The sequence below is a fragment of the Neobacillus sp. DFD-2R genome (assembly GCF_057747865.1).
On record NZ_CM173228.1, the window covers coordinates 2937550 to 3052892 of the forward strand.

The 115343-nt window shown below is 37.3% G+C and carries 112 protein-coding genes and 11 pseudogenes (2 of these 123 only partly in view); 32 read left to right on the forward strand and 91 right to left on the reverse strand.

Going from position 1 to position 115343, the window contains the following annotated elements:
- The 11 genes from pqqE to AC3ANV_RS14805 all read right to left on the reverse strand — a co-directional run.
- A protein-coding gene (pqqE, locus tag AC3ANV_RS14755) for a pyrroloquinoline quinone biosynthesis protein PqqE (protein WP_488309493.1) crosses the window boundary here: on the reverse strand, window positions 1–941 show its 5' portion. 202 nt of this gene lie to the left of the window's left edge; the window shows 941 of its 1143 coding nt (coding positions 1–941); it begins with the start codon at window positions 939–941; its stop codon lies beyond the left edge, outside the window.
- Window positions 910–1260 (reverse strand): pyrroloquinoline quinone biosynthesis peptide chaperone PqqD, encoded by a 351-nt coding sequence (gene pqqD / locus AC3ANV_RS14760; RefSeq protein ID WP_488314231.1) that lies wholly within the window; start codon window positions 1258–1260, stop codon window positions 910–912. The genes pqqE and pqqD overlap by 32 nt, the downstream gene beginning before the upstream one ends.
- A gap of 39 nt (window positions 1261–1299) precedes the next feature.
- Window positions 1300–2049 carry a pyrroloquinoline-quinone synthase PqqC gene (gene pqqC, locus AC3ANV_RS14765; RefSeq protein WP_488309494.1) on the reverse strand — a complete coding sequence of 250 codons (750 nt, stop codon included), beginning with the start codon at window positions 2047–2049 and terminating at the stop codon, window positions 1300–1302.
- Window positions 2050–2051: 2 nt separating this feature from the next.
- Window positions 2052–2975: a pyrroloquinoline quinone biosynthesis protein PqqB gene (pqqB, locus tag AC3ANV_RS14770; protein ID WP_488314232.1), complete on the reverse strand. Its 924-nt coding sequence runs from the start codon at window positions 2973–2975 to the stop codon at window positions 2052–2054.
- On the reverse strand, window positions 2957–3211 hold the full coding sequence (locus AC3ANV_RS14775; RefSeq protein ID WP_488309495.1) for a hypothetical protein: 255 nt from the start codon (window positions 3209–3211) through the stop codon (window positions 2957–2959). Before AC3ANV_RS14775 ends, pqqB begins: the two co-directional genes overlap by 19 nt.
- Window positions 3212–3277: 66 nt before the next feature.
- Window positions 3278–3358 (reverse strand): pyrroloquinoline quinone precursor peptide PqqA, encoded by an 81-nt coding sequence (gene pqqA / locus AC3ANV_RS14780; protein ID WP_488314233.1) that lies wholly within the window; start codon window positions 3356–3358, stop codon window positions 3278–3280.
- A 293-nt stretch (window positions 3359–3651) separates the two neighbouring features.
- Window positions 3652–3813, reverse strand: a complete 162-nt coding sequence (locus AC3ANV_RS14785; protein ID WP_488309496.1) for a c-type cytochrome — start codon at window positions 3811–3813, stop codon at window positions 3652–3654.
- An 82-nt stretch (window positions 3814–3895) separates the two neighbouring features.
- The gene (locus tag AC3ANV_RS14790) at window positions 3896–4363 is read right to left on the reverse strand and encodes a hypothetical protein (RefSeq protein ID WP_488309497.1); all 468 of its coding nucleotides are present in this window, start codon (window positions 4361–4363) and stop codon (window positions 3896–3898) included.
- A 147-nt stretch (window positions 4364–4510) separates the two neighbouring features.
- Window positions 4511–6442, reverse strand: a complete 1932-nt coding sequence (locus tag AC3ANV_RS14795; RefSeq protein WP_488309498.1) for an outer membrane protein assembly factor BamB family protein — start codon at window positions 6440–6442, stop codon at window positions 4511–4513.
- A 668-nt stretch (window positions 6443–7110) separates the two neighbouring features.
- The gene (locus AC3ANV_RS14800; RefSeq protein WP_488309499.1) at window positions 7111–7410 is read right to left on the reverse strand and encodes a putative quinol monooxygenase; all 300 of its coding nucleotides are present in this window, start codon (window positions 7408–7410) and stop codon (window positions 7111–7113) included.
- 133 nt (window positions 7411–7543) lie between these two features.
- Window positions 7544–8554 (reverse strand): NADP-dependent oxidoreductase, encoded by a 1011-nt coding sequence (locus AC3ANV_RS14805; protein WP_488309500.1) that lies wholly within the window; start codon window positions 8552–8554, stop codon window positions 7544–7546.
- Between the two features lie 117 nt (window positions 8555–8671).
- Between AC3ANV_RS14805 and AC3ANV_RS14810 the strand changes: the two genes are divergently transcribed.
- A complete protein-coding gene (locus tag AC3ANV_RS14810; protein ID WP_488309501.1) occupies window positions 8672–9253 on the forward strand; it encodes a TetR/AcrR family transcriptional regulator in 582 nt (193 codons plus the stop codon).
- 90 nt (window positions 9254–9343) lie between these two features.
- A complete protein-coding gene (locus AC3ANV_RS14815; protein WP_488309502.1) occupies window positions 9344–9535 on the forward strand; it encodes a hypothetical protein in 192 nt (63 codons plus the stop codon).
- A gap of 274 nt (window positions 9536–9809) precedes the next feature.
- Here AC3ANV_RS14815 and AC3ANV_RS14820 read toward each other — a convergent pair whose 3' ends face one another.
- Window positions 9810–11240 carry an IS4 family transposase gene (locus AC3ANV_RS14820; RefSeq protein WP_488309352.1) on the reverse strand — a complete coding sequence of 477 codons (1431 nt, stop codon included), beginning with the start codon at window positions 11238–11240 and terminating at the stop codon, window positions 9810–9812.
- Between the two features lie 218 nt (window positions 11241–11458).
- Window positions 11459–12888 (reverse strand): annotated as a pseudogene (locus tag AC3ANV_RS14825) (IS4 family transposase).
- A gap of 174 nt (window positions 12889–13062) precedes the next feature.
- Between AC3ANV_RS14825 and AC3ANV_RS14830 the strand changes: the two are divergent.
- A complete protein-coding gene (locus AC3ANV_RS14830; protein ID WP_488309503.1) occupies window positions 13063–13608 on the forward strand; it encodes a DinB family protein in 546 nt (181 codons plus the stop codon).
- A 173-nt stretch (window positions 13609–13781) separates the two neighbouring features.
- Here AC3ANV_RS14830 and AC3ANV_RS14835 read toward each other — a convergent pair whose 3' ends face one another.
- On the reverse strand, window positions 13782–14300 hold the full coding sequence (locus AC3ANV_RS14835; protein WP_488309504.1) for a YfiT family bacillithiol transferase: 519 nt from the start codon (window positions 14298–14300) through the stop codon (window positions 13782–13784).
- Between the two features lie 323 nt (window positions 14301–14623).
- On the opposite strand from AC3ANV_RS14835, the gene AC3ANV_RS14840 reads away from it, so the two are divergent.
- Complete coding sequence (locus tag AC3ANV_RS14840) at window positions 14624–14782, forward strand: hypothetical protein (RefSeq protein ID WP_488309505.1); 159 nt, start codon at window positions 14624–14626, stop codon at window positions 14780–14782.
- 530 nt (window positions 14783–15312) lie between these two features.
- Here AC3ANV_RS14840 and AC3ANV_RS14845 read toward each other — a convergent pair.
- Window positions 15313–15642 (reverse strand): protein NO VEIN domain-containing protein, encoded by a 330-nt coding sequence (locus AC3ANV_RS14845; protein WP_488309506.1) that lies wholly within the window; start codon window positions 15640–15642, stop codon window positions 15313–15315.
- Window positions 15643–15992: 350 nt separating this feature from the next.
- Window positions 15993–16457 carry a GNAT family N-acetyltransferase gene (locus AC3ANV_RS14850; RefSeq protein WP_488309507.1) on the reverse strand — a complete coding sequence of 155 codons (465 nt, stop codon included), beginning with the start codon at window positions 16455–16457 and terminating at the stop codon, window positions 15993–15995.
- Between the two features lie 188 nt (window positions 16458–16645).
- On the opposite strand from AC3ANV_RS14850, the gene AC3ANV_RS14855 reads away from it, so the two are divergent.
- Window positions 16646–17098: a hypothetical protein gene (locus AC3ANV_RS14855; RefSeq protein WP_488309508.1), complete on the forward strand. Its 453-nt coding sequence runs from the start codon at window positions 16646–16648 to the stop codon at window positions 17096–17098.
- The gene (locus AC3ANV_RS14860) at window positions 17095–17280 is read left to right on the forward strand and encodes a hypothetical protein (RefSeq protein ID WP_488309509.1); all 186 of its coding nucleotides are present in this window, start codon (window positions 17095–17097) and stop codon (window positions 17278–17280) included. The genes AC3ANV_RS14855 and AC3ANV_RS14860 overlap by 4 nt, the downstream gene beginning before the upstream one ends.
- Here AC3ANV_RS14860 and AC3ANV_RS14865 read toward each other — a convergent pair whose 3' ends face one another.
- The 3 genes from AC3ANV_RS14865 to AC3ANV_RS14875 all read right to left on the reverse strand — a co-directional run bounded on the left by AC3ANV_RS14865 (window position 17281) and on the right by AC3ANV_RS14875 (window position 19619).
- Window positions 17281–17577, reverse strand: a complete 297-nt coding sequence (locus AC3ANV_RS14865; RefSeq protein ID WP_488309510.1) for a hypothetical protein — start codon at window positions 17575–17577, stop codon at window positions 17281–17283.
- A 285-nt stretch (window positions 17578–17862) separates the two neighbouring features.
- Window positions 17863–19299 carry a MocR-like pyridoxine biosynthesis transcription factor PdxR gene (pdxR, locus tag AC3ANV_RS14870; RefSeq protein WP_488309511.1) on the reverse strand — a complete coding sequence of 479 codons (1437 nt, stop codon included), beginning with the start codon at window positions 19297–19299 and terminating at the stop codon, window positions 17863–17865.
- A gap of 125 nt (window positions 19300–19424) precedes the next feature.
- A complete protein-coding gene (locus AC3ANV_RS14875; protein ID WP_488309512.1) occupies window positions 19425–19619 on the reverse strand; it encodes a hypothetical protein in 195 nt (64 codons plus the stop codon).
- Between the two features lie 435 nt (window positions 19620–20054).
- Here AC3ANV_RS14875 and AC3ANV_RS14880 point away from each other — a divergent pair, with 435 nt between their 5' ends.
- Window positions 20055–20495: a YfmQ family protein gene (locus AC3ANV_RS14880; RefSeq protein WP_488309513.1), complete on the forward strand. Its 441-nt coding sequence runs from the start codon at window positions 20055–20057 to the stop codon at window positions 20493–20495.
- 104 nt (window positions 20496–20599) lie between these two features.
- Here AC3ANV_RS14880 and AC3ANV_RS14885 read toward each other — a convergent pair.
- Window positions 20600–21010, reverse strand: a pseudogene (locus AC3ANV_RS14885) (IS6 family transposase); the annotation flags it as partial.
- A 713-nt stretch (window positions 21011–21723) separates the two neighbouring features.
- A complete protein-coding gene (locus AC3ANV_RS14890; protein ID WP_488309514.1) occupies window positions 21724–21864 on the reverse strand; it encodes a hypothetical protein in 141 nt (46 codons plus the stop codon).
- Window positions 21865–23030: 1166 nt separating this feature from the next.
- Between AC3ANV_RS14890 and aimA the strand changes: the two genes are divergently transcribed.
- Both aimA and AC3ANV_RS14900 read left to right on the forward strand, forming a co-directional pair.
- Complete coding sequence (gene aimA / locus AC3ANV_RS14895) at window positions 23031–24665, forward strand: glutamate/serine transporter AimA (protein WP_488309515.1); 1635 nt, start codon at window positions 23031–23033, stop codon at window positions 24663–24665.
- A 573-nt stretch (window positions 24666–25238) separates the two neighbouring features.
- On the forward strand, window positions 25239–25424 hold the full coding sequence (locus tag AC3ANV_RS14900) for an N-acetylmuramoyl-L-alanine amidase (RefSeq protein ID WP_488309516.1): 186 nt from the start codon (window positions 25239–25241) through the stop codon (window positions 25422–25424).
- A gap of 635 nt (window positions 25425–26059) precedes the next feature.
- Here the strand turns inward: AC3ANV_RS14900 and AC3ANV_RS14905 are convergent.
- Complete coding sequence (locus AC3ANV_RS14905; RefSeq protein ID WP_488309517.1) at window positions 26060–26890, reverse strand: polysaccharide deacetylase family protein; 831 nt, start codon at window positions 26888–26890, stop codon at window positions 26060–26062.
- A gap of 762 nt (window positions 26891–27652) precedes the next feature.
- Here AC3ANV_RS14905 and AC3ANV_RS14910 point away from each other — a divergent pair.
- On the forward strand, window positions 27653–27835 hold the full coding sequence (locus AC3ANV_RS14910) for a YolD-like family protein (protein ID WP_488309518.1): 183 nt from the start codon (window positions 27653–27655) through the stop codon (window positions 27833–27835).
- Between the two features lie 157 nt (window positions 27836–27992).
- Here the strand turns inward: AC3ANV_RS14910 and AC3ANV_RS14915 are convergent, their stop codons facing one another.
- Together AC3ANV_RS14915 and AC3ANV_RS14920 are read right to left on the reverse strand one after the other, a co-directional pair.
- Window positions 27993–29423, reverse strand: coding sequence for an IS4 family transposase (locus AC3ANV_RS14915; RefSeq protein ID WP_488309352.1), 1431 nt, complete (start codon window positions 29421–29423; stop codon window positions 27993–27995).
- 684 nt (window positions 29424–30107) lie between these two features.
- Entirely contained in the window at window positions 30108–31568 is a 1461-nt protein-coding gene (locus AC3ANV_RS14920; RefSeq protein WP_488309519.1) for an IS1182 family transposase, read from the reverse strand.
- 655 nt (window positions 31569–32223) lie between these two features.
- Here AC3ANV_RS14920 and AC3ANV_RS14925 point away from each other — a divergent pair.
- Window positions 32224–32694 carry an RpiB/LacA/LacB family sugar-phosphate isomerase gene (locus tag AC3ANV_RS14925; RefSeq protein WP_488309520.1) on the forward strand — a complete coding sequence of 157 codons (471 nt, stop codon included), beginning with the start codon at window positions 32224–32226 and terminating at the stop codon, window positions 32692–32694.
- 123 nt (window positions 32695–32817) lie between these two features.
- Here the strand turns inward: AC3ANV_RS14925 and AC3ANV_RS14930 are convergent.
- From AC3ANV_RS14930 to AC3ANV_RS14975, 10 genes and pseudogenes are all read right to left on the reverse strand, one after another.
- Window positions 32818–32983: pseudogene (locus tag AC3ANV_RS14930) on the reverse strand (transposase); the annotation flags it as partial.
- Window positions 32977–33132 (reverse strand): hypothetical protein, encoded by a 156-nt coding sequence (locus tag AC3ANV_RS14935; RefSeq protein ID WP_488309521.1) that lies wholly within the window; start codon window positions 33130–33132, stop codon window positions 32977–32979. The gene AC3ANV_RS14935 and the pseudogene AC3ANV_RS14930, both read right to left, overlap by 7 nt.
- Before the next feature lie 227 nt (window positions 33133–33359).
- Complete coding sequence (locus AC3ANV_RS14940; protein ID WP_488309522.1) at window positions 33360–33599, reverse strand: hypothetical protein; 240 nt, start codon at window positions 33597–33599, stop codon at window positions 33360–33362.
- Window positions 33600–33694: 95 nt separating this feature from the next.
- Window positions 33695–35038 (reverse strand): SCP2 sterol-binding domain-containing protein, encoded by a 1344-nt coding sequence (locus tag AC3ANV_RS14945; RefSeq protein WP_488309523.1) that lies wholly within the window; start codon window positions 35036–35038, stop codon window positions 33695–33697.
- 63 nt (window positions 35039–35101) lie between these two features.
- Window positions 35102–35215 carry a hypothetical protein gene (locus AC3ANV_RS14950; RefSeq protein ID WP_488314234.1) on the reverse strand — a complete coding sequence of 38 codons (114 nt, stop codon included), beginning with the start codon at window positions 35213–35215 and terminating at the stop codon, window positions 35102–35104.
- Between the two features lie 251 nt (window positions 35216–35466).
- Window positions 35467–36045 carry a TetR/AcrR family transcriptional regulator gene (locus AC3ANV_RS14955; protein WP_488309524.1) on the reverse strand — a complete coding sequence of 193 codons (579 nt, stop codon included), beginning with the start codon at window positions 36043–36045 and terminating at the stop codon, window positions 35467–35469.
- Window positions 36046–36392: 347 nt separating this feature from the next.
- Complete coding sequence (locus AC3ANV_RS14960; RefSeq protein ID WP_488309525.1) at window positions 36393–36593, reverse strand: hypothetical protein; 201 nt, start codon at window positions 36591–36593, stop codon at window positions 36393–36395.
- An 88-nt stretch (window positions 36594–36681) separates the two neighbouring features.
- On the reverse strand, window positions 36682–37872 hold the full coding sequence (locus tag AC3ANV_RS14965; RefSeq protein ID WP_488309526.1) for an MFS transporter: 1191 nt from the start codon (window positions 37870–37872) through the stop codon (window positions 36682–36684).
- Between the two features lie 129 nt (window positions 37873–38001).
- Window positions 38002–39051 (reverse strand): annotated as a pseudogene (locus AC3ANV_RS14970) (alkene reductase); the annotation flags it as partial.
- A 125-nt stretch (window positions 39052–39176) separates the two neighbouring features.
- Window positions 39177–39440 (reverse strand): ArsR/SmtB family transcription factor, encoded by a 264-nt coding sequence (locus AC3ANV_RS14975; protein WP_488309527.1) that lies wholly within the window; start codon window positions 39438–39440, stop codon window positions 39177–39179.
- A 135-nt stretch (window positions 39441–39575) separates the two neighbouring features.
- Between AC3ANV_RS14975 and AC3ANV_RS14980 the strand changes: the two are divergent.
- Window positions 39576–39749: pseudogene (locus AC3ANV_RS14980) on the forward strand (homoserine O-acetyltransferase/O-succinyltransferase family protein); the annotation flags it as partial.
- Here the strand turns inward: AC3ANV_RS14980 and AC3ANV_RS14985 are convergent.
- Window positions 39750–39932 (reverse strand): annotated as a pseudogene (locus AC3ANV_RS14985) (LysR family transcriptional regulator); the annotation flags it as partial.
- Between the two features lie 59 nt (window positions 39933–39991).
- Window positions 39992–40255 (reverse strand): annotated as a pseudogene (locus AC3ANV_RS14990) (MFS transporter); the annotation flags it as partial.
- On the opposite strand from AC3ANV_RS14990, the gene AC3ANV_RS14995 reads away from it, so the two are divergent.
- On the forward strand, window positions 40211–40474 hold the full coding sequence (locus AC3ANV_RS14995) for a hypothetical protein (protein WP_488309528.1): 264 nt from the start codon (window positions 40211–40213) through the stop codon (window positions 40472–40474). The pseudogene AC3ANV_RS14990 and the gene AC3ANV_RS14995 overlap by 45 nt on opposite strands.
- Before the next feature lie 297 nt (window positions 40475–40771).
- Here AC3ANV_RS14995 and AC3ANV_RS15000 read toward each other — a convergent pair whose 3' ends face one another.
- The 4 genes from AC3ANV_RS15000 to AC3ANV_RS15015 form a co-directional block, all read right to left on the reverse strand.
- Entirely contained in the window at window positions 40772–41299 is a 528-nt protein-coding gene (locus AC3ANV_RS15000; RefSeq protein ID WP_488309529.1) for a hypothetical protein, read from the reverse strand.
- Between the two features lie 186 nt (window positions 41300–41485).
- Window positions 41486–42082, reverse strand: coding sequence for a hypothetical protein (locus AC3ANV_RS15005; RefSeq protein ID WP_488309530.1), 597 nt, complete (start codon window positions 42080–42082; stop codon window positions 41486–41488).
- Window positions 42083–42517: 435 nt separating this feature from the next.
- A complete protein-coding gene (locus AC3ANV_RS15010; protein ID WP_488309531.1) occupies window positions 42518–42901 on the reverse strand; it encodes a VOC family protein in 384 nt (127 codons plus the stop codon).
- Window positions 42902–42925: 24 nt separating this feature from the next.
- Entirely contained in the window at window positions 42926–43597 is a 672-nt protein-coding gene (locus tag AC3ANV_RS15015; RefSeq protein ID WP_488314235.1) for an AlkZ-related protein, read from the reverse strand.
- Window positions 43598–44180: 583 nt separating this feature from the next.
- Between AC3ANV_RS15015 and yhfH the strand changes: the two genes are divergently transcribed.
- Complete coding sequence (gene yhfH, locus AC3ANV_RS15020; RefSeq protein ID WP_488309532.1) at window positions 44181–44309, forward strand: protein YhfH; 129 nt, start codon at window positions 44181–44183, stop codon at window positions 44307–44309.
- A gap of 1904 nt (window positions 44310–46213) precedes the next feature.
- Here the strand turns inward: yhfH and AC3ANV_RS15025 are convergent.
- The 4 genes from AC3ANV_RS15025 to AC3ANV_RS15040 all read right to left on the reverse strand — a co-directional run bounded on the left by AC3ANV_RS15025 (window position 46214) and on the right by AC3ANV_RS15040 (window position 51048).
- Window positions 46214–47365, reverse strand: a complete 1152-nt coding sequence (locus AC3ANV_RS15025) for an asparaginase (RefSeq protein WP_488309533.1) — start codon at window positions 47363–47365, stop codon at window positions 46214–46216.
- Between the two features lie 263 nt (window positions 47366–47628).
- Complete coding sequence (locus AC3ANV_RS15030) at window positions 47629–48336, reverse strand: IS6 family transposase (RefSeq protein WP_488309534.1); 708 nt, start codon at window positions 48334–48336, stop codon at window positions 47629–47631.
- Between the two features lie 164 nt (window positions 48337–48500).
- Window positions 48501–49250, reverse strand: a complete 750-nt coding sequence (nfsA, locus tag AC3ANV_RS15035; protein ID WP_488309535.1) for an oxygen-insensitive NADPH nitroreductase — start codon at window positions 49248–49250, stop codon at window positions 48501–48503.
- 1288 nt (window positions 49251–50538) lie between these two features.
- Window positions 50539–51048, reverse strand: coding sequence for a hypothetical protein (locus AC3ANV_RS15040; RefSeq protein ID WP_488309536.1), 510 nt, complete (start codon window positions 51046–51048; stop codon window positions 50539–50541).
- 183 nt (window positions 51049–51231) lie between these two features.
- Between AC3ANV_RS15040 and AC3ANV_RS15045 the strand changes: the two genes are divergently transcribed.
- Window positions 51232–51828 (forward strand): hypothetical protein, encoded by a 597-nt coding sequence (locus tag AC3ANV_RS15045; RefSeq protein ID WP_488309537.1) that lies wholly within the window; start codon window positions 51232–51234, stop codon window positions 51826–51828.
- 503 nt (window positions 51829–52331) lie between these two features.
- On the opposite strand, the gene AC3ANV_RS15050 is transcribed toward AC3ANV_RS15045, so the two are convergent.
- The 7 genes and pseudogenes from AC3ANV_RS15050 to AC3ANV_RS15080 form a co-directional block, all read right to left on the reverse strand.
- Window positions 52332–52829: a dienelactone hydrolase family protein gene (locus AC3ANV_RS15050; RefSeq protein ID WP_488309538.1), complete on the reverse strand. Its 498-nt coding sequence runs from the start codon at window positions 52827–52829 to the stop codon at window positions 52332–52334.
- Entirely contained in the window at window positions 52793–53257 is a 465-nt protein-coding gene (locus AC3ANV_RS15055; protein ID WP_488309539.1) for an alpha/beta hydrolase family protein, read from the reverse strand. The genes AC3ANV_RS15050 and AC3ANV_RS15055 overlap by 37 nt, the downstream gene beginning before the upstream one ends.
- Window positions 53247–54368: a helix-turn-helix domain-containing protein gene (locus AC3ANV_RS15060; RefSeq protein WP_488314236.1), complete on the reverse strand. Its 1122-nt coding sequence runs from the start codon at window positions 54366–54368 to the stop codon at window positions 53247–53249. Before AC3ANV_RS15060 ends, AC3ANV_RS15055 begins: the two co-directional genes overlap by 11 nt.
- 489 nt (window positions 54369–54857) lie before the next feature.
- A complete protein-coding gene (locus AC3ANV_RS15065) occupies window positions 54858–54989 on the reverse strand; it encodes an FbpB family small basic protein (protein ID WP_488309540.1) in 132 nt (43 codons plus the stop codon).
- A gap of 392 nt (window positions 54990–55381) precedes the next feature.
- Window positions 55382–56012 (reverse strand): annotated as a pseudogene (locus AC3ANV_RS15070) (aldo/keto reductase); the annotation flags it as partial.
- Window positions 55987–56892, reverse strand: coding sequence for an aldo/keto reductase (locus AC3ANV_RS15075; RefSeq protein WP_488309541.1), 906 nt, complete (start codon window positions 56890–56892; stop codon window positions 55987–55989). The pseudogene AC3ANV_RS15070 and the gene AC3ANV_RS15075, both read right to left, overlap by 26 nt.
- A gap of 86 nt (window positions 56893–56978) precedes the next feature.
- On the reverse strand, window positions 56979–57218 hold the full coding sequence (locus tag AC3ANV_RS15080) for a hypothetical protein (RefSeq protein ID WP_488309542.1): 240 nt from the start codon (window positions 57216–57218) through the stop codon (window positions 56979–56981).
- Window positions 57219–57366: 148 nt separating this feature from the next.
- Here AC3ANV_RS15080 and AC3ANV_RS15085 point away from each other — a divergent pair.
- A pseudogene (locus tag AC3ANV_RS15085) lies at window positions 57367–58282 on the forward strand (AraC family transcriptional regulator).
- A gap of 257 nt (window positions 58283–58539) precedes the next feature.
- Here the strand turns inward: AC3ANV_RS15085 and gltD are convergent.
- Together gltD and gltB are read right to left on the reverse strand one after the other, a co-directional pair.
- Window positions 58540–60006 carry a glutamate synthase small subunit gene (gltD, locus tag AC3ANV_RS15090; RefSeq protein ID WP_488309543.1) on the reverse strand — a complete coding sequence of 489 codons (1467 nt, stop codon included), beginning with the start codon at window positions 60004–60006 and terminating at the stop codon, window positions 58540–58542.
- 17 nt (window positions 60007–60023) lie between these two features.
- On the reverse strand, window positions 60024–64568 hold the full coding sequence (gene gltB, locus AC3ANV_RS15095; RefSeq protein WP_488309544.1) for a glutamate synthase large subunit: 4545 nt from the start codon (window positions 64566–64568) through the stop codon (window positions 60024–60026).
- Between the two features lie 133 nt (window positions 64569–64701).
- Between gltB and gltC the strand changes: the two genes are divergently transcribed.
- Window positions 64702–65604, forward strand: coding sequence for a glutamate biosynthesis transcriptional regulator GltC (gene gltC, locus AC3ANV_RS15100; RefSeq protein ID WP_488309545.1), 903 nt, complete (start codon window positions 64702–64704; stop codon window positions 65602–65604).
- 358 nt (window positions 65605–65962) lie between these two features.
- Here the strand turns inward: gltC and AC3ANV_RS15105 are convergent, their stop codons facing one another.
- The 4 genes from AC3ANV_RS15105 to AC3ANV_RS15120 form a co-directional block, all read right to left on the reverse strand.
- Complete coding sequence (locus AC3ANV_RS15105) at window positions 65963–67060, reverse strand: BMP family lipoprotein (protein WP_488309546.1); 1098 nt, start codon at window positions 67058–67060, stop codon at window positions 65963–65965.
- Between the two features lie 264 nt (window positions 67061–67324).
- On the reverse strand, window positions 67325–67723 hold the full coding sequence (locus AC3ANV_RS15110; RefSeq protein ID WP_488309547.1) for a DoxX family protein: 399 nt from the start codon (window positions 67721–67723) through the stop codon (window positions 67325–67327).
- 327 nt (window positions 67724–68050) lie between these two features.
- Window positions 68051–69799: a DHA2 family efflux MFS transporter permease subunit gene (locus tag AC3ANV_RS15115; protein ID WP_488309548.1), complete on the reverse strand. Its 1749-nt coding sequence runs from the start codon at window positions 69797–69799 to the stop codon at window positions 68051–68053.
- An 8-nt stretch (window positions 69800–69807) separates the two neighbouring features.
- Window positions 69808–70461 (reverse strand): HlyD family secretion protein, encoded by a 654-nt coding sequence (locus tag AC3ANV_RS15120; protein WP_488309549.1) that lies wholly within the window; start codon window positions 70459–70461, stop codon window positions 69808–69810.
- Window positions 70462–70674: 213 nt separating this feature from the next.
- On the opposite strand from AC3ANV_RS15120, the gene AC3ANV_RS15125 reads away from it, so the two are divergent.
- On the forward strand, window positions 70675–71292 hold the full coding sequence (locus AC3ANV_RS15125; RefSeq protein WP_488309550.1) for a TetR/AcrR family transcriptional regulator: 618 nt from the start codon (window positions 70675–70677) through the stop codon (window positions 71290–71292).
- A 148-nt stretch (window positions 71293–71440) separates the two neighbouring features.
- On the opposite strand, the gene AC3ANV_RS15130 is transcribed toward AC3ANV_RS15125, so the two are convergent.
- The 7 genes from AC3ANV_RS15130 to AC3ANV_RS15160 form a co-directional block, all read right to left on the reverse strand.
- Complete coding sequence (locus AC3ANV_RS15130; protein ID WP_488309551.1) at window positions 71441–72316, reverse strand: SDR family oxidoreductase; 876 nt, start codon at window positions 72314–72316, stop codon at window positions 71441–71443.
- 195 nt (window positions 72317–72511) lie between these two features.
- A complete protein-coding gene (locus AC3ANV_RS15135) occupies window positions 72512–72976 on the reverse strand; it encodes a hypothetical protein (protein ID WP_488309552.1) in 465 nt (154 codons plus the stop codon).
- A 233-nt stretch (window positions 72977–73209) separates the two neighbouring features.
- Window positions 73210–74061, reverse strand: a complete 852-nt coding sequence (locus AC3ANV_RS15140; RefSeq protein WP_488309553.1) for a hypothetical protein — start codon at window positions 74059–74061, stop codon at window positions 73210–73212.
- A 265-nt stretch (window positions 74062–74326) separates the two neighbouring features.
- Complete coding sequence (locus AC3ANV_RS15145; RefSeq protein ID WP_488309554.1) at window positions 74327–74896, reverse strand: cupin domain-containing protein; 570 nt, start codon at window positions 74894–74896, stop codon at window positions 74327–74329.
- Window positions 74897–74915: 19 nt separating this feature from the next.
- Window positions 74916–75074: a hypothetical protein gene (locus AC3ANV_RS15150; RefSeq protein ID WP_488309555.1), complete on the reverse strand. Its 159-nt coding sequence runs from the start codon at window positions 75072–75074 to the stop codon at window positions 74916–74918.
- A gap of 28 nt (window positions 75075–75102) precedes the next feature.
- Window positions 75103–75696 (reverse strand): dienelactone hydrolase family protein, encoded by a 594-nt coding sequence (locus AC3ANV_RS15155; RefSeq protein WP_488309556.1) that lies wholly within the window; start codon window positions 75694–75696, stop codon window positions 75103–75105.
- 150 nt (window positions 75697–75846) lie between these two features.
- Window positions 75847–76407: a sugar O-acetyltransferase gene (locus AC3ANV_RS15160; RefSeq protein WP_488309557.1), complete on the reverse strand. Its 561-nt coding sequence runs from the start codon at window positions 76405–76407 to the stop codon at window positions 75847–75849.
- 313 nt (window positions 76408–76720) lie between these two features.
- Here AC3ANV_RS15160 and AC3ANV_RS15165 point away from each other — a divergent pair, with 313 nt between their 5' ends.
- Window positions 76721–77974: an ATP-binding protein gene (locus tag AC3ANV_RS15165; RefSeq protein ID WP_488309558.1), complete on the forward strand. Its 1254-nt coding sequence runs from the start codon at window positions 76721–76723 to the stop codon at window positions 77972–77974.
- A gap of 325 nt (window positions 77975–78299) precedes the next feature.
- Here the strand turns inward: AC3ANV_RS15165 and AC3ANV_RS15170 are convergent, their stop codons facing one another.
- The 6 genes from AC3ANV_RS15170 to bioW form a co-directional block, all read right to left on the reverse strand.
- Window positions 78300–79508, reverse strand: coding sequence for a cytochrome P450 (locus AC3ANV_RS15170; RefSeq protein WP_488309559.1), 1209 nt, complete (start codon window positions 79506–79508; stop codon window positions 78300–78302).
- Between the two features lie 77 nt (window positions 79509–79585).
- Window positions 79586–80593: a biotin synthase BioB gene (gene bioB, locus AC3ANV_RS15175; protein WP_488309560.1), complete on the reverse strand. Its 1008-nt coding sequence runs from the start codon at window positions 80591–80593 to the stop codon at window positions 79586–79588.
- A complete protein-coding gene (gene bioD, locus AC3ANV_RS15180; RefSeq protein WP_488309561.1) occupies window positions 80590–81291 on the reverse strand; it encodes a dethiobiotin synthase in 702 nt (233 codons plus the stop codon). Before bioD ends, bioB begins: the two co-directional genes overlap by 4 nt.
- Window positions 81288–82463 (reverse strand): 8-amino-7-oxononanoate synthase, encoded by a 1176-nt coding sequence (gene bioF / locus AC3ANV_RS15185; protein WP_488309562.1) that lies wholly within the window; start codon window positions 82461–82463, stop codon window positions 81288–81290. The genes bioD and bioF overlap by 4 nt, the downstream gene beginning before the upstream one ends.
- A complete protein-coding gene (gene bioA / locus AC3ANV_RS15190; RefSeq protein WP_488309563.1) occupies window positions 82456–83808 on the reverse strand; it encodes an adenosylmethionine--8-amino-7-oxononanoate transaminase in 1353 nt (450 codons plus the stop codon). Before bioA ends, bioF begins: the two co-directional genes overlap by 8 nt.
- Window positions 83789–84574: a 6-carboxyhexanoate--CoA ligase gene (gene bioW, locus AC3ANV_RS15195; protein ID WP_488309564.1), complete on the reverse strand. Its 786-nt coding sequence runs from the start codon at window positions 84572–84574 to the stop codon at window positions 83789–83791. Before bioW ends, bioA begins: the two co-directional genes overlap by 20 nt.
- A 799-nt stretch (window positions 84575–85373) precedes the next feature.
- On the opposite strand from bioW, the gene AC3ANV_RS15200 reads away from it, so the two are divergent.
- Both AC3ANV_RS15200 and ystJ (AC3ANV_RS15205) read left to right on the forward strand, forming a co-directional pair.
- The gene (locus AC3ANV_RS15200) at window positions 85374–85532 is read left to right on the forward strand and encodes a hypothetical protein (RefSeq protein ID WP_488309565.1); all 159 of its coding nucleotides are present in this window, start codon (window positions 85374–85376) and stop codon (window positions 85530–85532) included.
- Between the two features lie 155 nt (window positions 85533–85687).
- Complete coding sequence (ystJ, locus tag AC3ANV_RS15205) at window positions 85688–86929, forward strand: NADP-dependent malic enzyme (protein ID WP_488309566.1); 1242 nt, start codon at window positions 85688–85690, stop codon at window positions 86927–86929.
- 561 nt (window positions 86930–87490) lie between these two features.
- On the opposite strand, the gene AC3ANV_RS15210 is transcribed toward ystJ (AC3ANV_RS15205), so the two are convergent.
- Together AC3ANV_RS15210 and AC3ANV_RS15215 are read right to left on the reverse strand one after the other, a co-directional pair.
- Window positions 87491–89053 (reverse strand): glycoside hydrolase family 32 protein, encoded by a 1563-nt coding sequence (locus AC3ANV_RS15210; protein WP_488309567.1) that lies wholly within the window; start codon window positions 89051–89053, stop codon window positions 87491–87493.
- Between the two features lie 174 nt (window positions 89054–89227).
- Window positions 89228–90709, reverse strand: a complete 1482-nt coding sequence (locus tag AC3ANV_RS15215) for a glycoside hydrolase family 68 protein (protein WP_488314237.1) — start codon at window positions 90707–90709, stop codon at window positions 89228–89230.
- 1153 nt (window positions 90710–91862) lie between these two features.
- Between AC3ANV_RS15215 and AC3ANV_RS15220 the strand changes: the two genes are divergently transcribed.
- Window positions 91863–92285, forward strand: a complete 423-nt coding sequence (locus tag AC3ANV_RS15220) for a CBS domain-containing protein (RefSeq protein WP_488309568.1) — start codon at window positions 91863–91865, stop codon at window positions 92283–92285.
- 483 nt (window positions 92286–92768) lie between these two features.
- On the opposite strand, the gene AC3ANV_RS15225 is transcribed toward AC3ANV_RS15220, so the two are convergent.
- Complete coding sequence (locus AC3ANV_RS15225; RefSeq protein WP_488309569.1) at window positions 92769–93158, reverse strand: cupredoxin domain-containing protein; 390 nt, start codon at window positions 93156–93158, stop codon at window positions 92769–92771.
- A 476-nt stretch (window positions 93159–93634) separates the two neighbouring features.
- On the opposite strand from AC3ANV_RS15225, the gene AC3ANV_RS15230 reads away from it, so the two are divergent.
- Together AC3ANV_RS15230 and ystJ (AC3ANV_RS15235) are read left to right on the forward strand one after the other, a co-directional pair.
- Window positions 93635–93781, forward strand: a complete 147-nt coding sequence (locus AC3ANV_RS15230; protein WP_488309570.1) for a hypothetical protein — start codon at window positions 93635–93637, stop codon at window positions 93779–93781.
- Between the two features lie 88 nt (window positions 93782–93869).
- Window positions 93870–95117, forward strand: coding sequence for an NADP-dependent malic enzyme (gene ystJ, locus AC3ANV_RS15235; RefSeq protein WP_488309571.1), 1248 nt, complete (start codon window positions 93870–93872; stop codon window positions 95115–95117).
- Window positions 95118–95293: 176 nt separating this feature from the next.
- Here ystJ (AC3ANV_RS15235) and AC3ANV_RS15240 read toward each other — a convergent pair.
- Both AC3ANV_RS15240 and AC3ANV_RS15245 read right to left on the reverse strand, forming a co-directional pair.
- Window positions 95294–95443: pseudogene (locus tag AC3ANV_RS15240) on the reverse strand (PadR family transcriptional regulator); the annotation flags it as partial.
- A 1142-nt stretch (window positions 95444–96585) separates the two neighbouring features.
- Window positions 96586–96987: a hypothetical protein gene (locus AC3ANV_RS15245; protein ID WP_488309572.1), complete on the reverse strand. Its 402-nt coding sequence runs from the start codon at window positions 96985–96987 to the stop codon at window positions 96586–96588.
- 32 nt (window positions 96988–97019) lie between these two features.
- Between AC3ANV_RS15245 and AC3ANV_RS15250 the strand changes: the two genes are divergently transcribed.
- Window positions 97020–97370, forward strand: coding sequence for a hypothetical protein (locus tag AC3ANV_RS15250; RefSeq protein ID WP_488309573.1), 351 nt, complete (start codon window positions 97020–97022; stop codon window positions 97368–97370).
- 337 nt (window positions 97371–97707) lie between these two features.
- Here the strand turns inward: AC3ANV_RS15250 and AC3ANV_RS15255 are convergent, their stop codons facing one another.
- The 4 genes from AC3ANV_RS15255 to AC3ANV_RS15270 form a co-directional block, all read right to left on the reverse strand.
- Complete coding sequence (locus AC3ANV_RS15255) at window positions 97708–98916, reverse strand: serine hydrolase domain-containing protein (protein ID WP_488309574.1); 1209 nt, start codon at window positions 98914–98916, stop codon at window positions 97708–97710.
- A gap of 72 nt (window positions 98917–98988) precedes the next feature.
- On the reverse strand, window positions 98989–99360 hold the full coding sequence (locus AC3ANV_RS15260) for a group II intron maturase-specific domain-containing protein (protein ID WP_488314238.1): 372 nt from the start codon (window positions 99358–99360) through the stop codon (window positions 98989–98991).
- Window positions 99266–99679: a hypothetical protein gene (locus AC3ANV_RS15265; RefSeq protein WP_488314360.1), complete on the reverse strand. Its 414-nt coding sequence runs from the start codon at window positions 99677–99679 to the stop codon at window positions 99266–99268. The genes AC3ANV_RS15260 and AC3ANV_RS15265 overlap by 95 nt, the downstream gene beginning before the upstream one ends.
- Before the next feature lie 53 nt (window positions 99680–99732).
- The gene (locus AC3ANV_RS15270) at window positions 99733–100335 is read right to left on the reverse strand and encodes a DUF1232 domain-containing protein (protein ID WP_488314239.1); all 603 of its coding nucleotides are present in this window, start codon (window positions 100333–100335) and stop codon (window positions 99733–99735) included.
- A gap of 331 nt (window positions 100336–100666) precedes the next feature.
- Here AC3ANV_RS15270 and AC3ANV_RS15275 point away from each other — a divergent pair, with 331 nt between their 5' ends.
- Both AC3ANV_RS15275 and AC3ANV_RS15280 read left to right on the forward strand, forming a co-directional pair.
- Complete coding sequence (locus tag AC3ANV_RS15275; protein WP_488309575.1) at window positions 100667–101710, forward strand: phosphodiester glycosidase family protein; 1044 nt, start codon at window positions 100667–100669, stop codon at window positions 101708–101710.
- Between the two features lie 100 nt (window positions 101711–101810).
- A pseudogene (locus AC3ANV_RS15280) lies at window positions 101811–101963 on the forward strand (cell division protein FtsW); the annotation flags it as partial.
- On the opposite strand, the gene AC3ANV_RS15285 reads toward AC3ANV_RS15280, so the two are convergent.
- The 6 genes from AC3ANV_RS15285 to AC3ANV_RS15310 all read right to left on the reverse strand — a co-directional run bounded on the left by AC3ANV_RS15285 (window position 101917) and on the right by AC3ANV_RS15310 (window position 105136).
- Window positions 101917–102114: a DUF2653 family protein gene (locus AC3ANV_RS15285; protein WP_488309576.1), complete on the reverse strand. Its 198-nt coding sequence runs from the start codon at window positions 102112–102114 to the stop codon at window positions 101917–101919. The pseudogene AC3ANV_RS15280 and the gene AC3ANV_RS15285 sit on opposite strands and share 47 nt — an antisense overlap.
- A complete protein-coding gene (locus AC3ANV_RS15290) occupies window positions 102062–102229 on the reverse strand; it encodes a DUF2653 family protein (RefSeq protein WP_488309577.1) in 168 nt (55 codons plus the stop codon). Before AC3ANV_RS15290 ends, AC3ANV_RS15285 begins: the two co-directional genes overlap by 53 nt.
- A gap of 284 nt (window positions 102230–102513) precedes the next feature.
- A complete protein-coding gene (locus AC3ANV_RS15295; protein ID WP_488309578.1) occupies window positions 102514–103392 on the reverse strand; it encodes a polysaccharide deacetylase family protein in 879 nt (292 codons plus the stop codon).
- Between the two features lie 520 nt (window positions 103393–103912).
- Window positions 103913–104386: a GNAT family N-acetyltransferase gene (locus AC3ANV_RS15300; RefSeq protein ID WP_488309579.1), complete on the reverse strand. Its 474-nt coding sequence runs from the start codon at window positions 104384–104386 to the stop codon at window positions 103913–103915.
- A gap of 25 nt (window positions 104387–104411) precedes the next feature.
- A complete protein-coding gene (locus tag AC3ANV_RS15305) occupies window positions 104412–104738 on the reverse strand; it encodes an antibiotic biosynthesis monooxygenase family protein (protein WP_488309580.1) in 327 nt (108 codons plus the stop codon).
- A 170-nt stretch (window positions 104739–104908) separates the two neighbouring features.
- Window positions 104909–105136: a DUF4275 family protein gene (locus tag AC3ANV_RS15310; RefSeq protein WP_488309581.1), complete on the reverse strand. Its 228-nt coding sequence runs from the start codon at window positions 105134–105136 to the stop codon at window positions 104909–104911.
- Between the two features lie 357 nt (window positions 105137–105493).
- On the opposite strand from AC3ANV_RS15310, the gene AC3ANV_RS15315 reads away from it, so the two are divergent.
- Window positions 105494–106717, forward strand: a complete 1224-nt coding sequence (locus AC3ANV_RS15315) for an IS110 family RNA-guided transposase (RefSeq protein WP_488309582.1) — start codon at window positions 105494–105496, stop codon at window positions 106715–106717.
- Window positions 106718–106979: 262 nt separating this feature from the next.
- Here AC3ANV_RS15315 and yiaA read toward each other — a convergent pair whose 3' ends face one another.
- Window positions 106980–107450: an inner membrane protein YiaA gene (gene yiaA / locus AC3ANV_RS15320; protein WP_488309583.1), complete on the reverse strand. Its 471-nt coding sequence runs from the start codon at window positions 107448–107450 to the stop codon at window positions 106980–106982.
- A 247-nt stretch (window positions 107451–107697) separates the two neighbouring features.
- On the opposite strand from yiaA, the gene AC3ANV_RS15325 reads away from it, so the two are divergent.
- Window positions 107698–108168: a DinB family protein gene (locus AC3ANV_RS15325; RefSeq protein ID WP_488309584.1), complete on the forward strand. Its 471-nt coding sequence runs from the start codon at window positions 107698–107700 to the stop codon at window positions 108166–108168.
- 16 nt (window positions 108169–108184) lie between these two features.
- Window positions 108185–108670: a hypothetical protein gene (locus tag AC3ANV_RS15330; protein ID WP_488309585.1), complete on the forward strand. Its 486-nt coding sequence runs from the start codon at window positions 108185–108187 to the stop codon at window positions 108668–108670.
- Here AC3ANV_RS15330 and AC3ANV_RS15335 read toward each other — a convergent pair.
- Window positions 108604–109137 (reverse strand): DinB family protein, encoded by a 534-nt coding sequence (locus tag AC3ANV_RS15335; protein ID WP_488309586.1) that lies wholly within the window; start codon window positions 109135–109137, stop codon window positions 108604–108606. The two genes, AC3ANV_RS15330 and AC3ANV_RS15335, sit on opposite strands and share 67 nt — an antisense overlap.
- Window positions 109138–109699: 562 nt before the next feature.
- Between AC3ANV_RS15335 and gad the strand changes: the two genes are divergently transcribed.
- On the forward strand, window positions 109700–111103 hold the full coding sequence (gad, locus tag AC3ANV_RS15340) for a glutamate decarboxylase (RefSeq protein ID WP_488309587.1): 1404 nt from the start codon (window positions 109700–109702) through the stop codon (window positions 111101–111103).
- Window positions 111104–111328: 225 nt separating this feature from the next.
- On the opposite strand, the gene AC3ANV_RS15345 is transcribed toward gad, so the two are convergent.
- The 4 genes from AC3ANV_RS15345 to AC3ANV_RS15360 form a co-directional block, all read right to left on the reverse strand.
- Window positions 111329–112432, reverse strand: coding sequence for a threonine synthase (locus tag AC3ANV_RS15345; RefSeq protein ID WP_488309588.1), 1104 nt, complete (start codon window positions 112430–112432; stop codon window positions 111329–111331).
- 73 nt (window positions 112433–112505) lie between these two features.
- Complete coding sequence (locus AC3ANV_RS15350; RefSeq protein ID WP_488309589.1) at window positions 112506–112880, reverse strand: RidA family protein; 375 nt, start codon at window positions 112878–112880, stop codon at window positions 112506–112508.
- A 10-nt stretch (window positions 112881–112890) separates the two neighbouring features.
- Window positions 112891–113541 (reverse strand): helix-turn-helix transcriptional regulator, encoded by a 651-nt coding sequence (locus tag AC3ANV_RS15355; RefSeq protein WP_488309590.1) that lies wholly within the window; start codon window positions 113539–113541, stop codon window positions 112891–112893.
- 123 nt (window positions 113542–113664) lie between these two features.
- Window positions 113665–114543, reverse strand: a complete 879-nt coding sequence (locus tag AC3ANV_RS15360) for an AraC family transcriptional regulator (protein WP_488314240.1) — start codon at window positions 114541–114543, stop codon at window positions 113665–113667.
- Window positions 114544–114667: 124 nt separating this feature from the next.
- On the opposite strand from AC3ANV_RS15360, the gene AC3ANV_RS15365 reads away from it, so the two are divergent.
- A protein-coding gene (locus AC3ANV_RS15365) for a DMT family transporter (RefSeq protein ID WP_488309591.1) crosses the window boundary here: on the forward strand, window positions 114668–115343 show its 5' portion. It continues 269 nt past the right edge of the window; the window shows 676 of its 945 coding nt (coding positions 1–676); the start codon lies at window positions 114668–114670; its stop codon lies off the right edge, out of view.

A 115343-nucleotide genomic window follows, 5' to 3' on the forward strand; every position in this document is an offset into this window, starting at 1 on the left:
TGTTTTAGTTCACAGGAAAGACAAGGTTCGGGCATCCATGCATCACCGCGGAAACGGCTAAAGGACTCCGATTCATACCAAATATGCCTTAAAGACGCCTCACGGACATTTTCAAAATATAATCCTTCAATTATCCCAGCGGTGGGGCAAGGAAGGACAGCCCCATTCGGTGCTACCGTAAGACCGATTGCGCCCCATCCCCCCATACATGGCTTAGGTGCCGATGCGTAATAATCAGGGATGACCCAAATGATTTCCATTTTTTTCTCAAGCCGAGTTTTAGCAGATTCATAGATTTCACGGGCACGCTCAATCTGATCCCAGCTTGGCAGCAGCCGCTCCCGATTGAGCAAAGCCCAATTATAATACTGCGTGTTCGCCAGCTCCAAACGTTCTGCTCCCATTTCCTCAGCGAGTTGAATGATCTCATTTAAATAGTCAAGATTCATCCGGTGTAACACAACATTTAATGACAAATGCAATTCGGCCTTTTTTACCGCATTGACAGCTTCCCGTTTCTTCTCAAAGGCTTTGTACCCGCCGATGAAGTCCGAAAGCTTCGCTTCCCCAGCCTGAAAGCTCACCTGCACATTTTCTATACCAGCCTTTTTTATCCGGGCTGCCTTTTCGGTTGTTAATCCTATGCCACTTGTAATGAGATTGGTGTACATTTCTAATGAATTAGCGTGGCGGATTAGGGCCTCTAAGTCGTCGCGTATGAGTGGTTCCCCACCGGAAAAGTGAATTTCCACCACTCCTAAATCGGCAGCCTCCGATAAGACACGGTACCAGTCCTCGGTTGTAAGTTCCATTGCTTTCGAAGCCATTTCTATCGGATTTGAACAATATGGACAATGTAAAGGACAGCGATGAGTTAACTCTGCAAGAAGCGAGTATGGGGGTTCAACCCTATACTCGCTTCTTGCTATCATCTGTGTCATGCTTATGGATCACCACCCATCCTTGATCCTCCATCTCCCGAAGAAACTCAGAAATGTCTGCCTCCATCATTTTCAAATCGGGCAACGAACCTGTACTTATTGCTTCTGTGCCTGCCTGCAGTGAAGTCCTTATCTTTTCGGTGATAGTGTGTATCGTTCGGCACCCATCACATAGAGTAAGGATAGATGCGGCGGTTTCGTTCAAGACCAAAACCTTTTCCGGTAACAATAGGAGATGCTTCTCTCTTACTTTATCAAATTTTAGTCGCGCTTTTACTGCAAGGTTTGGAACGCTGCTAGCTAAAATTGGCTCCACCACCAATCATTTTATTCTCCTGGCTAAAGCCAAAACTATCAATCACTCTTTAAGGGGAAAAGCTTTTTCAATTGCATCAAGCTGCACCCATAACACATCACATTTGAATCGTAAAGCTTCGACAGCCCGCCGTTGGTCTTCCGGTGTTTGGCAATAGGTCAAAACAAGCTTAAGGGCAATATCCGAGTCACGCGGTGCTTGCGTCAAGCGACTTTGAAAATAGTCCATGCCTGCACTGTCTATCCACGGATACAGCCGCTCAATTACCTTAATCCGCTTTGAAATTAGATCGGGTGAAAACAATTCGGTTAACGAGGAGGCAACAGCTTCAATCCACGGTTTTGTCCGCGCGAAGTGAACATAGGCATCTACGGAAAAACGAACGCCCGGCGCGACTCTGTCTTCCCGTACTACTTCTTCCCGCGACAAGCCCACAGCTTCTCCCAATTGCAGCCAGGCTTCAATCCCTCCATCTTCCCCCTGTGTACCGTCATGGTCAATGATTCGCCCAATCCATTCACGCCGCAGCTCCCTTGACGGAAGGTTCGACAAGATGGCTGCATCTTTAATCGGAACAGATTTCTGATAGTAGTATCGGTTGGCCACCCAGCCGCGGATTTGTTCTCGGCTTAATTTCCCTTGGTGCATCGCCATATGAAAAGGATGTTTATCATGATAGAAAGAATGCCCGACTTCCTTTAATCGCTCTGTGAATTCTTCCTTCGTCCAAAGCCTTTCCCCTTTTTTATACAGTATTTTTTCTTGGCTTACTGCCCCACCTTGTTCCAGCATGATCACACCTCCACTTCCATTCCGTCATAGGCAATCTCAAAACCAAGTCGTTCCAATGTATCCCTTTCCATAGAGCCCTTCCTTAAAATAGGGTTGCTGTTATTAATGTGGATTAGGATTTTTCGCTCAGCTGGGTATAATGCTAATTTTTCCGCGATTCCTGATTGGCCACTAATTGGTAAATGTCCCATACTTCTTGCGCTTCGTTCCGTTGCCCCCATTTCGACCAATTCATCTTCCGACCAAAAGGTTCCGTCGACCATCAAAATATCAGCTTTCTGCAAGCAGGCTTCTATAGTTGGAGAAATACTTTCTAATGTAGGAAAGTAAGCGAGACATCTGCCGGAACTTTCATTATGAAGAACCAGCCCGACCTCCCAAAAATCCTCTGAGGAATCATCCTCCTTGTCCGCTTGAGTATAAAGCGGCGGTTTTCTTGAAACGGGGATCGTCTCTACGATTATTGCCTCTTCACCTAAAGGTCCTACCCGCTGCCTGAAATCAGGGTTAAGAGGCTGCCATTCCCATGAGCAATAGTTTTTTAGCATCGGTAACACCGGAAAAGATGATTGCATACACTTTTTTACAATTTCGGTTCCATAGATAGTTAAACAAGAGCCCTCCCGCAGTGATAACAACCCAATCGTATGGTCGAGCTCGGCATCAGTTAAAATAACTCCGGCTAGAGGTGTTTCTCTTATTCCAGGACCCGGATGCAGCGAGGCAAATGATTCAATCTGTTTCGGAACATCCGGCCCCGCATTGATGAGGTACCAATCCTTTTCATTGGCACTTACCGCAAGAGAGGATTGTAACAACGGCCCTAGTGCCTTGTTTCCTTTCCGAACATCATGACAGTTTGGACAAGCGCAATTCCACTGTGGGAATCCCCCTCCTGCCGCTGTTCCTAAGACTCTAATTCGAATTTGGCTTCAGTCCTTTCACCGGAGATTTGAACATCGTTGTTACCATTATCCCGCCGTTTTCCAAAGAATTTTCCAACCTGCCACCCAATCGCAATATTGGTCAGAGCCATGAGGGAATATAGCAGATAGTCTCCGATCGGTTCAGGGGTTAGTAGATCAACGACCAACCACCCTCCAGCAGCTGCACACCCGATTATCGCGCCTATCAATGATTTTAAGTAATGGTTCATTCTCATTTGCACATCCTTCGTTGATTTGGTAAACCGTCTAAATCATGCACAAGAGGCAAGTAGTGTTTTGTGCTACTTACACTTACCGACGTAGGAATACATCGTCACCTCAGAAGATGTATTGATCACTTTGTACTCAGGCTTCACCCACATGTTATCCACCCCTTTCAAATTTATCTTATGTCGGTGGAAACCTCAAAATAACTAGAATTTCGACTTGAAGCTGTCCTAAATTGTTACGAAGTTTTACGATATATAGCAAAAAGGGACAAGACTTATGGAGGCATACACTAAGAAAAGCGCAAACGCCTTGTTCAGCCCCGACAAGCGCTTAAGACCTCGAGGGGCTAGGCGCTGGAGCTGGACAATTCTCAAAGTCGAATAATTTATATTTTCTTTTAAAAAAAAACTGAGTCCAAATGTTGTTGGACTCAGTTTTTTTAAATTTAGATTACTTTCATTAAAAGGTTGTCCATTAGACTAGGAAATGTTACTTCTATTGAAGCCAGCCATTTTGCTAATGCTTTCACTTGATCATTATTAACAAGACCACCAGGCATACGTCCGCCTCCGTTAATGATTTGATTTACTATATCCTGTTCAGACATGGACCGACATGCTGGAGATTCGGGCTGGCTCCCCCCTCAAGATTTTATGATACGGGATGCTTTTAGGGTTTCAACACCTATATTAGTCAGCGTTATTAAGGATAAATCTAATTGTCCATTGGCCCTTTCGATTGAAAATCCCATGAGTTTTAAAGGTCATATGAGGATTTTCAGGTCTGTATTGATGCAGTTGTGCTTCTATCGTTCCTTTATATTCGTTTTGACCTACTTTTTTAAACAAATCGGAATTTTCACGAACTAACGTGTGTTCAATCCAAATATGCGGACTTTCCATCAGGCTCTTGGCATGCGGATTTACTTGAATATCCGAATTTGAAAGTATCGTATAATCCAGTCTAATGTTTTGACCGTGGTTTATGATGGAATAGCCATTGATTGTTAGTTTGATTCCGTTATCCTCAGCTGAACCTAAGCCTTGATTTGATACGGTTTCGGTACTGGCAAGAGGGTGGGAGGCCAAGCCACCGAGTAAGGAAAATAATAAGGCAACCCTACTGATAGGTACGGTAAATTTCGAAAAATCTCTCAAATGTATCACCATCCTTATTTTTTGTTTTAAGGTTTTCTCCACTTTAAGGCATTCTACTCTTTATCATGAAGCAACCTAAGTCCGAATGAATGGATCGGACTCGGATTGCTTTGTAAAAGGGAGCGCTGTTTTAGAGTGCTTCATTTCTTATTTCATTTTGGATAGCCAATCCGCTAGTGCTTCAGCTTCTGCACCTTTAGCTAGGCCTCCCGGCATGCGGTCGCCGCCGTTTAAGATTTGATTCAATATGGCTTCTTTGGACATCGATTTACCGATGTGTTGAAGGTTTGGAGCAGTTGCGCCCTGAAGATTATCTCCGTGACAAGAAACACAACTTCTTTTGTAAACCTTTTCCGGATCGATAACGACGTCGGCTTGGCCTTGTAATTTAGCATTTTGATTAGGGGCAGCGATCTTTTCCTTACCCCCGAGTCCATAAACCACAACCCTCGTTCCGCCAGTAATCACCGCAATATATTGTTTGCCATCAACCATATAAATGGAAGGCGCCATTTTGATTTGCTTTCCTCCACTTTTCATACTCCATAATACTTTTCCTTTTTTAATATCGAGAGCATTCACCGTTCCGTCCACTTCCCCGTAAAAAGCAAGACCGGAAGCAGTACTTGTGAATCCTCCATACATCGGATCGTCGGTATTGATTTGATAAACTTTTTTACCTGTATTAACGTCAATAGCTGTAATGTTACCAGTAGGATCAACATTTTCTGGTAAAGGAAGCATCTTCGTACCAGGGAAGGTATTGTTATCTTTTGCAATCTCATTCCGATCTTTTGCTGCTAACATTAAATTCGGGCTATTAATACCTGGAATAAGCACATAGTTGGTTTCGGGATCATAAGTCTCTGGTGCATAGCTTTCGCCACCTGGCGTACCCGGCCATTGAAGTTTAACCTTACTCTGATCGCTTGGTGGTTTTGAATGTTGTATTTTGACAAATGGTACACCATCATAAATGGTTTTTCCCGTTTTGGCATCCCATGCATACCATTTCCCATTCTTTCCTCCTTCAACCACAATCTTCTGCTTTTTCCCGCTGACCTTGGTATTGAGAACCATCGGTGTCGCGGCAGCGTCATAATCCCATACATCGTGATTGACTTCGGAGGATGCCCACTTAAATTCCCCTGTTTTACTGTCCAAAGCAACGATGGAATCCGTATATGGATTTTTTCCTTTTCGATCCTCATCGTAAAAGTCAGGGGCTGGATTCCCTACTGCAAAATACATCATATCGGTATCTGGATCAAACGACATCGGGGTCCATACGGAGCCTCCGCCCGTATATTTACCCTTCACCCAGCCCTTTCCTCTTTCAGGAACGGTCCAAAACGGTTCTTTCCAAAGTGGTTCGAGGCTATCCGCTTTAAATGCCATAACGAAGCCTCGGGTGCCATTATCACCACCGCTGCTTCCAACGTAAATGTTGCCATCATAATACATCGGAGCCGAAGATTCATAGTATCGGTTTTCTAACTTGATGGAGGGAACATAATCCCAAAAGTTGACCATTTTTTCCAGTTTTCCAGTTTTCGCATCAAGTTTGGCCAGCCGATTGTCAATCATCAAGACATATACCTTTCCATTGGCCACAGCGACACCTCTACTTGCCACATTGGATTGCCATGGTAAACTATCAAGATGATCAAGTACCTCCTTAGGAGGTGTCCAAGCCCAAAGTTTCTTCCCGCTTTCGGCGTCGATTGCAAACACATGATTTTTTGCACTCGTCACATACATAATTCCGTTTTGCACGACAGGGAAATCCTCTTGTAAATTAGGAACATCCTGATTCCATTCCATGATATCCTGCTGCCAGACAATCCCCAATTTTTTTACATTATCTTTTGTAATCTCTTTATAGGGCACATGTCGGGTATGTTGAAGGTCATAACCCCAATTTGGGAATCCTGTCCCCTTTACCTGATTCGCCTGGTTGTTGTCAGATGATTTCTTAGTCCCGTTATTCGAATGGTTCTGGTTATTATTCGATTGACAGCCAACAAGAACCATACTGGCTAACAAGACCGAACCTGTTGCCTTTAAATAACTCTTCACGAAAATACCTCCTCACACTGTGAAATCTTAATATGTAGTGAATTTCTGATATGAACTGTTCCGCTTTGTGCCTTATCCCCTCCTGAAGACAATTTTATTTTAATAAGATCAATGGTATAATTATCTAAAACCTCTTAAATTATACAAATTGTGAACAATCCACCCTTCCCTTTTGATTGAAATGTGAGAGAGACGTTTTTTTACATCGTCCAATCTGCTTCATGATCGATGACTAATACCCTTAAAGATCAAACCGTTTCTAATTTCAAAAGTTTTATAGTGCTGTGATGCGTGGACAAAAGCATTTTTTAAGCATAAAAAAACCCCCCAGCCAAAAGGAGGCCGCTGAAAAACTGACGTTTTTTCTTAGTAACTAGCCAGCCTCATAAAAAAAGACGACTCTCATTCAGATTTTTGAATGTGGAGTCGTTTTTTTTTCAACTTTACCCGAATATCGTCAGTTCCATGCATAGTAGAACTATTCTCACCTTATCTAGTTTTTCAGCCGCACGGCATATCCGTTGGCATACCTTCTTTAAAAATGGCTTTAGCCTTCGTTCTGCCGACTCCACCTGGCTTCATACCCCATAGCCTGTCAGCTGACGCATGCATGAGTATTGGCGGAATGGGTTTCGAGAAACATGGTTATTGTCATTCCCATCACTCTTTTACTCCATGAACGAGCGTTCGTTCGAGGCATCGTATTTTAGAATGTCCATTCTCATCCTGTTTCCCCACTTTTTTAAAAACGGCGCCGACTCATGTCTTTCAACATGGGCTGTCAGCGATTCTTGATCTTGCCACCGCTGGACAGTCAGCATGCGTCCGGCGCGCGCATCTTCCAAAGTAAAGGCATAAAAGAGGCATCCATTTTCAGCTCTCGTGCTGGAAACGACGGCCTGAACGTCTGCAGTGAACTCATTCCCATCAGACGGATTTAGGTGAACGTAACCCATGAGTATAATCATTGTTGTTCATCCTTTTTTTCTAAATTTAAGTTAGCAAATTTTTTCAAAGCTCATTCGAGGTCCTCGATAGTGGAACGCCGCAAAGTTTTGCGGCGTTCCACTAGGAGTGCGATAATCATTCGAGCTGTCGTCCTTACACAACCGTGAGCACGATCTTGCCTTGGATGTGCCGACAGGCGGCTCGTTCGTGCGCCTTGCGAGCATCGGCAAGTGGAAACGTGCTGTCGATGGCGACGCGAACCGTCCCGGCATCGAGCAAGCGCCCTAATTCCGCTAGCTGCGGGCCGTTTGAGCGCACTTGGGTCATCGATACCGTGACGCCCAGCTTTGCGGCATCCTCGGCGTCGGGGAAGCCTATGAACACTGGGAACAAATCGCCGCCACGTTTGAGCGTACGCAAGAAACGACCGGTTGTTGGACCGCCGAGGGTATCGAGGACGAGATCAACGTCATGGGCGATGTCCTCGGGAGGGCTCTTGGTGTAGTCGATGAATTCGTCGGCACCGAGCTCGCTCAGGAACGACTCATGCTTGCCCGATGCCACTTCGATGACATGCGCACCCTTCCATTTAGACAGTTGCACCGCTAAGTGCCCCACGCCGCCCGCGGCACCATTGACGAGTACCGTCTTGCCGTTGAGCGGAAGCGGGCGATGCGACTCCGGTTGAAACGGATTCGCTTCATTGTGCCCCAAATCGATCAGGAACTGCCATCCGGTGAGACCTGCCATCGGCGCCCCTGCGGCGTGCACGTGATCGATGCCAGCCGGTTTGAGTGCAAGATCCGACGCTGGCGCAGCGACGTACTCGGCATAAGCAGCGCTCTCCCCCATGCTAGGAAAGCGAACCATGCCGAAAACTTCATCGTCGATGGAGAAGCCTTGCACATCCGTGGCTACCGCCTCGACGACGCCCGACATGTCCGACCCCAGAATGAAGGGAAAGGACACTGCCGGCTGCCACTCAGGAGGAAGATCCTTATACCCCTCGCGCAGGTACCAGTCGGGGGGGTTGATGCCAACAGCGTGAACGCGGACAAGCACCTCACCCGGTTTCAGTTCGGGAAGCGGGGCCTCCTCGTAACGCAGTACCTCAGGGCCGCCGAATTCGTGCAGCCGAATCGCCTTCATTGTGTTTGTAGACATCGCTTTCTCCTTTCACACAAATGTGTTATCCTTATGAGAGCAGTGCTCCACTTAAACGGGTCACTGTTCCGTTTATTAATATGCGGAGCACTGCTCCGATTGTCAAGGAGGAATCATATGCGAGCCGATGCGAAGAAAAACTATGAGCACATACTCGCAGTCGCGAGAGTCGTTGTAACCGAGCATGGCGTCGATGCATCGCTGCGCGATATCGCTCGCAGAGCTGGTGTCGGGCTCGGCACACTGTATCGTCATTTCCCGACGAGAGAGGCGCTGCTCGAAGCTTTGCTCCGCGGAAGCTTCGACGAGTTTACGACAAAGGCACGTGAGCTCGAAACTGCGAGTTCACCCGATGATGCACTCGTGTCGTGGCTACGCGACGTCGTTGCATTCACGGGCAACTATCAAGGTGTTGTGGACGCGATGATGGCAGCCAAGGAGGACACGGAGTCCGCACTCCACGCTTCATGCGTCACGATGCGCACGGCAGGCACGCGACTTCTCGCTCGCGCCCAGGCCGAGGGTCTGGCGCGTACCGACATGGATGGGGATGACCTGTTCTCGCTAGCTGCTGCGCTTGCGTGGCTCAGCAACCAGCCCTCGTCCGCGCCACGATCTGAGCATCTCTTCAGTATTATCGCGAGTGCGATCTTGACGAATCGAGAGAGCAGCGATTTTCAGGGCCAGCCGCAACCCTAGAGCAGGTCGCACGCGTAGCGGAGGTCGGCATCGGCACTCTACCGTCACTTCCCGACGCGCGACGCACTGATCGAGGCGGCCGTACAACTGATGATGGAGCGGGAGCCGGTGGCGGCGCTCCGCGAATGGCTGCTGCTATTCGTGGATTTTCTTGACGCCAAGAAGTTCATGGCGGAGGCACTGAGTACGTTGATCGGCGGCTCAGATGCCCTCAACAGCGGAACTCCGGCCCGCCCTGTCGCTTTTTTCAGGATGACTCGAATGACATCTGCAAAGCATTAACGAGGGATATGAGTGAGACAATGGCCTTTCTGGAGTCATGCACTTACGAAGAGATAAATCTATTGTCCGATGAGTTATTCGACGTTACGGATTAACCGGCTTGTTTGAATAAATTTTCACTTAGCGTACGTTTTCCGCGTTTTGTTGGCGGTACCCCATGCCCATCAAGCTAATATTAATAAATGCGTAGAATAGAGACGTTTCTGTAAAGTGATGTCTATACTTCTAAAGAGAGACATGCCAAAATAAGCCTGGAACAGGCTATTTTTTTAAATTATGCTGCTTTCTTTTGACCCATGGTATACTGATAGACAACACCCAAAATATCAAAGACTGTCTTTTTCTCGTATCGATGAGACTTTCGCCCGTTTTTCTGTAGGAGGGCAAACAGGCGAAACAGGACCTTTGATAGCTCTTGGGTGCTTTTTTGTATCGATTGAAACAGTAATAAAAAATAATCTTTGATGATATAAATGGTTTTATATTCGCTAATTTCTTGTTTTTTCTTGGTGAGGAGTAGCTGCCGCATTTGAAACATGGTAGATGAACAAAGGAGGATAGCAATTAGTTGACCATAGAGATGACATTCTAATCGCTCTTTTTTGATCTCTTTACAATGATCGATTTCAAAGAAGGATTTCCATGTTTTAAAGAGTAATTCGATTTGCCAACGTAATGAGTAAAGATCGTGAACGTGTTCCGTTGGAACATCTTTGGGTGGTGCATTGGTGATGTATACATTCATCGCACTCAATCGTTTACTCCGTTCCTTCATGACAATCCCTTTCTTTTTCTCCTTTAACGCTTGATTTTTCCATCGTTTTCGGGTTTGTTCTTCGGTCAGTCGGTGGAAAATAACTCGAGCCGTCAACTTTTGATACTGGCCAATGTAAACGTCAGTGATTTCAAAGGTTTGCCCCGGTTTTAATTGACTCATGATCTCTTCTAAATCCAGTTGAATATATTCAGTTTGCTTTTTGATTGTTCCGTTTTTAAAGTATTCCGGTTCAGGATTCCTTAAATAAATCCGATTGTTTAATTTTAAGCGAGAGATATAATAAGCTCCATTCTCATCCATTTGATGGAGATCTTTCAGGTCAAAGTAACCTAAATCACGTATGCATAAATCACCAGTTTGTACGGTTTGTAAGCAAGTAGAACCGTAGGTTCGATCATTTTGTTTACCTGGTCCCGAGTGAACATGCATGAATTGACCACTGAGAAGATCATATTCTAATTGAATCTTTACGCCAGCTGTATGACTACTCCCTCCAGATCCTTGATAAGTTGAGGCAAACATATCTGGAAGTTGAAAGGTAGTAGAATCCAAGATTCGTATACGTTGAAACTGAGCAACATAACGATGAGGTATAGCCTGAGAGGTATATAGCTTTTGAGTAAGCAAGGAAGTGAATACATGTTGTAGAAGCCTAACAGCCGATGGATTAAATCGTTGGTTGAGTCCTTCAGGACTGATCAAGACACCCGTTGAAGATTCTAAAGAACTACATAACTGAGTCAAGGAAGTGCTCGCTACTTTTTGACTTAGCCACACGCATAACGCTATTAAATCTTTAGCTTGATACTTACTTGTCCTTTGAACAAAGCCCACTTTTCTAGCCAGCTGTTGCAGAGATTGTGGGGACAAAGATCGTTGCAATTCCTGAGAAAACAAAGTCAATTCATTTAAAACCTCGCTACACATAAAAAACACCATCCTTTCCATGATATTACAGAAAGAATAGCGTTTTTTTCGTTATGGGGGTAATGATTTGTCTTAGCTTGATGGGCATGTGGCGGTACCCCATGCCCATCAAGCTAATATTAATAAATGCGTAGAATAGAGACGTTTCTGTAAAGTGATGTCTATACTTCTAAAGAGAGACATGCCAAAATAAGCCTGGAACAGGCTATTTTTTTAAATTATGCTGCTTTCTTTTGACCCATGGTATACTGATAGACAACACCCAAAATATCAAAGACTGTCTTTTTCTCGTATCGATGAGACTTTCGCCCGTTTTTCTGTAGGAGGGCAAACAGGCGAAACAGGACCTTTGATAGCTCTTGGGTGCTTTTTTGTATCGATTGAAACAGTAATAAAAAATAATCTTTGATGATATAAATGGTTTTATATTCGCTAATTTCTTGTTTTTTCTTGGTGAGGAGTAGCTGCCGCATTTGAAACATGGTAGATGAACAAAGGAGGATAGCAATTAGTTGACCATAGAGATGACATTCTAATCGCTCTTTTTTGATCTCTTTACAATGATCGATTTCAAAGAAGGATTTCCATGTTTTAAAGAGTAATTCGATTTGCCAACGTAATGAGTAAAGATCGTGAACGTGTTCCGTTGGAACATCTTTGGGTGGTGCATTGGTGATGTATACATTCATCGCACTCAATCGTTTACTCCGTTCCTTCATGACAATCCCTTTCTTTTTCTCCTTTAACGCTTGATTTTTCCATCGTTTTCGGGTTTGTTCTTCGGTCAGTCGGTGGAAAATAACTCGAGCCGTCAACTTTTGATACTGGCCAATGTAAACGTCAGTGATTTCAAAGGTTTGCCCCGGTTTTAATTGACTCATGATCTCTTCTAAATCCAGTTGAATATATTCAGTTTGCTTTTTGATTGTTCCGTTTTTAAAGTATTCCGGTTCAGGATTCCTTAAATAAATCCGATTGTTTAATTTTAAGCGAGAGATATAATAAGCTCCATTCTCATCCATTTGATGGAGATCTTTCAGGTCAAAGTAACCTAAATCACGTATGCATAAATCACCAGTTTGTACGGTTTGTAAGCAAGTAGAACCGTAGGTTCGATCATTTTGTTTACCTGGTCCCGAGTGAACATGCATGAATTGACCACTGAGAAGATCATATTCTAATTGAATCTTTACGCAACTGTATGACTACTCCCTCCAGATCCTTGATAAGTTGAGGCAAACATATCTGGAAGTTGAAAGGTAGTAGAATCCAAGATTCGTATACGTTGAAACTGAGCAACATAACGATGAGGTATAGCCTGAGAGGTATATAGCTTTTGAGTAAGCAAGGAAGTGAATACATGTTGTAGAAGCCTAACAGCCGATGGATTAAATCGTTGGTTGAGTCCTTCAGGACTGATCAAGACACCCGTTGAAGATTCTAAAGAACTACATAACTGAGTCAAGGAAGTGCTCGCTACTTTTTGACTTAGCCACACGCATAACGCTATTAAATCTTTAGCTTGATACTTACTTGTCCTTTGAACAAAGCCCACTTTTCTAGCCAGCTGTTGCAGAGATTGTGGGGACAAAGATCGTTGCAATTCCTGAGAAAACAAAGTCAATTCATTTAAAACCTCGCTACACATAAAAAACACCATCCTTTCCATGATATTACAGAAAGAATAGCGTTTTTTTCGTTATGGGGGTAATGATTTGTCTTAGCTTGATGGGCATGTGGCGGTACCCCAATAACACCGTTTAAGGTAACGCTTTTTCAGAGGACTGTTTTCATTTTGAAAAAATGTAGTATAGTAGAGTTGGTGATACACTCGATATGGAAGGTGGGAAAATCAACACCCATGTTGGCGATTCAAGAACAGTTAAATACCACTCGGAAGTACCTATTGTCTGTACTAGAAGGACTCAGCGATATTCAATTGAACTGGAAACCCGATGAACACACTTGGAATGTTGCGCAAATTGTACAGCATATAGCAACTGTGGAAGTCGGCGCAGCGAAAATCATTCAACTTGGACTTGCCCAGGAACCAAACTTTGTACCTAGAGACATTCCGCTTGGTAAGATGATTCTGGACCGTTCGAAGAAAGCTAACGCGCCGGAACATCTACATCCTTCAGCAGAACCGAAAACGCTGGAGGAGTTAAAAGAAATTTTACATAATAGCCAGGCACAATTTCTCGGTGCGCTCAACAGCATAGAGGACGTTTCCTTGCTTGATAAAACCGCTCCACCCATATCTCACCCAATCTTTGGGCACCTGAGTACAAACCAATGGATTACAGCAGTACCGTTCCACGAACAACGACACATCAGACAAATTGAAGAAGTAAAGGGACAGTTGTAGTTAAGTTGATTTGCAGTTGTCCGTAAGCAATTCCATATAGGCTTCCCTTATCCACGTTTATTTGTGATACTGGAAGTCTGTTATTTTCCTCGTTATTAATCCAATGATGGTCAAGAGTAGTGCTATTACGTTAACGCCCCCGTTACTTTAAGTGTAATCTTTCACAAAGTATCTTACCAGCCCTTACGATTACACAAAGAAGTAATATGTGCAAGATGATGACGCCCGTGCCAAGCGTAAATACCTATGTTTTCACCTACTGAAACTTCACCTGATTCTGGGTGGATAAATGTCTTTTCTAAATCAGCCCTACTTAGACTTCGTAAAAGGTTTGTCCAGCGTTTGTGCAATGATTCGAGCAGAGATAGTGAAATATCAATTGGTAATTTACAATCAGAAAGTTCCGCCCACTTCTTTTCGTCATATGGCTTTATTACAGGTTTTTCTTCTGTTAGAGCCAATTTAAAGCGAACGTATGCATTCATATGACTATCCGCAAGGTGATGAATTACTTGTCGAACAGTCCACCCTCCTGAACGATAAGGTGTATCAAGCTGTTCATTATCTAAGTCTTTTACAGCATCTTGTAATAATCTTGGTAAATCTTCTATCTCATTTATCCAATCCTTTGTAACGCTGTTTGTAATCTCACCTTTGAATTCAAATTTTCCAATTGGGTATTTTATATCCATCTATTATTCCTCCCTTAAGTCACTTGTAATCTTTTTAGCTAACTAAATTAATGGTCTAAAAATATATAATTCTCCATCTTTCCCTTTAAATCCTTTAGGCCTATATTTGTTATTCAACTAAACTCCACGTTACTTGAAGAAGCAACTCGCTTTTATTACACCTTTTGTTCGTAATGTTCCATACTTAGATTTCCAATTTTAAGTGCTTTTTCTTATTCATCTAACAAGCAGTAAAATAATAAAATAAGAAAAAGGTTGGTGAAATCTATGAATGTAATTCTTATCATAGTTGGAATCCTTTTTTTACTTGTCGGCTGGTTTTTTTGGCTTGGTCCATGGAAGAGTCTAATGGATCTTTTCTGGAGGATTTATTAGAGGAACTTGTAGATATATTGCTATTGACTCCAGGTCCTAAAACAGTAGCATTACTCTTTTGGTTAGTTGGCTTATTAATTATGTCTTTAGGAATTGGTGCATTATAAAATCCTGCGTGAATATATTTTCTTGAATTTTGGCATCAGTTTAGCTTGTGTCCTTCTTTTGACTATGTTAGCTTATACACAATATGGGTCAAAAGTGACTTAAAGCAGGCATCTCTTATTGAACTGCCACGTTAATTTAAGTGTAAACATTCACAATCTCTTCATTCATACCAATTTTCTTTAAACCTGATGTTCAACAATCTGGCCCTTTAATGGAATTTAATAACTAGAATTTTTAAACATATTTTTTTGTAAATGTACCATTTTATTTGTAATTAAACATTTTGGTAACCGTCATCAGTTCAAATTGTTTCGTAAACTTCTGTATGAATGATATAACGATTGCAGCATGCAGCATTTCCTGTAATTCGTAAAATTGATATTATACGAATTATTGACTTTATAGATATTACAAGACGGAACCTTTTTACAATTCCGTCCTGTAATAATAATTTTGTATAGACATCCACTGAACTTCGATGCCTTAACGTTGCTTGATAATATTAAAATATGGTGGTTATTCCGCCTTTTTAACTCTCTTTTAATGAAGCACAATAAACAGTTGGGACAAACTGAATTACATCAGCCGTGGTAGGACTTACCACCCTTTTCACTATCTCTATGCCTTCAGTTAAAGCACTTTTTACTAAAACGAGCTCGTATTGTTTTTTACATTTTTTTGCTACCCCAAACTCCCTTGAGGACATATAAAAATTAAAATTATTACTATTGGTAATTGACCCTTTAACTTCAATGTATTTCTCCACCCCGTTTACATCAAATGATAAGATGTCATATCCATATCCATCACCTTCACGAGAAAGCAATTGAACATCGTCTGCTAAATCATTCTTCCCCATAGCTCTAAGCGATTGCTTTTCAGTTTCATATACAAATTCTTCTGCTGCTTTACCGACCCTCTCATTTTGAAGTTACCGCTTTTTTCGAAGGTTTCTATACTTTTCTACGCCTATTCCAGTATATTTTCTAGTTTTTTTCTCAGATTTTGAATCATCAAAAATTTCATTTTCAAGCTCATCAAGTCCTTCCTGCAAGCCAATGTATTCAAGTAAATTATTTAACACAATAAAATCATTGATAAGCTTATCTATTCTAATTAATTCAACTTTGTAAGAAAAATATATGGGAATGCCCTTAACATAATTCTTTGGTCGTGTTGAAACCGGGAGTATTATTAATACGGCTAAATTTACCGCATATACTTTTCATAATTTATAAGTGTCAAGTTCTGGTTTATTGGTTCCTCTCCTGTTTTTTTAAACCCGAGTTTTTCATAAAAATGGCGATTTCGATGATCATCTTTTGGGGTATGAAGCGACCACTTTCGTACATGAGGGAATCGTCTTTCTAGCTCCTGTACTATTTTACAACCCAATCCTTTGTTTTGAAATCGAGGGCTAAGGAAAATCGAATATAAATAATAATGAGTATTGGTCTGTATGACAATGCAGATTCCGCCTGCAAGCTTACCATCAACAAAAATAGAATAATGCAAAGAGTTTTGCATTCTAAATAAAAAATAATCCAATGATTCAGTTGCTGGATTTGTATCGTAATCCTTATATTTCATTAAATCGGAATAAAACGCTTCTCTTTGCATGTTTAACAATTCGTAGGCTTCTGCATTTTTTGATGGTAATATCATAAATTTCATCTCCCTACCTCCTAAGCCATTTAGACGCTTTTGCATTATTTTGAACTATGTAATAAGTGGAAAATTCTGGTTTCATCCCTCTTATTGGAGGTAAATAATTAGCTCAGTCATATACGATTCGACTACAATAAAATATGCATGAAAAGTTCCCCCCGGAAGGGTAAACTTTTTTTATTTAAGAAAAATAAATGGAGCAAAGTGAACAATACTACGATTTAAAAAAGAATGCTGTAATTAATCAGCATTCTTTTCGAAATGATCGTTTTTTACCTGTAAACAAGACCATCAATGATTTGGATACACAACAAGAAGATAAGATTAATTTAGTACAACAGTTTTTAAACACTCCTTCTTATGTTTCTGATTTGGAATCATTCATCGATGACAACGAAAAACAATATCTATATGAAAACTTTACGGATGAAATGATGATGTATACTTTCATTCACAAACCGTCCCATATCCAAGAGGAATACAATAAAAAGGAAGAAACAAAAAAGGAGTACATCCGGGATCTTCTTCAGTTTTATGGAATATTGGTGTCTCATGAAGCATTTTTAAAAGAGGATGTAGTGGATTTTACTGAAGGTTCCTTACTAAAGAATCTGGATCGGCGTCATGTAAGGAAATATCAGGAATGACTGAAAAAGCAGGCTCCCCTAAGGAACGGGAAAATCCGGTACAGCATCGGCTGGAACGGGACCTGTCTTATGAGGAAGTAAAAGCATTAATCGACTATTATCGGAATCATCCGTATAATTTGGGGTTGTTGACGCTTTTGGCCACCACTGAGGTTCCAGATAAGTTTCTGAAATTAAGGTAATCAATACATCCGCCCGTTTGTAATAATCAATTGCTTAGTGGACAAGTCTAGACTTGATGCAATAGCTGTTTTTAACTCAATGGCATGTGCATCCGGATAACGATTAAGCTCTGCAAGACTATTAGTGATTGCTCTTAGGGATTTGGGTGATGGCCCAAGGGGATTCTCATTTGATTCTAATTTAATAACATTTTTTATTCCCAATTCTTTTTGTACTTCCCATAGTGGCTTACCTGATATATAAGGCTTAATATAATCTAATGCTCTACGTCGCTTAATGTAATTGATTTTATTCATAGCCTATACCCTCAATCTATTTAGTATTTTCTATCAAAACGATAAAAAGACTTAAAAAATAATAGTAATAATATAAAATAATAATTGTGAATCATTTCACATTAACCCATAATATTATTATTATTTAAATCATACAAATGGTTAGCGAATTCAAATCCACTCTTCAATCATATAGGATTTAAAAGATTTTTAATCATCCAATTACACACTTTTTTAACTATCCAATTACTCTTAAAAAAAGAATCATGATTTTATCATGATTCTGAAAAAAGACTGCCAAATTACTTAGAGAGATACAGAATTAAGGGCGTCTGAAAACCTTTTGATACCTTCATTAATCGATTCCTCATCTTCCCTTGCAAAAGTAAAACGAACAAATCCCTTTTTAGATCCCATTGTTGAACCTGGAACATAAATAACTCCCCTTCTGATTGATTCCTCCAGCAAGTTCATTTCATTATAGTCTTTTTTTATCCTGCACCATATATGAATTCCTCCTTGAGGAATAGAAAATTCGACTATATCCTTTAAATAAAACTTAAGGCTTGTGACAATTTGATTTCTTCGTTTTTCTAATTCCTTTACCAACTTATTGATATGAAAACGGAAATTTTCTGAGTCTAAAAAATCATTTGCAATCCATTGAGTAAAACTGGCATGACCAAAATCAATTTGTTGTTTTGCATCAGATAATCTTTCAATTACTGGTTTTGGCCCAATAATCCAACCAATTCTTAATCCGGAAGCAACGATTTTCGATAAAGAGCTAATATATAAGACATTGCCGTTGACATCGATCGACTTTAATGTAGAAATAGCTTCACCCGTAAAAGATGTTAGACTATATGGATCGTCTTCTACCACGGGAATCCCATGTTCAGAAGATATGTCTAAAATAGCTTCACGTCTTTCTTTTGAAAGTAATGTTCCTGTTGGATTTTGAAATGCCGGATTTAAAAAAATCATTCTAATTCGATGCTTTTTATGTAATGACAGCAACTCATCTGGGTTTACTCCATCTTTAAATACTGGTAAAAAGTGCGTTTTGATTCCTGCTGATTTAAATATCTGCAGATTATAATTGTAAGAGGGATCTTCCAAAGCAACAGAATCTCCTGGTTTTAACAGACATTGAACAACCAAATGCAATGCTTGTTGTGCCCCAGAAGTAATTAATATAGATGAGGGGTTTGTTTCAATTTTACGAAATTGCTTAACATGCTCTGTAATGGTATTCCTTAATATCTCGTTCCCTTGGGGATGATCATATCCTAAACTTCCAATAAAAGCTCTAGTCGAAGTAATCTCGCGTAAGAATTGCTGTGGAAAGAGATCTTCTGATAGTTCCCCACTTGCCAGATTGATCAACTTATGTTCAACTGATTCTTTTCGTATCCTTTGTATTACAGGTAAATTAGGTAAAAATGAGCCTGCTTCCACATACCTGTTCCAGCTCGGAATACGTTTTTTGGTAATACCCCATATGTCTTTGCTAATGGTTGTCCCACTTCCCCTGTTCCTTTGAATCAGTCCGTTTGATTCCAACTCGTCATATGCAGCAACCACTGTACTTCTGTTTACATTTAGTTCCATAGCTAATTTTCTTTCAGATGGTAATGGATTATCAGGAGGAAAAGTACCGTCTGCAATTCCATTTTCGATATATTCTGCGAGTTGCTTATATATAGCTTTTTTTGCTGTGCGATTTGGTTTCCAATCCATTTCCTACATTCCTTTTTTCTTATTTGATCGTATTTTAATTATTAGCTTTTTTTTTTATTATCAGGTGTAACATTTCATTTAAAAAAACCTATCTTCATTACGACGATAGGCCTGATAGACTTCGATTAGGTAAAAAACACAATAAAAATTCCAAGAGCAACTAAAATTAGCGGAATAGTAATAGCATAAATCAACGTCAAATTTGTTGTATATTTTTTTGTGGAGCTACTATAGTTTTCGTCCCCTTTTCCAACCACTAATAATGTTGAAACAATTGCTATAATTATAACAATGATGACCAAGAACGTTAGGATCTTCATGTTGCACCTCTTTATATTTTATAGAATTGAGATAAAACAAGTTTAACCTATTCAATATTTCTAGGAAATCATTATATTATATGGATCATCTTTAATCACCATCCAATATTCTTTAAATATTACCATCCACTTTTATTAAGAATTATAAATTACCTATATTACCTGGTTCGTAAATGTAATAGATGGGTATTGAAATTAAAATAACTGATCATATTGCAATATTTACATTTAATTTACGTAATAAAACTGAGCCATATAAATAATTTATCTTTTTGAACATTTTGTGACATTATTCACATTTTCTTGCCTTATTTAATTTTAGTAGCTATGATAAAAATCAATTGTGAATAATGTGAAATCTTAACTTACAATTTACCCTTCTAAATTTAAAGATATAGATTTATTTTATAAAGGAGTAATGGAGATGATAAAAATATGATTTGGGCAGTAATTTCAATAATACTTTTAAGTCTTGTAAAAATATTAATGACCTGCCTTCCAACCGGTCCCGTGGAATGGCTAATCCGCAAATTTGAAATTCATTCAAAACTAAGCATAGAGAATGTCACAGTAACAATCGATGGAAAACTTTTGAAAAATGAGGACAAAGTTCGTGTAGTTCAGTATTTTAATGAAGCTATTTTTTTAAAACAACAATATGTATATCCAGGGACCGAAGAATCATTTTTACATCCAGAGAACAGCGAGACTCCAATAGTCATTGATGCTAAAAAGGGAAAAGAAGATATTAGATTATTTCTGCACACATACAACACTCGTGTTGATATAGTCAAGCAGTACAAAAAGAAAATAGTCGTGTACAGCATAGTTTCCGATGGCCTCCAAAAATGGCCAGTTTCAAAAATTAGTGTTTGATAGGTTTCAAATAACAACGAGCACGTAATTATTTGTCTAGTTGATGAACATGTCTGGATAGGTTCTGGTGCAAAGATAAAATAAAAGAGAATAAAACGCATATATACAGTAATGACACGAGGAGAGGATACATGCAAAAATGACAAGGCTTTTTTGAAAAAGCGCTTGGCTGATTTGGAATTTCTATTTTTACTTAAGCAAAAATCAATGGTATTCTCTTCTGAATCAACTGCACGATACAAATACATCCATTGTCCTTTTACTTTTATGTATGTTTCATCTACTCTCCATGAGTCATTGTTCTGCTTGAGATGTCACCGTATTTTCTTATTCAACTTAGGACCATATTGATGGACCCAACGCATAATCGTTGTGTGAGCTATCGACAGGCCACGCTCTTCCATCATTTCCACCAAATCACGAAAACTTAGGTTGTACCTTAGGTACCATCTCACTTTAAGAAGGATGATCTCAGGCTGATAATGTTTCCATTTGAACAAATTTTGGTTTTCCATACTGATTATGCCCCTTTTTTAAGAATAGTAGTATCAGTATGGAGATTAATTGCAAAATGTTCGAGATTTTTGCACCAGAACCAAAAACTGTCTGTAAAACAATAGTAAGCGACCTTGTGACTCCCAAAAGGATGCACAAGGTCGCTTACACTATTTCTTGATTCATTATCTTTTACAAACCCTTTCAGCTTATTTTAACAGGAGATTAACGCTCGATTTAGAAAAAAGTGTGATCTCTTAAGAAAAACGTAATCGTTTTAATACCCAGCGTATGTATACCACGCTTTCGCCTAACTCACTTCATTGGACTCACCTTCTTTCTTCTCGGTCTAATCTATTCTCTCCTTTCTGTGTATTGTGGATTGCTTGTCCATATCATACACAATAATCTTTTTATTGTAAATATTCAAAAAAATCGGATTTACATTCATTTTCGGTGTTTTTCTCTTTCTTTCTCTCCTATTCTACAAATTTTACATGTTTTAAAAAAAAATTTTGTAAATTCTTAAGAAAGACAATCCTAATGAAATATAATGTTTATTATGTTATAAACCCTTGGATATCTCGTTTAATCCAAGGGTTTTTAATACTTATTATCCTTACTTATGTCAACAAAAAAGGTACCATGAACTAGATTTGTATAAAGTATTCATGCGATACTTTGAGATCTTGTTGAACTAACGTGGCAGGTCCATTAAAGAAATGTATAGGTGTTATTGATATTCCAAATCTGATTTATGCACTAGTTTAACTTCGTAATTACTGTCTAACTCTTTTATTTCATAATAACCTGATTCGTATTTATATAAAATTATATATTGTGTTCCTTTATACATAACTGTTTCTTTTGTCATATCTTGTCACCTCTTGTCTCTTCTTGTCACTTCGAAACTTTTACCTATTTTAACATGTAACTACTTGTGAATATGTAAAAATTACGTAAATTTATTGATTCATATTTAACCTGATTTACTTACTTTATTCCCTTAAGGGGTAGTGACAGGGTTCGTACTATAGACTGCAAGGTAAAGGCAAGAGTAAGATAAAGCTACGGAAAGGGTAAGAAACATGCTGGTATTGTAGTCGCTCACGCAATGTTACGTATCTCTTATTATCTATTAACCCGAAAAGAAATGTATGTAGACTTAGGTGAAGACTACTTTGATAAGCAGAGACAACAATCAATTGTTCGGCATTCTCTAAGACGACTCGAAAGTTTAGGATACATCGTTACTCTGGAAGAAACTAAAGCCCCTTAATCCAGTTCACTTAATTACCATAGATCAATGAAATTGGCGCTCTCCCCCTTTTTTAAAAACGAATGAGCTGCGTCTTTAGTATTGCCATTTTCTCTAAGTTACAGAAGTTTATTTTCATGGAAGCACATACCCTTATTCAGAACAGGTAATAATACAATTAATAGGTAAATCGTAAAGAGGTGTATTATTAGAATTTTTAAAAAGATGCTAATCGCTTTTATACTATCCCTTGTTTTTGCTACATTCTTTCAAATAAAATTGGCTTCAGCAAATGAACCAACTCAATACACCGAAGTACTTCGGTTAAGAAATAGAAATGGCAATTTTAAAAAAAAGCTGGTTCAGTTTGAATGAAACCAGCCATTTTTTATTGCTCTTCCTCCTAAAAGGTTCGCGAAACGAACACGATTTATTGACTTTTTATTATATTCAGTATAAAATACATTATAAATGGACGCATATAGCGTATTGATGATGTTTTTACCTTTTACGGAGGTTTTACGCAGGAAAGTTACTTATGTAACACCATTGCTTTCCCAAAGGGAAATAATGCTTTTATATATAGATACTATTAATCTATGAAAAAAATGGTTGTTCTTATCAAAGAGTTTTTTGAAAACGCTTTATATTGTTTTAATCCAGATCATTACACTTTAAACGGAGGAATTACGTTTCTAAACAAATCCCTATTTTAGTAGGAACGTATTGAATGGTGTAATTGTCTGTCTAAATAAATACAAAATAGAAAAGGAGTAAAACAAATGAGTAATTTGCATCGAAGGATGGGGACTTTTTCGTTGACTATGGTTGGGCTCGGATCTATTATTGGATCCGGTTGGTTATTCGGAGCTTGGAGAGCTGCACAAATTGCTGGTCCAGCAGCTATTTTCTCTTGGATTATCGGTATGATTGTCATCTTATTTATTGCACTTTCTTATAGTGAATTAGGCTCCATGTTTCCTGAAGCTGGGGGAATGGTAAAATATACGCAGTACTCCCATGGTTCTTTTGTGGGATTTCTTGCAGCTTGGGCAAACTGGATTGCAATCGTTTCCGTGATTCCAGTAGAGGCAATTGCTTCTGTTCAATATATGAGTTCATGGCCATGGAAATGGGCGCAGTGGACACATGGTTTAGTAGTAAATGGAAGTCTTACCGGGGGAGGCTTAGCAATTGCCTCTGCATTACTGATCGTCTACTTTTTATTAAATTACTGGACAGTTGGTTTGTTTTCAAAAGCTAACTCATTTATTACTGTCTTTAAAGTTATTATACCGGGACTTACGATTGGATCCCTTTTATTTGCTGGTTTTCATGCATCCAATTTTACATCTACAGGAAGTATAGTACCAAATGGTTGGGCAAGTGTACTTACTGCAGTAGCAACTTCTGGTATTATCTTTGCATTTAACGGTTTTCAAAGTCCGATTAATATGGCGGGTGAGGCCAAGAATCCCGGACGTTCGATCCCAATTGCAGTAATCGGTTCAATTTTAATTGCAACGGTTATCTACGTTCTATTACAGATTGCGTTTATTGGAGCCGTTGAACCGTCCATGATTGTGAAGGGATGGCATCATTTAAATTTCAATTCACCGTTTGCTGACTTAGCAATTGTTTTGGGCATAAACTGGTTAGTTATTTTACTATACGCTGATGCTTTTATTTCTCCTTCCGGGACAGGCATAACATACACGGCGACAACGTCACGAATGCTTTATGGAATGGAAAAGAATAACTATTTACCAAGCGTGTTTGGGAAACTACATCCTCTTTATGGTATCCCGCGTCAAGCTATGTTTTTAAATCTAGGTGTATCTTTCTTATTTTTATTCATGTTTAGAGGCTGGGGAGTACTAGCAGAGGTTATTTCAGTTGCAACTTTAATCTCTTATATTACAGGTCCAGTTACTGTTATGACATTAAGACGCACAGGTCATAACTTGTTCAGACCGTTACGTCTAAAAGGATTAAGTATTATTGCACCGCTTGGATTTGTTATGGCATCTTTAGTCCTATATTGGGCAAGATGGCCACTGACAGGACAAGTATTATTTATCATTATGCTTGGTCTTCCTGTTTATTTCTATTATCAATCAAAAATAAAATGGAAGGGATTCCGTCAAAACTTTTCAGCAGGGCTATGGATGGTTGTTTACTTATTATGTATGATGACTATTTCATACTTAGGAAGTGATAAGTTTGGTGGAATAAACGTTATTCCATTTGGTTGGGATATGGTCATAATTACATGTTTATCTCTTGTGTTTTATAGTTGGGCAATAAAGAGTGGATTCCAAACTGAATATTTGGAACAGGGACAGAAAGTAAACGACGACTTGAGATCGATAGAGAACAAAATGTCATCACAATCGGATAAAAAGAGCGCTGTATAAAAAATGGTGTTCAGGCTTTCCTTTGCTTGAAAGTGAGAAGGGGCATAAGGGAAAATTGGGCAAAGCCTAGTGTTTTATAGGTACACTAAAATCCGTGTGTGTCCACTTTGTGGCTCTATCATTAGACCTATTATGTCCGCTTTACGTCCAATGGTGGACTGACGTTTTTTCTATGGTGGGCACGTGGGTACCACTTTAATTTTTAAAAAAGAGAAGTAAACGCCCTTTACTGTACTATTATTAATAGTGGATACTATGTTTAATATAACATAGACTATCCACTATTTTTTTATATGTTATAATCACTTAAATGTCCTTAGCAACAGCTAAAGTTGTTGAATAAAAGCTTGAAAATGCAGGTGCCAATGTCATTATGACTCGGACCAACGATACTCATATTTTCTTACAACAACGTGCAGATCTCTCATACCAAAACCATTTCATTACAATTGGTCAAATGACCCATCGGCAAATGGATTGACTGATTTTTACTATCAAAAATCAAAAGATAACCCTTTATCCTCTATCCTCGGATATTTTAAACGAGATCGTTTATAACAACAGGGTTAAATAATGACGGAACAAGATTCAAATGACTTCAATGTTTTACGAAACAATTCACAACCAAGTACACTGATTGAACTTGGCTTTCTTTCAAATAAACATGACGATTCGGTTGTGGAAAGCTCTGCTTACCGCTATAACGAAGCTCAAGGGGTTTATTTCGGATTACTTGATTATTTTTTAATCAAAAAATAAATAGCTTGAAAAACCGGGCAAAAGCCGCCCGGTCCTTTTGCCCATTATGGAATATATTCGAAAAGATCTACGAATTTGTGTAAAAAGCATTGTGTGCATGCTAACCAAAAAAATATACATAATATGTTATTTGTAGGCCCGCTGCTTATTTACATAAGAACACAATGAAATATATTATCAATTTTTAATATGGGTTATATGTAGAAAAAACTATCTTTAACAAAATCAAACTATTTTAATCCTTTTTATTCCCTATTAACAACTCCCGTAGGTCACTCCTTTATCATTAGAGAACACACAATTAAAATTTAATGCCATTTGCTTCTTATAAAGAAATGAATGGTATTTTTTGGTTTATTACAAAACATTGTTTAGATTTAAGAAAAGTACGTTAACTTTTTTATAATTAATTTTGTTGTTACAAATATAATTTAATACAGTAATAACATTATCAACAAAATTAAAGATAAGTTATATAATGATAAATAAGACAAAAATAACATATATATTAAAATATGTTTTATCAAAAATAATAATGGTTCTAAAAGGCATATACACAAAATAAAAAGTCATGCTCCTGATAGAGGTGTTTTTCTCCTTAAGGAACAGTTAGAATGGCTTCTTTATTTCAAAATTTATAACCTAGAATCCTTCCAAAAATTAACCATAAAATCCAAATCTGGATTATAGGCTTGGAAGGTATAGCCTCTATCTTTAAACAATTTGATAATACCAGGTAATGATTTTACAGTATACCCATGGTCATGCATAAGGACTACTTCATGCTGTCTTTTAATTTGTCTTCTTACTTGATTAATAATAAGATTGGTCTGATCCTTATACCGCCAGTCATTAGAGTCAATAGTCCAGTCCCAAACTTTCATATGAGCGTAAAAAATTTGATCACGAAAAGGTTGAGTCAAAAGAGGTTTACTTCCGTATGGAGTTCGACTTATATAGGTTTGAACACCTAACGTCTTAAGCAAACTTTGTTCTTGTTTATACTCGTTTATATAACTCTCCGGACTAAGAAATAAAAGTTTTTCGTTATGTGTCATGGAGTGAAGCCCGATTTCATCTCCGTCATCCTTTATTCTTTTAACTGTCGTTTCTTTCCCTTTTATATAGTTTCCTACTAAAAAGAAAGTTGCCTTAATGTCATTTTGTTTTAGAATATCCAAGATTTGAGGCGTATATTTCGTTGGTCCATCATCAAAAGTTAAATACACTATTTTTTGTTTAGCCCATTGAGCCTTTTCTTGTTCTATTATCTTTTTCTTTGTTTCTAGCGCTTGTAACTTCTTCGCATTAAAAAGCTGTTTTTGCTGAACTTTCTCTTTTATGTGATGATTTATCAAAAAATGATGAGAATGATGAGGATTCGTTTTTTGAATGTCAAAAGAAGAACTAAAAATTAGTGATACAATGCCTAACAATACAAACCATATTGTTTTTAGCATGTTCATCCCCCGCCCCTTTGTTTTTCTAATAAATTGTCAATAGTATTCTCCTCTCTTGTAATGATATTTATTTTCAATAGCTTAAATAAAAGTAAATCAAAATTTGTTCTTTTCCTATCCCTCGAAATGCCATATTCATACAATTATTCATATAATTCTATTATATATTAAATAAATATTCAGAAATTATTTTTTTCGTAAAATTTATTTTTACCATTCACTATAATTGTAATATTTCAGGAAAAATATAATTCAATAAGTCGCTTGTTTGTTGCTGGCTATATTTAATCTTCATAGCAAGCCTGTTGTGGACAAAAAATCTACGATGATAAATGTATTATTCGCTTCTAATGGAGGAAAATGAAGGTTATTTTTTAAAATATAACAACAATGTTGATATAGATAATAAATTTAAAGACAATACATATAATGCCAAATAATATATAAGTGACATATATGTTGTCATATATTTTAAAAAAATATTAAGTAAAATAATTCCCAAAATTAAAGATGATTACAAGACTTTTTATAGTGTCATTATGCTGAATAGATTTCAAAGGTGTTAGTTCTTACAAAACGGTCAAAGTTTAATATAGATTGGAACTTCTTTATTGATGTTGTGATAAAGAAGAAAATAGTCTGCGGTACTTATCCTGATTGGATGCCCAGGATCTCTTTAATTTTTATTTAACATTTTCGTCATCCTATCTTAAACTTATTAACATATAATATATTGTGAAATTTTTCACTTATAACAGGAGGAATTGTATGTTTTTGAAAAAATTAACTACGAAAAAACTAATTACTATTGATTATTATAAAAATGGTATCTTACAAAAAATTAAAGGGCGTGTATATAGTCTTAATCTAAATGAACAAATCCTATCTTTAAAGGATGAAAAACAAAAGCTATTCTCAATCCGTTTATCTGGAATTAAACATATTTATTAACTATTGTCTTTGCGTATAAATGTTTTACGGGCACTACCCCATGCCCATCAAGCTAATATTAATAAATGCGTAGAATAGAGACGTTTCTGTAAAGTGATGTCTATACTTCTAAAGAGAGACATGCCAAAATAAGCCTGGAACAGGCTATTTTTTTAAATTATGCTGCTTTCTTTTGACCCATGGTATACTGATAGACAACACCCAAAATATCAAAGACTGTCTTTTTCTCGTATCGATGAGACTTTCGCCCGTTTTTCTGTAGGAGGGCAAACAGGCGAAACAGGACCTTTGATAGCTCTTGGGTGCTTTTTTGTATCGATTGAAACAGTAATAAAAAATAATCTTTGATGATATAAATGGTTTTATATTCGCTAATTTCTTGTTTTTTCTTGGTGAGGAGTAGCTGCCGCATTTGAAACATGGTAGATGAACAAAGGAGGATAGCAATTAGTTGACCATAGAGATGACATTCTAATCGCTCTTTTTTGATCTCTTTACAATGATCGATTTCAAAGAAGGATTTCCATGTTTTAAAGAGTAATTCGATTTGCCAACGTAATGAGTAAAGATCGTGAACGTGTTCCGTTGGAACATCTTTGGGTGGTGCATTGGTGATGTATACATTCATCGCACTCAATCGTTTACTCCGTTCCTTCATGACAATCCCTTTCTTTTTCTCCTTTAACGCTTGATTTTTCCATCGTTTTCTGGTTTGTTCTTCGGTCAGTCGGTGGAAAATAACTCGAGCCGTCAACTTTTGATACTGGCCAATGTAAACGTCAGTGATTTCAAAGGTTTGCCCCGGTTTTAATTGACTCATGATCTCTTCTAAATCCAGTTGAATATATTCAGTTTGCTTTTTGATTGTTCCGTTTTTAAAGTATTCCGGTTCAGGATTCCTTAAATAAATCCGATTGTTTAATTTTAAGCGAGAGATATAATAAGCTCCATTCTCATCCATTTGATGGAGATCTTTCAGGTCAAAGTAACCTAAATCACGTATGCATAAATCACCAGTTTGTACGGTTTGTAAGCAAGTAGAACCGTAGGTTCGATCATTTTGTTTACCTGGTCCCGAGTGAACATGCATGAATTGACCACTGAGAAGATCATATTCTAATTGAATCTTTACGCCAGCTGTATGACTACTCCCTCCAGATCCTTGATAAGTTGAGGCAAACATATCTGGAAGTTGAAAGGTAGTAGAATCCAAGATTCGTATACGTTGAAACTGAGCAACATAACGATGAGGTATAGCCTGAGAGGTATATAGCTTTTGAGTAAGCAAGGAAGTGAATACATGTTGTAGAAGCCTAACAGCCGATGGATTAAATCGTTGGTTGAGTCCTTCAGGACTGATCAAGACACCCGTTGAAGATTCTAAAGAACTACATAACTGAGTCAAGGAAGTGCTCGCTACTTTTTGACTTAGCCACACGCATAACGCTATTAAATCTTTAGCTTGATACTTACTTGTCCTTTGAACAAAGCCCACTTTTCTAGCCAGCTGTTGCAGAGATTGTGGGGACAAAGATCGTTGCAATTCCTGAGAAAACAAAGTCAATTCATTTAAAACCTCGCTACACATAAAAAACACCATCCTTTCCATGATATTACAGAAAGAATAGCGTTTTTTTCGTTATGGGGGTAATGATTTGTCTTAGCTTGATGGGCATGGGGCACTACCCCAAGATAGAAAAATAAGCTTAACCCAAAAATTCACAAATACGAATTTATTGCTTTTATATGATAAATTGTGTTTCGGGAACAGACGACTTTTATGTAAACTAAAACTCTAAATACAGTGAGAGTATTATGAAATTCAAATGAGTTGATAGTTAAAATTAATTAGAATATTATGGACCGCAGTGACTTTAAAAGTTTGGTGTGAAGAGGTGAAGGTTGAATTCTGAGGTTCCTATATTCCTCAAATTTATTGCTATGTTAACTAACCAAAAATATAAACTATTATTTTGGGTCAATCATAACCCAAATATCAAAAATGCCAGTACTTTGGGCGATAGTGGAATAAATGTTTTTTTAATTAAAAGGCTCTGTTAAAGCTCATTATTGATTTAGCTCACTATGTTGATTGGAGCGGAAGGCGCGAGACTCCTGCTGGAAAAGCAGGTCAAGGGAGACCCCACAGGCGCAAAGCGAGGCCACTGAAAATCTTACGTTTTTTATTTTTAATATTGGAAGTTGGTACAAAAAAGGCAGTTTGTTGTCCAGATTCAGACAACAAACTGCCTTTTTCCTTGTTAATTTGTCCTTATTTTTTCTCCTGAAGGAGCTTCAGAATCCGCTTAATATTGACTGCGAATATCGCTGTTGCTCCTTGAATCTCCATACCTAATAGACCCGCGGATGACGCTATATCATACCCGTGTCTGTGTTTCAGTTCACTATTTTTTGCTTCAATTTTATAGCGAGTTTTCGCTAGTTCTTTAAATGCTTCCGTATTTTGGAACTCTTCTTGATCTAGATGTTCTGTTGATTTGATGGTTACTGAATAGGTCTTACTTTTCGCTCCATCTTTATAACATCCTTCACTGAAAGGACAAACTTGACATTTTTTAATGTCAAAAAGGTACTTAATCCTAGGGTTTTTATCTTGACCCTTTCTTGCTTCAAATTTTTTTCGAATCGCCATATGTCCTGCTTTACAAACATACATTCCTTCATCTTTGTTAAATTCAAACTTATCCTCTTTTGCGCGAGTACCATGTGTAATATGCGGATGTAACTTTGAAACCAGTGTTAGCTCATGCTCTTTTGTATAGAGAATATTATTTTTCTCGGAGTAGGCTGTATCCCCAATGATCGTATCAATTTCCATTCCAGTGGCTTGGCTTTTTTCAATTAACTCCTGCATGTATTTTCCATCACTTTTTTCACCTGTTGTCACAACAGCTGCAGTTATTATCCGTTCGTCACTCATTGCGATATGTGTTTTATAGCCAAAAAAGGAGGAGTCTGCTGTTTTATGTCCTACACGTGCATCTGGATCAGCTGAAAAGTTTAGTTGTTCTGTATAATCTTCCACTACTTCTTTTAGCACATTTAATTTTTCCTTAACGACTGGAATTGTAGCGATTTGAGGTTCTGATTCAACCACAGAAATTACTTCACGACAATAATTTAGTTCATCTGTTACTTCGTTAGAAGTTGTTTTCGGTGGAAATTTCTCTTTCATTGATTCATCAATTTGATAGACGGCTTTTCTAACATTTTTTGATTTCTCTTGTAGAAATTCCTTCGGTGCCTTTTGGTTATAACGCGCTTTTGTATGTGTGGCATCCATAATAATTGTTTTACTTTTAATGATTTCTTTTTCAAGTGCAATCTCAACTGTTTTTCCAATAAGCATATCTAATAAACCCACATCTTGGAGACGGAGCCTACGGAATTTCGTTAAAGAGCTAGGGTCAATTACAGGATCTTCCGGTGCCATGTCGAGGAAATACTTAAACGACATATCATATTTAGAACGTTCGACTACATCTACATCTGACAAATCATGAATCGATTTGAGCAATAGATATTTAAACATACGAATTGGTGACACTGCATTTCGGCCGTTATTAAGGCAATATTTCGCTTTTAATTCCTCGATAATGAAAGAAAAGTCCACTAGTTCATTGATTTGGCGAAGCATATTATCTTTTGGAACAACAAGATCATAAATAGCAATATATGGACTAAAATTGAGAGAGTCTTGATTGGAAATCATTTTGATACCACCTACATAATTTAATGTCATTATTATAAGGCAAAAAGACAGTTAAAGGTTTGATTAAATCAAACCTTTAACTGTCTAATAATAAAAAAGGACTTTTTCAGTGGCCTCCGCAAAGCGCCGAGGAGGCTCCCGACCGCCCGCGGAAAGCGAGTGCCTGGAGCGGAAATCAACAGGCAAGTTTAACAGAGCCAATTAAAAAAGGGAGGCGACGTGAGTCCCCCCAAACTAAAAAAAAAAGCAATATAAAATGGCTTAAGGTTGAATCGACCTTAAATCTAATCCTATGATAACGGCAACCTTTTGATAATTCTCATTTAAAAAGACCCGATGTAGTAGTTATTCACCTAGGCTTAAAAAAAGACAAAATAAAAAGAGCCCATTGTTATCAAGACCTAAATTAAAAAAATCCTTAAAAATAAATAAGAGCACATATTAGTCATGTATAATATGTGTTCTTATTTCATTCAATTAAAGCGCACGATTGTTGAAGATTGAAAACGCGAAGGAGCTGCTTTAGTGGGATCCTCAGTTAATTTACTAACGCACCCGTAATAAGGAAACTAAAATATTTTTGTTTTAAAACATCAATAATAGATGATACGATAATCTATATAGAATCTTAAAACGATATCGGAGGATACATAACATGAAAATTGCAATGGCGAGCGATCATGCTGGATTTGGCTTGAAGGAAGAAGTAAAGGAATTACTAGAACAACAAGGACATGAAGTGTTAGATTTCGGAACGAATAGCATAGAAGCCTGTGATTTACCGGATTATATTTATCCTGCATCATTAGCTGTTGCAAAAGGAGAGGCTGACCGTGGAATCTTCATCGATGGCGTTGGTTATGGTAGTGCTCTTATTGCAAATAGAATATATGGTGTAAACGCAGTTGTTTGTCAGGATCCATTTTGCGCGAGATTAGCACGCGAGCATACGGATAGTAATGTTCTATGTATTGGAGGAAAAATAATTGCTTCAGGAATAGCTATTGAAACTATAGATGTATGGATGAAAACAGATTTCCTTAGTGGGATTGAAAAATATGAAAGACGTGTAAAAAAGGTAAACGAAATAACGGAAAAACATTTAAGAAAATTATCTGAAATATAAGCTGATGATTGAAAGGGAATCGGGAATTATTCCGTACCTTTCAGTCTTTTTTTCAGGAAAATCCTCTTATTTTTTCTGGCTCAATCTCAAAGTAAGTGCTGACTGCCTTTAGGCAGTCAGCACTTACTTGTTACAATGCACAAGCAATCCTCTTACATAGTACTCACGGTTCCAATGGAAATACTTACTTCTGAAAGGCCTTGATTTGATTGTTTCTCCCTTCTACTGCGGCATTGGTATAGCGGCACAAATGGTAGTTTGTAATTTCCTCTTCCCAATTCTTCATGGTCCCTTGAAATCCTGTGAATAAGTGAGTATTCGAGAGATATCCCCTCTACTTGTCGCCCACTCCACGCTTACATTTGGATGTCTTAATAACACACGGAGTGCTTCTGCACCTATGTAACCAGATGCTCCATAGATTCCAGCTCGAATCATTTAATCTCACTCCTTAATGAAAAAATATCTGCCGTTATAATGGGTATTGAAAAATAATATGATCATGGTTGTCCACGAGCCGTTGTTCATGCTCAATAATGCTTCCTTAAAATTGCGGTCTATACGTTACAAGCAAGTAATTTTGGTTTAGGGAGGAATAGCATGGGATGAATGAGAAAATCCGTGTATACGGGAATGTTCATTCTAATAAAATCAAAAAAATCGAATCATCTTTCTAAAAATTTCATCGATAATTTGGCTATGCGGTGAAGTTTTTCTTTAGCAGTCGAGGTTCTCGCCATTCCCCTTAGTCCTACCAATTCATTATGAAGATATTCCGCTAGCTCTTCGGTATCGTAATCAGGGGTGAATTCACCGTTCTGCTGCCCCCAGAGAATAATTTCCAGTTCTTCTTTTGTGAAACCTTCAGTGGTCTTAGTGTCAACATATATATCGCGTACTGCCAATTCTACCGCCTAATTCACAAGTTTGATACAAAATGTATCGAACCTAACAAAACAATTGTGCTTTTTCCCACTTTTTGTTGAAATCTTCCCTTCTTTTATGACGGAAAGCACCTGCTGAAAGCCTTGAGCAACTTTAAATGGCCTTTTGTGCGAATTTTACCTGACATGACGGCTGATAATATCCCTGTTTCTTTGGCCATCAGCCGAATCCATGTTTGACTGTCTGCAATAAGGTGGAAATCTGCATCCCCGATATGTCCCTTTTTCACAGAAAGGGTCTTGTTCTTAATAATAACCGTTGCTTGAGCATTCTCTTCTCCAGTAAATGTAAAATGATAGATAGCCGCTAAATCTTTTGCTTGATTTCTTTGAAACATATGAGGAAGCACTTGCAAAAACGCCCGGATTGATTTCGATCGTAAGCCGTTGCTCACTGGCCGCACTTGTTTATGGGGAAAACGCTTTTTGACATGATCCTCAGCGTCGGAATTCGGCACTACATAAACCATTTCGCTTTTATCCTGCAGTGGTTTGACAACGTCCTTCAAAAATTTCTTACGATCGTCAAGAAACTCACCAATCACATCTTCTCCAGCAGGACAAACGGACAAACAGTAGGCCGCTTTATAGCTAGCCCCAAAAGAAAGGCTCTGCCACATAGACGCTGTTTCTACATCATTTACTTTGTCCCTGTATGCTTTAGAATTTTTGCTGTCGGTAATCTTCTCCACCCAATCGATGAAGCCACCGGAAAATTCTCTATAGTTGTGCGTATAGCAGGCAGAGAAATTAAAATGACCGTCGGCGCCGATGGCTCCTACCGGGCAGGCGGCCACACACAACTTGCACTCCAAACACGGATTATAATCAATGGGCTTACTTTCCGAAGTCATATCTACATTTGTAAGAATCGTACCTAACAAAATAAAGTTGCCGAACTTGGGATGAATGACATTTCTATGGATGCCGATTTGTCCGAGTCCAGCCGCAACCGCAATCGGTTTATGTGAGATGACCCATGCTTTTCCGGTACTTTCCTGCTCCATCGGGAATCCTGCTGGCGGGTTCAATGCTTTTATTCCTTGCTCTTCAAGTTCTTTCACGATTTCATGTCCGATATGCGTTACGTTATCGACAACATGATGAAATTCCGTATTTGCAATAGATCGGGCTGTCGAACGCAAGGGCTCGCGGTTCATTTTACAGACGAAACTAATAAGCGTCCTGGCTTCGGGAAACAGATTCAAAATTTCTTTTCGTTGGTCCTCAAGTTCGTTTCGGTCAATAGAGACGAATCCAACATCGTCGGCTCCTGCATGTAGACATAAATTCCGCAACCACTGTGTATCTATGCGCCTGCCTTCGGTTCCCTGCGTAATTTCCTTTTTCTTGTAATATTGTTTTACGGTAGGATGATCATTTATTGTCACCTTTTTCATGGCACTCAACTCCTTAGTCGTTCAATATAACGCCAATCCGTCAGTACTACCCTGCTTGATGGCCTAACAAAACGCTCGAAGTCGTGCATTCCTTACAGACTTCGTAAAATTGATTTTTAGTTCTAGCGTTGTGAATGTCTCCCCTTCGCTAAGGGTAGATGCGTAGGCCATTCTCATCGCTGTATCGGTAACATCGCAAAATACGCCGCCGTGAAGATTTCTTCCAAGGATCACAGAACTTGTACGGAAAGCTTATCGGAACGGTCAAGACTTAAAGTTTCTTTCTTCTTGCTCATCGATGATCGGACGACATCTACTATGACAGCTTCCTTGTCAGATTTCGTAGTATCGCCTTTAGAATATAAATCCCCTCTGAATAAAAAACCAATCGGTCTCTTTTTGTTCAAAAAAAAGAATAAAAAATAGAATTAGAAAAGAATAGCATTTATCTGCATGATGGCCATGTCTAAATATCGCTTATCCTTATACAATCTGCTGAGGGCTAATGCACCTTCCATGGAAGAGAGAATGAATACAGCCATCTGTTCAGAATCAACATTAATGGTAATTTCATTTTGATCCTGGCCAAATTCAATCAAATTCTTGATCATCTTTATTAAGCCATCAAAACCTTCCTTAATTGCATCTTCAATCAAAATTTCTGAATCATCTGCTTCAATGGCTGCATTCATTAAGGGACAGCCCCCCACTAAGATGTCATTGTTGTGCAAAGTCATAAAAATAGAAGCAAAAGCCTGAAATTGTTCGTTTGCAGTTTCCTTGGATTTGATAGCTTGTAAATAATTTTCTTTTAGAGTGATTAAATAGTATGAAAACGAAGCTTTGGCTAATTCGTCCTTACTATCAAAATGTCTATATATTCCTCCTTTTTTTAATCCTGTTGCCTCCATTATTTTAGAGATAGAAGTTGATTTATAACCATTTGTGTTAAATAAGGATGATGATTGCTCAATAATAAACTTTTTCGTTCGTTCTCCTTTATTCATATTTTCGTACCTCCTTATCAAAAGAGAACAATCGGTCTCTTTTTCATTTAATACCATTGGTACCGCTTATGTCAAGTAATGAACAAAAAAAGCAACACAGATGCAAATAAGCTTATTATCTTCAACTAAAGCTACCCTATAGGTAAAGCTACCCTATAGGGGGTACGACAAGAATTCGTTCTTTTTTGGGCCATTCATTAAAAAGAGAGATTTTTTAGTCGCGAAATGTTACAAAGCCTCAAAACATGCATAACCCCGTTCTGATTAGACGGGGTTAAAAAGTTGTTTAATTTTTGATATAAAATACTTCACTGCACTTAAAAATATAACAATAAAGTTTTTTAAATCTAAGAGTTATTACTTAATCGCGCCCGTTTGTTTAAAAAGAAAATAAACCCCTTAATTGATAAAACGCCTTTTGCTAAAGATAAGGCAACTTCAGAAAAAGTATGAGGTGCAATTTGATGGCATTGATCGTAATTGATGCACGCTGAAGTGACATATAAGTTTCCTGGTACATTGGTATTCAGTCGTTTCCCATTATTCATTTTTGCACGCCTCCGTCTGGAAATAGCTACCTATATTTATATTCCATCGCTGACATGTGCAGGAGTAAGTTCATTTTTCGGAATTAGATTACGCTCTTTTATGAGCACCAAAACTTTGATCAACTACATTTTCACGAATCAAGAAACGTGATAAGCCAAATGTTGAAACTAGAGCAAACACAACTCCTAAAGCTCCAAACCAAGTGATCGATGATACTGATAATTGCCCTACTACTAGCCCTCCTAGACCTGCCCCAACTGCGAATCCTAATTGCATCATTGACTGATTCAGACCTAGTAAGACATCAGAAGATTCTGGATGAATTGTTGCTAAATTATATTGTTGTGTAGCACCTGAAGACCACCCTGCAAATGACCAAATGATAAGAATCATAAAAACTGCGATTAAAGAACTTGATACGAATGAAAGCAAGATCATCGATACGATATTAAGTATTAATCCTCTTTTTAAGGTAATCGCTATACCCCATCTATCTGCACTGAAGCCTCCGAATTTAGATCCAAATAAGCTAGCAATTCCAAGAGCAAATAAAGCTATACTTAAAAGGTGATCACTCATTCCAACAGTATTGATAAGATAAGGAGATAAATAAGTAAATACTACTCCATAACCTGCCATTAAGAAGAACGTTATTGATAAACCTAGAGATATTTTTGGTATTTTCAACATTGCAATTTGTTTAGTTAAAGGAATTGGTTCATCCCCCATTATTCGTGGGATTGAATTTAAAATGATAAATATTGCAATAAACACTAATAGAGCAACACCAAGAAAGACAAATTTCCACCCATAAGCAGATGTAATAAATCTACCAATAGGTACACCAATTATTAACGAAGCTGTAAATCCCATAACAACAGTTGCAATTGAACTCGCTTTTTTATCTGCAGGTGCAATTTTTGATGCTAAACTTAAAACTGTAACAACTGTTACCCCTGTACTTAAAGCCATAATAATTCGTGCAATCATAAACAAGCCATAACCAGGCATGAATACTGAGAGTATATTCCCAAGTATAAAGAAACTCAAAGAATAAATAAGTAACCTACGTCTTTCCATTTTAGCCAATAATGCCATTAGAATAGGTGTACCTATGGCATAAGCTAGCGAATAAACGGTAATAAGCTGTCCAGCAGCTTCAATTGAAATACTTAAAGCATCTGCCATTTTATCCAAAATACCTGAAATGATATATTGGGATGTACCGACTAAAAAACTGATCATTGCTAAAATATAAATCTTCCCGTTATTTGACATGTATAATTTCCCTCTCCATTTTTCTCACATTAATTTAATATTTCTATAAATACCGAAACACCAAAATTGATAAAAGGAAGCTCAATCAAAAGCTTCCTCTATTTTTCCATTTTCATACGGACTAACTATTTATACTAAAATATTTAGATGTTTCTTTGCATCATATTCTTCTAATTCTTCACCATTTTTCAAACGATTAAGAAAGTTCGGATTTGAAATTAATGGACGTCCAAATGCTGCAACGTCAATCGTCCCTTCTTCTAAAGCTTGTTCAGCCATTTCTGGATCTAAACTGCCTACCCCAACAATCAATCCATCCCAATATTTTCGTACTAATTGATGCAATGTTTTTCCATCAGCAAGAACTCTATTAAATTGCATGATTGATGGATGTAGTAAAATAGCGCCAACTTCTTTAAATGCTTCAACAAATGTACGAATGGCCGTTTCTGGATCTTCCCACATATAGTTTGGCACATCAGCTTTATGAGCAGAAAATCGAATCATCGTTCTCTCAGTACCAATGGCATCTATAACTGCTCTTATTACTTCTTTCATGAATGTTAATCTTTGTGCTAGATTACCTCCATATTGATCAGTGCGATGATTCGTTATATCTGAATTAAATTGATCGATTAAATAACCGTGTGCAGCATGAATTTCTACCCCATCAAATCCAGCTTCGATTGCATTTTTTGCCCCCTGCGCATATTGACTTACAACTTCCCTTATATCCGCAATTGTCATCTCTTCAGGGATATCATATGGCTTACGAAAACGAGAAACTAATCCTTCAGCAGGAATGGCCGATGGTGCTTGCGGTGGCAAGTTTCCTGCAAGTTCATGATGAGATAAGCGTCCTACATGCCAAATTTGTGCAATCATCGTACCGCCTTCTTTATGAACAGCATCAGTTACTTTTTTCCACCCTTTAATTTGTTCCTCAGAATAAATTCCAGGAATTCCAGGATAGCCTTTTCCTCTAGGACTAATTACTGTTCCTTCTGAAATAATTAATCCGATTCCGTCAGCAGCACGTTTTCGATAATATTCCACCACATCATCTCCAACTACGCCAGTTTGATCATCAGCAAAACATCTTGTTAAAGGAGCCATCGCCGTACGAGAGCGTAAATTCCATGCTCCCATTTTTACAGGTTCAAAAAGTTTACTTTCTAAACCATTTTTCAGATTCCCATTTTGATCTTTGCTAAGTTGACTCATATGATTTTCCCCCATTCAATTCAATTATTCGGTATTTCTATAAATACCGAAATAGAGATTAAAAATATTCCGCTTTCTGTTTAAAGTAAAGCGGGAGCGTATTGTTCGAGGACTTCTCGTTGTAAACTATAATATCGGAAGGTACCCTCTTTGCGAACGGAAAGCAATCCGCAATCGAGTAATGGTTTTAAATGATGTGTCAAAGTTGAATTGGCCGACACTTTTATTTGATTTTTCATTTCAAGGCAAGCTAATTCCGGTTGTTTTGCTAAAATCTTAACAATTTGTAAACGTGTTGTTTCACCCAGTGCCTTATAGACTTTTACTGCAATATCATCATTCACCAAGGATGGCCTCCTTCCGAAAAATGTAAATAACTTATTTCGGTATTTATAGAAATATTGTATTTAAATAAAAATCCCATGTCAAGAGAAAGATTTTTCGAAGATTTAGCGCCCTTGCTTATCAACCAGGAGACCATGGTTTCCCTACGAGTGTCAAGACTACTTGTCACATTGAGAGCTGCCAAAGCAATTTTAGAAAAAGAACAGATCTTTTTGATGGATGACCAGCGGGCTATTTCTCAAGATATTCGCCCATTAAATATCGTAATTCTTAACTTGATGCCGCAGAAGGAAAAAACAGAAACCCAGTCCTAAGGCAGTTAATGAAATCCTTTTTCCTAAACGGTCAAATAATGGTCCTTCCAATTCTGTTTCTAACGCTTGAATGTGACCAGTGACAGTCGATTGGGCATAACCAAGATGTTCTGCTGCTTTCGCAAAGCCTCCGAGCTCTACAATGGTTTTAAGAGTTTGCAACTGACGAATTTCCATTTGGCTCCCCCTTTTTATGCTTAGCTTGAAGAGCATGCGGACTTACCCCTATTGGTAGGCAAGCCGTACAATAAGGATCCAACTAAAAATAACAAGATCCCGAATCCAAACACTCTTTTTCGCCCAAATAGATCCGATAATCGACCGGCAACGGGAGAAAGGATCGTGCTTGATATCATATAAGACGCAAAAGCCCATGCATACAAATCAAATCTCATTAACTCCTTCGCGATAATAGGCATCGTTGTGTTCATGATGGTGGAATCAATGCTACCAGCATGGCAAATGGCGATGAAACTCCTGCCGGTACTAAGTCTATCAATCTTACCTGGGCATTCAATCCAAAGAGTTATTCTACCTCAAAATACACTGAGAAAAATGTCCAGATCGGTTTCGACGAGTACATCAAACTTTCTAAGGGTACTTTCAAAGATTACAATAATGTCTCGGTTTCAGGAACCGTCGATGGTAAGCAAACTGATAGTTTTGAGTATTACGGTGGTAATGTATCCACTGGTTCTTCTTTCGCAATAATTAAGTAAACATTCCGCAAACAAAATCCAAAAAACCTAAACCCTAATTGAATATGTACATAAAAGGCCGGTTAGTCATTAACCGACCTTTTATTTTGTAGCTAGGCTTATGGTTGCCAAAGCCTTCTCCGTCATTCCTTTGGCCTTGTATAAACCTTCACATCCTCTTCGTCTTTACCAATTTTCTTTAAACGTGTTGTTCTACAATCTGGCCCTAAAATGAAAATAAGCGCTAATCCTTGTTCAAGGAAAGCGCCCGATTGCGGAAGATTATTAATTATTTTCATTAATTGTTGAGATTCCATTTTATCTACAAAAATACTCTTTGAATTCCATCAAGGTTTCTTTAACATAATCCCAAATTACAACATTTCCATTATCAATCTCGACGACCTTACCATGCGATTTTGGTGCATCAATCTTCATTTGATTAAAGTTTCCACGGAAATCCCTAACGTAAGTAGTGGGAAAAGTTACTTCATCACTGCATCTTTTCTCTAGTTCATCCAAAGGTACATGACCAAATTCACGTTCCACTTGAAAATATGCTCTCACGATTTTATGATTATACTGCTCTGGCTTTAAAGCCCATTTAGGAATTCTATTTTTTGCCTTGCCTGTATCAACATTCATAACATCAATTACACTAGGAATTTTTGATGTCGGTAGTGCTTTATATGTTTGTGAAGCCTTCGAAAAACTGCTTGATATATACTGCATCATATATTTTTCAATTATATCGTCTGCTTCTTCCTTATTAAGCATTAAGGCAAGATTGAATTTTTCCACAACATCTTCTTTGATACTACATTTAAAGGTTATACTCATCATCATCCTCCATTCCATTAGTTTTTTACTAATAAATACTAATTTAGTTATTTTGTACTAATTAGTATTTATTAGTATGTTTATGTTTCTTTCAACTCAAATACTTATTCAACTAGCTTCAAAGTAGAATTTACAAGGACGAAACCAAAAAAGACGCTTCCATCTTTGGAAAAGCGCCCAATTTTCAGAATATCAATTATCAAAATCTTTTACTTGGTTTTTAAAAGAATTAAAGTCAATAAAGTTGATTTTATGGTCTTTGAATAGAATAGAGTCTTTTTCTTTATAAAACCTTTCAGCTGCAAGACAAATACTCTCACACAATTTATCTATATTTACTGTAACAATTTTTGTTTTTATTATTTTTGCATCATTATTAGTTTGGTTTACCCAAGATAACCCAGTTGAGTCTGCTCCACTTACTGCTAATCTAAATTCATAAGAATAATAAAAGTCTGCATCTTCTTTGTCGCCCCAGTTTTTTATTTCCGAATTTCCATCATGTAAGAAAGAACAACGTAAAGAATAACACATTTGTCTTGTAAAATATGGGTTTTTTGCTTTAGTGTAATCATCTGTCCAACCTGTGTTATCTGCATAATATTGGTTGACCCAATCATCAAACCATGCTGCATATTGCTTTCCTACGTTACGATTTCCTCTTTTGTTTTTAAAATATGGGTATTCAATTTTTCCACAAATATCAGGTAGAGTTAAGGAAAGTGCAAGTGCTGATAAATAACTTTTATTAGTAAGAGCAAGGTTAATGTCCTTTATTTTCTCTATCAATTGTTATCTCCCCAGTGTATGAGTCTAATTAATTCGATTTTAACATAAATATTCAAATGGACAGATAGTACTCGACAATCTAGCCAAACCTTTGTAAAGGCGCATTCCCTTTTGTGGAAATGCGCCCGATAGTTGAATAATCAATGGTCATGTGGAACGGTATCACTTTATAAAAATCTTCTTAGAAGTAAAGCTCCCGTTACATTTAAGTACAAATCTTCACAATATCTTCCTAAACAATACCATAACTGTGTTGCTACACAATCTGGCCCAATTCAAAAAGGACGCCTTCTTATTAAAGAATAGCGCCCGATTGCTGAAGATCGTTTTTGGATTAAAGCACCTTGTTAGTTGAAGTGTATTTTTTCAAAAACTGCCTGAATTATAGATCAAGAAAAAGACGATACCTTCTAAAAGAATCGCATCGTTTTAAAATTATCCAATACTCTCATAGATTTCAATTAGTGAACCATCAGGATCTCTAAAATGAGCTACTTTAATTCCCCATCCTTCTTGTGCAGTAGGCTTGGTTATGAATTCCACCTTTTCTTTTAATTCCTTATATTTCTCTTCAACATTATCGACCTTGAAAATTAAAGCAATTCTATCAGACTTATGAATATAAGATACACTCTCTGCACCTATAGCTTCAAGCATTTGTTTTCGTTCAAATAGTCCTAAAGTACAACCACTGAACTTGAAATCTGCATATAAAGTTTCTTCGTCTCCCCACGTTACTTCGAAACCTAAAACATCTCTATAAAATAAGAAACATTCTTTATAATTGTCTACTAATAAACGTGTGTGTGTTAGCTCCAAACGAATTCACTCCATTTCATCTCATTACTTGAATATTTTTTCAAGTTTCTTTACCGATTCATTACTGCATAAATTTGAAAAATGAGCTATAAGGAATTTCTTTGCTTCTTCTTTATCTGTCTTAAAAGTGTCAATTTTATTCCTCCTTGCCCAAGAATCATAAGTCTCAAAAGCTGTACTGCTCCAACCGTTCTTTTCACCGTCGTCATTTTTTTTCTCCTGTATGCCTGAAATTACAATATCCATTGATCCTTGTAATTCTAATAATGCGTTCTCAAATATCCTTTTTTTATCACTTTCCTTTAGTCCTGCTTTTATTCTTAATGCCCTTGTGTCTATCCCTTCCTCTTGGCTAATTATTTTGTATATATCAAATGCTTCTTTCGATATGTTTCCATTAAAATAGCGTTCCTCAACGGACTCAGCATAGCCTAAAACCCTTTTTACATATGGAAGAAGCTGACGGGAAACCAATACCGATTTTTTCTTAATGAATTTACCGTATCCCGCAACCCCGTCAGTTGAAAATTTTGTCCTCCAAATCCAAGGATCAAACTCTGTTTCTGAATGCCAATACTCTGATAAAGTAATGGTATTTAAAGAAGGGAAATCAGGTATTAATGGGGCTAGAGGAAGTAAACCAATCTCTTCTATTACATCTATGGCTTCCTCATATGTTTTCACTTTATATTCCATCAATTTGTTATCTCCTTTATAAAAATAGACATATACCTAATTTCTATGTATAACCAATATTTTCCTCCTTTAATAAAACTGCCTCGTTACTTTAAGTACAATCCTGGACAATACCCATATCTGCATAAATATCAAGTATTTGTTTGAAAGTCTTATTCAATTAAATGGCCCGATTGCTGAACAACAAAATATTGATTGGTTTAGCTAAAATTACGTTATTTTCCATGGTGGCCCCTCAATCTTCGAATCGTTTCCGTATCCCAATTAGGAAGAACTCCAGCAGATAAAAAAAATGACAGTAACTGTCACTTTTTTTAATTTATTTTTTATAATTTGTTTACGTAAATCTAGTTATCGCTAGTCAATGTGCCTCAGACACTATAAAAGTCCCTTCAAGTCTTATTCTGAAAGGGATTTTTTGTTCACTTAATCAATATTAAAAGTAGCTTAATGTGCAAAAGCCCTTACGTTTAATTGCATAAGGGTTTCTTTTTTGTGTATTATATTTTATATAACAGTTATCGATTTATTTTTTCTGTTGTAGTACAATAAAGTAAATAAACGATATATAGGAGGAAATATTATGATGGATTTAGAGTTTTACCGTAATATACCTAAAAAGGAATGTCGTGAGTGCGGATGTGAAATTCAAGAACAACATGAGTCTTATTTATATGAATGTGAACGTTGTATGGGAATGCACAAGAAGTAATTGAGATTAGCACCCTACGCACTAGTGTCCTCCAAATTGACCGGTATGCGCAATGTATATGTTAAGCACAAAACAATAACCAAAAAAGCCGTCCTGATGGGCGGCTTTGCTGTTCACATAACCTATCATTTTTTGAACTTGATCGAGTTCAAAAACGTTAATAGTTCAACCTTATTTCACTTACCAATTTCTCTATTATGAATGATTTTATACATCGTTGATCCATCAACGTTTTCGGCTTCTGAAGAAGCCTTTCATCCCCCTTGTGTTCAAAAAAGAGCCGCACTAGAAGCGGCTCGATCCAAGAATGCTAAAAATCAGAATAATCAAGTAAAAAATCCCCAGAAATATTAAAAATCCAACAACAAAGTCTTTTCGTTTTTTAAACGGATTAAAATGTTCTTTTAAGTCTGTGATTGGCTGTTCTTTTATTTTCAGATTACATAACGTACAAATCCTAAGATAGCAAAAATCAAACCAATTAACCAAAAAGTATTATTACCGATTCTATGCGTTAACCGTAAAAAAACGGTTAATATCCTTACTATTGGTACCAAAACAGAAAAAGTTATTCTTTTAGTTCTATTATTTTCATTTGTATCACCAAATTTTTTATAATTTTAACAAACATTAGTCCCCTTACAAACATTGCTATCCTACATTTAATTACACTTTTTACTGTTGTTAATGATTGAATTTTACATTACCAATGGTTTTTACAAATGGAAATAGAATCCTTAATTTAAATTCCTTATTGAACAATCTCTGCCCGATAGTTGAAGTGAAAACCTTAACAATCTCTTCACCTTTACCAATTTTCTTTAAAAGTTGTTGCTCACTCCCTTTAGTCAACTAAGCTGGACATAGCTGACTTCCTTTCATTAAATATATATTATGAGAAAATGAACTACACTCTATACTATTTATTCATCGTAAAGCTATAATTTTTTAAAAATAGATGTATATAAAAATATAAAACTGGTGATAATAATAAAGTATTCCCTATTCATATAGCCTTTGCTCGTGTTGAGTAAAGGCTTTTTTTATGAGTTCTTTCTATTATTTTTGATAAAAATCTGCCCATACTAGTTTTATAGTTTAAAAAATATGGAGGTTACTAATATGATAATAACCCAAATAAAGAGCTTAAGCTTATTAAAGTACTGCAAATCCTTAGTGTGATTGTACCAAAACAGAGTTTAGATTGAAGAAAAGTACTTTAACTTTTTTATAATTAATTTTGTTGTTACAAATATAATTTAATACAGTAATAACATTATCAACAAAATTAAAGATAAGTTATATAATGTTAAATAAGATAAAAATAACACATATATTAAAATATGTTTTAACATTTTTAATAATAATGGTTCAAAAAGGTATGTATGCTAAATAAAACGTCATGCTCCTGATAAAGGTGTTTTTCCCTTAAAGAACCGTTAGAAACGGCTTCTTTATCTATCATTTATAAGCTAGGATCCTTCCAAAAATTAACCATGAAATCTAAATCTGGATTATAGGCTTTGAAGGTATAGCCTCTATCTTTAAACAATTTGATAATACCAGGTAACGATTTTACAGTATAACCATGGTCATGCATAAGGACTACTTCATGCTGTCTTTCTCCAAAATTTCAAACAATAAATACCTCGAAAAAATTATAAACAATACCTTTAACTCCCGAACGTCATAGAAGTTATCATCACTAATAAATTTTTCTATGTAAAAAACCTCTCTTGAAACAAGAGAGCAAATTATCGGCAATTAAAGAGGTTGGGTACCTTTTAGAATCCAACCTCTTGTTTCTCTTTATCTTGTTGACAAGAAAAGGTTTTTTGGTGTTGCTGCAAGAGATCTATCAAACTTGAACATATCTTCAAAGGAGTGGCTATGCTAAACTAGCCTTAGTATTCATTGAAATACTCTTGGATCTTGTTAGGATCTTCGGTTTTGGTGAGCGCCAGCATCAATAGGATACGAGCTTTTTGAGGGTTGATGTTGCCAGAATTGACGAAGTGGTTGTCTTCGTCGATTTGTTCGCGAGTAACCATGCCTTCTGGTACACGAGTGTCACGAACGACGACAACACCCTTCTTCACAGCATCCTGCAGACCTGGAAGCGTTTTTTCATTGATAGAACCGTTACCTGTTCCAGCATGTATAATTCCCTTCGCACCGGCAGCAACCGCAGCGTCAACCATTACACGGTCATCATCGGCATGGGAATAAACAATATCAATACGATGCATATTGTCTTCAGTGATCTTGCGAATGTCAAAATCGGACTCAGTGGTGTGCTTTTTAGTTGGCACGTTATAGAAGTAAGGTTTACCGCCTTGTATATAGCCGAGGGAGCCGAGCTCCGGATTATCGAAGGCATCAACGTCGGTGGTATTCGTTTTAAATGTGTCACGAGCGCTTCCGATCTTGCCATTCATGGAAATCAGGACGCCCTTGTTTCGAGCTTCCTTGGAACCAGCCAGTATTACAGCGTTGTACAGGTTCAACGGACCGTCAGCAGAGAGTGACGTAGAAGGACGCATTGAGCCAACGAAGACGATTGGTTTGTCAGAATGAACAGTCAGGTTGAGAAAGTAAGCCGTTTCCTCCATTGTGTCGGTACCGTGGGTGATAACAACACCGTCACACTCTGGGTCGTCCAATGCTTTTTGAACCCCCTTCGCCAGTTTGACCATTAAAGCATCAGTATTAGACGTACCAGAATCAATGTGTGCCACCTGCTCAGTGGAAATATTAGCAACATCTTTTAGCCCGGGAACCGCTTCTATTAGTTGGTCTGGAGTTAGGACACCTGCCTGATAGCCGGTGGTTTGAACCGAAGTAGAACCCGTTCCAGCAATGGTGCCGCCCGTTGCCAGAATTTTAATGTTAGGTAATTTTTTCTTAACTGGATTGGTTGTATTAGATGTTATAATCTGTTTTGCCTCAACATGATGTGATGCATCCGTGTAACTTGAAGAGATGATGATAATCCCGGGAGCCATTAATGTTAGTACGGTTAGAGCAACTTTTTTCTTTGTAGTTAGTTTCTTCATTCCAAATTCCTCCAAATAACGTGTGATTAACAAAAATATAAAGTGAAACCTCCTTCAGTTAGGTCTTACTGCCCATTAATGCAGGTTAAATCTTAGTGAACGCTTACATGGATTTTAATATATAATAAGAACTACAGAATCTAACAAAAAAACTAAAAAACTTACAAAAAAATTAGAAATTTAAAAATGACTGTTTTTTAGGGTTCCGGTGCAAAGATAAAATAAAAGAGAATAAAGCGCATATATTCTTAGCGAATCGTATCTTAATCTGCAAGCCCTAACAATTGATGGATGAATTCTTTCTGATTTTGGATAGACTGATCCCGTAAATCAATCTGTTCTTTTTTGATCATATGTATGGCTTCTTCTCCCGAAAGAATGGATATAGCTGTATCAAAAGACTTGTACCCTAACATAGGAAGATCCCGTCTCTTAATGAACCGATGATCCTGTTCCACGATGTTGTTAGGATATTTCACTTGCCTTATTTGGATGCCTTCTGGCACCTTTTTTTCTTCTTTTAACTCCTCAACTGCTACTGGATAAGCTGGATTCTTATCTAAAGTAATGACACGAGGAGTGGATACATGCGAAAAAGCCAAGGCTTTTTTGAAAAAGCGCTTGGCTGATTTGGAATTTCTATTTTTACTTAAGTAAAAATCAATGGTATTCCCTTCTGAATCAACTGCACGATACAAATACATCCATTGTCCTTTTACTTTTATGTATGTTTCATCTACTCTCCATGAGTCATTGGTCTGCTTGAGATGACACCGTATTTTCTTATTCAACTCAGGACCATATTGATAGACCCAACGCATAATCGTTGTGTGAGCCATCGACAGGCCACGCTCTTCCATCATTTCCACCATATCACGAAAACTTAGGTTGTATCGTAGGTACCATCTCACTGTAAGAAGGGTGATTTCAGGCTGATAATGTTTCCATTTGAACAAATTTTGGTTTTCCATACTGATTATGCCCATTTTTTAAGAATAGTAGTATCAGTTTGGAGATTAATTGCAAAATGTTCGAGGTTTTTGCACCAGAACCGATTCCACAATTGATGTGACTGCTCATCATACAAAACGCTCCGGGCCCCGCCCATACGCCGCTAAAGGGGCTTATACTTTTCTTAATGCAGATCAAGTTTATTTTTTTGAACAAACTCCTTCATGTACATTCTATTTTGTTTTTCAAGCATTCCTGATATTTGTTCCGTCCAGCGATCCTTACGTTTACCGCTTGTTCTTCTTTCATAGTAGTTTGAAATCAGTTCATCATACTCCTTAAGTTGTCCTAAATATAATCCAATATCTTGTTCATATACATCTTTATGGTAAATGTGTTCAATAGACAGCCGCGGTTTTGGGTCCGGTACTTGTGCAGGGTAACCAATAGCCATTCCAAACAAAGGCATTACCCTTTGAGGTGTTTTCAATAATTTTTTTACTTCTTCGAGATTATTCCGAATACCGCCAATATAGCAAATTCCCAATCCCATTGATTCAGCGGCAATCGCGGCATTTTGTGCCGCAAGCGATGCATCAATGAGAGCTACCATAAACTTTTCGGTACTTTCAATTGCAGGTATCACATTTTTGTTTTCTTGTTTTCCAATTAACTCATGACGGTATAGATCTGCGCAAAATACAAAAAAATGACCATTATTTTCAACGTAATGTTGGTTACCTGCAAGCTCTGCCAGCTTTTTCTTGATTTCCTTATCTTTAATGCCAATAATCGAGTAAGCTTGAATAAAACTCGATGTTGCGGCCGCTTGTGCACAAGAAACAATGGTATTAATTTGTTCGTCGTTTAGCGGCTTATCCTCAAATTGGCGGATGGAGCGGTGGTTGAGTATAGTTGAAATCACTTCATTCATAACAATCTTCCTTCCTATTTTTATTCACAGTCATAAGGTGTTCAATTAATTAAAAATTAATTGTTGCATATAGGATGCTCTAAGCTCTTCTTAAATTTTAGAAAAAAACTATATCAGCTAGTTCAACTCGATTGTTAGGTCCAAAAGGTTGTTGATTAGCGGTTGTATCCAAAAAGGATAGAATTGTTTTACGGCGTACTTTTATACAATCCCTGTTCGTTATATCACAAATCAAGTGTGTTTTAACCCCTGATTAATGCCAAACCGAAATTCGCACAGGCATATGAATACCAGATCTGGTAAGTGAAGTTTTCTTCACTTTTGTCATACTCCTCCCTCCATTGATAGGAAGCTATCAAAAAATGAACTCAATTTTACGTTTAACGATTTCCACATCCATCTTGATCCTTGAGATCATCTCTTCTTAACCAGCAAAAGATATTTGCTTCTCTGACCAAAAAGCAATCTTTACTTCTATCCATTTGCTCATCGAAATCATAGATGTGTACCTATTAATGAACAAGAATTTGGCCTTATTGGATTGAGGGCTACCCCACATTCCCGGGATAATTGGGTTTTAATATTGCAAAATTGTTTCCTCCAAGATACTTTATTTTCTTGTTTAATATATTTATACTATCTTCAACCATATATATTTGCTACTGCTATTACGATTCTTTTTAACGTTTTTCAGTTTGGATTTTATGAAGCCTTGAAGTGTAGATTTATTAAAGCTCCTTAAAGGAGCAAAAATATGGATTCTTTCAAATATTTGGTTAATCTTTTATAATTAGAATTCTTTCATTCTTTTCAACCATTGATCTTTAAAAAAGTGAAAAGATTGGATTGGTCTATCTGTAAATGATGACTTGCAGTAAGTATATTTTCCTCTTAGATATCAATGCATCTTTACTATCCAGCAGAGCATTTTTTATTAAATTCTTTTTAAACACACTTTTTTATGCCCTCTGTAAAAATTGGAGAAGTTCTTTATAAAGACCATGAAATAATATCATAAGACCGCCCTCAAGCAGTTTTGAAGTTTGCTGGCACCTGTTTTTCTAGTATCCGCATGTACTCTTATGTAATGATAAATCAAGCTTTCTTGCTTCCTAGTGTTTTCTTGTAATTTGTAATTTTAAAAATTTGGGCACTAAGCTAGGCACCTTTAACCATTTAAGTGAATAACAAACAAACCTTATAAGAAACGTTTATTTCTTTTTTTACTTACAGCTTTTTTTAAATATTATTTGTACATTGTAAAAAAGAACAGCGAAAATCCGCTGTTCTACTTAAAAAAATTAAATGCCATTTTTGTATTGGAATCAATTAAGTCCATGAATCCTTTTTGTGAAGTTTTAAATTGATTTAAAGCCTCTTCACGAATCTTTTTTTGCTGTTCTGTAGTATTTTTAATTGATTGTAGGAACTGCTCTTGTAACTGATTTAAATTTAAACTTTCTTTATATGGAGTGAAGGTTATCTGTTGAATGCGGTCGTTGATATCATCCAGTTGTGCATTCCATTTTTCGAAAGATTCGCTTGTTTCTTCACCGTAAACATTTTGAATGTTTTGCTTTACGCAGTCGCGAACTTCTCCAATTATTTTTTTCTGTTCTGCTTGGATTGACCCCAATTCACCAGCAATTTTCTCCAATGATTCTTTTTGACTTTTAAATGCTTGAAGCAAAAGATTTTCTACTTCTTTTTGAGAAGCGGTCACCTTGTCCAAACTGTTTGTCCAAATGTTTAATAGAGATTCACCAAAATTAGAAACGAAGTCATTGTTTAATTCCATTATAAAAAACCTCCAATTCATATATAACCATATATGTAAATTACACCTATATGAGGAGTTTGTCAAATAATAATTTTTTAATGTATTTGTTACTTCTTCTTTATAATTTTACGTTATCTTTATTTATAATTAATTGGGTAGCCTAAGTGTTTGCAAAATGGAATTAATAGAGGAGACCAATAAATGACTCAAAACTTTGACATGTTTGCAATGTGGAAAAATTATTTTAACCAGTCTAGTACCCTAATTGATGAAAAAATGAAAGAACAAATTCCACCCCAGGTCATAGGGCAGCTCTTAGATATGTATCTTCTGTACCATAAAATGCTAAATGAAACAACAGAACGTTATTTGGAGCAGATGAGTGTCCCAACCCGTAAAGACATTTCAAAAATCTTTTCCCTTATCGTCAATGTGGACACAAAAGTTGATGACATAGAAAATCTTTTGGAAGAAGTGGGAGCTAAACAAATAAACTCTGCAGAACTGCAATTCAAAATTGAAAATTTTGAAAAAAAACTAGAAAGTGTAGACGCTAAACTTAATCAAATCCTTACTCAAGTAAATTATCTAATCGAAGTTAATAATAAAAATGCTGCAGAAACCAACGAAGCTACAGAGGTCATAGCGGCTGACGATAACAAAGGAGTCGCAAATATTACCACGGCTGCCAATAACAAAGAAGTGACAAAGATCACTCCGGCCGCAAAAAACAGGAGAACATCAAAGAACAAAGTATCTGCCAATAACAAAAGAGCAGCAAGTAACAAGGATGATTAAAACATCCTGTTATTCCAGAGTCCGTTAATAGATGATTCCATTAACAAACACAATTTCATCTTATTGGTTTCAAAGAGATTCGTTAAATTGGAAAAAAACTGTTGAGGGTGGAAGTTTAAAAGATTGAAAACATATTTTATTCGGGACCGACTGGAATCGAGCCCACGAGACCCCACATAGAACGTCCTTTTTCTAACTACATCATGATGTTCATCTAAGTTGTTTATTATTTTCATTGCGTTCCATTATAAAATACATCAATTGTCCAAAAAAGCTACCAAAAACAACAATGAACATCCATATAGTCCTGTTGAAATAGTTAAAATAGATTTGAGTAGAAATTTTTCTTAAACATGTAATCATAATTACTATGTCAACAATAAGGGCGATAAAAGGAAAAACACTTGATAATATTTGCATTAATTAAACATTCATCTCCTAAACTAACATTGATACATAATGAAGTTAGTTTGTAAAAGTTATTACCACAGCATGACTATATCCTATACCGAATGAATCCAATCGGAAATGTCACTTATAACATGTTTATCGACATGTTGTGCAACCTTATACTCTTTTTTCGCTTTTCGTATCTCTCCATAAATAGAAGGCATAAAAGCATGATTCAGGTTCGGATAAAGTTTAAAGGTTACATTTGGCATATCCCCTAATAATTTTTTGTATCCATTAAAATCTTTTTCCACTGATACATGAAAATCTTTCTCTCCTTGCAAAATTAATACTGGCTTATTCAATACCTTTAGATATTTGGCTGATGGATGCTCGCCCATTTCTTTGAAGTAGTAGGCTCTAACATGTTTTCCTAAAACTACGGTTGATTTTGCTTCTTCATCACTTAGATTATAGATGTTGTCAAGTTTTGATGATAGTGATGCTATTTGTTTCTTAGCAATCACTTTTAAAAGCTTATTCAATGAGTTTAAAATATCGTTATTTTGATCCATTATAATTTCTTCAAATTCACGTGGAGAACCACCCATAATAATGATTCCAGTAAAATTCCACCTTCTGCATCAATTCGCGGAGCTAACATCCCGCCTAAACTATGACCAACAACAAATATTTTGTTTAAATCCATACGTGAATCTTTTCGTAAAAAATCAGCTGCAAGAATGGCATCTTCAATAGTTTCTTCTTTAACTGATAACGTAGGATCATTTCTCATTTCTTTACCGTATACTAATGTTCTCTTGTCATATCGTAGTACTGCAATTCCTTTTTCCGACAAGCCTTCGGCAAGGTCCTTAAAAGGATAAATGTTTCCGACTTTTTCATCCATGTTACTTGGACCAGAGCCATGAACCAATACAACCGAAGGAAACAATCCATTCGTTTTATTAGGAATGGTCAATATTCCATTAAGAGGGAACTTTGTTTCAGCACCTATAGTAATTTTTTCATCGGCCACTGTAATTACCTCCTAAATTTTCCTTAAGTTTATCAACGATGCTTTTGTATTTTGGTTCATTGTGCAAAAGGGAAAAAGCAGGATTCTCTGCAACACTTTGTAATATGCTTTCCTTTATTATCTTTTCGTCTCTGGGCGCTTCAATATCATAATCCTTGAGCCAGTCATCTATGCTGTCAAAAAAGGTATCACCTTTCAATTTGTAGGGTAAAAGTGATGTCGTGCAAATGTACGAGTAATTTTCGAGCATTTTAAGTGCATTTTCCAAATTGTTTTGCATCGTATAACCTTGTGCGGCTGCTAAATAAAGCAGGCACATCAAATTAGGGTCTAATTTTTCAACTTCAAAGATTTTAGAAATTTGTATAAAACGGTTAAGTGCCTGCTCAAACTTTTCAGGTTGATCGGCAATCCATATCAAATATGACTGTGCTGGTCCAAGAAGACCACGCAGATTCTGATAAAGACTAATCTGTAAAACAGATTTTGCTTTCTCCATATTTCTGATCATTTGATAAGCATTGGCGAGCAAAATGTTATCACTTATGGGTGGTTTCATTGTTTCGTCAAGTAATTCCAAAGCTTCCAGCGGTTGATTCATAGATATACGACATAATGCTTCTATGGAGTTTGCCTGTTTAGCTATCCAAACATCATCGCTTTCCGTTTTAATACGAACACACAAGTCAGCAATTTCATGTAATAGTGCTTCCTGTTTTTCTTTTTCCTTTTCAAGCATGTAGTGATTTAACAATAATACAGCCATTCGCAGCAAAAGGGGGAAACAGGCAAAATACTTCTTTATAACCCCACGGCATTCATAAAGAACTTCATCAAAAGGCTTACGACTAAATTCCGCGGCCAGTTGGTGATATGTTTTATTTATATCTTCCTTCGACATTTGAGGTAGATAACCAATGAGTTCATCAATACTAGTGTTAAAATAGGTTGCTAATTGTGGAAGCAGGGTTATATCCGGATAGCTCTGAGCCGTTTCCCATTTAGATACGGAAGCCTTCGATACACCGATATACTCAGCAAGTTTATCCTGTGTGATGCCTTTTTCTTTTCTTTTTGCTGTAATAACTTTTGCAATATTTATTTCTCTCATCATTTTCACTCCCTTTATTACTATTAAAATGTATTTTACCGACAATTCCAATGGAGTTATACTTTATTTTGGTTGATGAAATCAACCATTAGGAAACCATGTATTCACAAAAAACCTATTCATCATTGTGAATAGGTTTTTTTGTTTATGTTTCTTCTAATTAAAATGATCTACTTGGAAGACTTCATCGTTACAAATGAACAATAAAGGTAACACCAGCAATACGCCAATTTACAACGTTAAGAAATTTCCAAAATAAAAGCGAACTAAAATGAAAAATGAGCGCTTATTCATGTTCCGGGATTGCGCCGGATTGCTGAAGAAAGAAAAACAACGTTGATTTATTAACGATGTATAAAATCATGCATAATAGAGAAGATTGTGAAGCGAACGAAAGGTTGGTTTATTAACTTTTTTTAAATCTATCCGGCTCCTAAAATTCACTGATTATGTAAAATAGTTCTATATACCATAAAAAGGCTAGCTATATTAAGCTAGCTTTTTAACCTCATGGCGTTTTTCTATACGCTTTTCAATTTTTTCGATTGCTTGTTTATCTTTAAGTAATTCTTGCTTATTCTCTTTTATTAACTCTTCAAATGATTTTTTATACTTACGCATTATAACACTCTTTTCTTTTTTAGATGGGTCTATTATAACATATCTGAATAATAAAATAATTCTGTTAGTTAAAAATAATAGAAAAATTATTTTGAATAATATTTTTGCTAATTAATTACCGACAAGCTTAATTATATAAATTAAAGTTGAGTGTATAATACACCCGCAATTCAACCCATAATATCCTACATTCCTATTGAACAAACCTACCATTTAACTGGATTAAAGACCAAGAAAAAATGGACTGCTGAAACAGTCCATCGTTGTTCAATTCTTACGCCCGTTTTCGGAAGATAGATGATAAGGGAATGCACCCATTAACAAGTTAAGGAACTTCTAATAAGCAACTGTAACGCGGCATCTTAACCTCTTGAAATATTTTTATAAGCGCATTAAATATCCAGTTTACGTGTACCAAGCGATTTCACCATTTCAGGATCCCTATGTGAAAAGAATAGGCTTTCTTTCGTGTCTAACGTAGCAATTTTATCCATATCGTTATGATTTAATTCAAAGTCAAAGATATTGAAGTTTTCAATCATTCTTTCTTTGCGAACAGTCTTCGGAATCATAACGACTCCTCTTTGCGTTAACCAACGTAAAACCACCTGGGCAACGGATTTATTATATTTCTCGGCTATTAATAATAAAGTTTCATTCTGGAACATGTTGTTTCTCCCTTCGGTAAAGGGACCCCAGGATTCAATCTGAACATTGTTTTCTTTCATAAATTTCGCACTTTCAATTTGCTGGCAGAAAGGATGTGTTTCAACCTGGTTTACGGTAGGAGTTACTTCATAATGAATAATCAAATCAATCAGACGATCGTTTTGAAAGTTACTCACCCCCGATTGCCCTAATTTTCCCATCATGATACAATTCCTCCATCGCACGCCAAGAACCATACACATCGCCAAATGGCTGATGAATTAAATACAAATCCAAATAATCCAGTTGCAGTCTTTCCAGAGATTTTTCAAATGCTTTCTTTGTGCGTTCATAGCCTGTATCCTGAACCCATAACGTCTATTGCGCCAATATTTTCTTCCAATCTCTCCAATTTACAAGTCCCAGGAATCGGAACAATCCATGACCTCTGGGCAAGTACCCATGCAAGAGAGATTTGAGCCGGTCTTGCGTTCTTCTCTGCAGCAACCTTCTTTATTAATTCCACAAGAATCTGATTTGCCTCAAGATTTTCTGATTGAAAGCGAGGCTGCTTGCTACGAAAGTCGTCGCTACCGAATGTGGTATTCTTATCAATGGTTCCAGTAAGGAATCCTTTGCCCAGTGGTGCAAATGGAACAAACCCAATTTCGAGTTCTTCAAGAGTAGGTAGTAGTTCATTTTTAGGATTTCTCCACATCATGGAGTATTCACTTTGAACTGCAGTAAGTGGCTGAACCGCATGTGCACGACGAATCGCTTCCACCCCTGCTTCAGAAATTCCCCAATGTCTGATTTTACCTTCCTTGATTAGGTCTTGTACGACTCCAGCCACTTCTTCTATTGGCACATTTGGGTCAACACGATGCTGATAATAGATGTCAATTGTTTCAATTCGAAGTCGTTTAAGCGAGCCTTCAACTGATTTACTAATGGTCTCCGGTTTGCTATCAAGCACTTGTTTTCCATCTTCCATTTTAATGCCAAATTTAGTTGCGATGAGCACCTTTCCTTTAAATGGAGCAAGTGCTTCACCTACCAACTCCTCATTGTGATGATTCTTCCCATAAACTTCAGCAGTGTCGAAGAAATTAACACCGCGTTCAACCGCAGCATGGATTAAAGAAATCGCATCTTTCTTTTCTGGTAGCGGTCCAAAACTCTGGCTCATCCCCATACAACCTAACCCAACTGCAGAAACTTCTAAACCACTTTTCCGCAATTTACGTTTTTGCATTATTTTTCTTCCTCCTACTTTTATTAACTATTTGCGCTGTTCCTGTTTCTTATTTCCATTTCTGTACAGCTAAGGCATTTGTTCCATCACCGTTTTTTTCCACTGCAGGAGCTTTTTATTAGAATATCGATTTTAGATAAAGATTTATTTAGGCTATATAATTCTTCTTTTGTTAATTCTATATCTGCCCCGCCTACGTTTTCCTCTAATCTTTGTAACTTTGTTGTGCCTGGTATTGGAATAATAATGGTTTTTGAGCCATTTCCCATGCTTGAGATGACAGCAATCGCCACCGCGACCGAAACAACCCCAATCCAACATGCCATAACTTGCATCCTTATTATGCAACAGATGAAATCACCACTGGTATCACAAGTGTCAAATGATTGCATAATCCTCTCACAGCCATTAACGCAAAATGTGAAAAACATTATAATGGGACCATCACGGATGTAGAAAACAAAGGAGGATTTTATGTTTGAAGAATTATATAGACAAAGAGTTGAACTCGCCAAAATCATAGAGGGTCACATAGGACAGGACGGTTCTCACATGACTGCGGTACCGTCTTTATTTTTCTCCCGCTACTCTAATGAAACTGGACCAAATTACGGAGTACACAAGCCTTTCTTATGTATTGTCGTTCAGGGGATGAAGGAGGTATTACTGTCAGAGGAGCGTTTTCAGTACGGTCCTGCCGATTACCTTGTTGCATCCGTGAACTTGCCCATTACTGGAATCGTCACGGAGGCTAACTCCCAAGTTCCGTATTTAGCTCTCAAACTTGAATTTACGGCGACCCAGATCTTAAACGTTTTACGTGAATCTCAAATGGCAGTTGACAAGAAAAAAATGCAAAACGAGGTATGTTGGTCAGCAAAATAGAGCCATCTCTATTGGACGCTGTAACCAGATTGGCTCGTATGCTGGAAAATCCCAAGAATATCCCGGTACTCGCTCCACTAATCAAGAAGGAAATCATCTACAGGGTTTTGCAAGGAGAACATGGGGGGATGTTGAAACAAAAAGCAATAGAAGGAAGTTCTACCAATCAAATCAGTGACGTAATTGAACATATCATGAATAACTATGAAAAGTCTTTTAAGATTGAGGAACTTGCGGAAAAAGCAAATATGAGTGTTTCTTCACTTCATCGGCACTTTAAAGAAGTTACCGCGATGAGCCCAATTCAATTCCAAAACAACTTAGACTTCAAGAAGCCCGGAGCCTGTTGTTATCGGAATCAGCTGATGCTGCTGATGTTGCATTCCGGGTTGGCTAAGAAAGTCCATCACAATTCAGTCGTGAATATTCGCGCAGGTTTGGTTTACCACCTAAAGAAGATATAAAGCGCCTGAAGAAGGACTATGACGAAACGATAAACGCATGATGTCCTACCAATGTGTAGATGCTTTTCCGAAATTATAAACCAAAATGATAGTTGTTTTGCCTTCGTTTTTGGCATATAAAAGCGCTTATATTAATTTAGGATTTTAATATGTTATAAACTTTTTAAACATTCTCGAAATCCTTATAGGGTACAGAATAAAACAGGCACCATCCAAAAATGATGGTACCTGCTGCTGTTTCGTTTGTTACGTAACGGAATTATTCAATTTAAACAATCTATTAGGATAGAAGAATTTTTTACACCATTAAGTATTTGTCGACTTCACGTGCGACTTCACGGCCTTCGTTGATCGCCCAAACGATGAGGCTTTGTCCTCTTCTGGCATCGCCTGCAGCGAACACTCCTTCAACGTTTGTTTTGAACTCACCGTAGGCAGCTTGAACCTTTTGGTTGACTGCTTTTACACCGAATTGGGTTAACAATGGCTGCTCTGTTCCCTCAAAACCAATTGCAATAAACACAAACTGGGCTGGCCATACTTTTTCAGTGCCTGGGATTTCTTTAAAATAAAAACGGCCATTTTCATCCTTAAGTTTCTCCATTTGGATGGTGTGAAGCTCTTTCAGATTCCCATTATCATCAGCAATGATTTTCTTCGTTTGAATCGAATATTGACGAGGATCTTCCCCAAATTTCGCTTCAGCTTCCTTATATGCATAGTCCATTGTAAAAACGTTCGGATATGCTGGCCATAAATTATTAGAAGTCCGTTCCACAGGTAATTGCGGATGCTTACCAAATTGAACAACACTGTTACATTTTTGACGAAGCGCTGTTGCCACACAGTCGGCACCTGTATCTCCACCACCAATTACGATGACGTCTTTCCCTTCTACATCGATAAATTGGCCATCTTCAAAATTTGGATCTAGTAGACTTTTAGTCGCTAGCGTCAAATAGTCCATCGCAAAGTGAATGCCCTTTGCTTCACGGCCTTCAATCACTAAATCACGCTGCTTTTGAGCACCTGTGCAAAGGATAACGGCATCGAATTGTTCTTGAAGTTCTGCAGCTGTGATATCTTTGCCCACTTCTGTATTTGTAACGAAGTCGATACCTTCTTGAGTCAATAAACGAATCCGGCGTTCTACGACTTCTTTCTCAAGCTTCATGTTCGGAATTCCATACATCAACAAGCCGCCAGGACGGTCTGCCCGCTCAAAAACAGTTACTGAGTGACCTGCTTGATTAAGCTGATCAGCAGCAGCCATTCCTGCAGGGCCGGAACCGATAATCGCTACTTTTTTCCCAGTCCGTGAAGCTGGAATCCTTGGTGTGATCCATCCGTTTTCAAAACCTTTATCAATAATCGCTTGTTCAATATTCTTGATAGTTACCGCCGGGTCGGAAATTGCCACCGTACATGAACCTTCACACGGAGCCGGACAAACCCTTCCTGTAAACTCAGGGAAATTATTCGTTTTCATCAGGCGATCAAGTGCTTCCTTCCAGCGACCGCGATAAACCAGATCATTCCACTCCGGAATCAGGTTGTGAATCGGACAGCCAGATGTGGCCCCTTGAATCTCCATGCCGATATGGCAGAAAGGAGTGGCGCAGTCCATGCACCGCGCCCCCTGTATACTTAACTTTTCATCAGAAAAAGGAACTTTATGCTCTTTCCAGTCGTTTAGGCGTGTTAGAGGATCTCTTTCTCCGACTTTTTCACGAGCATATTCCATAAATCCAGTTGTTTTCCCCATTTTGCTTTTCCCCTTTCTTAGCGGATTGCAGCTTCCTGCTGTTTAGATGGTTTTGGTAATGCTCCGGAATTCGCTAAAAAGGCGCTCATAACGGCATCTTCTTCCGATAAGCCTGCTAGTTTTTGCTCCTCGATCAATTGGATCATCCGTTTATAATCCTTTGGAATGACTTTGACAAATTTTCTGACACACTCTTCCCAGTTTTCGAGAACACAGCTTGCCTTGTTACTTTCAGTATAACGGAAATGGTTTTCGATTAATGTTTTTAGCTCATCCTGATCGGAAGGACTTGATACCGATTCAAATTCAATTAATTCTTGGTTACATAAATGCTTGAATGCATCCTTGTCTTCCGAAAGCACGTAGGCAATCCCGCCGGACATTCCAGCTCCGAAGTTTTTACCAACATCCCCTAAGATAACCACACGTCCACCTGTCATATACTCACAGCCATGGTCTCCAATTCCTTCAACAACTACATTTACGCCACTGTTACGAACGGCAAAACGTTCTCCGGCACGTCCGTTAATATAGGCTTCACCGCTAGTTGCCCCGATAAAGGCGACATTTCCGGCGATCACATTTTCACCTGAAGCGATCTTCGTATGTTCATCTGCTCTAACGATGATTTTTCCGCCTGACAGACCTTTACCAACATAATCGTTCACGTCTCCAGTAAGATCAAGAGTCATTCCTTTCGGTACAAAGGCTCCAAAGCTTTGTCCCGCAGAACCGGTAAACCTTAAAGTAATCGTATCCTCCGGAAGTCCTTCTTCACCGTAGCGTTTGGAAATTTCACTTCCGACAATCGTACCTGTTACGCGGTTAACGTTCGTAATTGGGAAGCTGACATCGACAGGTGTTCCCTGCTCTAATGCCGGTTGAACAGCCGGCAGAATGTGTTTGATATCAAGAGTTTCATCAATTCGATGATTTTGCGGACGTTTAAAGGTGCGCACTCCTTCAGGCTTGTGAAGTAAAGCAGTTAAATCTAAATGCTGAGCCTTCCAATGGGCTTTTGCTCGTTCACTTACAGCTAGAACATCCGTGCGGCCAACCATTTCCTCAACTGTTCTAAAACCAAGCTCCGCCATGATCTCTCGTACTTCTTGTGCAACAAAGCGCATAAAGTTAACGATATAATCAGCTTCACCGGTGAACTTTTTGCGAAGCTCAGGGTTTTGAGTGGCAATTCCAACCGGACATGTATCCAAATGACAAACACGCATCATGACACAGCCAAGGACCACAAGCGGTGCAGTCGCAAAGCCATATTCTTCTGCTCCTAGTAAGGCTGCCATGACAACATCCTTACCTGTCATTAATTTACCGTCTGTTTCAAGTACTACGCGGTCACGCAAACCATTTAACATAAGCGTTTGGTGTGCCTCTGCTAATCCAAGCTCCCAAGGCAATCCGGCATGCTGAATGCTCGTTTTCGGTGATGCACCAGTTCCACCATCGTATCCACTGATGACAATTACATCGGCTACCGCTTTAGCTACGCCGGCAGCGATGGTTCCTACGCCACCTTTTGAAACAAGCTTAACGCTGATTCGTGCATCACGATTAGCATTTTTCAAATCATGGATCAGCTGAGCCAAATCCTCGATGGAATAAATGTCATGGTGCGGCGGCGGTGAAATTAAGCTGACACCAGGTGTTGCCCCACGCACGTCGGCAACCCATGGATAAACCTTTTTACCCATTAATTGACCGCCTTCCCCAGGCTTTGCACCTTGTGCCATTTTAATTTGTAGCTCTTCGGCATTCACTAGATAATGACTCTTTACACCAAAACGGCCGGAAGCAATTTGTTTAATCTTACTTCCTCTGTTGTCGCCATTTTCATCTAATACAAAGCGGCTTGCATCTTCCCCGCCTTCACCCGAGTTGCTTTTTCCGCCTAAACGGTTCATGGCAATCGCTAATGTTTCATGCGCTTCCTTACTAATTGATCCAAAGGACATCGCACCTGTTTTAAATCGGCGGACTATCGAATCAACTGATTCTACTTCTTCAATTGGCAAAGCTTGTCTGGAACCATTAAAGGAGAATAGGTTGCGTAAAAAGCCCAGTCTTTCTTCATTCGCAAGATCCGAATATTTTTTAAATAAGTCATAATCACCGTTGCGGCAAGCCCATTGTAAAGTATGGATCGTGCCTGGATTGAACGCATGGTGTTCACCATCATGTCTCCATTGGAAGTTACTTCCTGAATCTAATGTCTTGTCAGTCGATTCATATGCTTCCGTATGGCGCTGCTTCGCTTCTTCTGCGATAGTTTCTAAACCAATTCCGCCAAGCTGAGAGACTGTTCCAGTGAAGTAACGGTCAATCACATCTGAGCTGATCCCAACTGCTTCAAAAATTTGCGCCCCACGGTAACTTTGAACCGTTGAAATACCCATTTTCGACATGACCTTAACAACACCCTCGGTCATCGCGTACACGTATTTTTCAACCGCTTCTTGATAGGTGAACGGTAAAGTTCCTTCCTGAACCGCTTCCTGATAAGTAGCGAATACAAGATAAGGGTTAATCGCATCAACGCCATATCCAAGCAGCACGGAGAAATGATGTACTTCTCTTACTTCCCCTGTTTCAACAATAATGCTGGCCATCGTTCTTAATCCTTCACGAATCAAGTGCTGATGAAGGGCGCTCGCTGCCAAAACGCTAGGAATGGCCGCTTCATTTTCATTCAGGTTACGGTCAGACAGGATAATCAAACTAGTACCTTCCGCAATCGCTTCGTCTGCTTGACGGCAAACTTCGTTCAAGCTGTTCTCTAAATTCTCAGTGAACAAGATGTCGATCACTTTACTCTTAAATGCTTTGCTACTCTTTAATTCTTCAAGCTGGCTGTTTGTTAGGATAGGTGTCTCCAACTGAATCCGACGGCAATTTTCTGCTGATGGATGAAGTAGATTTCCTTCCGCTCCTAGATAAGAAATCGTTGAAGTAACGATTTCTTCACGAATAGAGTCAACCGGCGGATTAGTTACTTGGGCAAATAATTGCTTAAAGTAGTTAAATAAATTCTGCGGACGATCTGACAATACCGCAAGCGGCATATCATTTCCCATCGCACCAAGCGGATCCTTGCCTTCACTAACAGCAGGAAGGATATATTTTTGAATATCCTCATACGTATAGCCGAAAGCTTTTTGGCGAGTAAGTAAATCTGCAGGAACTTCTCCTTTGGATTCTATTTTTTCTTCCAAGCGAAGAAGCTGTTCATCCAGCCATTGCTGATACGGCTGTTCCATTGCCAACTGGGATTTAATTTCCTCGTCAGAAATAATTCTTCCCTCTTCTAAATCAATCAATAGCATTTTTCCTGGGCTCAGGCGCTCTTTGTATAACACCTTCTCTGGTTCAACATCAATGACGCCAACCTCTGATGAAAAAATAATATAATCATCGTCTGTAACGTAATAACGGGCCGGACGAAGACCGTTCCGATCCAAAATAGCCCCAATTTGTTTTCCGTCGGTAAAAGAAATTGCAGACGGTCCATCCCAAGGCTCCATTAAGGAACTGTGATATTCATAGAAAGCTCTCTTTTCCTCTGTGATATGAGGATTTTCAGACCATGGCTCAGGAACAAGCATCATCGCTGCGTGCGCTGGTTTTCTTCCAGCAAGAACCAAGAATTCAAGTGCATTATCTAAAATGGAGGAATCACTTCCATCGGTGTCAAGGATTGGCAGTACTTTTTCCAAATCGGATCCAAACGCCTCAGAAACGAATTGACTTTCACGCGCCTTCATCCAGTGAATATTCCCTTGAAGGGTATTAATTTCGCCGTTGTGAATTAAATAACGGTTTGGATGTGCTCTTTCCCAGCTCGGAAATGTGTTCGTACTAAAGCGTGAATGAACTAAAGCAAACGCAGAGACAAAATTCTCATCCTGTAAATCCAAATAGAATTGATCGACTTGTTCAGGTGTTAATAGCCCTTTGTAAACGATGGTCCTGCTCGAAAAACTTGCAAAATAAAACCGGTATTCGGATTCCTTTGCCCAATTTTCTGATTGCTTCCGAATCACGTACAACTTTCGTTCAAATGCTAGTGAATCCGTACTATTTTCGTTGGTACCAACAAACAACTGGCGAACGACAGGACAGCTTTCCTGTGCTGTTACCCCGATATTTTCGGCATTGACAGGAACTGTTCTCCAGCCAAGCACTGTTTGCCCCTCTTTTTCGACCAATTTATTAATATAGGTTTCTATTTTTCCCCGTTCCGCATCATCCTGTGAGAAGAACAACATCCCTACGCCGTATTTCCCTTGTTCAGGTAAGTTCATAGTTGAACATTCTTGGCGGAAAAATAAATCCGGGATTTGAACCATAAGTCCCGCGCCATCGCCTGTAAGCGGATCACTCCCCTGTCCGCCGCGATGGTCCAATTGACAAAGCATTTTTAGTCCTTTTGCCACAATATCATGCGTGGCATTCCCTTTGATGTGCGCATATAAACCAATTCCACAGGCATCATGTTCAAATTCAGGACGGTAGAGACCTTGTGCTTTAGGTAGTTGATGATACGTCATATAAAATCTCTCCCTGTTGATTATTGTCGAAATATTGCATATAAACTCATTTTAGGTTACCTTAATGATACAAACAATATATAATTTATATTAAATTAATCTAATTTTTATATGAATAAAAGGAGGATCAAAAATGGAGCTTCGTCAATTACGTTACTTTGTTGAAGTTGCCGAACGGCAACATGTGACAGAGGCGGCTGAAAATCTAAACGTTGCACAATCAGCCGTAAGCTATCAAATTACAAAACTAGAAGAGGAGCTAGGCGTTAACCTATTAGAACGGGTCGGAAGAAATATTAAGGTTACACAGATCGGATCTATTTTTTTACAATATGTAAAAAGTGCCTTAAAAACGATGGAAGAAGCAAAGGAAAAAATAGACGAATACCTCGATCCCCAAGCAGGAACGATTAAAATCGGTTATCCGACAAGTCTCGCCAGATATTGGCTTCCAACTGTTATATCAGCTTATAAGAAAGATGTACCAAATGTTAACTTCCATTTGCGTCAAGGCTCCTATGCCTACTTAATCGATGCGGTGAAAAACGGTGAAATCGATTTAGCTTTTCTCGGCCCTGTCCCCATGAAGGATTCGGACCTAGAGGCGAAAATCTTATTTATGGAAAATATCGTTACCTTGCTTCCAAGTCATCACCCCTTGGCTGATCGAAAAAGTCTGTCTCTAAGTGAGTTGCGTACAGATCCATTCGTTTTATTTCCAAAGGGGTACGTCCTTCGAAAAATTGCTGTAGAGGCCTGTCATGAGGCTGGCTTTAAGCCCAACATTACGTCCGAAGGAGAGGATATGGATGCTTTAAAGGGACTCGTTTCCGCAGGAATCGGCGTTAGCCTATTACCAGAGAGCACTTTCTATGACTCTATTCCCCGATTCACAGTCAAAGTACCGATTGAAACACCAAAGGCGATGCGTACAGTTGGCGTCATTATTCCAAAACATAGAGACCTTGCACCATCCGAAAAGAATTTCTATGAATTTCTTATCCAATATTTCAAGATGTTGGATCAGTATAAATAATGAGTCTTGAAAAATAACGCAAACAAATTCACGTGAACTGCTGTTAACGGCATTATCCAAGCAATTGCCTTTCCGGGGACATGCTTGTGGTAATGCCTTTTTCTTTTGCTATTGTTTGAAATGAGTGGGAGGTAAACTGAATTCCCTGATCGCTGTGTTTAAAAAACCTTTTTCAAACAAAAAGGCGAGCAAGTCTTAAGAATCTTGCTCACCAGGTAGTTATACGATAAAACATTCGCTAAATTACAACGATGCAACAAACTTTAAAACCCTTTATCACCATTAAAAATAGAAATCTTTACAATGATCATTTACATTAAGGATTGCTGCATGCTTGTTTTGACCGGCAAAAGAATTATTATTTAGTACGAAATGTTTTTAATTCAGCATGTGTGCCAGGTACTTTTACAGCTCCAGACTTAATTTTATTTGTCCAGTCACTTACAGCTTTTTCAATGGCTGCTTTATTTGGAACATCCGGGTTAATTGGCGCTAAACCAACACCAGCTTCATTTAAACCATAAACTGTTGTTTTTCCGCCGGGGAAATTACCATTTTTCGTTTTAGTGGTAAGGTCTGTTACTGCATGGTCAACCCGTTTCATAGCAGAAGTAATAACAACATTTACTTGTTTTCCTCCTGCAGTTACAACACCTTCAGCGCTTTGGTCACTGTCTACACCGATTGCCCAAATTGCTTGGCTTGGATTTTTGGCTTTCCGATCACGAGCTTCCTTAAATAATCCGTTACCTGTTGCACCTGCAGCGGCAAATACAACATCATCACCTGATTGGTACATTCTAGAAGCAATTGCTTGCCCTTTTGCTGCATCAGTGAAGGTTGCAGCGTATTGAATATCTACAGTAGCATTGGGATTTACTGCTTTAACACCAGCAACAAAGCCTGATTCAAAACGTTCAATAACCGCACTTTCCATACCGCCAATAAAACCAATTTTATTTGATTTGGTGGTCATTCCGGCAACAATCCCCGCTAAGAATGAACCCTCATTTTCCTTAAATAGAATACTTGCAACGTTTGGTTCCTTCACTTCAGCATCAACGATTGCAAAATGAGCTTTTGGCTGTTGCTTAGCAATTTTATCAACATCATTTTGCATTAAGAAGCCAATACCATAAACTAGGTCAAAACCTTGTCGGGCAAGTGTGTTTAAGTTAGTTGCATAGTCCGCATCAGATTGGGATTGAAGATAATCATATCCGTTCTTGCCTTTTTGCAAATTGTTTGCTTTACCAAAGTCCTGAAGCCCTTTCCAAGATGATTGGTTAAAGGATTTGTCATCAATACCACCAATATCCGTAACCATACCAACTGTGAACCCTTTTGTTTTGTTTCCACCGGCATTATTATTATCAGTAGTCTTTCCACATGCACTTAATAATGTTCCGGTTGCTAGGAAAAGCGATAATGCCACACCAAATTTACGCTTTTTCAAGATATGTCCCTCCTAAATTTGTATAATAAGAAACAAGATTATTTCCGTTTTTAAAATTATTTCATGGAAACTAAACTTGTCTGCTTTAAAATAGTTTTCCAAGAGTAAGAAAAGTTCATCCATTTTATCGATGAACTTTTGTATTTTCGTTTTCACTCTCCCAACTATATTCGAACCAAAGAAAAAGAGCTGCCGCAGCAACTCATTGTAAGCAGTTGATAAAGTTCTTCCGCTTCGGAAGATGAATCAATATCAATAGTCCAATTACAACTTATAAATTAATACATAATTACCGGGTCCAATTAGGGCCACTCCAAGGACTACAGCAATCAAAATAAAGTTATATTCAAATCCTCCTTCGGTTAGCCAGAAGCCATTTTTACCATGGACGGTAAAAATAGCGTCAATCATCACGATAATGATCAGGATTGCCCCAAACCAGGTGAGTATACCGGCTGAAAATAGGATGCCGCCTATAAGTTCAAATACTCCTGCTAAAACGGCCCATGTTTTTCCGCCAGTCTTGATTCCAATCGTCCCTAAATATTCTCCAAACTTGACTGGACCGGGTCCACCAAACCAGCCAAATAATTTTTGCGCCCCATGCCCTACGAACGTCAGGCCAACAGCCAACCGAATAATCAGAAGTCCTAAATCTACCATTTCTACCCCTTCTTTCAAGAAAGTTAAACCCTCTAATAAGCTTTAAATAAAGTAATTGTATTCTTTTATACCTGCTGAAGTATGCGGGTTGCTTTATAAGTATTCCAATTGCTATAACTTCTTAGCAAGTTAGTTATGGCCTTAAGTTGTGACTATATTTTGCGAAAATGTGAATTTTCCACAAAATCGAGATAAAGGAATAACTTGGAAGAGCTTAACCAAGATTCCTCAATATTATCCAAAAGTAAGCAAAAAAGTGAAGAAGGACAAGCTAACTCAAGAAGGTCCATATTTAATGAACCTTTTGAGTTATCCTATCCCTTAAATTTACTGTTCATTTACGCGCGCCCTTTTAATAAAGAACGATAGAACTAAAGATACAAATGCGATTCCAGTTGCAACAATAAAGGCATCATTAATCCCATCAATTGTTGCTTGTTGCATTGTTTGACCGTAAATCCAATAGGCTGTAAGCTCTCTTCCTGCTGAATCCGGCAAGTGTGTTAAAGCTGATAGGCCTTGACCAAGCTGCGAGAAACTACTGGCTATAAAAGGATTGGAACTTGTGATGGTACTCCCATACTCACTATAATGTCCCCCTTGCCTTGTAGTCATTACAGTAACCAGGAATGCCGTACCAATACTGCCGGCAACTTGCCTTGCCGTATTGGAGGCAGCAGTCCCGTGTGCACCAAGTTGACGGGGTAATTGATTAAGACCTTCCGTCATGACAGTCATCATGATAAATGACATACCAAACATCCGCATGACATATAAAAGAAGGATATGTCCATAGCTGGTTGTCATACTCAGACTAGTAAATTGCCATGTGGTCAGTACAGTAATGGTTAAGCCAATTACCGCAAGCCATCTTGCACCGATTTTATCAAAAAGTGCCCCTGAAATTGGGGACATAATCCCCATCACAATGGCACCGGGAAGCATCAATAGTCCTGATTGTAATGCAGTATATCCGCGAATATTTTGCAAATAGATTGGAAGCAAAATCATTGCACCAAACATAGCCATATTAACAATCATACTAATAATAGTGGTTAAAGTGAAAATATCATATTTAAAGACCCGTAAATCAAGCATTGGCTTATCGGTAGTTAATTCACGCCAGACAAAAGCGATTAAAGAAATAATACCTATGATTAAAGAAGTTATAACTGTTGGACTGGTCCAGCCATCATTTCCTGCTTCGCTGAATCCATATAACAAGAAACCGAACCCTAAGGTTGAAAATAAAAATCCTGGAAAATCAAATTTAGGATTGGTTACTTTGGTTACGTCCTTCATCCATAGGAAGCTAAGAATTAAATCAAGTACTCCGATTGGAATGACAATGTCAAACAATAATCTCCATGAATAATGTCCAATAAGCCACCCGGATAATGTTGGACCGATTGCAGGAGCAAATATGATGACAATCCCCATGATCCCCATTGCCTTTCCACGCTTTTCAGGTGGAAACAACGCGAAAAAAACGGTCATCAAAAGGGGCATTATAATTCCGGCACCGCAAGCCTGGATGACCCTTCCGATCATTAGCATACTAAAGTTAGTTGATAATGAACAAACTAACGAACCTAATGTGAATAATAAAATAGCGGTAATGAATAGTTTCCTTGTTCCAAACTTTTCAATAAGAAATGCCGTTACAGGAATAGCGATCCCGTTTACTAACATATAACCTGTGGTGAGCCATTGTACTGTATTGGCTGAAACACCTAAATCATTCATAATATGTGGAATGGCCACATTCAGTAAGGTTTGATTAAGAATGGCAACAAACGCTCCAAGCATTAAAGCCACTAGAATTTTTCCTGTTCCTGAATCTTTTTCAGTTTCTGCAGCAGATTGTTTTTTCCGCTTGTTCAAGCTTTCTTGCGGCTGAACATCAGCTTCGACATATTCCAATACCGGTTCAGAATAAGCAAATTTCTCTTTTTCCTCTTCATTAATCATTTTCGTTAGAGATTTACTAGGTTTCTTATGATTTATTACCCTAAAATTTATTAATAGTAACAGCAAAATACCTAAAATAACATAAACCGTGATATATATTGACATATTATCACCTACTTATGAATTCGCACGGTTACGTTCATACCCGGCACGATTGCAATACCTTTATTATCATCAATGGATATTTTTACTGGGATGACTTGAGTCACTTTTGTGTAGTTTCCTGTATTATTTGAACTAGGTAATAGTGAAAATGTTCCAGCCGTTGCTAAGCCGATTTGTTGTACTTTACCTTTTAATGTGGTATTTGGGAAAGCATCAACATAGATATCGACATCCTGTCCAATTGCCACTTCATCAATATTTGTTTCATCTATATTTGCTGTAACCCATAAGTTATTAAAATCATATACCTTCGCCAGTTGTGTTCCTGCAGCAACAAATGAATTTTGAACTGCATTATTTTGTACAATGGTTCCCTGGGTTGGAAAAGTCACGTTTATATTTATGGGTTTTCCATTTACATCAGTTGCTGTAATGGTTCCAACTGTAGAATCCTTCGAAAAATTGTCACCAACATTGCCTTTCCATTCGATTAGTTTCCCGTTGGCAGGAGCTGCTATTGTCACTTGTTGTCCGGCTATTTGGGCATTATCCGTCGTTAAATAGTTAACCGCTCCATTATAATAGGCATAACCCCCGAAACCTCCACCGACTAATATTAGTAGAATAATAATGTTCAATAATAGTAAACGTTTAGTGCTCATTAGCTACTCTCTCCTTTCTTTTGTTTTTTCCTGCGTTTTCTTATTTCGTATAAGAAATAACACTTTCAGAAAAAATTATAAACAGTGAACATTTTAGTGTCAATAAATAAAATGACACGTTGTCATATGGATGTTGACAACTATTCCTAGGGCGATTATCATAAGTTTATGTTATTTGTGACAATATGTTGTTTGATAAAAGGAGTAAAATCAATGCCTAAACAAACCTTTTTTAATTTATCTAATGAAAAACAAAAATTATTAATAAATGCCGCTAAGAAGGAATTTTCAAGGGTTCCTTTATATGAGGCATCCATTTCAAATATTATCCAAGATGCTGGTATACCTAGAGGAAGTTTTTATCAATATTTTGAGGATAAAGAAGATGTCTTCTTTTTTTTATTAGATGAGTATTCCAAACGGAATCATGAGCGATTTATATCGATCATAAAAATTAACAATGGAGATTTATTTCAGTCCTTTATTGATTGGTTTAAATCCCTTCTTATCATCTTTGAAGAACCCGAAAATCGGCAATATTTAAAAAATGCCTTTTTAAATATGAATTATAAAACAGAAAAAATATTTACTCTGAATATGAATGAGGAAAAAGCTAAAAGTAGATTTTTAGGAATAATTGGCTTCATAAATTCCGAAAATTTGAACATAACGAATGAAGAAGAAATATACTACATTTTTAAAATTATTATGGCGGTGTCCTTACAAAATCTCGTTCATGTTTTCGCGAAGGAATTACCGATTAATGAAGCGATGAAAATCTTTTCTTTGGAGATTGATTTACTAAAAAAAGGTTTTTATAGGGGGACTTAATCCTTAGGAAATAAAAAATCTAAAGCTTTTCGGGGAAAAAAAGCAGAGCAATGAAAGTTAAAAAAGAGCTGCATTCAGCTCTTTTTAACATACCTTATTTGTATTACTTCGTTTCAAAATTTGAAGAAAAAGTCGTTTTTGATTAAATTTAATTCTCTTTTTGAGTGATGTGACTAACCATTTGCCTCAAAGCTTCGCTGATTGGGGTAACTGGACGACCAAGAAGTTTTTCGAAATCATTGCTCTTAATATCCAATGTACCTTCTCGGATGCTTTTTTGGATGTCAACAATCATAGGAATAAGAAAGTCCGGTACGCCAACACCTTTCATAATATCGGCATAAGTAGCATCATCAACCTGTTGCACAGGTACTTCTTTACCCAGGACAATGCCAAGAGCAGATGCTAGTTCTTCTTGAGTCAATAGCTTACCAGAAAGCTCGTAAATTGTATTATCGTGCCCGTTACCAGATAGTACCGCTGCCGCAGCTTCTGCATAATCTTGTTGTAGTGCCCAGCCAACCTTGCCGTTTTCTGCTGATGTCACCCAAGGAGCTCCTGCTAGGACACCTTGAATGCTTGACGTTTCATTCTCTAAATACCAGTTGTTACGTAAGAAGGAATAAGGAATGCCTGTTTTCAAAATCGCTTTTTCTGTTGCCTGATGTGTTGGAGCGAATAGGTTTCTACTTTCCTTTGCATTCACTATACTGGTATACGCAATGAATTTAACTCCTGCACGCTCTGCCGCAGCTACAGCATTTGTATGCTGACGAATTCTTGTTTCATTGTCTCCATCCGCAGAAATAATTAATAAGCGATCAATACCTGCAAAAGCAGAATCTAGTGTTTCAGGATGATTAAAATCTCCGTGTCGAACTTCTACTCCACGAGCCTGTAATCCTTCCGCTTTCTCTGGATTACGAACACTTACAGCCAATTGATTGGCCGGTACATTCTTTAATAACGTCTCTACAGCTTTGGTACCTAATTTCCCCGTTGCTCCTGTTACTAACATTTTCATTGTCTAATTCCTCCAATAAATGTTTCGTTGATGTTGTAACCTAATTTATTACATGTAATAATATTAGTTACATTTAGTCTTTTTGTCAATTTATTTAAATAGTAATGGTTAGAAAGTATACTCAGCCGCAAAAATTGATAAAAGACATTCTTGAAAACAGAATGTCTTTTTACGTATTTTAAATTATCCAGGTATTTATAAACTTTTTTTATTTTCAAAAATGGTTTGAAATCCATATAAGAAAAAAGCCTTGTAAAAGAAGTATAGGAAGAATTGAAATCCATTAAGTCGAACTAATTTAAATAATTTTATTTTTGCAAATAAAGTTTTAGCTAGTAATGTAAAAAATAAATGGCAAAGAGTATTAAGCATGATAAACTTTTTGAAATTTCCGTATGTCCATTTTAATGACCATAAAGCTACAGCCAACATTGGACCTATTAAAAAAGGAAATTCATTGTGAAAAAAAGAATTTGGTTTATTATAGAAATACCACCATGATCGTTTCTTTCCAATTGGAACATCAATACAATTTATTAAAAACACAAAGATAAAGGCCGGGAAAAATCTCTTAATACTGCGCTGATCCAAAAAAGCTAATGATACCCACGAGAGTAATACCATCGTAATATTAAATAACCACTTATTTTTCATTGACATATTTAAACTTCCTTTTTACTTTTTTTATTTAGAATTTCTTCCCTATTAAAAAAGTATTCATCCATGTAATGAATATAAAGTGTATTTAAGCTAAACTGCCACGTAAGCACAATAGCTTTAAAAAAAGGACTGATCCCCCTTGGTCTATTTTCACGAATTATATGACCTTCCTCCTCGATAATACTAATCAAAAGTATGGTGGATTACTGGCAATTCGCTGGATTGCAGTCCGATTAAGTCGAATTTTCAACCTTAACCAGTCTCAACGTGTATTTTTCAATTAGTATAAAAAAAAGTAAACTTGCTGCGCGGATGCAGAACAGGTAACTCAATTTCCAATCGTCATGAAAAACTAATATTTTCATGTTCAAAAGGATAACATCGCCTAATAGTAAAATAAAAAAAGGAATCACATTCCAATATCTCTTTTTTGGTATGTAAATACAAAAAATAACAATTACGGCCATACATACGTGATACAAAAAACCACTAAATAATGTGCTGTCCCGGTAAATGTTTTCAACCCAATTTACATGAAAGAACTGTTTTCCAAAAAGCATTAGTACGCTTGATGGAGTTTGCAGACTGATCCATGCGATCGTCCAGAATGTTATGATTCGCGGGGATTTATATCTTTTTCCATTTACGATGGAATACCACTTTTTCATAGCCATCATAAAGATAAATGTTGCAATGCCGGTCATATATGTGTGCCACCAATGGTGAGTGTAGACACCGGCTTTAAGAAACACAACCTCGATCAGCATGAAAACGATGGATATTAGTGCAATCCAGCAGTATGAGAGCTGAAAATACATGACACTAATCGCTGCAGAAGACCATAATGCTGTATTGGCTATAATATGCCCAATGATATTTTCCGCAAAGGGATCTGAATAAAGTCCCGGTTTATATGCGTAAGCATTTAGTACAAAGAGTACAACAGCTTCACCAATCCATGTCCAAGCAGTTGCGAATACAAAATAGGAAAACATATCAGCTACGTTTCTCTTTTTATACATTGTATAGCCGGTAATGACCGCCCCGATAACGATTAACCCGTAGTACCAGTATATATTTGGCATAGTTCGCCTCCTCCTGTAAATACGGTCCCTACCGGGAATGGGAATACAGCATTCATGAACTTCCCGGGTTATTATAGCCATTTTTATAATTATTTCCAATATGCACAACGATACATACATGGATGTTATGCTGATTAATCTCCACCAAACCTTTCTGCTTAAAACGGCAAATTAAAAGGCCATTCATTTCGGGGAATGGCCTTTTCTATTTTATGTTAACGCACGAACGATTAAGGATTACGCTTTTCTTTTCACTTGGCAAAGTTCAATAATTGCCTCTCTCTCCAATACGCCATCGTATATCGCTAGAACTAGGAGGACCGATGATAACTGTTTGATCAATTGGCTTGAGAACTTCAGCTAACTGGGCTGTATGAACACCATAAATTGCCTGGAACACCTCAGGAGGTGTCTTTCTCAAGATATCGGATCCATATATGATTTGCGTGGAATTATTGTCGAAAATAGCTAACAAGTGGGTGTGATCCGTTACCGCAAGTGCCCAATGCCACCAACCCTTTGGGATATACACCGTTTGAGGAGACTTAACACGGTAACTGAGTACATTCAGGGTAAATGGATTGAGAATAGAAACCACAGCTTCACCTTGTATCATATAGGCAAGTTCATTCGCGTTTGGGTGCCAATGAGCCTCTATGCTATGTCCACTACTCAAATAGACGTCAAAGATGCTTAAGTTTTCCAAGACGGGAAACTGTTTAGCGGTTTGCTGAAGAATAAAGTTTTGATTGTTTTTCTGGAAGTATGGAGTACTTTTTAAGTCATAAGATAAATTTAATGAAGAGGAGCTTAATATCTCACTGGTGGTATACATCGGGATACTCACTCCTTCCTTAATTGGATATATTGAATTCAATCGTTAAACCCACACTTATATAGGTATGCATGAATCCGGAAATCGTGTTTCTATGGATACCTGATTGACGTGAATTCATGCGGTTTGATTCTATCCTTGTAATAAATCCATGTGACTCATTACTCTTGTACCCCATTATCTTAATAACACCTCAGTTAATTTAATTAATGTTTCATAAAAAAATTAACCATTTTGCTAAATGCTTCTTGAGCTGAATTTACATTATATTGTGGAGAGTAAGGGTCACTGAATCCGTGTTTTCCGATAAATTTATGTATTTCGATATTCATTTTTTCTAAAGTTGAAATTAACTCGTCCACATTAAATGATTGTTCTTCTTGCGGAAAAAATAACATTGTAGGACATTGTGGTGTTAATTTCACATAATTCCTAATACGTGAACCATAGTATCCAACTATTCCATCGACACATTCTTCATCACTGCACAACCAAGCAACAGTTGCCCCTACACTAAATCCAATGATAAATATTTTTTCATATTCTTCTTTAACATCTGATAATATATCTTTTATTTTATGCATAGCATTAGCAAATCCTATGTTCTCCATAAAATTACGGTAAGCAACTTCCTCTTGAGAATATTCATAAGGTGTCTGTCGTTCTAATAAATTGGGACAAATGACATCAAAACTCTGTTTTGATAATAATTCACAAAAACTCTGCATATGTTGATTTATTCCATAAATTTCGTGTATTACAATGATTACAGTGCCGGACTTTTTCTGTATTTGAAGCATTTTTTACCTCCCCGTATAACCTGCTTTTTAGTGAATAAGAAAATAGCTGCCATAACCGTTGGTTTATGTACAAAAACTTTTCCATAAAAAAAGAGTTACAGGAACAACTCTTTTTTTCACCAAACTCATTTTCGCTAAGAAGGAAATTGTTTATATTTCAATTTGTTTAATCACTCTTGCTGGATTACCACCAACTATAACATTATCAGGTACATCTTTAGTTACTACAGCACCTGAAGCAATAACAACATTGTTACCTATTGTTACTCCCGGATTTATTATTGCACTACCACCAATCCATACATTATTTCCAATAGTAATCGGTTTTGCATACTCTTTACCTGAATTACGTTCAGTTGGATTAAGTGGATGTGTTGCCGTATAGATTTGTACTCCTGGTGCAAGCAAACAATTATCACCAAATCGCACTTCACAAACATCTAAAATGGTACAATCGAAGTTGGCAAAAAAGTTTTCTCCTACGTATGTATTATAGCCATAATCAAATCTTATACTTGGCTCCATATATACATTTTCTCCGGTAGAACCTAATAACTCTTTTAATAGTTTAATTCGTTTGTTGCCTTCGTTTTCTAAAGTTTGATTAAAAATTCTAACGAGTCGTCTTGCATTTTCTCGGTCCTTCACTAATTCAGGGTCAGCAGGATTATACATCTCCCCAGCCAACATTTTCTCTTTTTCTGTTCCCATATGTATATCTCCCTTTTTGGATTTATATGTTCTAATATTATCAGATTGAATAATTAAATTCTTACTCTACTATACTGCTAGTTTAATGTTGTGGTTAAATTTGGGAGGTGCTTTAATAGTTATCAGGGAGGAGTGGGCAATTAGCTTACTCTTTTTTTGACAATTTTCGTCAATTATAGACTTCTTATTTTGTGGTAATATTGTTATAATTAACGATATTCTGACGTTAATACTACCTTTCTACATTCAAAATTAGTTGTTTCTATGTTACTTATTAATCATTTAGAAAATAATGCATTGTAGAGGATTTTAAATGACAAGTACTTCACATTTTCTTATAAATCTCATAGGCATTCTAGTTTTACTACTTATTTTCCAATTTTGGTTGAACAGACATCACCAGAATCCAATAGTAACTGAAATAGTTATGGGTTTATCTCTTTCTGCAACCGTTGTACTCTGTATGCTGTATCCATTTCAGACTAATGGTGGTGTAATTTTTAACTTACGCTTTATTCCATTTGTACTAGGTTGCTTGTATTCACATAAAATAACCAGCATGTGGCTTACCTTTTTGATTATCTGTTTACGACTTATGCATGGATTAGAGGCTTCGTGGTTTTCCTGTATAAGCCTTCTTATTTTTTTTCTAATTACTACTAAACTTAAACCTTTTTATACTAATTTCCCTACGGTAAAAAAGATGATCATATCAGGTGTTTTAATGTTATTTATGTCTATTTGGATAATTGTGGGGGTTAAATTTTTATTTAATGTCCCGATTACAATTGAGTTATTTTTTTCTTATATTTTAATTCAATCATTTGGCATACTTTTAATTGTTTATATTATGGAATCTAATAAGGAAAAACAATCGCTTCTCTACAAACTTATCCGAATGGAGAAAGTAGAAGTAGTTAGTCATTTGGCTGCAAGTATTTCTCATGAAGTCCGAAATCCATTGACTACTACACGTGGATTTTTACAGTTAATAAATGAATCCAAAGCAATTCCTGAAGTTGAGAAAGGTTACTTAACAGTCGCCATGCAGGAACTGGATCAGGCGGAAAGGATCATACGGGATTACCTTACTTTTGCAAAACCTGTACTAGAAGAAATTGAAAGCCTAAATTTAAAAAAGGAAATCGAAAGAGCAATAAATATCATTTTACCTTTAGCCAACATGAACATTGTGGAATTATCGTCAGAGTTAGAATCTTGCTACATTAAAGGAAATGCAGGATTGTTTCAACAAGTGCTTGTAAACCTTTTGAAAAATGGTATTGAAGCAATGCCTTCAGGCGGTACTCTTTCAATTATAGTGACTGTAGAGAAAACTCTTGCTAAAGTCACCATAACTGATAATGGGGTAGGGATGAATGAATTGCAAAGAAATCGTCTTGGAGAGCCTTACTTTTCTACAAAAGAAATAAGAGGTACAGGGCTTGGAATGATGGTTGTATTTCGTATTGTTGAAAGCATGAATGGATCAATTAAAATTGAAAGTGAATTAGGGAAAGGAACAAGGATCACTCTTACTTTTCCACTAACCCCTTGGGTTGAGTAAAGTAATGCCTATATTTGGATTTTAAACTAAAAGAAAATATACAATATTGACAATTTACATCCTTGCTCTTTTATATCATAGATTTCACATAATTTTGTTCAATGTACATACATAATTAACTTACTGTACATACCCTTCCTTCGAATTGAATTCCTCTTTGTGATTCAAAACAGGAAGCAACTGTTCCAAGTTTCATATATCTAAACGTTGCTTCCCATTCACTCTTTTCCTTCCACACTCTTTCAGAATCAAAGATTTATATTGTGTCCGTTTTCTTTTACCTATCGTATTCACCATTTCAAATATACAATCTTTATATCCTAACTCAGTCAAATGTAATTTGCAGTTCGTTTAACGATCTAAACCCAATCAGATTTCTCCATTGCAAGTCAGGAGCCGCTAATTGAAGGTTGTCTTTCTGACACAGGAGCGATTTAATCGCAATTTGTGTTTCTAAACGTGCCAACGGGGCACCTAAACAAAAATGCGTGCCATATCCAAATGCAAGATGGGGATTTGGATTCCTCGTTATGTCGAGTAAATGAGGATTATGAAATATATTCGGATCTCGATTGGCAGCTCCCAAAAGGATATATACCTGGTCGCCTTTTTTTATGGTTGTTTGAAGGATCTCGATATCCTCTGAAGCAATCCGAGCGGTCATCTGTGTTGGGCTCTCATAGCGCAAAAACTCCTCGACCGCCCCTTCAATAAGCAATGGTTTTTCCTTTAGCTCCATCAGTTGATGAGGATGTTTCAATAAAATAAGAATTGAATTGCTGATAAGATTCACTGTTGTCTCATGACCGGCAATCACAAGTAAAATGCAGGTAGCCAATAATTCCTCGTCTGTTAATCTGTCCCCTTGCTGTTCCTCTTTTATTAACAAGCTGATAAGGTCCTCTGCAGGTCTTTGTTTCCGTTTTTTAATTAGCTCTTTAAAATAATTCCTTAAGATTATAGTAATTGCAACCCCATTGTCTAACGCCTTTTTCGAACGGGTAAAATCAATGGTTTGAATTAAGCTTGCCGCCCATTCTCTAAATTGATATCGCTCTTCCTCAGGTACTCCTAAAATTTTCGCGATGATGAGACTTGCTAAAGGAAACGCTAAATCGGAAACCACATCCATTGTTTTCTTATTTTGGAACTGTGACAGTAAATCGTTTACCGTTTCTTGGATATAAGGACGAAGATGTTCCACCATTCTAGGAGTAAATACGTTACTAACCAGGAAACGCAATCGCTTATGGTCTGGTTGATTTTTAAAAACCATCATGTCATTTTGGATGTTTTTAAGCGACTCATATTTTTTCGATGTCTGGGGCATCGGGATGCGATTTTTAAATCGAGTATCTTTGAGAATGGTTATTGCTTCTTCATATCCTGTCACATACCATCCTGGATACTTTAACAGATTTCCCCAATAGATTGAATGTATGGATCGAAGCTTTTCATAAAATGGATAAGGATTTTGAAAAAACTCAGTAGTAGTAAATGAAAGTGGTACTGTTTGATTTAAATCCGTTTTCATGTCAGCCTCCTTTACTATAATCACAATCGTCTTACAAAGATGCATCACTCACATCTATGTAAAACTTTTAAACTCTTTTATTTTTCTGCTACTAAGCCAGCTTTCATTTCTTCTACTGATTCAACCTCAAATCCTAAGTCACGTAACATCTTATAATCTTCAATTTCTTCTTGCCCGGATGTTGTTAAATAATCGCCAACGAAAACCGAGTTGGCTGCATATAGCCCTAACGGCTGTAAGGAACGAAGGTTGACTTCACGTCCACCTGAAATGCGGATTTCCTTTGTTGGATTGATAAACCGAAATAAGGCCAACACTTTTAAACAATAAATTGGATTTAATTCTTTTACTCCTTGTAGTGGAGTACCATCAATGGCATGCAGGAAATTAACCGGAATCGAATCCGCATCAACGGCTTTTAAGCTGTTAGCCATATCAACCACATCCTGCTTTGTTTCTCTCATGCCGACAATGACACCTGAACATGGTGACATTCCAGAATCTTTTACCGTCTCAACCGTATTGACGCGATCATCATACGTATGGGAAGTGGTAATGTTAGCATGGTTGCTTGCCGATGTATTGATATTATGGTTGTAACGGTCTACCCCGGCTTCTTTTAGGCGCTTCGCTTGTTCTGGCTTCAACAGCCCTAGACATGCACAGATTTTTAATCCGTATGTTTCTTTTATTTCCTTTACTGCTTCCACTACGTGATCAATCTCTTTATTTGATGGCCCCCTGCCGCTAGCCACAATACAGTATGTCCCTACATTTAAATCATGGGCACGCTTCGCTCCTTCAAAGATCGTATCCTTATCTACCATCCTGTAAGTATTAATGGGAGCTGTTGAAATAGAAGATTGAGAGCAATAGCCGCAGTTTTCCGGACAAAGTCCAGATTTTACATTCATAATCATATTAAGCTTTACCTTTTTCCCATAATAGCTCTTTCTAATTTGAAATGCCGCATGCATGAGCAATAATACATCATCATCTGGACACTCTAAGATTGAAAGAGCCTCCTCATTTGTTACTTCCTTTCCCTCTAATACCCGATCTGCAAGCTCCATCCATTTATTCATTTTCTTAGCTCCATTTCATTAATTAGTAATTTCACATCTATGTGTTCTTTTACCATTTTTTTTATGTTTTCTTTTGTGATTTCTTTCAGTTTTGGAGTAATTCCTAATATAGGTACACCACATAACTCTTCAATTAATTTTGGGTTTGTTTTTTCCGCAAGATCCGGATGATCACTTATCCCGTTGATCACGATCCCGGCAACGGTAAGACCCAGACTTTTTGCGTAATGGACTGTTAGAAAAATATGGTTGACCGTCCCAAGATTCGGTCGAGCTACGATCACAATTGGCAGCTGTAAAGCTTTCATTAAGTCACTAACTAAGAAATGTTCACCAAGTGGGACTGAAATACCGCCAGCACCTTCTACGATGAAAAATTCGTGTTTTCTTTTAATCTCTTCCCAATGCCTTAATACCTCTTCAATCCCTACGATCTTCCCCTCCAGCTTCCCTGCAACATACGGAGCAAGTGGCTCTTTAAATTCAAAGGGAGTAATCTCTTCAAAAGATAAAGACGTTTGGGACAGTTGTTTTAGTAAGCTTGTATCACTTGCTGGATCTTCACGCGAAATACCGCTTAACAATGGCTTAAACACGCCAACATCTATCTTTTTCTCTTTTAATACCGCTGCAAGTCCGCCCGATATAATCGTTTTTCCAACATCTGTATCTGTTCCTGTTACAAAAAAACCGTTCATATAATCATGTTCAACTCTTTTCCGATGAAATGAAAGCACTCCAACAAGTAATCTATTTCTTTCGAAGAATGGTCGGAGGTTACAGTTAGCCGGATACGACTTTCCCCATCCGGTACAGTTGGCGGACGGATCGCAGGTGCGTATATTCCATTTTCCTGTAGCTTTTCCGCAAAAATGACCGCCTCTTTGGGATTTCCAATGATCACAGGAATAATCGGGGTAAGATCTCCCTTCACGATATAACCCATTTCTTTTAAACTAGTTTTTATTTTTTTTACATTGGAAAATAACAGCTGGCGCTTTTTATTACTTTCTTCAATGATTTCCAATGCGGCATATGAAGCAGCACAAATTGCCGGCGGCATAGCTGTTTGAAAAATAAAGGTTCTCGCATGGTTTAGCAGAAAGTCAATTAAAACTTTCGAACCAGCAACAAAACCACCTTCCGTCCCAATGGCTTTACTTAAGGTTCCAATGATCACATCAGGATGGGCACCGAAATATTCACTCGTGCCCCTGCCATTTTTCCCTAAAACACCTGTTGCGTGTGCATCATCAACAATAACGTAGGCATGATATCGTTTCGCAAGTGAGATCATCTGATCAAGAGGGGCAATTGTCCCATCCATACTAAAAACGCCATCTGTTACGATAAAACGCCGCTGATATAAAGCTGTTTCTTTCAATTTTTCTTCAAGATCATACATATCAATATGGTTATAAACAACTGTCGCCGCTTTTGAAAGACGGCATCCGTCGATAATACTTGCATGGTTTAATTGATCGCTTAAAATGACATCCCCTTTTTCAGGTAATGAAGATAACACGCCGACATTTGCCAAATAGCCGCTAGAAAAAAGGAGGGCCGCCTCCGTTTGCTTAAAACGAGCGATTCTCTCCTCAATCTTTTGATGCCAATCCGTATGGCCAGTCGTTAATCTCGATCCGCTGCTTCCTACTCCAAATTCATGCAGAGCCGTTTTTGCAGAATAAATCAAGCGTTGATCATTCGCCAGTCCTAAATAATTATTAGATGAAAAGACAATCTGTCTTTGACCATCAATCAACATTTTCGGAAGAGGAGCCGAATTCATCGTTCGCACTTTTCGATATAAACCTGCCTTTTTTGTCTTGTCTATCCGCCCGCTTATCCATTCATCAAGCTCAAACATTGGTCACCCCATTTGTGACCTCGGTAATGGCTTCTTTCATAATTGCAACCATAGCTTTTAATTCTTCCCTTGTGCTTACATGCGGAGGCATAAAGACGATAACATCACCCAATGGTCTCGTTAGCATACCGAGTTCCCTCATTTTCAACGTAACGTGATATCCTATTCGTTTTTCAGCAGGGAAAGGCTCCTTTGCTTCCTTTGAGTAAACTAGCTCGATTCCACACATAAAACCAAGCTGTCTAATATCACCAACGGACGGAAGCGATTGCAGCTCTTGAAGTAGTAAATCGAGATATTCGGCCTTTTCAGCTACCTCTTCTACAATGTTTTCCGATTTAAATAATCGTAAATTTTCCATTGCAACTGCACATCCAAGCTGATTTCCTGTATAGGAATGACCATGAAATAACGTTTTTAGTTTATCGTAGTCATCATAGAATGCTGTGTAAATTCCCTCTGTTGTTAAAGTTGCCGCAATTGGCAAGTAGCCTCCTGTAATTCCTTTCCCAACTGCCATTAAATCAGGCTGAACACCTTCGTGTTCACAGGCAAACATTTTCCCCGTGCGACCGAAGCCGGTTGCAACTTCATCCACAATCATTAAGACATCATATTTTGTACAAAGCTTACGTACACCAGACAAAAATCCCTCTGGCATTACAATCATACCCCCGGCCCCCTGGACCATTGATTCGATTGTAAGCGCAGCGATTTCTTGATGATTTTCAATCAGCAACTTTTCAAGTATATCCAGACATTCATCCCGGCACTTTACAGGGTCGCCGCTCTTAGAGTGATAGACATATGGAATGGGTGCTTTAAAACTCTCAAACATTAACGGGCCGTACACTTGATGGTAAAGGTTGATGGAACCAACACTAACGGCGCCAATCGTATCGCCATGATAGCCATTTTGCATCGCGATAAATTTTTGCTTCTCCGGCCTGCCGATATTCATCCAATATTGAAACGCCATCTTAAGAGCAATTTCCATCGCTTCCGCACCACTATCTGAATAAAAGACGCGGGTCAGCTTTTCGGGACTTATTTCAATTAGTTTTTCAGCAAGTTCTGTTGCTGGAACATTTGTCATCCCTAACAAGGTAGAATGAGCAATTTTATCAAGCTGTTTCTTAATCGCTTGATCCAGCTCTTTTTTTCTATGGCCGTGAACATTAAGCCAAAGTGCAGAAAATCCATCATAATATTCATTCCCATAAATGTCTTTTACTTTAATTCCATTGCCACTTTCGATGATGAAAGGATTTTCGTCATAATCTTTCATTTGCGTGAAAGGTAACCAAAGATATTTTTTACTTTTTTCAATTAATTCGTGTGGCATTTTCTTCCTCCCATTGAACAAATATTGGCTGTTTTTCTAAGTAGTTTATGTACGATTGAATATCGCTTAAGCCATCCACAAAGAAGATTCGGCAGCCGCATTCATCGCCATATTCTTTTAGCTTTGTAATCCGCTGATAGCCCAGCTTTTTACTTGAAACATAACCTGTTATATATTCGGGATCATCTGACCAGCATAATTCTGCGACAGTAGCTGAATGCATACTCACCTTTGTTGCAAGAACAAGCGCTTCCTTCATCCTTTGACTTCGAGGTATTTTGTAATAATCAGCCCATTTTTCAAAGTTTTCGGGCAACCAGTCCATTCTGGAAACCCGAACGCCTTTTTTGTTTCGATCATCAATTCGTAGACCAGACCGAATATCAAACAAAATCGCCCCTCTGAGATCTGAATATTCCGTTATTTGTTTGGAAGCATTTTCAATGTTCTCTCTTGAGACCCCAGCTTTCTCTAAAAGATTCCGAGCGATTGAATGTCCTTCTTCTACCGATTCCACTTCATTTGTCCCAATATGTAATGGCTTCAATCTTGTAATCGGTTCATCCATTAATTCAAACTGAATCTGCATAAAATCCGGGTTGCCTCTTGTATGTGTTAACGCTTTTTCTAGCAGGACATTGACTGCATTTTTCAAATTGCCGTAAGTTGAAATTTGTTCACCACCGGATATATGCTTTCCACCATGTTCATGGGCTCCATTCTTGGAAGCTCTCATTCTAACACTAAAAAAGGTTTCCTCGAACAATTGCTCTAACCTCCCAACCTTGGTATTTGCTGCGGCAGCCTTATTAGTTTAATTAGGGGATTTCTTTTTAAAAATCATTTCATTGGTTCAGCTGCCATCATGAGCAAACTTTCTAACAATGTTTTCTAGTACCCTTTCTATTTCAACCCTATCACTCTATATGTTAACTTAAAAAACAAATAGGTTAACATATAAAATGTTAAAATTTTGCACCCATTTTGTCAATATTTTTAATTACAAACTATTTTCGACAATTCCCCATCGTCTTTGATAGCTTCACTGTTAACGAGTTCCTTCTATAAATTCGTTCGTAAAAGGTGTACTTTTTCGAACAGGCATAAGGAAGCAAAAAGAATGCGAGATAATATCTATTATCTCGCATTAAAATCATCTAAATAATTGTAAGTTCCTGTATAGATTGCTGTACCTGATATTTATCAAAATGCTCACCGATGAATACAGCTACTTGTTCTAATGACTGATGTAGGTTAATTTTAACAAATTCAATTTCTCTGAAGGCAAATAGAAATAAATTGCTTTCAATTCATATTTTTACCTAATTTTTTCCATATAAAAATTATTTATATATCATTATAATTTTTTAACATTTTATTTATTTCCATTTTTGCATTATCATTGGTCCGTAGCAATTAATAATTAGTTCTTTGAACACTGAATTGAGACTTCATTAAAGCTAAATCATCCTTAAGGTTTAATACAACATATGTTATCTTTAGGTAAATTTATATACGTCCTGTCTACAGGACAGAAATAACCTTAAAAAATAGGAGGAATTATTATGTGGATTATAACTCGTTTTTTAGATTCAAATATTTCCATGTTCGAATTCGAAACTGAAGAAGAAGCAAAAGAAGCTCTCAAAAACATGAAGGGCTGTAAAATTCTTTCTGAAGTTGTATACTTCAATGATCCTTGTTTTCAGCAGGAAGCAGCTTAATATATTTGAATTCTAATGAAGGGATTGAAGGTTGCAATCCCAGGTTGCCAATTACTTTTCCATGGCTACTCTCCTTCGATTGATTGTTCCTTAGGATTACTCAATATAAAAAAATACTTTTTGCATGTCATCATTAAATTAAGGAGAGACATTGTATGTCAACTTTACGTGAAGAAGCATTAAAGATGCACAAGGAAAATCGAGGAAAGCTAGGAGTTCATTCAAAAGTTCCAGTACGAAATGCGAAAGATTTAAGTCTAGCATATTCTCCAGGTGTAGCGGAACCATGCATGGATATTTATGAAGATGAAAGTAAAGTGTATGATTACACCATGAAGGGGAATCTTGTTGCTGTTGTTTCAAATGGAACAGCCGTACTCGGTCTTGGAAATATAGGCCCTAAAGCTGCCATGCCGGTTATGGAAGGGAAAGCATTGTTATTCAAATCGTTTGCAGATGTGGATGCCTTTCCGATTTGCTTAGATACAACAGATCCGGACAAGATTGTGGAGGTTGTTAAATTATTGGAACCGACCTTTGGCGGAGTGAACTTAGAAGACATCGCAGCACCGCATTGCTTTGAAATTGAAGATCGTCTGCGAAAGGCTTGTAATATTCCGATTTTCCATGATGATCAGCACGGTACTGCCATTGTAACCGCTGCTGGGTTACTCAATGCATTAAAACTAGTTGATAAAAAAATAGAAGAAATTCGCGTTGTAGCTAACGGTGCTGGAGCTGCCGGCGTGGCGATTGTCAAGTTGCTACTCAATATGGGTGTAAAAGACGTCATTTTATGTGATACAAAAGGAATCATATATGAAGGACGTCCGTTGGGAATGAATCGATTCAAAGAGGAATTGGCTCGCATCACCAATAATGAACAAAAAAAGGGATCATTGGCAGATGCCCTCGTGGGAGCGGATGTGTTTGTTGGAGTATCAGCTGCAGGTGCCGTCACGAAAGAAATGGTTCGTTCTATGAATCCTCAATCAATCATTTTTGCCATGGCCAATCCGGTGCCGGAAATCATGCCGGAGGAGGCAAAGGAAGCGGGAGCACTCGTTGTCGGGACTGGCCGTTCTGATTTTCCAAATCAGGTCAATAACGTACTGGCATTCCCGGGAATTTTCCGTGGTGCTTTGGACGTTTGCGCGAAAGAAATCAACGAAAAAATGAAATTGGCAGCCGTTTATGCGATTGCCGGATTAATTGCAGATGAAGACCTTCACGCTGATTATGTAATTCCAGATCCATTTGACCGTAGAGTAGCGGCTCATGTAGCGGCAGCCGTTGCTAATGCTGCAATGGAAACGGGTGTTTCGCAAAAGCTTGTTAATGTGAAAAAAGTGAAAGAGCGCTTATTAGAGTTGACTGAAGAAAAACAACTTGTTTAGTATAAATCCAGTCCTAACTTACGATAAACTGAGGTCTAATATTATTCATTAAAGTATTTATCTTGACGAACAAGTAGAAAGCCTGTATCCAATTAGGATAAGGCTTCTTTGCTTCTTATAATATTCATTATGTCCTGCCACAAGATAGTAGAAATAGGCACCGTCAGAAGCTTCCTTCCTTTCCCTAAAATTCGAATAGTCTAAACTCCAAGTTAAGATCGGTTAACTTTAAGTTTGCTAGTTCATCCACCCTCAAACCAGCATAAGTCAATAAATAAATAATGGCTCGATCCCAGGCGGTATTTTTCTTCGGGATCACTTCTCTCTGTACGACTGGTTAATTTTCAGAGCAGAAATGTCAAACAAGAAAGAGCATGTGGAGGAGTAAGGACCCCTCTATTAGGAATGAAAGTTACAATTTTGATCCATTGTTTAGTCTCCCGATAAAAGCAATTAAACTAGGATTGTAATAATTCAAATCTTCAATATGAAATTGAACAGATTGACCAAATGATACTAGCATAACATATACCTGGTTTAGATATCCTTTACCGTCTGTTTTTACCTATAAATGGAACGAAAATGTTTGATTGTAACATTTTTAAAGATAGATGTACCGCCATCAGAAAAAAGCGTAATTCCATTATCATTTGAATGAGGAAATACTTCACTTGAATAGGTTACATCTCCATCTTCAATAAATACTTCGATACTTGTTTTATCAACTAGCACTTTTAAATGAACCTTCTTTTTGCTTGCATCAAATGGAGCCTTACTCTCAACATATTTTTTAGTTTTATCGGGTTGGTCTGTAAAACCTCTATTGACATAAGAAAAGTTATTCTGTACATAAAGACCGACATCAATATAGCGTTGTTTGTCCGTTGACTCACGAATTCTTAATCCTACATTCTTGACATGTGACCAAGATATTTCAGTATCTAATTGAAAAGCGTCCCCCTTTACCTTAAGGGTTTTAGACCCATTTACCTTTATTTCTTTAAAATAATTGGTTGAAAGAGTTAATTGGTTTAATGCTTCAATAGGTTGTGAAGTAAGAATATATTCATTGTTATCTTGCTTTTTTAGTTGAATTTGACGAACAATAGAATCAACACCGTTGAAACCGTCTTTTAATGTGGGGGTACTGTTCGGATAATCCCAATTATTCATCCAAGCTAAAGCATAACGTTTCTTATTACTTTTACCATCTTGAAAAGTAACGCCTGCATACCAATCGAAGCCATAATCTAACCATTTTGGTTCACTGTTATCTGCGAAAAATTCCTTTCCATTATAGTTACCAATCCAATAGGCATAGGTATTGGGTTTACCTATAGATTTTCCATTCGCGCTAGTACCGAGAACCCATTTATATGATCCGTCATTTGCCTGTATCTTGAAAAGATCCGGACATTCTATAATACCTATATCTTGTGTGAAGAACCCCCCTGTATAATGCCACTCCTTTAGATTACGGGATTCATAAAAACCAATCTTCGTTCCCTCAGCCAAAACCATTACCCACTTATTAGCTTGACTATCCCAAATAATTTTAGGATCTCTAAAATCCGTTCCCCAGTTTTTCAAAACAGGAGTATCACTATATGACTTGAAAGTTTTACCACGATCTGTACTGTACCATAAATACTGTTCTTGTTTTCCACCATCAGCAGATGGTTGTGTTAGAATCGCTACAACAGCACCCTTTCCAAATCCGGCAGAATTTTGATCATCTACAACAAATGATCCAGTCCATGGATCACCATTTTTTGTAGTGTATTTAGGAATTGCCACACCTTCATCTGTCCAATGAACTAAATCTGTAGATGTTGCATGCCTCCATTCTGTACCGTTACCGTTTGGATAATCCTTATTATATAAGTAATAATAATGGTACTTACCATCGAAAAAGACAGGTCTTTGAGGATCGTTTATCCATTTGTCAGGTGAACTAAAATGATAGACGGGTCGGTAGGTTAAAGTGGATTTATTAGCAGCTTGGTTTATCTTCTTATCTGTTGGAAGGAACAATAATCGTATAAAAAATATACTTCCCAAGCAGATAATGAAAAAAACACTTATCCATTTATAGACTTTTTTATTAAATACTCTATTTTTCAAATTAGATTCATCCCTTTTTAATTTTGGTGGGAGTAGTTTTTCCGCGATTTAGGAATGGATAAATTAAACTACTTTTCAAAAAATCTCGCTAAAAAATAAAGAAAATGCCGATATTTTGTCGACATTTTCTTTCACCCGAATTTGCTTTTTACGGGACAATCTTAACGTGAAAAATTATTTGTTGTTATTGCCAACTGTTAATTGTCCTTGCTCAAGGATGCTGTTTGGTACAACAGATGTTTTTGATCCTTGAATATTAAGCAAAAAGCTTGGCGCAAAAGTAGATTGATGGTCTGTATAGAAACCTCTATTCGTCATATAACTTGTGATTACCACATTATTACCTTCAGCTTGCGGTACAGCAAAGTGAGAGTAAGTAAATGTATGGTCTGCAGGATCAAGATTCATGTTTAATACTAGGCCGGTTTCATTTAACGGTTTGAATGGACCATTTAAGGAATCGGCTACGAAACCTAACATGTAAACATCTTTGTCACCAATGCCATCAATCGTCATTTTGGATCCTCTTGAATCCGTGAATAGATACCATTTATTATTCATTTTAAATATATTGGCACGTTCAATTTCATCTGTTACGGTGTTTGATGCAATTAATGGTTTCATAACACTTTTCACTGTATAGTCATCGTTTAATTCAACAATGCCCAATGCACCATTCGCTAAAGAAGCAATTTGTTTTTTAGGACTTTGTAACAGTTTATTTTTTTCATTTTGGAAGAAGACGTCACTTCCGCCATAATATGCTTTATTATTGAAAGATTGATCGCCTTGATAACCATCTGAGGTTCCAGTATTGGCTTCAAAGACAAGATATTTATGACCCTTATCTTCAACATAGTGAGGGTCTCTTAAAGTATGGTTATCCCCTGAATTCCATTTGCCTTCATCGATAAATTGCTGAATATTTTGATAAAGCGTACCGTCTCCGCCATCAAAGACAGATTTGTGATCAGATACTCCATCAACTTTAAGTGTAGCTGCATCCGGCTGGGATAAGTTGACTTGAGCAGTGGATATAATTTGGTTACCGGCACCGGTTCCACCATCTTCAGGAGTACCTGAGTAATCTGTATAGAATAAACGGACTTTGCCATCTTTGGTTAAAGTAGCAGAACCTGACCACTCCTGTGTTTGATATTTAAGATACGGGTCATTTGGAACAAATTTATCACTATCTTTAAATGCTCTTCCGGCATTTTTCCAGCTATCAATCGATGTATCACCGACCTTTTGATAGAATAAATAAATGGAAGTATCATTACTGTTTTTTGGGTCACCTGCTAAAGCGAAAACAATATGATAACCCTGATAATTTGCGGCAGTACCATCAGCGTTTTGCAGCGGCCAGCTATCCCATACATCTAAATCTATTAAGTTTCCTGACTTATCATACCCTTTTGCCGAAGCAATGTTTTTGATTGCTGACGCATCAAATTGAGGCACTTTAAATTGTGGACTGTTTTGTTGTCCCGGGATTTTTAGCATGTTATCTCGTGTGATATGAGAAATTCCATAGTTGTCATTGTAATTCTGACTGTTGTTTTCTGCAGCAAAAGTTGTAATTCCCCCACCTATTAGAAATGCTGTAGTTAAAGTTAACGCTGTTGTTTGTTTTAAAACCTTTTTGAAATTTATTTTTTTGTTATCCATACATTCGTTCCTCCTCTTTTTCTTTCCAATCTGCTAAGGATTGAATTTTAAACTATTTCTATGTTGATATAGCGTTGAATGAAACAAAATAAGAATTCGAAAAAAAAGAACCGGTTCCAATAAAAGATTACTTTGATAATCTGTTCTCGTCAAACAGGTGTAATGTACTAATTTACGGTAATTGGAAATTCAACTAGGATGATAGTCGCTCTTTATTCTTTTTCATTTACATTTTTAGATTTTTAAAATAAGGAGAAAATATAGTTTTAAGTATCTAGTTTATTATCAAAGTTTAAAAGTATCTAAACCGGCATTGAAGAACATATGTATACCCTTTCCTAATTAATATTTATTTCTATCTGGAAACCTTTACACCAAATAGGTGTAAAAAGCGTTATTAGAATTAATCTCCCGATATATATTATTTTTTGTAAAATTAACGTAAAAGAAAATAAGTCAAAAGAACTAGTTGGAAAAAGAGGTGAATAATTATTTTTGCAAAATATTGAATTTACAATTTCTTCACAAAACATAAATTTAAATGAAATAAAGTTACCACGAATAAGTTATGTGCCTCTCGTACCAGCTTAGTGAAACTAAACAATACAAAAAGCAGGGATATAGTTTGAATAAAAAAATAAGCGCAATAATGCACCAAGAACTTATGTGTCCTGCTTTACAGCAAAAGAGCGTATAATTGTTGAATGGTACGAGAGTAAAAGGTTAGAAGCAATACAAAGAGGTCTTAAGATCAATGAAGTTAAATGAAGAAAAAAGAAAATAAACCGTCCCTATGAAAAAATCGGTAAAAGAGCTACGGAGATGAACCATTTCATACAACTACGGTTATATCGCTGTATATTATAGTGAATATAGCTTGTGAACTTTATAAATCCATCACACCTTCAATAATAATTTTATACTTTCTGCCACATCAAAATACGAAATCTGAAACACATAATCCCCTCCTGCCTTCAAGCTTGCCTCGATGATTAGACTTTTCAAGGATAACCGAACGAGTTAAATACGAACAAGTTTATACGAAAAAAAATTGTTGCTACTTTGACCTATCTGTAATAATAGAGATAAAAAAAGGCAAACTACTAAGGTTAAATTAATCCAAGAGGTGAAAGAAACGATGACTATAGTACGCGATATTATGACAAAAGATGTTCAGGTGTGTTCATTACATGACACAGTTACAGCAGCAGCAAAAATTATGCGTGATATTAACTGTGGATCAGTTCCTGTGTGTGAAGGTAAAAAAGTTGTTGGGATGATTACAGACCGTGATATTGTATTAAATTGTGTTGCTGAAGAAAAGGATTATAAGTCCATTCATTGCCATGATATTATGACAAAGGACGTAATTACATGCTCACCTGATACAGATGTACAGGAATGTTCCCGTATGATGTCTGATCATCAAATTCGACGTATTCCTGTTGTTGAAAATGGAGAAATAATTGGCATTTGTGCCATTGGCGATCTTGCTACAGTAAACATTCATGTTAACGAAGCAGGAGAAGCATTAAGTCATATTTCTGAACAAATTCACTAATAGCTTAATTCGCCCTTCCAACATTAGGAAGGGCTTATTCTTTATGAATATTTTGATCATGATAATCGATTTCTCTAATTTCAAACAATAAATACATCGAAAATATTTAAGATAGCTGATTTCTCCAATAAAAAAAGGCAAAGCGCCTCAAATTATCTCTCAATTTTCAATATCGTTGAATTCCAAAACTTTCATAAGTACCTTTCAATATATTTACTGTAAATATCAAGCCAAGCCAACTGCTAAGAAAGCAAATATTTCAATCAATCTATTAATAACTGTTTTCAATTCATTCAAAAACACAACCGCTTTTGTATCCTCTTTTTTACTCTCTTCTTTAACTCCATAAGACTGTGAGCATTTGACTTCTTAAAGGAACTTCCTTTTGTGGAGGAATGTTAGCTTTTAAATGATTTCGGGGTTTTAATAATAAGCAAGTTACCGTTTCCTATTAAAAAAGCAAGGCCCGATTGGCCCTGCTTGTTATTTGACTATTACTTTTCCAACCATACCTTCCTTGAAATGGTACTGACATATCAGTTCATATGTACCGGGATTTTTCGGTTTCACAGTAATGGTTTTTTCTTTTCCTGGCTGGACTTCGACGTCAATTCCGAGCTTTTCCACTGTGAAGGTGTGTTCTTTCCTACCTTCGTTTTTCAATATCAACGGTGTCGTTTTTCCATTGAGAATAGTAATGACTTTCGGATTAAAGTAATCATCGTTCAACTTGACCTCAATCGCTTTCTCCGTCTCCAAAGGCTGAGTTGTGACACCGGATTCGGCAAATACGCCGAATGAGCCTAGAGTTGTTATAACCACAATCATTGCAAGCAAAACGACTAATCCTGTTAACCACTTTTTCACAGACATTCGCAATCCCTCCTTTCCTTAACACTATTTTTCTCTATTTCATAAAATATTATCACTTTAAATTGGGTTCCAACCTGCTTCCAAATAGCAACTCTTTTATCTGGAACAGTGAAAAGAAAAAGATCGACTCTAATGACATCTTCTGGAATCCATTCTTCTTCAACACTTGCACCCGTTAATAAGGGGTAGCGTCAGGAAAATGCGGATTTACAACGGTAAGGAGATTCTTATAATAAAAAGCCCAATTTCTCAGTAAAATTGAGAAATTAGGCTTTTTTCATTGCTCTTTTTATATAGATACAATCTATTTGAAGTGCTCATTTTAGTAAATATTTTGTAATGTTTTGTAATGTTTTGACATCTTTTGTAGAATGTATTTTCATTTTGACTTTTATTGTTCATAATTACTATGGTTTATCCTTGGACGTTCTAGGAAAAAGGGGAAAAATATCTACTAATTGGAGGTAAGCATTATAATGTGGGTAATCACCGTCTATTTAAAAGAAAACATTACGATGTTTGAATTTCACACAGAAAACGAAGCACGAGAAGCATTCAAGAACATTCAAGGTTGTAAGATTCTTTCAGAAATCGCTTACTTTAATGATCATGATGTTGCTTAAGCCGCTGTTAAAGATTTTTCCCAGGACAACTGAGTATTTTTTGACTAGGCGGTAACAAAAAAGAGAGTAAACATAAGGAGAACATTGCATGTCAACATTACGTGAAGAAGCATTACAAATGCACAAGGAAAATCGAGGAAAGCTAGGAGTTCATTCAAAAGTTCCGGTACGAAATGCGAAAGATTTAAGTCTAGCATATTCTCCTGGTGTAGCGGAACCATGCATGGATATTTATGAAGATGAGAGTAAAGTGTACGATTACACTATGAAGGGGAATCTTGTTGCTGTTGTTTCAAATGGAACAGCCGTACTCGGTCTTGGAAATATAGGCCCTAAAGCTGCCATGCCGGTTATGGAAGGGAAAGCATTGTTATTCAAATCGTTTGCAGATGTGGATGCCTTTCCGATTTGCTTAGATACAACAGATCCGGATAAGATTGTGGAGGTTGTTAAATTATTGGAACCGACCTTTGGCGGAGTGAACTTAGAAGACATCGCAGCACCGCAATGCTTTGAAATTGAAGATCGTCTGCGAAAGGCTTGTAATATTCCGATTTTCCATGATGATCAGCACGGTACAGCGATTGTAACCGCTGCTGGGTTACTCAATGCTTTGAAACTAGTTGATAAAAAAATAGAAGAAATTCGCGTTGTAGCTAACGGTGCTGGAGCTGCCGGCGTGGCGATTGTCAAGTTGCTACTCAATATGGGTGTAAAAGACGTCATTTTATGTGATACAAAAGGAATCATATATGAAGGACGTCCGTTGGGAATGAATCGATTTAAAGAGGAATTGGCTCGCATCACCAATAATGAACAAAAACAGGGATCATTGGCAGATGCCCTCGTGGGAGCGGATGTGTTTGTTGGAGTATCAGCTGCAGGTGCCGTCACGAAAGAAATGGTTCGTTCTATGAATCCTCAATCAATCATTTTTGCCATGGCCAATCCGGTGCCGGAAATCATGCCGGAGGAGGCAAAGGAAGCGGGAGCACTCGTGGTCGGGACTGGCCGTTCTGATTTTCCAAATCAGGTCAATAACGTACTGGCATTCCCGGGAATTTTCCGTGGTGCTTTGGACGTTTGCGCGAAAGAAATCAACGAAAAAATGAAACTGGCAGCCGTTTATGCGATTGCCGGATTAATTGCAGATGAAGACCTTCACGCTGATTATGTAATTCCGGATCCATTTGACCGCAGAGTGGCAGCTCATGTAGCGGCAGCCGTTGCTCATGCTGCAATCGAAACAGGTGTTGCTCAAAAGTTTGTTCATACGGAAAATGTGAAAGAGCACTTATTAGCGTTAGCAGAAGAAAAACAACCTGCTATAGTATAAAATTAGTCCTAAGCCGATTTCCTAAGACGATAAGGAATCGGCTTTTTATTAATACCTCTTCTACAATAGAGACTGATTGCTGAGTAAGAACAGCACATTTCTTTGACTGTCAATTTTACATAATTACCTTTGGGATAATCCTTTTTTCTTGCTTGTCCAATTGATATAATAAAAGGAATGGTATAGACAGTTCCTTCCACAATATCATCAAAACCTAACTCATTTAGATACCTAGTTATTTCATACCCATAGGTTTCACCTGTTTGAATCTTTTGAAGGACTACTCCTTCGAGAACTCTCTTAAGCATTTCAGTTAAATCCTTCATATATCCGATCAAAGGCACTAGTTTTACATATGTGCCTTTGATCTTTCTGTTATTTGACAAAAAGCCATGGGAACGGTCCCTCTGGCTACCTCTGGTCAAATATCCAGCGATGCCGACGATACCTTTAATACTGTAGTAATAATCGGACACCAAGCAACTCCATTTCTATAATTTTCCATTTTTGGTCACCATTTAAACATACTACTTATATCATAATCCATATTCAACTAAGCTGACCGTTAGTGCAACAAGAAAAAGAGCCGCAGCTACGACTCTTGTTTCGCTCGTCGAGTAGAAGGGAGCCTTTCTACCTTGCGGTAAATTGTACTCCTCCCCCCTCACAGAACCGTGCTTGCACTATTAATGCACACGGCTCCTCCTAGTTATCGTTTACAGAATGTAGCTAATCTCTTTTCTTAGATTCAGATTTTGCTAATTCAGCTATCCTTAGTAGTTTTGTCTCCATTTATTATTTCTACCTCAGTGTGTAGTAAATGTGTCCCTAGTAAGGGTGATAAACTGGTAGCTAGCCTTTCCTCCATCGGCATTACCCAACTTCATTGGTACTACGCTGCTATCCGACTCCCTAGCATCGGCATTTGGTTTCCTTGCTTGTTATCGCTTGTAGACCATACTCTTCTATAATAGAAAAGACCGGTAGGGTCTCCCGAGTTGCCATATCATATCAATGTATAACGTGCCAAGGTCTCGGACTCCAGAGAGGTTTTATCGTTCTTGCCTTTAACGAAAGATAAAATGTAGCTTTCTGCTGTGCTTAAGGCATCAGCCCTCTCGATTTACTAACATTATGGAGCTCAATCCCTTCAACCATTTGGCTTTCGGCCCGCTACCTAACTGTCTACGCTTAAAGACTAAAGTTACCTTTAGTCCTCCAAGACTCGCTACGAGCGAATGGCTAGTTCTTACTCGACGGGAATCCCATCCGCTATATGATACGACCTAGGCTCGGCCGCACAAGCACCCGATAGTTTAAGTGTAATGCTTCACAAACTTGTCTAAGTGCCATCGCGACAAAGCACTGACACGATTCAAAATTGACAACTGTAATAATTGGAAATCAAGTGTTTAAAAGCTAAAATACATAAAAAGCCTTCACCAATTCATTAGTGAAGGCTTTCACCTTATTTAAATTTATTTGGAAATTGTTTAACGATACCGTCTGTTAAAAAATCTCCCATATGGATGAGATGGGTTTCATTAGTATCAGCTGTATGAATGTCTTCCATCCATTTTCCTTGTAAACGGTCTTCCACTTCATCAGTTGTCAGCTTCAAATGTTTGTAAAACATTTCTGTTAGGACTTTTTTAGACCAATAAGGATTCGCACTTGTTAAAAATGAGACTATTTCATCTGCGTTCCGATGCCAATCTTTATTGAATTGGTCAACTGCCGCCTTGTCATTAGCATCAATTATTTTTCCTGCAATCAAAATATGCTTCTTCAACAACGCAGTCAGTTTCTTTCCGGCTTGAAGAACGAGCAAGACAACATAATCGGATTCAAAAGGTACTAGAAGGTGCAAACATTAAACTTGGTTCTGTGGTTTCAGATATTATGGGTGTCTCATCCAAGGATATGCTTCTCGCTATCGCAGAAGGCGAAGACGACCCTGAACAAGTTTTAAAATCTGCTTTAACGGAAGCAGCTCATTCAGTAGTTGCCTCTAAAAACTACCTTGGTGCCTTATATAGACGGACTCTAGCACGGAAATTTAGAAAAAGATCAGCCATTGTCGTCGCTCATGCCATGTTAAAAATCGCTTTTTACTTTTTGACGAGAAAAGAAATGTATGTAGACTTAGGCGAAGACTACTTCGAAAAACAAATGCAAGTATCTATTGTACGACATTCAGTTCGAAGACTGGAAAGTCTAGGATATACCGTGACAATTACAGAAGCTTCTTAATCCATCCACTCTCATTAAATATCAGAGGAAACAGGCGGTACCACTTTTTTAAAAAAGAATGAGCTGCGTCTTCTTTAGTATGGCCATTTTTCAGCATTTCAGAAGTTAGTTTTCAGGATAGTTTATTTACTTCCGAATCCAAATGGATAGAGCCACCTTTGATTAGGTATTTCCTTTTTTGACTCTATACAGAAATGATATTTTCACTGAAAATTCCGTTAATATTTATGCGATACTAGTGAAAATTTCTTTAAAAATGTAGTTTTTAAAAAGATGATAATACCGTCAAAATAAAATTTGTTCTCCATTAAATTCCTTAACCCTCGAATGTTTATTTTCAATGTTTATTCCTTAACATCAGGTAAATCTGATCATTTACAATCCCCAATGATTTCACACCGTTTTGTACATTGGACAATAACACAACGAATTCATTTCCATTTCTACTAAAGCTATTCAAGCTGTTGAATCCCGGGAGTACGCCGTGGTCAGAATAACTTCCAGGATCCTTATACATACCAAAAGCATAATTTTTTTTAAATGGGGTGAAAAACTGCTGTAAATTTCTTTTTGAGAACAATTCTCCATTATAAAGAGCTTTATCAAACAAATACATATCATATGGAGTGGTAAAAATATCTCCGCACCCAAACAGCTCGGACATATCAGGAAGAGATGGTGAGACCATCGCGTTATCCTTTAGCTTATATCCCGTTGAGGTATACGGTTCATTGTAAAATTCATCACCGAACCCAGTATGTTTCATCCCTGCTTTATTAAAAATATGTTCTTTTACATAAACATCGAGTGGTTCTTTTGTTACTTTTTCTAAAATGTACGCGAGTATAGAATAGTTTGAATCACTGTAATTCCAGTTTGTTCCAGGTGGAAATTTCAAATGACCTTGTCCAATTTTCTTGATTAAATCTACGTGGGAAATTTCCTGATTGGTTTCCGAGTGTTCCGGGATACCAGAAGTATGAGTTAATAAATGATATAGCTTTATTTGATTTCCATTAGGAAAATCATAGATATATTTTGATAAATAATCATTTATATTCAACTTCCCTTGTTCTTGCAGCTGCATGATTGAAGCAGATATAAACACTTTTGTAATCGAACCTATATAGAAAACGGTTTCCGAATTATTTGGGAGTTTCTTTTCAAAGTCAGAATAACCGTATCCTTTATTTATCAAAACCTGATTATCCTTAACAACCAACGCAGTTCCGTTAAAGTTTAAACTTTTTAAATATTCGTCAATCGTAGTGTCGTTGTTAATACCTACTGCCTCAATTGGTGTAACTTTTTGAGGTTGGGGATTTTTTTTCAAAACTGGATGTGAGACTTTGTTGGACATCTCTTTAGTAGTTTTGTTGGTTTCAATCTTTGTATTATTAAAAGAATGATAAATGAGAATAGTAATAGTAATGAAAATTGCTGCTGAAAAAAATAATATAATGCATCGCTTAAAAATACGCTTAAACTTCCTTTTTTGTTTCCTTTTATTTGTACGATTTAATGAATCCGTACGAAAATTCTCCATATTTTTTTATCCTTTCATAATTGAACTACCCCTTTTTTCAAGGTATATGTACAAATGAAAAATGTTTTTTGTTTAATGCGGAATGACAACCCCAGCGTTTGGCAGATAACGCGTGCCAGCAGCTGTGCTTGTTGCAAGTTTTAAAAGCTTTTTTAATCCATTTGCTTTAGTCTTTTGTTTGAGATTGCTCTTTGAACGACCTTCGATACTCCTATATCCTTTCCGACAGTAGGTTAGTCCTTTCCCTTCTTCCTCCGGAATCCCTAGCTGAATTAACGATTTGATTTGTTTCTTCGGTACCTTCCATTGCTTCCAGATGATTACCCTAATTCTGGAGCGTAGCTTCTTATCAATTCGTTTCGTCGCTTCCGTCATATTTGTGATTCTGTAGTAGTTTATCCATCCAAATATGACTTGTTTTAGTTTCAATATTCGGTAGTCTATCGGAACACTCCAGTTTCGCTTTGTCAGTTGTCGAAGCTTCCTTTGAAATTTCTGCATTGAAATTAGGTGAGGTTTTAAATAAAGCAATATAGGAGGGCCAAGCTAATCTTTCAATTTGATTGACATCAAGCTTGGCAACAGCTATTAATAGGACAAAGCCAATAATGTAATTAATCCCCTGCTTTATCGCCAAATTCTGAGATCCATATTCACCGGTTTGCTGACTGCTATAAATAAAAATTACACTTATAATAAAAAATGCGAATAAGATTAGTAGAATCGTACCATCTAATCTTTTATAGAAATTTGTGTTATTCATGACTTTCCCCTATTACACATTTTGTAATTAACTCATGTTGTTTATCAAATATTTTATCCTTTTAATGGTAACCAACCTAAAACAAGTTGTACCGCGATCGCATCATCTAAATAACCAATTGGAAAAATGTAATCAGGAATAACATCAACGGGTAAAATGAAATATAAAAGTGCACTTCCCATTAACGCTAGCTGCTGCGGGGTACCATTTCTTAAGGTAAATTTCATAAACATTTCTTTTAAATTGTTAATAAATGGACCGATACTACCCACTTTTTGGAGCTTTTCTTCAAAGTTCTTTATTATTGTTTTTTTCCCATCTTCAGTTTGTGAATATTGATTATAATTAGCTAATTGTTGTTCGACGCTTTCAATCGAAAACTTTTTATCATACATATTTGAAGATTCGAGTATTCGTTGAATGCTATCAATAGAGGAATGAATATCATCAGATTCTGGCTTTTCTTTATTCTGTTCAATAGGAAAACCCGCAGCCTCAAATAGTTGAGCGATCGGTATTCCAAGACTGCTAGAAAATTTTTGCAAATGTTCTGGAGTTGCTTTCCGTTTCCCGTTTATGATCCGTGAGATTGTAGCTGTATCAATTTCCGTAAGCTCGCTGAGTTTTCTCATGGATAATGAACGTTTCTTCAACATTTCTTTTAAAAGTAAACCAATTTTGACTTCAGACAATCTCTTCTCTCCTCTCCACTCTATTAATCTTGTTTTTAAATCCGAATATATGGCACTTAAAAATATATATGACTGTTGACTATTCGTCAACAAATCTAAAAGAAATTGTTAATTTACAGTTAATTTTTATTTGTTATTTGTCTATCAGTTTCATATTTTTGTTGACATTTTGACAATAAATACATATATTTTTTAGAGTTGAGGAAGAAACCTTTATCTTTTTCAATGCTATTAGAAATCAACTATAGCTTATAAGATTTATATTTTCCTAGAAAAGATTGAAAGGAGAAACAACATGGAACTTCAAACACCTAATCCAATAAATAATTCTCGAATCTCTTTAAAACCAAAACGTAAAAGAATCCGTATTTGGCGAGTATTCTTTACTTTTTTATTAATAATTCTAATTGGCGCTGGAGGATTTTTATATGGTACAGACCAGGGGCTTCAAATGCGGCGAATGCTCTTAGGGACCGTTTTTTCTACCTATCATCCACAATACGAGGTTTTTAAGAGGCTATTGCTTCCACAATCGGAAATTGATTCCTTATATAATGCAAGGAATCATCCACAATCAGTGCAATCAACGATTAAACATATTAATCAGAATTCTAATGCGGGATTAACAGAAAAAATTCAAGTGGATACAGTAAATACTCCAAATTTTACGGCAAAAATTATGATTATTCCTGATCCTAAAACAGTTCACATTGTAGCTACAAGGTTAAATAATTACGGACAATCTCTATCTGATTTAATTAAGGAGAATAATGGGGTCGCAGGAATAAACGCGGGCGGATTTTATGATCCACGCGGACAAGGCAACGGCGGTGAAATGACTGGAATTGTCATTAGTAACGGTAAGATCCTAAACGTTCCATCTGGAAATAGAAATGTCCGAGCGCTTGTAGGCGCTATTCTAAAAGATGGCGAATTTATTACGGGAAATTACTCAGCTAATCAATTATTAAATATTGGTGTAAAGGACGCTGTTAGCTTTGGACCTCAGCTAATCGTTGATGGAGTAAACCGAGTTACTCCTACTATCAGTGGTGCTTGGGGATGGGCACCAAGAACAGCGATCGGTCAAGAAAAAAATGGAAGTATTGTAATGATTATTACCGATGGGCGTTTTTATTGGGATAAAACCCACCGAGGCGCTTCAATGAATGACATGGAAAAATTGTTTAAACGGTACAATGTAACTAATGCAATAGCCATGGATGGAGGTGGTTCAACTACCATGATCAAAGATGGCCAACTCTTATTAAAACCGGCTACGGAAACACCTATAGGTATGCGTTACTTGCCTAATGCTTGGGTTGTTTTTCCAAGATAAGACAATAAAACAAAACAATGATTTAATAATCCCTCTTCATAACGGCAGCCTAAGAATTGTTAAATGAAGAGGGATTATCATTTGTCAAAAGGAATAGATTATGTTTAGAAAAATGCTTAAATCATATGACTATACTTTGATGTTTGCTGTAATATGTATTTCTTTGTTTGGGTTAATTATGGTTTATAGTGCAAGCATGGCAATGGCTATTCAAAGATATGGAGTTTCAAGTGATTATTTTTATCAAAAGCAAAAGCTTTTTCAGAAAAGCATAGTTCAACTAGTAACCTTTCTGGAATGAATTGATGATAGTCTCGTAAATATACTGTAACCGAATCAATTAGATCTTGTTCATTTAATCGTATGGTACGCCCATAAACTAAAAGCGGTAACGGTAAATCCAAATGAAGGATTAAACTCTAAGTCCACTGCAACTTGTTCTGGTTTTAGATTTTCTCTTCCTGAAACGTAAACACAAACACTATCTACAAGTTCTTGTTCATTAAACAATAGCTCCATGGTGTTACTCCTTAATAATTTCTTCTGAAAATACTTTTAATGAATTTAAAGATGAAAGCTATAATAAAGATATTTACGAGAAGTCCTAAAAAGGAAAATCCGTATAAGCCCCCATAATATAGCGTTTTTTTCGTTATGGAGGTAATGATTTGCCTTAGCCCTGATGAGCATGTGTTGTTGCCCCAGAGTGGACGAAAAAAGATCGTCATTGTGACGACCTTCCTTTTCTTTTTTAAACTCACCCATTCGTAGTCATTGGTCAGTATTCACATGTATGGCCTAAATCATTGACCAAGTAATGTTGGTATCGTTACAAATTCGTAGCCTTGTGCCTTCAAATTATCAATGATTTGTGGCAGGGCTTGCACGGTCCCATTTAATTCTCTCGGACGTCCAGCAAGGCAGTGTTCGAGAATGATCCCCCCTGGTGTAACCTCTTTTTTTACATACTGTAATATGGTGGTAGCTGGAGTACCTTTCCAATCTAATGTGTCAACGGACCAATCAATAATACGATACCCAAGATTATGGAGCAGAACCACGTCTGCTGGAGTCACCCTGCCATAAGGTGGTCTGAACAAGTTGGTCTTACGACCCGTAATTTGCTGGATCTCGTTTTCTGTAGAGACAATCTCTTGCTTAACCTGATTGTTATTAAGTGTCCATAGTTTCGGGTGATCCCAAGAGTGATTTCCAATAGCATTGCCTTCCCCTACAATCCGTCTCACCATGTCTGGAAAAAGTTTAGCTTGTTTTCCAACTATAAAAAAAGTTCCATGGACTCCTTTTGCATGCAAAATATCTAGAATCCTTGGAGTATAGTAATTATCCGGACCGTCATCGAATGTGAGAGCAATCCGTTTTAGGTTAGGCTTTCCCTTATAAATAACGACACCCGGAAACTGCTGAGAAAGGATTTGTACCTGCTTACGGTGCTGTGCTATTGGTAATCTGTAATTTCCCTCGTTCCAGTTTTTCTGTGTTTCTTTTCCTTCGTTTGGACTTTCCTTTTTCTGTGCTACATTTAAATCGTTTGCACTTCCCTTTTTATCTACTACATTTAAATCGTTAGCACTCTCCTTTTTCTGTGCCGGTGCACAGCCGAAGAGAGCAGCCATAATTAAGAGCAAACAAGATAACAATGTTATTTTACGTCGATTCATAAAGTCACCTATCCGATGGAATGTATTGTTTCCTCTCCGAGGCAAGTTAATTCTTTGATAAAATCCTTTCTGCAAATCTTACTTACCAAAAAGACTACCATTTAAATGGGGTTAGTCGATCCTTGAAAAAAACCCCCAGGGTTTCCCGTTTACTAAAAAATTTTAAAACGGATTTGGCTATATAGACCGGTCGATATTGTTGAGACGGGATGAGTCCTCCTTTCGATTGTTACAATCGTATGACTTTCTGAAACAGACTCTGGTGTATGTCTTTCGCTTTTTTCTGCCGGAACTCCTTTATAGGTATAAAAGTATTTAATAAAACTATATTGCATGCCCACTACCCAACATTTGAGATCGATGTAGAAGGAGTGAGATCCCATTATTTTCTATTTAACATATAAATTCTATTTCGGGTTATCAATTCCTTTTTTAGCTAAGCTGTTTCGTTGCTTAAAGAAAAAAATAAGCTACCTTCATTATTGAAGAATCGCTCCCTTTAATTGAATAAGACGTTAATTTATAACAAATATTTTTTAAATAAAACTCTATCTTGATTTGGTCCGTCATAGTTCGTATGAACATTAACACCATCTATAATTGAATCTCCCTCTTCAATTTCAAATCCCATTTTGGAATGATAGGCAATCGAAACTTTATTAGCAGGAGACGTTACACAACGGACCATACTGCAACCTTTTTGTTTTATGGTATTTAAAAATTCGTTGTAGAGTTGTTTTCCTATTTTGTGCTTTCTATATTCTGGATGAACTCCAACAAAATGAATATATGCCTCTTCAGACTTGGATTGAGATAAAAAACCAATTAGAAACCCTATGATTTGTCCATCCTTTTCTGCAATAAAACTAGTATCTGAAAAATGATCGAAAAATAACTTTGGCAGCATATCAGTCATTTTCCTACCACCCCACCAATCGTTTAGTAATGGTGAGATTATGTAATAGTCCGAACTTTCCACTGAACGAATTTTCATATCTAGTACCTCTTATATTTTTTGGTTACATTTCAAAGAATTTGTGTCTCTCCACTATGCAAACTCTAAGAGAAAAATTTTTGTACCATTCCGTTTTCCCTCTATCTTGTGCTACTCTATGTGCTGAATTTTCCTTCCAACCTTTTATCGCATCTAAAGAATCCCAATATGAAACTGTAATTCCACAGCCCTCATCTCGAGCACCTTCCATACCTAAGAATCCTTTCTGCTGGGAAGCTAACTTTTCCATTTCTTCAGCCATTTTCCCATATCCCCTATCACCCTCGGTTCGCTGTGATGCAAAAATCACTGCGTAATAAGGTGGCTCAGGCGTTTTTGCAATTCCACTCATATTAGTTCCTCCTTTAAAGAAGTCTCCGATATAAAACAACTTCGAGTTGCTTACAATTATCCCTTCTTTTCTCAAACAATCTGGTACTAACATATAGAAAGAGCGCAATTCTTGCTGCAGAATTGTGTCCTTTAATGTAATAACAAAGATAATTCTCAATCTTAAAATCACTAAATTGTAGATTTATTCTTTATTTGGTTTTCAAATGCTTTTATGGCTTTTTCTTTTTCAATACATATTACCTTTTCCCAACTACAAAGGTGCCATAAAAATGAATCCATATCTATCGTTTTTTGTTCCTCTTTTGATAGATGACTTGCAAAACTTTCACGCCATTTTTGACGTAAATAGTGTCCCCACTTTGGTATTTCCACTATTTTTAATTCTTTATTTTTCATCCCAATTAACCTTTCAATACAATATTAAGTATAAATAATATTCTACTTTGCACACTTAATATCCTTTCATACTCTTCTTAAACAATCCTGCCCTTTAGCCATCCATGAAGCGCAAAAATCAACGCTTCACCACAGAGAATGAAAATGGTCACGAACCGTCAATACTGATTCTACGGCTGGGAGAGGAAGGTCGCTGAACTATGGTGCGTGAGAGCCCATCCTTTAGTCTGACTCCACCGACCACGGTGCACCACTGACTGTCGCTCCCTTACGGGAAGCACACATGGTAGATTAATCCTATTCTGGTTGTTGCACCAGCCTCTAATCATAATGATCGCCGTAGAAAGGATGTTTTCAATGGATGTAGTCATTGAAAGAGCATGCGGTATGGATGTCCATAAGGACAATATTACTGCCTGTATTTTGACACCTGAAGGAAAGGAGATTCAAACGTTCTCTACTAAAACTGTATTTCTATTACAGTTGGTTGACTGGATTAAACATCATAATTGTACCCATGTCGCCATGGAGAGCACGAGTGTTTATTGGAAGCCGATTGTGAATTTACTTGAAGCTGAGGATATTGAGTTTTTAGTTGTGAATGCCCAACATATGAAGGCAGTTCCAGGACGCAAAACGGATGTAAAGGATGCAGAATGGATTGCCAAGCTTCTTCGGCACGGGCTGCTCAAAGCAAGTTATATTCCAGATAGAAATCAACGTGAACTGCGTGAGCTAGTTCGCTATCGTCGAAGTATAATCGAAGAGCGAGCCAGGCAACATAACCGAATCCAAAAGGTGTTAGAAGGAGCGAACATTAAATTGGGATCTGTTGTTTCAGATGTTTTGGGTGTTTCGGCTCGGGATATGCTTGATGCCATTGCCGATGGTGAGGAGGATCCTGAAAAACTAGCAAACTTTGCCCGGCGCACTATGAAAAAGAAGAAAGAAGAACTGGAACTCGCCCTAAAAGGCTATATCAATTCACATCAACGCCTTATGTTAAAAACCATTTTAGGTCATATTGATTTTCTGACTGAGCAAATCGAGATGCTGGATAAGGAAGTTTCCGACAGAGTCAGCTCTCATCAAGAAGATGTGGCACGATTGGATTCCATTCCTGGTATAGCAACCAGAATGGCCGAACAAATCCTATCTGAAATTGGGACTGATGTGAAGAAACAATTCCCCACTGCAGCTCATATGTGTTCTTGGGCAGGATTAGTTCCTGGGCAAAATGAAAGTGCTGGAAAAAGAAAATCAGCCAAAACTAAAAAAGGAAATAAGTATTTAAGATCGGGGTTAACCGAAGCAGCTCATTCAGTAAGGGGATCCAAAAACTATCTTGGTGCACTGTATAGGCGTACAGCATCCCGAAAGGGTAAAAAACGTGCTGGAATTGTAGTCGCTCACGCAATGTTACGTATCTCTTATTATCTATTAACCCGAAAAGAAATGTATGTAGACTTAGGTGAAGACTACTTTGATAAGCAGAGACAACAATCAATTGTTCGGCATTCATTAAGACGACTTGAAAGTTTAGGATACATCGTTACGCTGGAAGAACCTAAAGCCTCTTAATCCAGTTCACTTAATTACCATAAATCTATGAAATTGGCGCTCTCCCCTTTTTTAAAAAACGAATGAGCTGCGTCTTCTTTAGTATTGCCATTTTCTCAAAGTTACAGAAGTTTATTTTCATGGTAGTGCAACAAGAAAAGCTGCCAAATTAACAGCTTGATCTTCAACTCTTGCACCCGTTAGTATAAGTACAAACCTTCACAAACTTTAAAAATCATTCAATAAGAAAAGAGTATTACCCTTGATGGAGTAATACTTTTAGTCAATCTCTTGCTCTTGCCCTCTGTACATCTCTAATATTCTTCTGAACCGTTATGGCTGCAAATAAACTAAGAACAAATGCCATACCATAAAATCCCTTTTCGCTTAAAACAATACTTCTTGCATTGTACAAACCGATGCTCATTAATGAAATAGATACAATAAGTGCAATCCAACTAATTCCATAATAAATATTAGTAACTGGTATTCCTTCATTCTTATCTCTAACTGTTTTTTGTAAAGATACCGCTGAATAGAGTCCGAATACTAAAATTGCAAAGTAATATCCTTTTTCATTCAGTTGCATCGTTGCGTTATACAAACCTATAAGATAGGCAGTAACACCTACTAACAGCGCTGCCCAAGAAGCCCCTTGGAAAGCTGGAGTCGGTTCTCCCTCTTTCCTTTCTACTTTCATTTTTGAATCATTTTGTTTACCTTTTTCTAATAAAACCTCATTATCATTAGACATTGAATGTTTCACCTCCATCTTTTTATCTAATATATTCTTAATTTCCAATTAAGATTCCGAATTCACGACTTGCTAAAACTATCCTGCCACGTTCAGTCTTATAGCTTAGGTTTTATTAAAGCACACGAGTTGAGTATGTAACGTAAATGCAGTCTTTTTAGATATATGTAAAATTTTCCTCCTTTATATTGGAACGAATATTCATTCGTGTATAATTATGATATGCCTATCGAAGGAGGAATTATTTTTGAACTCAATTGATTTAATTATTTTAAACTTTAATGAAGTTAGAAGAAGAAGCTTAAAGGTTTGGACATCTATTCCTAAAGAAAAACTCCAATGGAAGCCAGATGACGAAGCTATGAATTGCATAGAAATGATTAGACATGTACTGGAAAGCGAACATTATTACCACCTTGCAATTAAAAATAGAGGGAGTTTATCCATTTTCAACTCCCCCTTCGAAAATAGGCCATTCACTTCTGTAAAAGCAGAATTGGAATTTGCTGAACCATATCGAAATGAATTCATAGAAACAGTCAAGTCCTTTACTGAAGAAGACTTGGCAAATATAATGATTGACCGATCCGATTCAGGGTACATAAGAGATTTAGGTGACATGCTGTTACGTGTTGCCTATCATGAATCAGTTCATACTGGTCAATTATTGGATTATTTAAGAACAGCAGGGGTTCCAAGAATTCGTATATGGGATTAGCCATTATATTGAATTGTTGAGCGAAGAAGTAACGAAACAAAATCAACCTATTGAACTACTTGATTCTATTCTTGGAATAGGTCGAGGTCACGCTGAACTGCTCTTGGCTGAGATTGGTATTGGCATGATATTTCAAAGCAATTTCCTTCAGCTCCGTATTTATGTTCCTGGGCTGGAACGGTTTCAGGTAACAATGAAAGTGCTGGAAAAAAAGTCCGGAAAAAAGAGAAAAGGTAATAAAAAATTACGAGCAGCACTTGTTGAAGCAGCACATTCAGCAGCAAGAACAAAAAATGCCTATCTTTCATCCCAATACCAACGTTTATCAGCAAGAGTTAGGAAAAAACTGGTAGCAGTTGCGGTTGGACCTACCATTTTAACCCTTGCTTATCACATGTTAAACAAAAGAGTTCCAGATATTGAATTGGGCACAGATTACTTTGACGGACGAAAGAAATTATCCCGTAATTCCCTAAGTAATTGGAAAATCTGTCCCCTATGATGTGATTCGTGCTCTATCAAATGATAAACAACCCATTCAGGGGTTACTTCATATTGTTCAAGTACCCGAGGTTTTCGCCAATCGTTTAAGTCCATTGAACGAAAATAGGTAAGAAATACTTCACGAACTTTCTTTAGGCGGTAAAAATGTTGTTCTAAACTTTCTCCCTCAAAGTGAGTTAAATTGCCGTCAGTTCGACTTTCTAACGGAAATAACAAGCTAATTTCAGGATCCCAATCGGTTCCAAGCACTTCCACGTATAACCAATCTGCCTCGACCAATGCAATATGATACAAAAGAGTCCCAATTGATTGTCTTTCACCAATTTTTCTGTCTAGTAAGCTTTGGCTGATTCCTGTTAATTCAGTTATAAGAGTACGACGAACATCTTCTAAACACCATAACCACCGGCCAATTTCTGTTTCATATCCTATTAATGAAGATACAAGTAAAGATTTTTTATTCAATTATTCATCCTCCTTTTAAAGTACTAACATTCTACTAAAAGTTAACTCTTCCTCTTTTTTAAAAATGCCATTCATCTTTTTAATGGATAAAATAATTTTACCCTTCAACTTGACCTTTAGTGCAATTAAAGAGGGTTCGCCGCCTTACCCCCATTTTCATCAACTCTTGTACCCGTTAGCCATTCATGAAGCGCTAAAATCAGCGCTTCCCCACAGAGAATGAAAATGGGGTTCCTAGTCCATAATGTTTAATGGCTGACGAAGAAGGTCGTTGAACTATTGTGCCTCTTAGCCTATCCGTTAGTCTGACTCCGACGACCCACGGTGTACATCGACTGTCGCCCTTATACCGGTAGCACTCATGGGAGATTAATCCTTTTTCTGGTCGTTGCGTCAGCCAATTCTATATTTTTTATAGAAGGATGGTACTTGATTATCTGTCAACTCAATAATGAACACTCAGAAGGCTCAGCAAATTTTTACATGATTTAATAGTATTTAGCTGAATAACTAGCATCAGAATTAACGGACGTGTTACACACGTTGGAGGAGAGGATACTATATGCCACAATGGCACCCGAGTCGCGATCATATGATGTTGCCACACGAATTTTCTGTGAATCCGCTGTTTGCTCGCGAAGGAGAAATGGTCGTTCCACGCTTTCGCATGCCTGATAATGGCATGTTACCCGAAACAGCGTATCAAATAGTCCATGATGAAGTTTCTCTAGATGGCAATGCCCGTCTGAATCTCGCAACATTCGTTAGCACATGGATGGAGCCTGCTGCAGAGCGCTTATATGCCGAATCATTCGACAAGAACATGATTGACAAGGACGAGTATCCGCAGACAGCGGCGATAGAGGACCGATGTGTCCGTATTTTAGCCGATCTTTGGCATTCGCCCGACCCACTTACTACGATGGGGGTTTCAACGACAGGATCGTCGGAAGCGTGTATGCTCGGTGGGCTTGCGTTAAAGCGACGTTGGCAAAAAGCACGCAAGAGCCAAGGGAAGCCGACTGAACGACCAAATATCGTGTTTAGTTCAGCTGTCCAAGTCGTTTGGGAAAAATTCGCGAACTATTGGGATGTTGAACCACGTTATGTGAATATTACCCTGGATCATCCTTATTTAGATCCCGAAGGTGTTCTAGCTGCCGTGGACGAAAATACGATTGGTGTGGTGCCGATTCTTGGTGAGACCTATACCGGGGTTTACGAACCGGTCGCAGAAATTGCGAAAGCTTTGGACGATTTACAGGAGAGAACAGGACTCGACATTCCGATGCATGTGGATGCTGCTTCGGGGGGATTTATTGCTCCTTTTCTTCAACCGGATTTGGTCTGGGATTTTCAATTACCGAGGGTGAAGTCCATCAATGTTTCCGGGCATAAATATGGATTAGTCTACCCTGGTCTGGGATGGGTGATATGGCGGGAAGCTGAAGATCTCCCTGAGGATCTCATCTTCCGCGTGTCCTATTTAGGCGGGAACATGCCGACTTTTGCCTTGAATTTCTCTCGTCCCGGCGCACAAGTACTCCTGCAATATTACAATTTTCTGCGTTTAGGCAAAGACGGTTACTATAAGGTGCAAAAGGCATCTCAGGCAATAGCACATTTTCTTAGCAAGGCGATTCAGGAGATGGAACCGTTTGAACTATTTTCCGATGGTTCGGATATTCCGATATTCGCTTGGCGACTGAAAGATGGGTACACATTAAACTGGAATCTTTATGACTTGTCTCGACAATTGCGGACGTTTGGCTGGCAAGTGCCCGCTTATCCCTTGCCCCCTGATATGGAAGATGTGACGATTATGCGAGTTGTGGTTCGAAACGGATTTTCCATGGATCTGGCTCATTTGTTCTTGATGAATCTCAAACAGGCCGTTGCATTTCTGGATTCCTTGGACGGGCCCATACCACATGATACGAAATATGACAATGGTTTTCACCACTAAGCGCACTATGTGCAAAAGTGGTACTTTACATGGGATCGCAAACATTTTAACATAAAAACCATGTAATACATTTTTTGAAAACAAAAAGCCGTTTTCTCCTACACTAAGGAATAGCGGCTTCTTTTTATCTTGTTTGTCGAAAAATGTATTCAATCAACCTTTCCAAAGTCACTTCTAAACGTAGTAACAAGCAATTGGAATCCTGCCGCTAGCTTATTTTCACCGTTATTTTGATTTAATTCCTGCACCACAAAGGGGTATTATAATTTTTTCTTCCGGTACCTTCTTATATTTTAAATAACCTGCATAGTTGGCAGCTGTTGTTACTTCAACATAGAAACCTTTATCAGCTAGCATTGCCCGTGCACTCAGTATTTCATCCTCTTTAATGTCAATAAATAAACCATTTGTTTCACGTACAGCTTCTAAAATTTGTCTTGAACGTGCTGGGGCTGCAATGGCAATACCTTCTGCTAAAGTACCTTTATTGATAACAGGTTCAGCTGTTTCTAGCCCATTTTCGTAAGCACTCATAAGAGGTGCACAGTTTGCGGCTTGGATTGCAACAATCTTCGGCATTTTTTCAATTAATTTGTTTTCGAATAACTCTTTAAAACCATAGTACGCACCAAGGACAAGTGTACCATTACCAACTGGGATGATTAATGCATCTGGCACTCCTTTTAATTGCTCGTAAATTTCATAAGCGTACGTTTTCGTTCCTTCATAAAAATAAGGATTATACACATGACTTGCGTAAAAAATTTTTTCTTCGGCTACTGCTTTTTGTGCCGCAGCTGCAATCTCCTCTCGTGTCCCATGAATTTCTTTAATCGTTGCACCATGTGCTTTTACTTGAGCAATTTTTTTCGGTGATGTTTCATCACTTAGATAAATATCGCATGCAATTTTACAACGTGCTGCATATGCTGCAATCGCCGTTCCTGCATTCCCACTACTATCAGCAATAACTTTTGATACCCCTAATTCTTTCGCCTTCGTCATTAAAACAGCGGCTCCTCGATCTTTAAATGATAATGTAGGCATCATATATTCAACTTTCACATACGTATTTGGCTCTAGAGGATCTAAAACGATTAAAGGAGATTGACCCTCCCCCATTGTAATTGATTCCCACGTCTTAGAATCTTTTGCGAATGGCATGGTTTCAAAATAACGCCATAACGAGTTCGGATAGTTATTCCATGCTGTCACATCAATTTTGGGTGTCTCTTTTCCTATATCTAATACGCCGCCACATTCACATTTCCATAAAGTTGGTGTAATATCATGCTTTTTTCTACAACTGTTACAAATATACTGTTCCATCTTTTATCGTCCCCTTCAAATATTTTTTTATATAAAATAGATTTTTTTATACGAAAAGGGTAAAAAAATATAACTAAATATAGCCAATTGCCTCAATTTCAATTTTAAAACCAAAATGTAATTCATTAGTTGGGACCACAGTACGTGCTGGTTTATGCTCACCGAAGAATTCTTTATAGACAGCATCTACTTTGTCCCATAATTTCACATTTGGAATGTATAATGTCATCCGTAATATTTGCTCTTTTTTACTTCCGGCTGCTTCTACTATCATTTCCACATTTTTAAGTGCTTGTAATGTTTCTTCTTCAATGGTGCCAAATTTCTTTTGGCGTGTTATTGGATCGATTGCGAATTGACCTGATACATAGACTATATCGTTATGAACTGTTGCTAGAGCGTAATGTCCATTTGATTTTAAATTTCCTACCTCAAAAATGCTTTTCATTGAATTCCCCTTAATTCGAATTATTTTTTATTTCATCCAAATAACTATAAACTGTCACTTTGGATATGCCTAATAAAGAAGCAACCTTCTCAACAGAACCTCTCATTAAAAAAATGCCTTTTTCGTCCATAAATCGAATTAATTCAATCTTTTCATGGCGTTTCATGACTGGATGTACACTGTTTTGAATGATTTGTTGAATCAGCTGATCGACTATTTCTTCAACATTTTCAATAGCAGCATCTGCTTTTTCTACACTCTCATGAACCTCAACTTGTGTTGAAAGAAAGATATTCATAAATTGTTGCATTTGATTTAGTGCTTCAACATCAAAATTGATGCAGAAAGCGCCAATAACATTTTGCTTGGAATCACGAATTAATGAAGTGGAAGAACGAATCGTACGCTTGTCTTCTGTTACAAATGTATAACCTGCTAGGTAATCTTCTTTAAAATCTTCTGATCGTAATACAGTCTTCACTAGGTGATCAAATGATTGACCGATTTTTCTTCCTGTAACATGGTTATTTACTGTAAACATTACTGAGCTTTGAGGGTTCGTCAAATCATGAATAACGACTTCACAGTTTCGTCCAAACATTTTTGCAGTAGATTTGGCTAAAGGGATAAAACTCTCTAATACTTTCTTACTTTCTTCCATGTCTAACTACCTCAATTTTTTTAAAAGTCCATATGATTGTATAATTTTTTATATAAAAAAGCAATATATAGACTTTTTTATATAATTTTGATCCATTTTCTCTTTTTTAATTGTGCTATTAGATCAGCCATTTTTATATTTTTTGTATGCTAAAGGTGTCATGTTCATCGACTTTCGGAATTTATCGATAAAATAGCTTGTACTATTAAATCCTACTTGATAAGCAACATCTGTGACATTAGAATCTGGTTGTTGTAGTAGAACTAGGCTTTTTTGAATTCGATAATCCGTTACGTAATTTAACGGTGTTTTCTTTAAAATTCGTTTAAAATATCGACAGCATTCGGAACGGCTCAATTGCCCAGCTCGTGCAATATCGTCTAACATGATTTTCTCCGCATAATGTAGATGAATCCAATTTAACATTTGCTTCATTCTCTTGCTCTTTAACATTTCTGTCTGTTCGTACTCTAATTGAAAACCATTTAAAATTAAGTTTTGCCAAATTAACGTTAACTGCACAGTGATGTTAATTTCATAGTATGGTGACTTTTGTTGAATCAATTGATTAGTTTTTATAATGGCATCTAAAATGTTTTTCCCCCAAAGCTCCTTGGGATCTAAGTGTAAGTAAGGCAAATTAGTCGCTTGAATATAGGGATTTACATAGGTTGTATAGAGTTCTTGTGATAAGACGAAATGAGGCAAAACATTTAAACAGATATAGGCACAACCCGACTGACTCTTTTCTACCGCCATGTGCAGGCAGCCACTATTTATAAAAAGCCCCTCGCGTTCTCGAACTTCTATTTTTTCTTCATTTATTTGGAAGAGTGCTTCTCCTTTGATTATCAGGACAAATTGAATTTCATCATGCCAATGAAGTGGTATATATCCATTTATATTTTGGTTGATTGTTGTTTCGTAACAAGCAATCGGTAATACTAATGTACGATGCTCTGTTAGCTCTTTTAAACTTTGGTCAACCATAAAATTTTTTATTTGCAAATTACCACCTCAATATATTTATATTTTTTCATCCAATTTAGGTATTTTTTCAGGGATTTTCCTCTTATTATTACAATAATATAACACTATTTATATATTTAAAGGTGGAAAATTAATTATGAACAGAAGAAAAGGATTATTTCTCGTTATATCGGGAGCAATGTTTTGGGGTATTGGTGGCACGGTTGCAAAAAAGCTTTTTCAACAATATGGGATCGATGTAAATTGGCTTGTTACGACACGATTACTTATAGCTGGTATTTCCCTCTTAGCAGTTCAATTATTTGGAAAAGACCGTTCTCAGATATTCGGTGTCTGGAAAAATAGAAGGACAGCTGTTCAACTTATTATTTTTGGGTTGATCGGTATGCTTACGGTTCAATACACTTATATGGTATCCATTAAACATGGGAATGCTGCTGTTGCAACGCTATTACAATACTTAGCACCTGTCATCATTATCATTTACTTAATTATACGCAAACAATCTGTCCTAACACGGCAAGATTTGTTAACAGTTTCTCTTGCTTTAGTTGGTTGCTTTTTCTTATTAACAAACGCTTCCATCTCTCAACTTTCTGTGCCGACAATTGCAATCGTTTGGGGTATTTTATCCGGACTAGCGCTAGCATTTTATACTTTATATGCAGTTCCATTACTGAAGCAATACAATTCCCTTGTCATTGTTGGCTGGGCGATGATTATCGGTGGCTTTGCATTAAGTTTTATCCATCCACCATGGCAAATCGACTTTACTAGCTTAACACCAGAAGCCTATTTCTACTTAGGCTTTG

Coding starts and splice junctions, on each gene's coding strand:
- AC3ANV_RS14900 (WP_488309516.1), top strand. CDS start 25,239: ATGACGGAACAAGATTCAAATGACTTCAATGTTTTACGAAACAATTCA.
- ystJ (WP_488309566.1), top strand. CDS start 85,688: ATGTCAACTTTACGTGAAGAAGCATTAAAGATGCACAAGGAAAATCGA.
- AC3ANV_RS15120 (WP_488309549.1), bottom strand. CDS start 70,461: ATGAGCACTAAACGTTTACTATTATTGAACATTATTATTCTACTAATA.
- AC3ANV_RS15155 (WP_488309556.1), bottom strand. CDS start 75,696: ATGCTTCAAATACAGAAAAAGTCCGGCACTGTAATCATTGTAATACAC.
- AC3ANV_RS15255 (WP_488309574.1), bottom strand. CDS start 98,916: ATGGAGAATTTTCGTACGGATTCATTAAATCGTACAAATAAAAGGAAA.
- AC3ANV_RS15265 (WP_488314360.1), bottom strand. CDS start 99,679: ATGAATAACACAAATTTCTATAAAAGATTAGATGGTACGATTCTACTA.
- AC3ANV_RS14905 (WP_488309517.1), bottom strand. CDS start 26,890: ATGAACATGCTAAAAACAATATGGTTTGTATTGTTAGGCATTGTATCA.
- nfsA (WP_488309535.1), bottom strand. CDS start 49,250: ATGAATGAAGTGATTTCAACTATACTCAACCACCGCTCCATCCGCCAA.
- pqqA (WP_488314233.1), bottom strand. CDS start 3,358: ATGTGGGTGAAGCCTGAGTACAAAGTGATCAATACATCTTCTGAGGTG.
- ystJ (WP_488309571.1), top strand. CDS start 93,870: ATGTCAACATTACGTGAAGAAGCATTACAAATGCACAAGGAAAATCGA.
- AC3ANV_RS15225 (WP_488309569.1), bottom strand. CDS start 93,158: ATGTCTGTGAAAAAGTGGTTAACAGGATTAGTCGTTTTGCTTGCAATG.
- AC3ANV_RS15275 (WP_488309575.1), top strand. CDS start 100,667: ATGGAACTTCAAACACCTAATCCAATAAATAATTCTCGAATCTCTTTA.
- AC3ANV_RS14910 (WP_488309518.1), top strand. CDS start 27,653: ATGTTTTTGAAAAAATTAACTACGAAAAAACTAATTACTATTGATTAT.
- aimA (WP_488309515.1), top strand. CDS start 23,031: ATGAGTAATTTGCATCGAAGGATGGGGACTTTTTCGTTGACTATGGTT.
- bioD (WP_488309561.1), bottom strand. CDS start 81,291: ATGAACGGTTTTTTTGTAACAGGAACAGATACAGATGTTGGAAAAACG.
- AC3ANV_RS15140 (WP_488309553.1), bottom strand. CDS start 74,061: ATGCCAAATATATACTGGTACTACGGGTTAATCGTTATCGGGGCGGTC.
- AC3ANV_RS14950 (WP_488314234.1), bottom strand. CDS start 35,215: ATGAGAATGGCCTACGCATCTACCCTTAGCGAAGGGGAGACATTCACA.
- AC3ANV_RS14915 (WP_488309352.1), bottom strand. CDS start 29,423: ATGTGTAGCGAGGTTTTAAATGAATTGACTTTGTTTTCTCAGGAATTG.
- AC3ANV_RS14815 (WP_488309502.1), top strand. CDS start 9,344: ATGATGGAGCGGGAGCCGGTGGCGGCGCTCCGCGAATGGCTGCTGCTA.
- AC3ANV_RS15220 (WP_488309568.1), top strand. CDS start 91,863: ATGACTATAGTACGCGATATTATGACAAAAGATGTTCAGGTGTGTTCA.
- AC3ANV_RS15050 (WP_488309538.1), bottom strand. CDS start 52,829: ATGGGTGGTTCTCCACGTGAATTTGAAGAAATTATAATGGATCAAAAT.
- AC3ANV_RS15115 (WP_488309548.1), bottom strand. CDS start 69,799: ATGTCAATATATATCACGGTTTATGTTATTTTAGGTATTTTGCTGTTA.
- AC3ANV_RS14775 (WP_488309495.1), bottom strand. CDS start 3,211: ATGAGAATGAACCATTACTTAAAATCATTGATAGGCGCGATAATCGGG.
- AC3ANV_RS15295 (WP_488309578.1), bottom strand. CDS start 103,392: ATGAATCGACGTAAAATAACATTGTTATCTTGTTTGCTCTTAATTATG.
- AC3ANV_RS14860 (WP_488309509.1), top strand. CDS start 17,095: ATGACTGAAAAAGCAGGCTCCCCTAAGGAACGGGAAAATCCGGTACAG.
- AC3ANV_RS14965 (WP_488309526.1), bottom strand. CDS start 37,872: ATGTCAAATAACGGGAAGATTTATATTTTAGCAATGATCAGTTTTTTA.
- yiaA (WP_488309583.1), bottom strand. CDS start 107,450: ATGTCTAATGATAATGAGGTTTTATTAGAAAAAGGTAAACAAAATGAT.
- pqqC (WP_488309494.1), bottom strand. CDS start 2,049: ATGCTGGAACAAGGTGGGGCAGTAAGCCAAGAAAAAATACTGTATAAA.
- AC3ANV_RS14810 (WP_488309501.1), top strand. CDS start 8,672: ATGCGAGCCGATGCGAAGAAAAACTATGAGCACATACTCGCAGTCGCG.
- gltD (WP_488309543.1), bottom strand. CDS start 60,006: ATGGGGAAAACAACTGGATTTATGGAATATGCTCGTGAAAAAGTCGGA.
- AC3ANV_RS15145 (WP_488309554.1), bottom strand. CDS start 74,896: ATGTATACCACCAGTGAGATATTAAGCTCCTCTTCATTAAATTTATCT.
- AC3ANV_RS14785 (WP_488309496.1), bottom strand. CDS start 3,813: ATGTCTGAACAGGATATAGTAAATCAAATCATTAACGGAGGCGGACGT.
- AC3ANV_RS15300 (WP_488309579.1), bottom strand. CDS start 104,386: ATGAAAATTCGTTCAGTGGAAAGTTCGGACTATTACATAATCTCACCA.
- AC3ANV_RS15060 (WP_488314236.1), bottom strand. CDS start 54,368: ATGAGAGAAATAAATATTGCAAAAGTTATTACAGCAAAAAGAAAAGAA.
- AC3ANV_RS15040 (WP_488309536.1), bottom strand. CDS start 51,048: ATGGAATTAAACAATGACTTCGTTTCTAATTTTGGTGAATCTCTATTA.
- AC3ANV_RS15165 (WP_488309558.1), top strand. CDS start 76,721: ATGACAAGTACTTCACATTTTCTTATAAATCTCATAGGCATTCTAGTT.
- AC3ANV_RS14835 (WP_488309504.1), bottom strand. CDS start 14,300: ATGGATATAAAATACCCAATTGGAAAATTTGAATTCAAAGGTGAGATT.
- AC3ANV_RS15355 (WP_488309590.1), bottom strand. CDS start 113,541: ATGGAAGAAAGTAAGAAAGTATTAGAGAGTTTTATCCCTTTAGCCAAA.
- AC3ANV_RS15350 (WP_488309589.1), bottom strand. CDS start 112,880: ATGAAAAGCATTTTTGAGGTAGGAAATTTAAAATCAAATGGACATTAC.
- AC3ANV_RS14995 (WP_488309528.1), top strand. CDS start 40,211: ATGGCAAATGGCGATGAAACTCCTGCCGGTACTAAGTCTATCAATCTT.
- AC3ANV_RS15150 (WP_488309555.1), bottom strand. CDS start 75,074: ATGGGGTACAAGAGTAATGAGTCACATGGATTTATTACAAGGATAGAA.
- AC3ANV_RS15000 (WP_488309529.1), bottom strand. CDS start 41,299: ATGATGATGAGTATAACCTTTAAATGTAGTATCAAAGAAGATGTTGTG.
- AC3ANV_RS15270 (WP_488314239.1), bottom strand. CDS start 100,335: ATGTTGAAGAAACGTTCATTATCCATGAGAAAACTCAGCGAGCTTACG.
- pdxR (WP_488309511.1), bottom strand. CDS start 19,299: ATGGATTGGAAACCAAATCGCACAGCAAAAAAAGCTATATATAAGCAA.
- AC3ANV_RS14820 (WP_488309352.1), bottom strand. CDS start 11,240: ATGTGTAGCGAGGTTTTAAATGAATTGACTTTGTTTTCTCAGGAATTG.
- AC3ANV_RS15135 (WP_488309552.1), bottom strand. CDS start 72,976: ATGTCAATGAAAAATAAGTGGTTATTTAATATTACGATGGTATTACTC.
- AC3ANV_RS14850 (WP_488309507.1), bottom strand. CDS start 16,457: ATGAAATTTATGATATTACCATCAAAAAATGCAGAAGCCTACGAATTG.
- AC3ANV_RS14880 (WP_488309513.1), top strand. CDS start 20,055: ATGATTTGGGCAGTAATTTCAATAATACTTTTAAGTCTTGTAAAAATA.
- bioA (WP_488309563.1), bottom strand. CDS start 83,808: ATGCCACACGAATTAATTGAAAAAAGTAAAAAATATCTTTGGTTACCT.
- gad (WP_488309587.1), top strand. CDS start 109,700: ATGCCACAATGGCACCCGAGTCGCGATCATATGATGTTGCCACACGAA.
- yhfH (WP_488309532.1), top strand. CDS start 44,181: ATGATGGATTTAGAGTTTTACCGTAATATACCTAAAAAGGAATGTCGT.
- AC3ANV_RS15045 (WP_488309537.1), top strand. CDS start 51,232: ATGACTCAAAACTTTGACATGTTTGCAATGTGGAAAAATTATTTTAAC.
- AC3ANV_RS14920 (WP_488309519.1), bottom strand. CDS start 31,568: ATGATTTCCAATCAAGACTCTCTCAATTTTAGTCCATATATTGCTATT.
- AC3ANV_RS15080 (WP_488309542.1), bottom strand. CDS start 57,218: ATGGCATGTTGGATTGGGGTTGTTTCGGTCGCGGTGGCGATTGCTGTC.
- AC3ANV_RS15075 (WP_488309541.1), bottom strand. CDS start 56,892: ATGCAAAAACGTAAATTGCGGAAAAGTGGTTTAGAAGTTTCTGCAGTT.
- AC3ANV_RS15290 (WP_488309577.1), bottom strand. CDS start 102,229: ATGGAGCTATTGTTTAATGAACAAGAACTTGTAGATAGTGTTTGTGTT.
- AC3ANV_RS15130 (WP_488309551.1), bottom strand. CDS start 72,316: ATGAAAATGTTAGTAACAGGAGCAACGGGGAAATTAGGTACCAAAGCT.
- AC3ANV_RS15125 (WP_488309550.1), top strand. CDS start 70,675: ATGCCTAAACAAACCTTTTTTAATTTATCTAATGAAAAACAAAAATTA.
- AC3ANV_RS14925 (WP_488309520.1), top strand. CDS start 32,224: ATGAAAATTGCAATGGCGAGCGATCATGCTGGATTTGGCTTGAAGGAA.
- AC3ANV_RS15305 (WP_488309580.1), bottom strand. CDS start 104,738: ATGAGTGGAATTGCAAAAACGCCTGAGCCACCTTATTACGCAGTGATT.
- AC3ANV_RS14845 (WP_488309506.1), bottom strand. CDS start 15,642: ATGGGGAAGAATGATTTAGCAGACGATGTTCAATTGCTTTCTCGTGAA.
- AC3ANV_RS14890 (WP_488309514.1), bottom strand. CDS start 21,864: ATGACAAAAGAAACAGTTATGTATAAAGGAACACAATATATAATTTTA.
- AC3ANV_RS14855 (WP_488309508.1), top strand. CDS start 16,646: ATGGAGCAAAGTGAACAATACTACGATTTAAAAAAGAATGCTGTAATT.
- AC3ANV_RS14805 (WP_488309500.1), bottom strand. CDS start 8,554: ATGTCTACAAACACAATGAAGGCGATTCGGCTGCACGAATTCGGCGGC.
- AC3ANV_RS15030 (WP_488309534.1), bottom strand. CDS start 48,336: ATGGAAAACCAAAATTTGTTCAAATGGAAACATTATCAGCCTGAAATC.
- AC3ANV_RS15110 (WP_488309547.1), bottom strand. CDS start 67,723: ATGGTAGATTTAGGACTTCTGATTATTCGGTTGGCTGTTGGCCTGACG.
- AC3ANV_RS14800 (WP_488309499.1), bottom strand. CDS start 7,410: ATGATTATACTCATGGGTTACGTTCACCTAAATCCGTCTGATGGGAAT.
- AC3ANV_RS14955 (WP_488309524.1), bottom strand. CDS start 36,045: ATGAATAAAGGAGAACGAACGAAAAAGTTTATTATTGAGCAATCATCA.
- AC3ANV_RS14935 (WP_488309521.1), bottom strand. CDS start 33,132: ATGATTCGAGCTGGAATCTATGGAGCATCTGGTTACATAGGTGCAGAA.
- bioB (WP_488309560.1), bottom strand. CDS start 80,593: ATGAATAAATGGATGGAGCTTGCAGATCGGGTATTAGAGGGAAAGGAA.
- gltB (WP_488309544.1), bottom strand. CDS start 64,568: ATGACGTATCATCAACTACCTAAAGCACAAGGTCTCTACCGTCCTGAA.
- AC3ANV_RS15025 (WP_488309533.1), bottom strand. CDS start 47,365: ATGAAGAAACTAACTACAAAGAAAAAAGTTGCTCTAACCGTACTAACA.
- AC3ANV_RS15065 (WP_488309540.1), bottom strand. CDS start 54,989: ATGCGTAAGTATAAAAAATCATTTGAAGAGTTAATAAAAGAGAATAAG.
- AC3ANV_RS14945 (WP_488309523.1), bottom strand. CDS start 35,038: ATGAAAAAGGTGACAATAAATGATCATCCTACCGTAAAACAATATTAC.
- AC3ANV_RS14865 (WP_488309510.1), bottom strand. CDS start 17,577: ATGAATAAAATCAATTACATTAAGCGACGTAGAGCATTAGATTATATT.
- AC3ANV_RS15170 (WP_488309559.1), bottom strand. CDS start 79,508: ATGAAAACGGATTTAAATCAAACAGTACCACTTTCATTTACTACTACT.
- AC3ANV_RS15015 (WP_488314235.1), bottom strand. CDS start 43,597: ATGGAATATAAAGTGAAAACATATGAGGAAGCCATAGATGTAATAGAA.
- AC3ANV_RS15230 (WP_488309570.1), top strand. CDS start 93,635: ATGTGGGTAATCACCGTCTATTTAAAAGAAAACATTACGATGTTTGAA.
- AC3ANV_RS15250 (WP_488309573.1), top strand. CDS start 97,020: ATGGGTGTCTCATCCAAGGATATGCTTCTCGCTATCGCAGAAGGCGAA.
- AC3ANV_RS14960 (WP_488309525.1), bottom strand. CDS start 36,593: ATGAATAATGGGAAACGACTGAATACCAATGTACCAGGAAACTTATAT.
- AC3ANV_RS15160 (WP_488309557.1), bottom strand. CDS start 76,407: ATGGGAACAGAAAAAGAGAAAATGTTGGCTGGGGAGATGTATAATCCT.
- bioF (WP_488309562.1), bottom strand. CDS start 82,463: ATGTTTGAGCTTGATGAATGGATAAGCGGGCGGATAGACAAGACAAAA.
- AC3ANV_RS15345 (WP_488309588.1), bottom strand. CDS start 112,432: ATGGAACAGTATATTTGTAACAGTTGTAGAAAAAAGCATGATATTACA.
- gltC (WP_488309545.1), top strand. CDS start 64,702: ATGGAGCTTCGTCAATTACGTTACTTTGTTGAAGTTGCCGAACGGCAA.
- AC3ANV_RS14875 (WP_488309512.1), bottom strand. CDS start 19,619: ATGAAGATCCTAACGTTCTTGGTCATCATTGTTATAATTATAGCAATT.
- AC3ANV_RS15310 (WP_488309581.1), bottom strand. CDS start 105,136: ATGAAAAATAAAGAATTAAAAATAGTGGAAATACCAAAGTGGGGACAC.
- AC3ANV_RS15315 (WP_488309582.1), top strand. CDS start 105,494: ATGGATGTAGTCATTGAAAGAGCATGCGGTATGGATGTCCATAAGGAC.
- AC3ANV_RS15200 (WP_488309565.1), top strand. CDS start 85,374: ATGTGGATTATAACTCGTTTTTTAGATTCAAATATTTCCATGTTCGAA.